Here is a 97,121-nt window from a genome sequence, read left to right on the forward strand (position 1 = left end):
CAGTTTGGGCATCTTCTTGAGTTTTCGGAGGTCCAGATACAGCGCTTAGCCCTTGAGAAGACCTTGCTCACGCTCGATGATTATGGACGTCTCAGGCGTACGGACCTCTCCTTTCCATCCCAACCCGTTTTGCTAGATCGCCTGGTGCATCACCTGAGAGGGGCAGCTCTTTCCTTGCAGATGCCTATGGAGATGCTTCCGCCCACCGACTATAGTATTGAGGGGAGTAGCTATTCTTCTCTGCCTTGCTCCGCAGGCGATGACGCCATTCTCGCTGCTATGGCCAGAAGTGCAGTGGTGGCAGTGGTACGCAATGAGGGCTATCAGGATGCTTCCCTCAAGCAGTATAGTGAGCAGCTTCATCGGCTATCGACGGAGCGAGATACCGCTCGAGGTGAGCTTTTGACGCTAAAAAGTGAGTATGATAAGCTGTTGCGCCAGAAGAAACAGTATAAGAAGGTTTCCATTCTTACCCTCTGTATTGTCCTTTTGTGCCTTATTGGGGTGGGTGGATTCCTCGTCTTAGGGTACAATCTGCGCTTAGTGCAGCAAGATGCCAAGGAGCAATCTTCTCAGAATGAAATACTTGAGAAGAGAAACGAAAAACTGGCGCAGGATAACGAGGAGCTTGCCTATTCGTATCAAAAAGAACGGCAAGAGCATCGCGAAGCCCGCTCTCTACTCGAAGGCCTGGCGCAAGATATGCCGATTGTTATTAAGGGTATTGGCGTTACCACTACCAGCCACTCCTCCGAGAGACCCGGCGGATTTTCTCTGCAGGCGCCGGTAGATCATTATCTCTGGATCGCTATTGAGTACAAAGAATTGGAGGAGGCAACGATAGATCTAAGGTGCGAAGTGTATCGTGAGGAGGATCATTTCTTTATGGGATCTGTGCAGATCTCATTGCAAACCTTGCTGCTCGGGGAGGGGGTACGCACTGCGGTAAGCTCGCCCCTTGTAGGCGAATGGGTTGAGGGAGCCTATCGTGTTGAAGTCTCCAATGGGGAGAAATCGGTCTATTCTAAGACCTTCCGCCTTATTTAGTCCTACCTTTCTAGCCCCCCTTTTCGCTTCTCTTTGTTGATTGGGAGGCTTCTGTGGGCGGTGTTTGTAGGGCTAGGCCTCTTTGTCTTTGGCTTTCGTCTCTCTTTTGGGAGGGGTGGGGGTGTGACAGCATCCCGAGCACCCCGGGCAGGATGAAGAGCCCTTTTCATCACCTTCTTTGGGGCGTGCTGCAAAAATGCGCCATAGGAAGCGCAAGGTCGCAGCTACGGCAAGGGCTACAATAATGTACACAAGTATCAGTTGTATAGTCATACTCTTGAGAGTGTTTTATGCCCTTACTACAAATCCCTTTAGAACCCTAACCATGAGCCAATCTGGTAGACCAGAAACGAGGTTACCCATGCGAGGAGGCAGGTGTAGACCATTACAAAAAGACTCCATTTATAGCTCCCTGCCTCACGCCCTACCGCTGTTACTGTAGCGATACAGGGGAAGTATAGCAAAACAAATACCATGAAAGAGAGGGCGACAAGCGGGCTAAATGCTTGGGACCCATCGGGGCGAACCTCTTGCTTGATGCGCTCCGACAATTGTACCGAAGCCTCGTCGCTATCATCACTATTACCCGTATAGATAACTCCCATTGCACCTACTACTACCTCTTTGGCCGGTAGACCCGATAGGAGTGCGATACTCATCTTCCAATCGAAGCCTAGGGGAGCTAGTGCAGGCTCTATAGCCTTACCCATTTGCCCCAAGATAGAGCCCTCTTGTTGCTCGGTGTGCCCTACAAGACGGATTGAGTCAATGATCTCTTCTCTCTCTTTAGCGGAGTGAACTTCAGCATTGTTGAGTACTTCGGTAATGCGAGCTTCTGTGCGCTTTTCGACCTCAGCTCGCGGGAAGTATCCCAAAAACCAGATAATCACGGAGGCTACCAAGATGATGGTTCCCATCTTTTGTAGGTACTCTTTTGCCTTGTCCCAGACGTGGATAAGTACGGATTTGTAGGTGGGGATACGGTAGGGAGGTAGCTCCATTACAAATGGAATATCCTCTTGTTTGAAAAAGAGTTTGCGGAACAATCGTGCCAACAATACGGCAAGGATAATCCCCAATAGATACAATCCGAAGAAGACGATACCTGCATGGCGAGGGAAGAAGGCTCCGGCTAGGAGTACATATACCGGTAGGCGTGCATTGCAACTCATCAGAGGAGTTACCAAGATGGTGATGAGTCGGCTTTGTCGGCTCTCGATGGTGCGAGACGACATGATAGCCGGCACGTTACAGCCGAAGCCCATAATCAAGGGGATAAACGACTTTCCGTGCAGCCCCATCTTGTGCATCAGTTTGTCCATCATAAAGGCGGCACGCGCCATGTATCCCGTATCTTCCATTACCGAGATGAATAGGTAAAGGATCAGGATCTGTGGCAAGAATACAATAACGCCGCCTACACCGCTGATAATCCCCCCTACAATGAGGTCTTTGAGGGGGCCATCGCTGAGGAGGCTCGATACCCCATCACTGATATACTGCACAAGTGCCTCTATCCAACTTTGAGGGTAAGCCCCGAGGATAAAGGTGCACTCAAACATCAGGAAGATGAAAACGAGGAAGATGGGAAATCCTACGATAGGATTGATGAGCAAGCGGTCTATACGATCCGTTTTGGTGCGTACGATGCTTTTGTGTGGACGTAGGGTTTCGCGCAGGGCTCCGGCTATGTATCCGTAGCGTCTGTCGGTTATAAGGATCTCTGTATCCTGCTCTCCCAAACTTGCTTTCATCTTATCCAACTCGTAGCGAACGGCCGAGAGTATGAAGCCTCCCTTCTCGCCCAATTGAGCCATTGTTTGCTCTATTTCCGAGTCTTTCTCAAGGAGTTTAACGGCAATATAGCGGGCCGGGAGTTGCTTGGCCAGGGGGAGGTGATCCTCTATTTTTTGCGTGAGGCTCTCGATGGAGGGCTCTAGGATGGCTCCGTAGGGGATCTTGATATCCCGATCGGATGTGGAGGGGTTCTCTGCAAGAGCCACCACGGCATCAAACAGCTCTTTTACCCCACGAGCTACACGCCCAACGGTGGGCACCATAGGGATGTCGAAGAGTTGGGAGAGGAGGGGTATGTTGAGTTCACTTTTGCTTTGCTCGAACTCATCAAACATATTGAGGGCTACAACCATGGGGAGCTTCATCTCCTTAATCTGCATGGTTAGGTAGAGATTGCGCTCTAGGTTGCAGGTGTCTACTACGTCTATGACGATGTCCGGACGCGTCTCCGGGCTGGAGAGGAATTGGCGGATGTAGAGTTCTTCGGGGCTATAGGGCGATAGCGAATAGCTCCCGGGAAGGTCTACGATCTCAATGCGGTAGTCGCCGTGGTCGAAGTGCGCCTCTTTGGCATCCACGGTTACGCCGCTGTAATTGCCTACATGCTCATGGGCGCCACTGGCAAGGTTGAAAAGTGAGGTCTTGCCGCAGTTGGGGTTGCCCACAAGGGCCACTCGCAGTTTTTTGCGATGGGAGCCGGAGCGGGTAGAAGTGTGCGTCTGAGGGTCGTCATTTGTAGGTATTGGGTTGTCTTGACTTTCATCGGCTGAGGCTTCGAGTAGGGGCTCGCCCGCTGTTGCCTCTTCGGCTTCGGCCTCTACTAGCTCCACATCGATGAGGGAAGCATCCTGCCTTCTGAGTGAAACATTGTAGTCCATAATGCGGTAGTATACAGGGTCTTTTAGGGGAGCGTTCTGCACTACGGTTACACGCTTCCCCGTAATAAAGCCCATTTCGAGTATCCTTTTACGGAATGCTCCATGCCCTCCCACCTTCTGGATAAGGACCGTTTTTCCTGTTTCTACATCAGACAACTTCATAAAGCAAAGTTACCGCACAAATCGCAATATACTATCCTTCTTTCCTACCTACTAATGGGGATTTTTGAAGCTTTTCAGGTCGCTATTGGGGAGGAAAAAGCGTGAAAAAAGAACCCTTGCAGCACCACAATGGGAGTGTACTGCAAGGGTTCTTGGGATAGTTGTGGAGAGGCTTTTCTAGGAGTCTCTCTTTAGAGGATTTCTCTACATGCCTAGAAACTTAGTTTCATACCAAGGAAGGCCGAGCGAGGCATTGTGGGGCCGTATATATAGCCGGAGTCGCGATCAGCACCCTTGTCGTAGTCCGATTGCATGGCATTGAGTAGGTTGTTCATACCGGCATAGACCTGGAGACAGGTGTTGGAGAAGAAGTCGAAGTCGTAAGAGAGTTTGAAGCCCATATCGAAGAATGTGGGGGTCTTCTTGAGTTCATCTATACGTATTTCGGTATCTTTTTCTAGTCCACCGGCCACGAGATAGTTCTGCATGCCCTCTTCGTCAAAGCCCTGGGGATAGCCCGAGTTAGGCTGTTGGGTGCTACCATATTTGATAGCGTGGGGTACGTACATGGGGCCTGTAATAGTACCCGTGAGAGCTATATCGAAGTTTTTGACAGGGGTAATACCTAGCGTGAAGTAGCCATAAGCAGAGGGCGTTCTGGTGATGATGTCGCTCTCTTGCTTCTGATTTACGGCCTTAATGGGGTTGCCGAGGTCGTCCGTTGTGTCGAAGATGACAGGGAAACCATTGCTAAGGAAGTCTGCACGTTGTCCCCATTCTTCGGGCTTGTCGTAGCGATTCTGTGTAAGGGTAAGCCCACCTTGTAGCTGTAGGATGCTCCATGTTAGTTTCCCTTCTAGGTTGGCACCATACACAGTAGCTCCCTCTCCATTCTTGCGGTCGTACATCATGATACCATGCTCCACCTTATTAAGCTTTGTTACAAAGACGTCTTGTAGCTTGTTGTAGAATCCCTCAATAAGGAGGTTGGCTTTTACGGGGCCCCATTGTGCATAGAGGTCGGCACTCGCATTGATGGAGTGGCTGGTCTCCGGGCGGAGGTCGGGGATATTGTACACTTTTTGTACCTCGCCATTAACAACGCCTACGTGGAGGTCTTCGTCAAATACCTGAGGAGCACGGAATCCCTTAGCGTAGGAGAGACGGAAGTTTACGTTCTTAGTTGGGTTGTAACGCAGCGTAGCACGGGGGCTAAAGATAGGCTTGCCTACGGCCGAGTTTTCGTCAAGGCGAGCACCCAAGAGAATGCTAAACATATCATTTTTCCATTCAATTTGAGCGAGTTGACTCCAGTTGTTGATCTTCTGATCAATCTTTGGGAATAGCTCAATTAGGTTGCCTTTGCTGTCTTTTTCGGCGAGCCAATTGCGGAGGGGCATTACATCGCTGAGGTGATCGTAGACATACTCAGCCCCGATAAGTACCTGAGCCGGCATGAAGAGAAGGCGATCGAAGTCGTAGCTATACTGCAAGCCTCCCATATAGGTATTGCCCTTAGATACTCCAAAGTTGATACCATATTGTTCGGCGGGGATGGGGAATCCCAATTGACCTAGGGTGTTGCCCTTGTCGTCTTGGAGCTCTCCAATGCCTCCGTAATAGCTTTTTCGGTTTACGATTTGACCGGAGATGTAGGTAAGAAGGTGGTGTTTGTAGTCGCTAGAGAAGGCATCGAATTTGGCGTTGGAGCTGAAAATGCTGTGGTCTACGTGCTCCGAGATAGAAGCAACGTGGTCGGGCCAATCGATATGATCACCCCCGCGGCGGTATTCTTGTATCGTATGGAACTCGGCTGTTAGTTTGGTATAGTCTGTGGTACGGAGGAAGGCGCGAGTACCCAGAGAGCGGCTATTGAGGCGTCCTAGCTCACTATACCCATCGTTATTGGCATCCCATTCTTGGCGGTAGCGGGTTTGACCGAAGATCATGGCCCCTGCTTTATTGTCGTCGCTCACTAGGGAGGCATTCATGCTGATGTTGTTGTCGGGGTTTTTCATGCCCGTAAAGGTGAGGCTCTCTCCAAACGAAAAACTATTGCCCACCGGCTCTTTGGTGATGATATTAACCACACCGCCGATAGCTGAGGAGCCAAAGAGGGCAGAGCCCCCGCCTCGCACTACCTCTACACGGTCTATCATGTTGGTAGGGATTTGCTCAATACCATACACGCCGGCTAGGGCACTAAAGATAGGACGGCTATCGATAAGGATTTGGGTATAGCGCCCATCAAGTCCATTGATACGTACTTGGTTAAAACCGCAGTTTTGGCAGTTGTTTTCCACCCGTACCCCGGGTTGGAAGATAATGCCTTGTGCGAGGTTATTGGCATTGACACGGCTAAATACCTCTTCGCCCACTACATTTACAATCGTAGGTGCGAGGCGGCGCAGTGTGGCTTGGCGGTTGGCTGTTACCACTACCTCGTCAATATTCACGGCATCTTCGTAGGCTTCGAAGTTTACCTCTACTACCTTATTCTTTTCCACCACTACGGTTTTCTCTTGGCTTAGGTAGCCAACGCCGCGCATGATGAGGGTGATCGTACCCGGTCTTACGTTGCGTAGGAAATAGTGCCCCGTAGCATCGGTGCTCGTACCAAAGTTCGTGCCTTTGATTTGGATGGTGATACCCGGTATATGCTCTTTGGTTGTAGCGTCTACCACATGCCCTATAATATTGGCATCGGTAGGTACCGGACGTTTTTTCTCAGGGGGTGTTGCATTGACCCCGGCCACTGTTATCAATATACACAGTAGCGACATTGCGAATTTTCTCATTCTGCTATTTTCTGTGGTTTAATCTTTGTTGTTGATGCGAATTTGGTATGTACCAAATGATCGACTGCAAAGTTACGATGATAATTCCATTGGAGAAATACCTCTAAACAAGTATTTCCGAAGTCCTTACTCCATCTTTATACCCAAAAAGCACTAGCCTCTGCAATATCGCAGGACTAGTGCTTTAGGATGTAGAGGCTTCTGCCTCTTGTTTGTATGCTCTTCGGTAGAAGGGGGGATCCCCTCTACTTTAGGCGGAACGTTTAGCGGATGCGCTTGTAGCCATATACGGCACGCTCTCCGAGTTCCTCCTCAATGCGGAGGAGTTGGTTGTACTTAGCAATACGGTCGGTACGGCTGAGTGAACCGGTCTTGATCTGCCCGGAGTTGGTGGCAACGGCAATGTCCGCAATGGTAGTATCTTCCGTTTCTCCCGAGCGGTGAGACGTTACCGAGGTATAACCGTGGCGGTGAGCCATGTCGATAGCATCGAGAGTTTCGGTGAGGGTACCAATCTGATTTACTTTGATTAGGATCGAATTGGCGCAGCCTTCTGCGATACCCTTGCGTAGGAAGTCTACGTTGGTCACAAAGAGGTCGTCGCCCACGAGTTGGCACTTAGAGCCAATAGCCTCTGTAAGTTTACGCCAGCCTTCCCAGTCGTTTTCTGCCATACCATCTTCGATGGAGTCGATGGGGAATTGCTCGGTAAGACTCTTGAGGTAGGCCACTTGCTCCTCCGGAGTGCGTTTAGCGCCATTGGCTCCTTCGAACTTGGTGTAGTCATATACACCCTCCTTGAAGAACTCGCTCGAAGCGCAGTCTAGGGCAATGGTAACATCCTTTCCCGGTTCATAACCTGCGGTGCGGATAGCCTCGAGAATGCTATTGAGAGCATCTTCTGTACCATTGAGAGCGGGTGCAAAACCACCTTCGTCTCCTACGGCTGTACTAAGACCACGAGCCTTGAGTACTTTTTTGAGGGCATGGAACACTTCGGCACCCATGCGAAGCCCTTCTCTGAAGCAGCAAGCGCCTACGGGGCGAATCATGAACTCTTGGAAGGCAATAGGGGCATCGCTATGAGACCCTCCGTTGATGATATTCATCATAGGAACGGGCAATACATAGGTATTGGTGCCACCGATATAGCGGTAGAGAGGGATGTCTAGCTCAGCAGCAGCAGCCTTGGCTACAGCGAGAGATACTCCGAGCATGGCATTCGCTCCGAGGTTCGACTTGGTGGGGGTACCATCCAATTCGATGAGCTTTTGGTCAATGGTGCGTTGCTCGAGAGCCGACATGCCAAAGAGGGCAGGGGCAATGATTTCGTTTACATTCTGTACTGCCTTTAGTACTCCTTTGCCGCAATAGCGATTCTTGTCGCCATCGCGCAATTCAATGGCTTCGTGTTCACCCGTAGAGGCTCCGCTAGGAACGGCAGCACGACCGACGAATCCACTATCGAGTACTACTTCTACTTCTACAGTAGGATTGCCGCGAGAATCCAATATCTCACGACCCGTAATCTTTACAATCTCCATTTTGGTTTACGATACTTCTTATATTCCTTATTTTCTTGCTACAAAGGTAGCTAAAATACTACTATCTAAGTGATTTTGTTTTTCGGGGGAGGCTAGATCGGCTCCCTAGTGGGCGGGTGGGCAAAAAACGCTTACCCCATGGCTTTTTTATTCTAGTTCTAGGGCTCGAAGGTAACCTTCGGAGACGATGGGGCTCCCGGTCTCGGACGGAACCTTTTGGGCGTTTACCAAAGAAGGAAGAGGGGAGAGCCCCCTTTTAGAGGAGCTGTAGCCCTCTTATTTTTTGAAGTTGCGCCGTGTAAAGTAGAGCACAAACAGCAAATTGAGGATGAGTAGCCCTGCTCCCATAAAAACGTATTGGGTCATATCGCCCGACACTTTGGTTAGCAATATGATGGCTGCTACCACAATGAGTACCGCTAGAGCCAGTACAACCCAAGTGACTAGGTTACGTGCTTTCTTTCTTTGAGTTCCTCCCATTTCTAACTAGAGTTTACTTGTTTATCTGTGAACAAAGATACAAGAGAGTAAACACTCTGCCAACAAACCTCGCAAGAATTGTGATTCAAAGTTCGAATAAACCTTGTTTGATTGCTTAGGATTAAAAAGGGGATATACCCTTTTCTTTTAGCATTTTAGGAAAGATGTACTAAGGGTAAGATACCAAGAAGTGGGAAGATAAGTCAGGGGATAAATACCTATAACTGGGGGTCTAAAACTCTCTTTTTATTTTGTTGTTGAAAGTAATTTTGCAGCGAATATTCCAACATATTATCCGTTAGTACAGATAGATTTGTTTATACCGTTTATACCCTTGCGTATCAGTCGTATCATATATCTCTTCCTTCTCTCTCTCGGTTCTATTTTGCTCCTTAGGGCGCAAGAGGGAGAGACGTTTGTTTTGCACGTAAAAGTAATTGATGCAAGCAGTAGAGAAAGTATTCCGGAGGCTTCTGTCGGATTTCGGTATGATCAGCGTCTATTGGGAGCTACTGCCAACAAAGAAGGCGTAGCACACCTTAAAGGCATACCTCGGGGGAGTACTGGTCTCCTGCAGGTACGTTATGTTGGTTATAAGGAGTATAGGCAAAAAATAGAGATAGGGCGTGAGATGCAAATTACTGTGGCACTACAGCCTGCAACCGAGTTAGGAGAGGTTGTGGTTACGGCGCGCGAGTCCTTTAAGCCTACCACAGCCGGAATTATCGGTCGTCAATCGATTAATTTGTTACAACCTTCTACCTTTTCAGATCTTCTGGCTTTGCTTCCCGGAGGGATGACGTCTTCTCCTCACCTTGCAGAGAGGAATACGATTCGATTGCGAGAGGCAGAGGCTCCGATATCAGGGAACTACCGTACTTCCTCAATAGGCACTGCCTTTGAGATTGATGGTGTCCCTCTTAATACCGATGCTAATATGCAGAGTTATTCCAATAGTGTATGGTCTGCCGACAACCAACGCCGTTCGGGTGGGGTGTTCAATATTGGCTCGGGTGTGGATATGCGCGGAATCTCTACCGATGATATAGAGGAGGTGGAAGTCTTGAGGGGTATCCCTTCCGTAGAGCATGGCAACCTAGTTTCGGGGCTTGTTCGTATTCGGCGTAAAATGAAAGCAACTCCGCCAAAAGCGCGCATCAAAGCGGACCCGAAGAGCAAACTCATATACCTGGGGTCGGGTTTTCAATGGCGAGAACAAAGAAGTGTACTTAATCTATCGGCGGATTATCTCGATAGCAAGATTTCTCCAATCAATAGTTTTGAGAACTTTCGTCGTCTCACCTTGTCGGCCCGTTACGTTCATAAGTTAGAGTCTCCCAATTACCAAGGGTCTTGGATGCAAAGCCTAGACTATGGAGGTACTTTTGACAATGAAAAGGTAGACCCTGAGCAGCAAAAAAATGAGCAAGACAAGTTCTTTAGCAGTAATAACCGTTTTGCTCTCTCCGGGGAACTTAGTCTTAAAGCTAGGCAGTCTACGCGCTTAATCAATCAGATTGATGTGCACTACAATCTCGCCGCCCAACGAGATGAGGTTCGAGAGCAACGCTATGTTTCTACGGTGCGCATTAACCCTCTTACTACCGTGCCGGAGGGAGAGAGTGATGCTTTTTTTGCCCCCAATAGTTACTTGGCTAGTGTCGAAGTAGAGGGGCGTCCTGTAACGGCTTTTCTAAAGTCGGTACTTCGCTTTGCTTCCTGGAGGGGTAATCAAGTGTCCGTGGGGACTGAATACTCATTCTCAAAAAACTATGGGAGAGGTTCTGTTTACGATGTAACTCGGCCAATTGATCTAGGGCTCCCTACACGTTTGCGTCCTTTTTCCTTAGTCCCTTCCGAGCATAAGATGGCTCTGTTTGTAGAGGATAAGGGGCGGTGGAGCTTGGGAGAGCGTTCCTCGTTGGAGGCTGTGGTAGGGGGGCGTTTGCAGATGATGTCTGCACCGAGGGCTTATGCCGTAGCATGGAAGCCTTACCTCGATCCGCGGATCAATGTGCGTTATGAACAAAAACTTTTCTCTTCGGAGCGCCCTCTCATTATGGGGCTAAATGTAGGCTTAGGTCAGCTATCGATGCTCCCTTCCTCTGCTTACCTTTATCCTGCTCCCGACTACTACGACATTGTCGAACTCAACTATTACGCCGCAGAAGAGAAGTTTCGGAGGATACATTTCCGCACCTATCCCCTAGATCCTGCCAACTACGCTTTAGAGGCTCCTCGTAACCTGAAAATGGAACTCCGTTTAGATGCCTCTTATGCCGGTTATCTTCTCTCTGTTACTGCTTTTAGAGAGGATATGCGCAATGGCTACCGCCAAATGGCTCGGATTGCCTCCTTTGAATACAATAAGTACGATGCAGGGGGGATAAACCCGAATACCCTAACTGCTCCTCCCGACCTAGGGGCTCTCCCGGTTACTCGCGATACCACCCTTTCTCTCTACGGCGTTACAACCAATGGTAGCCGCACTCTCAAGAGAGGGATAGAATGGCAGATTTCAACTCCTCGCATTCCCTTACTATCCACTCGCTTTACCTGTAATGGGGCTTGGTTTGTTACCCGTTATGAAAATAGTATCCCCTATCTGGATAGACCTGATGTTGTATTTAATGGGGGGGAGTTGCCTGTGATTGGAGTGTACAAAAATGATACTGGTTATACTAGTTCTAGTCTTGCCTCAAGCATTATGATGGATACCTACATTCCAACCCTTGACCTCCTCTTTGCAACCACCTTTGAGGCTATCTTCTTTAGTAAGAGGTTAATTCAGCCACAGGCACGTATCCCTATTAAGTACATTGATAAGGAGGGCGTGGAACACCCATTTACCGAGATGTCTTTGAGCGATCCCCTACTAAAGCAACTTGTACGGCCAGGGAGCAAAGAGCCTACACTTATGCATACTCCGTTCGCAGGGTTTGTTAACTTCAAAGCTACGAAGCAATTTTTTTCTCGTAGGCTTGGGATTGCCCTTTTTGTTCATCGTCTTATTTCAATAGAACCGCTTTACGAGAGATCGGGCCGTACTATACGGCGCTCTTCCACTCCCTATTTTGGCATGGAACTTAACATACAACTATAGTTGAAAATAACAGCTTAAACAGATAAATCAAAATGAAAAAAACAATTCTTTTTTCTCTACTAACTCTCTGCTTATTTGCCATCAGTGCTTGTCAGCAAGAGGGGCCAAAAAATCAATCGAAGGTAACTTTATCCCCTTCTCTCAAAGATTTTAAGGAGGCTTACCAGCTCGTTGAGCTTACTGTTACTTTCAAAGAAGTAAATAGCGGTAAGAGCTATGAAGCAAAACAACAAAATGGGAAAGTGATGATTGAGCTCCCTTTTGGCCTCTATAATATCAATGCCATGGGGACTATTACCTACTCTGTGGATGGCAAAGAAAAGCGCGCTTCTGTGGTCGCTACTCGTACCAATGAGACCATCAATACTCCCGAGAGTAATATTACGCTAGATCTGTTGTTTTCGGAGCAACCGGATCTCGGAGAGGGTGATATACGCTCACTTGTCATCGCTGAGATCTTCCCCTCCGGCACTCTTACCCCAAGTGGAGATAAATATATTGGCGATCAATACTTCCGTATCTACAACAATTCTGATAAAGTCGTCTATGCCGATAGCCTCCTTATCCTAGAGTCTTCATTCAATACGATACTTGTGCAAGATATAGAGCCAAAACTCACAGAGACTTGCTTCCCCGTGCAAGCTGTGTACATGATTCCCGGTAATGGTAAGGATGTTCCCGTTCAGCCGGGAGGTTATCTTACGATTTGCGACCAAGCAGCCAACCACAAGAATATCAATAAGAACTCAATAGACCTTAGTAAGGCGGATTTTGAGTGGTATGATGAGACTCCTGCAAACTCAAGGGTTAAGGACGTGGATAACCCTGCCAAGAATCTAGAGAAAATTTATTGCTACACGCGTACTATCTGGAGCCTGCACGATCGTGGTGGCTCTTCTTACGCTATTGCAAAGATGAAGACAACTAAGGAGGACTATCTTGCTAACTACAAGGCAAAGTATATTTGGAAGTTCCAAATGCCCGATGGTACTATCAAGAATATAGATAAAGAGACCTATTTTGTTCCCACTGATTGGGTGATCGATGGGGTAAATTTGAGTATCCTCTCCCTTGATAAATGGCTTGTGATGCCTACCTCTTTAGATCGAGGATTTACTTATATCTCTACAATAGATCGTGACCCACAGCGCTACGGGAAGAGTGTGTTGCGCAAAACCGGAGCCATGAAAAATGGTATTCAACAGCTAGTCGACACCAATAATTCAACAGAGGACTTTGCCCCGCAAAGTAAGGCAACTCTTCTCTAAGGGATTCTGAGTAATGACTATGTTGGAGAAGTTGCGTACGGCACTTATTTTACTGCTTTTGCCTCCTATTGTGGGGGTTGAATGGTCTGCGGTAGGGGCGGAGATAAGTCTCTTTCGCTCCCCTCAAGACTCCCTGCAGAGGGCTATTGAGGAGCACCATTGGGCATACCAGAATCTGATTGCTCCCCACTATGAGGCGCCTTCTCTTTTGGCTTTGCAGTACGCAACTTCTCTTTCTAGTGTCGAGACCCTTTTTTCCTCTCGCCGTGGTGCCGGTATCTCTCCCCTTGCGGAAGGAGCGTCTCGCTCCCAATTTCAGATTAACTGTACCTCGTTGTTTCATCTCGATTCCCTCTCTTCTGTATGGGGGCGTGCTACCTATATCTCCGCCTCGAGCCAAAATGTACAAGGACGTGAGACAGCACACTATCCTCTTACGGCTCCTTATACCTCTATTGATACGATCGGAGGGTTCCTCGATGGTGAGTGTTACACCTTCAGCGGAGGCTATAGTCATGCCTTTCCCACTCGCTGGAGATGGGGTGTTGAGGGAGGCTATGAAGCCTATCAGGAGAGTAGAGATCGGGATCCTCGTGTCCTGAACACCTCAGGAGATCTTACGATCAAAACGGGGCTCTCGTATAAGTTCCCTTCATACTACTTGGGACTTTCTCTGTCGGGGCGCATCTATAAGCAGGTGCATCAGATGAGCTTTATGAACCCTTTAGGAGCTCAGTTCGTTTTTAATCTTTTGGGGTTTGATGAATATTCTCTTCGCTTCTTGGGTAATGCAGAGGCTAAGGCCTTTAATGCTTATGGCTATGGGGTTGAGGGGGATCTGCTGCCGGTTGAGAAAAAACAGGGTCAGCAATTTTTTGCTACCGCTAAGTATCATTACCTGGGGATGGAGTTTACGCTCAAAAATCGTAATGAATTGCGTTTGTCATACCTCCATCAGCATCGACTGAATTTGACAGTAAGTTATCTATCAACAACCCCTTTGGGTGTGTGGGCATTGAGTAATAGATTTGACTTGGAGAGGAGGTTCGGCGATGAATCTGTATACGGAATGCAGGAGGGGATTTCCTATCCTTTACTCTCTGTGGAGAGCAAAAACTACCGTAGTCTCTACCTGAGAGACGACTTAGAGGGCGTTTTTTCTTTCCAGTCTAGGAGGGCTCTTTGGGAGTTGCTTCCCTCAGTTCGTTTCGAACTCTTTCAGCAAGAGCGAAAGTCTTCCGGGGCTTTGGAGCAATATTCACACCTTACCCCCGGGGTTTCTCTTCGCTGTCGGCATGCAATAGACCGGCAGCTCCGTTTTGCTCTTCGTGCCCAGGTCGGTTTAGAGCATCGCTTTAGTCTTCGGGATGTCCTTCTCTTCGGGCCTCTTCCTGTAGATGAGTTTTACCATCCTTTTACGAAGAAGTTGCGTTCATTGGCAGAGATGAATCACAAAATACAAGTGATGAATCAGACACACATCAAGACCTCTCTAGGAGGGGAATATCTGCTGCCTTCTCGGCAGGCGTCTCTCTATGCTCAAACAAGTGCTGCCCTATGCTCCGTTAGCAGCAGGGTAACACTTTACAAACTACAGGTCTCTTTGGGTCTTCTATTTTAGCAGAGAAATAAAAATGTATAGAGTAGAGATTCTGTCTATTCTAGTACGTAAGTTAAGTACGTTAAACATAATTCAATCAACAAACAAGTATGCGCAAGAAATTATTTACGTTGCTGTTGAGTTTTATCGCCCTTGCCACATCATTTTCTGTGGCAAAAGCTCAGACTCAACAATCAATCAGTTTAGGAGATTTTTCCTCGACGACAGTACACTTCCAGGGGAGTATAGGGCAGAAAGCTCCTTTCGATTTCGATTATCAGTATAGTCGCTCACAGCAGCTCTATACAGCAGAAGATCTCGTAGGGCTTGAAGGCAAGGAGATTACAGAAATCCACTTCCGAGTTTATAATCAAGAAGGGACTTCTTTTGAGCCTGATTACTCTATTAAGATGCGTCTCTACCTCTCTAACATAGAGGATACTGAGTTTAAGAAGAAGAGTGGAGAGAAGAACTATCCTTGGAAATCTATTGATACCGATGCCGATTTGTGTGCAACAGCAACCTTCAATATTGATTTCGATGAAAAACAAGAACAGGATTTTGAACTTCATGTAAAGCTTGACAAACCTTTCCTCTACACCGGGAAAAGCATTCTGATGACTGTTGAGGGGGAGGCAAATATGCCCCTAGCAGCAATGGGACAGACTTATACCGATTTTTATTGCTATCCCAAGAATGTAAAGGGGAAGCCTATTCGTACGCTCTACAGAGCGACCGATAACGGGAGAATACTAGAAGAAGGTTGGGGCGAGTACTCCGATGGCTCCGGTCTGAAGCAGAGAGCCGTACTCAAGATTTTCTATAGAGCGAAAGGCGAGGATCCTAGTGTGGAGCCACTGGATCCCATTAATCCTGTTGTAACCCTGACGGCCCCGGGCAACCTTAGTGAGCAACTCAAGGGAATTGCTGAGCCTCATAAGTGCCAGACTTTGACGATCAAGGGCCAAATGAATGCGGCTGATGTCGAATTCGTCTCTCTACGCATGGGTGGCTTGACCAAGCTGGATATGAAGGAGGCTTCTATCGAAGGGAATGCCCTTCCTAGAATCGCATTCTCGAAACATCCCAATCTAGAAGAGGTAATCCTCCCTATGAGTCTAACCCTTATCGGGGAGTCTTCTTTGAGTGATATGCCTAAGTTGACCCGTGTGGTAATGGGCGATAATGTAACTGAAATTGGGATGAATGCTTTTGCTTTGAGTAGGGCTTTGTCCGATGTGGTATGGAGTACTAAACTAGAGACTATCCGCTCTGATGCCTTCCTCGAGTGTAAGGGACTCCAGAGAGCAGATCTCCCCGCTAGCGTCACAACGATAGAGCAAAATGCTTTTTCTAAGAGTGGCTTGGTGTACTTCAAGACTCCGGAACTTCTTGAGAAAATCGAACGTATGTGTTTCTACTCTTGCAGCGAACTCAAAGAGGTATACCTCACAGAAAAAGTCAATAGCATTAACTTCAAATCTTTTGGAGAGTGTACGGCTCTTACCAAAGTGACTTCGATGAATACGACTCCGCCTACTGTCTATCGTAATGCATTTGATAAGGTGGCGCTGGCAACAGTCATCCTATACGTCCCCACGCAAGATCTTGTGGCTACTTACAAGGAAGCGGCTGTGTGGAAGACGTTTGGGAGCGTCGTTCCGTTAGTCTCTCCCGACGTATTCCACAAACTTTCGTATAAGAATGAATACGAGGGAGGTACCCTTAAGGTCTACAATGGCGAGGAACTCCTACCGACTGAAGCTAGCGTGAAGGAGAATGCCTCGGTGCGCCTCGTGGCAGAAGCGAAAGAGGCTTACCTCCTCAAGGGATGGCTTATTAATGGGCGAGAAATCGAAGCTACGGGATCGGAGTTTACCTACGAAGTAAAGGCGCCTACCACCGTAGAGGCTATTTTTGCAGAGGCCTACAAGCGTTATAAGGTTGCCTTCCAAGCTAATAACCCCGAGTATGGTAAAGTAACGGCTACTATCGGCGGAGTGGAAATCGAACCAGAAAGCCTGCAAAAGGCCGATCAGGCAGTTGTCTTTACAGCTCATCCCGAAAAGAACTACCACCTCAAGCACTGGATCGTAAATGGGGCAACGACTCCCAAGCAGGGCGAGGCTACCCTAGAAATTGTGCTTAATAGACAGACTCTTGTGGAAGCAGTTTTCGAGCGTGACGAGATATACTATCAGTTGAGCATCTCTCTTGCCGATAATAATGGGGGTGTATCAGCCACTATAAATCATGGGACTATCCCTTTGAATTCCAAAGTGAAGGAAGGTTCTGTGGTAGAGATCTTGGCAGAACCCGAGGATGGCTACGTATTTGCTTTCTGGACCATCAATGGCAAAGTGGCAGAGGATACAAGCAATCCGATCTCAATTACCATGGACCGAGACTATCGCATCGAAGCATCTTTCAAGGAGGAGACTGCTCTCAATCAAGTCGCATCTACCGGTAGCCTCAATTGTAAAGTTGTGAACGGAATGCTCCGTGTAGTCTATCCCGTAGAAGGAGCTATGGCTATTGTCTACAATCCCGGAGGCTCTGTACTCGCTAAACGTGTAGTGCGAGATGGCGAAGTATACTTCTCTCTTGCAGAGGGCGTTTACCTTGTACAGATAGAAGGCACTCAAGAGGTTGTCAAGGTGCTCATTCGCTGAGCTTAGAGTATCATCCCTCCCTCCTGGGGGAAGGAATGGATATGCAAGGGTGTTCCCAATTTGTTTTGGGGCACCCTCTTTCTTTTTCTCAAGGCGAAGATGGGGAATTTCTTGTCTGTTGGAGCCGGATGGATGGGGGTAAATTGCACCCCTGATGACGGACTTGTTAATTCGTTGTCCTTGAGTTGGTTATAAGTTCTCCTCTCTTGCTGAGATTTTCTTCCGCACGAAAGATTCCGAGTGGTTGCGAGATGGCTCGGTATCTTTTGCTTGCTGTGTCGTGTGGGCATTCACCCCGTATCAGATCCACAAGCACGTACTTAGACAAATGCGGGAGGAATGGTAGGTTTGTGCATTTACCAGTAGAGGAATAGGGTGAGTATAATTTATCACTCTTCAGAATAAAGAACCACCCGAAACAGCTTGGCTTGTTTTGGGTGGTTCAATAGTTTGTTGCTTACTATTTAGCTCGATTAGAAGCTCATCTCTTTTTTAAAAATGTCCCTATAACAAGCAGGGCATAAACAACCATTCCACCTACGGTGATCCCAAAGAGGAGAGTATCCTTATTAAAGGAAAGATGGAGCGAAATTAAAAAGTACATCAAAAACAATACAGCCCTTACACTTTCCAAGAGAAGCGGTTCTCTCTTCTTCATATTGGATAGAAATCGTTGAAATAGATTCATGGCAAAGTCGTCTCCCAATATTTGAAACTATAAGCGGCAACAGAAAGACTCGAGTAAATTAACTCTTTCTGTACCAATTCGCTACTTTCGATTTTTTCTTCTGGCAGTTTAAGCGAGTTGTCTTTAGAGCAAGAAGAACTCATAACAAACAACATTGTACAAAGGGTGACAACACATGAAAAACAGATTCTTTTCATAATACCATACTACTAATTTGGTACTAAATCATATCGGGAAATACACTATTAAATTCCCTTGTGCCAAAGGTATAAAATCATATTGAAATACAAGGGGCGCATCTCTACTGCAGGAGAGGGGTAAGGAAGGGTGAGGTCTTGCCCTCGGGGTAACGGGCTACCATCTCTTCGGGGGTGCCGGCAAAGAGCAGCCTGCCGCCCCCTCGACCGCCCTCGGACCCCATCTCGATGAGATGGTCCGCACTCTTGATTACATCCAAGTCATGCTCAATAATCAGCACGGTATTCCCTTTGTCCACAAGTTGATTCACGAGAGATAGCAGTACCCTAATATCCTCAAAGTGTAGCCCCGTAGTGGGTTCGTCTAGGATGTACAACGTATTGCCGGTATCCTTTTTGGTGAGTTCCTCGGATAGCTTTACACGCTGACTTTCGCCCCCCGAAAGGGTGGTGGAGGGCTGCCCTAGCTTGATGTACCCTAGCCCCACCTTGCGCATAACCTCCAGACGGCGGTGCAATTGGGGAATATTCTCAAAGAATTCGGCGGCTTGGTTTATGGTCATCTCCAGCACATCGGCAATGGTTTTGCCCCTATAGCGTACCTCCAGTGTTTCTCGAGTATAACGCTTGCCATGGCACACTTCGCAGGGGATAGTCACGTTGGGTAAGAAGTTCATTTCGAGGGTACGATAGCCATTCCCTTTGCAGGCTTCGCACCTCCCTCCGGCTACATTGAAGGAGAATCTCCCCGGTTTGTAGCCGCGAGCTTTGCTCTCCGGTAGGGCTACAAATATCTTGCGAATCTCGGTAAATAGCCCCGTATAAGTAGCCGGGTTGCTACGAGGGGTGCGCCCAAGAGGGGATTGATCTACTACTACCAGTTTGTCGATATTCTTCACCCCTTCGATAGATTGATAGGGGAGGGGTTCGCGTTTGGAGTGGTAGAGTTGCCTCGAAAGTAGGGGTACGAGGGTACTATTGATGAGCGAACTCTTGCCGCTACCCGATACTCCTGTGACACAAATGAAGGTACCAAGGGGGATTTGCACCGTTACATTCTTCAGATTATTGCCCGTTGCCCCTTGTAGGGTGATGCTCTTCCCATTCCCTTTCCGCCGCGTGGAGGGCACCTCAATTCGCTTTATTCCATTCAGATAGTCAGCCGTGAAGGAGTGGGCATGGGGTAGTTGTTGGGGCACTCCCGAGAATACGACGTTGCCTCCCAGGCGTCCTGCTCCGGGGCCCATATCGATTAAGTAATCGGCAGCCAGCATCATCTCTCGGTCGTGCTCCACTACCACTACGGTATTCTCTCCGTCCCGCAGTTTTTTGAGGGAGGTTATGAGCCGCTGATTGTCGCTGGGGTGCAGTCCGATGCCCGGCTCGTCTAGGAGGTAGAGAACCTCCACCAGTCCGGTACCAATTTGGGTGGCTAGTCGGATGCGCTGGCTCTCTCCGCCCGAGAGGGAGGAGGCAGAACGCCCTAAGCTCAGGTAGTATAACCCCACATCGAGGAGGAAGCGAATGCGTACCTCTATCTCCTTTAGGATCTCATGCCCTACGGGCTGTAATTTTTCGGGAATCGCTTGGTGGATTTGGGGCAAGAGGTCGAGCAGCTCGTTGAGGTCGAGGTTGGATAGCTCGTGTATGGGCCACTTGCCAATGCGGTAATGCTGAGCAATGGTATTGAGCCTCTTGCCGTGGCACAGGGGGCAGGGGGCTGTTACGAGGAATTGCTCCGCCCATCGGCGAGTCAGTTCGGTAGCTTCGTCACGGTTGGCTTCCATGATGATAGCATCAATTACGCCCTCAAATCGGTCGCTCTTGCCGCCTCTCTCTTCGTGCGACTCGCCGTAGAGTAGCGTATCCATTACCTCCTCGGGGATCTCTCCCACAGGGCTGTTGAGGTCGAGTTCGTACGGTTCTAAGATGCGTTTGAGTGCTTCGCTATAGTATTTAACGGCTGCCGGTGTGAGGGGTTTTATCCCCCCTTTGAGGATACTCAGCTTAGGATCGGGCACTAACTTGCTGTTATCTACGCTACTTACATGCCCTAGCCCTCGGCAGGTAGGGCAGCAACCTTGGGGGGAGTTGAAGGAGAACGTGGCAGGGCTTACCTCGGGATAGGCGATACCACTCTCCGTATCCATCAGTTTGGTGGAGAGGTGTCGCAGTTGCTCGTCCCCTCTTTGGCGAATGTCGAGCATGCCATCACCCTGCCTTAGGGCAAGTGAAACGGCTTGGGTTAGTCTCTCTCGGGCCTCCTCTTTTACCACGAATTTATCAATGAGTACAGCAATGTAGTGCTTGCTGTAGCGGTCAAGTTTTAACCCGGGATAAAGCTCAATCAGTTCGCCATCGGCATAGACATGTACGAAGCCTTTTTTGCGAAGATCTTCGAACAACTCTCGGTAATGCCCCTTGCGATCTTTCACTACGGGGGCAAGAATCTCTACCGCTTTACCGGAAAAATCTTGCATCACAAAGTCGATGAGCTCGGCTTCGCTGTACTTCTGCATGGGCTTCTCTGTGATGTAGCTATAAGGAGTGGCCACTCGGGCGTAGAGAAGACGGAGAAAATCGTAGATCTCGGTAACAGTGCCCACTGTGGAGCGAGGGTTATTGGAGGCCGTCTTTTGCTCAATGGAGACTACGGGACTGAGCCCATCGATACTCTCCACCTCGGGGCGGCTAGAGGAGCCAATAAAGCTACGTGCATAGGCCGAAAAGGTATCGATATATCGGCGTTGCCCCTCGGCAAGAAGTACGTCAAATACAAGAGAACTTTTACCACTACCACTCAGCCCCGTGACAACAGAAAGCTTGTGACGGGGTATGTCTACATCTATGTCTTTTAGGTTGTGTACACGTGCTCCTCGTATGCGGATAGCTCCGGCTTCAAATACGTCGTCTTGCGGTTGAGCGGTCTCCGATGGGGAGGCCGAGGGGCTTGGGAGGGTCTGATTCTTCATCTCTTGCGTTTAGCTTTCCCACAAAGATACTCAAAAAAGCCTGCTTGATTTCCAATCCGAAACCAGCTGAAAAGAGGAGGCATTTTCAGCTGATTTTGGGTGAGACTTTTGGGTGGAAAATGTTTTGATTTTAGGCAGGAAGTTTTTTGTTTTAGCCCTAGAGTTTTCGAGTGGTAGCCCTCGTCGGCAGAATTCACCTCCTCGTGAGGGGTTTTGCTCTCGTGAGGGGCTTCTTTAGAAGAGGACAGAAATAGGGAGCTCCCACGAGGGGAGAGTGCTCGAGGTGGGCTTGGGGGAGAAGATTAGTAGTAGTGGGTTTGTTGCAGGATCTTGACTACCTCTTGGGCGAAGAAGAGCAGGAAAAAGAGGTATCCTACCAGTACCCCTCGCCAAATAGGCAGGGTTGCCCGAAAGGCTTCGTGGGGAGCGCGTGGGTGAGGCCGCGGCATCCACTTAGCACGTACCCAGCGGTACAACAAAAAGAAAATCCATCCATTAAGCAACCCAATAAGGCTACCCGGCACTACATCCGTGATAAAGTGCATCCCCAAATAAATGCGACTATAGACTACAATTACCGCGAGGGAAAAGACAATAATAGAGTACCAACGATCGCGAAAGGCGAGAGCGGTGAATAGCGCAATAGCCATAAAATTGGCAGCATGCCCCGAGACAAATCCAAATCCGCCGCCTAGGTTCTCATATGCATTCAGCACCAAATCCTTTGTATAGGGGTGATGGGTAGGGCGCAATCGGGCGCAGAGCGGTTTGATTAAACTAGAGGTCTCTTGATCTGTAAAGGCGATCATTAGCGCTACAATGCCGATGAAAAAGAGAGCCTCTTTGGCAGGGCGTTTGTAGAATAGCCAAGCAATGAGGGCAACGATTACTGCCGTCCAAGTCCATCGAGCCGAGATGAGGTGAAAGAACGCATCTAGGTAGGGGCTGTGGGGACTGTTGAGGGCAAGAAAAAGCTCACGCTCCCAGAGGACCAATTGATCAAGCATAGTAGGCAGTGGAGTTTTAGGGATTTAGAGAGAAGGGATAGATGGCTAGTAGAGCCTTAGAAGAGACCCATCCGAGTGTCCCATCAGGTAGGGTAATGGCTACTTGTCCGTTCTCTTCGGGGAGGTCTTCGAGCTTTATTTTACTTCCCTCGTGCAGTACAAATAGGGTGGTCGTAGCCCCCGAAGGTGCGCTTTTGGCCGCTACTTGCCCCTCTATGACGATAGCTTCGCTTCCATCCCGATAGTTGTGTATAAGGCTTCGGGTCACGAATCCACAAAAAATAAATAGCACCAGACTTGCCAAACTCGTATAGAACGCTACCTGCCGTATCACCTTCTTTCGCATGAAAACGAAGGCTAGGATGGCAACTGCCAAGAGGATAAAAAGGAAGAGTGAGATCACCATCCATGCCGTGGGCGGTAGGGCATAGCAGATAGAGTGCCATACGCTTTGCGAATAGGAGGTGTAGTACTCCAAGCGGTCGGTGGTTTGGCTTGCAGCAATCTGTAGGTTGTGCTGTACGTATTTGTCTCTAGGGGCAAGTCGGAGGGCACGTTCGTAAGAGAGGATAGCCCAACCCAGCTCTCCATTGCGGTAATAGGCATTGCCCAAATTGTAGTATAGGGCGGCGGAGGGAGCCGACTCGGAGGCTAGGAGTAGCTCTCGGTAGCCCGCTATTGCCTGGGTGTATTGCTCTTTGTCGTATAGCGCCTTGAGCTCCGCTTCGTTGGGCATTACGCCGGCGCTGTTTTGGGCGTGGGCAAGCATGGAGACAAATAGGCAGATGAGGAGGAGAAATCTTTTCATCGGATGGTACTTTTAGCGCTTTCTATTGCTTCTATTGCCTCGTGAGCTTTGTGTAGTATTTCTTGCCGTTGTAGTGAGGAGGCGTCGGGTGCAAAGCGGGCAAACTCGGCCTGCGAGAGCGTCTCCATTAGCGAGTTTATGGTCTCTTGGGGGTATTGTGCCGCCTGTAGCTTAGCGGCAATCTGTTGCCGGCTGAGTTGACTTTGATCCAGGAGGAGCTTATCTGCGATGTAGCCTTGTAGTGCTGCCAGGATGGCTTGGTAGAAGTCAGCATCGGACCCCTCGGTCAGCAACGTTTGAGCTTTGGCCAGGTGTTTCTGAGCCACTTTGGCAGCTCCGCGAAGTCTCTTGCCTACCACATCTTTTTCTTTTGCCAAGTGACGGCGGTAGCCCCAAGCAAAGAGTATCGAGAGCAGAGCTATAAAGCAATAGATGGCAAGGTACCACACGTTACCCATAAAGTGGAGTATGCTCCCCGAGTCTCCCTCCTTTAGGTTTTTGAGCCGAGCTATATCGTTACTGAGAAGCTCCACATCGGTATGGCTATTTTGGTCGTACAGTCCCGTGCTTTCTCCCTTTGCCACCTTGAGGGTGATGGGGGCGGTCGCTACGGTTTCGTACTTATTGGTTTGGGGGTCGAAGTAGACAAGTCGGATGGCAGGTAGGGTGAAATCCCCAACATTGCGAGGCACGGCATAGTAATCAATGGTGCGGGTGCCTACCACTCCGTCGGTTGTGGCTTGTAGGTTTGCTTCGCTCTTGGGGTCGAAGGCTTCGAAGCTATCGGGCCATTGTATCGTGGGGGTGGTGATGAGTTTTAGGTTCCCACGCCCTGAGATCGTGAGCCTTATGGTCATCTGTTCGTTGGTCTTGATCTCGTTGCGATCGGGTACCTCTACTTTGATGGAGAAGTGACCCACCGCCCCATCGAAGCCCTCGGGAGCTGGCTTCGGTAGCTCTCGTATGTTGAGGGGGATGGCAGGGCTGAGTATTTTCTTGCGCACCTGACTGATGGAGGAGATGCCGAAGTAGTCGTCTTCGTTGTCTATTTTCTGTTCCACCGCGGCTACGAGATCGAACTCCCCTTGGGGTATGCTGAGCGAACCGCTACGCTGCGGGAAGATGAGCGTTTGGTGCAAGACGGCACTGTAATAGTTCTTGCCGTTGAATTGCTCTAGTGAGAGTTGTACGTTGCGACTGCGCTCGATAGGTTGCTCTATGAAGCCATCGTACTCGGGGAATTTGACGTTCTCGAAGTCGATATTGGCATTGCGTGTATAGAGTTTGTAGGTAACGAGTATCGCCTCTTGCTCGTAAGCCGTAGTCTTAGAGGGAGTAGCACGGATAAACATATCCGTAGCCTTCGATACTTGACTCTGGCTTTTCCCTCCGTTTTTATCGTCGGATAAGATGCGGATATTGAGGGGCTGTGTGTAGTAGGTTTTACCTTTTACCTTGATAGAGGCCTTACCTATACGGACGGTCCCCGTGCGCTCTGCAAGGTAGGTGCCGGTGTAGGTGACACTTATTCTTCCGTTGATGTTGGCTTTGGAGACCGCATTGCTCGGGGGAAAGAGCACCGAAGCCCCTTCTACCTCAGGTGCTGTGAAATCGGTTCCATCTCCGTTTTGGAGGATGAATTGTACACGGATTTTCTCCGATAGCGAGACGGCGCTAGGGGCCTCTACTCGGAAGGTCGTTTGAGCCAAAGTACTCTGTGGTAACCAGCTCAAAAGCACAATGAGCGGGAGCCAAAAGCACAATAGCTTGCTACGTATGGGGCGATGTGGGGTTACCATCTTTTCTTATTCTTGTCTTGGCGTTGCTGTTGCCCCTGCTGGCGTCTTGCCTCGTAGCGTTTCCTGCTCTCGTCTTCGTCTTGCTGGTAGGCGTCGAGGATTTTTTCTGCCGTTTTGGGGTCTATTTTTTCATTCTTCTGCGGCTGTTCGGGTTTTCCCTGCTCCTTGTTTTGTTCTTTTTGGGGCTGAGGCTTTTGCTCCTGCGGTTGGGGTTGAGGTTGATTTTGGGCACCTCCGCCCTTGTTTTTGTCCTCGGGAGGGATCTGCTTGAGAGCTAGAGCAAGGTTGTAGCGCGTCTCATCATCCGTTGGATTAAGGCGCAGAGATTGTTTGAAACTCTCGGCCGCCTCGGCAAATTTCTTCTGCTGGAGCTGGGCGTTGCCCATATTGTGGAAAAGCTGTGCCGCTTGATTCACATCCTCCAGATGCTCCGGCTGGATACGACCATACTCCTCAAGAGCCTCTTTGTACTTGCCCTGTTTGTAGAGAGCATTGCCGAGCGAATAGTGACCAATGGCAAGGGTGCTGTCTTGAGCTAATGCCTTGCGGTAGGCTGTCTCTGCCGTGGCATACTCCTCTTTTTTGAGAGCGCTATGTCCCTTGCGAATGGCCGTGCGGACCTTCTGTTGCCCCTCTGCCGGAAGGGCAAATACTAGTAGGGCAGCTATATAGAAAATAGGGAACAACTTTTTCATGTTCGATCAAAAAGTCTAAGTCTGGCAAGGAGCCTATTTTTGCGCAACTGGATGCACTCCATAGCGACAAGGAGCAGCAATGCCGCAAAAACAAACCATCCGAATAGCTCGTGTTTGGTCTCTGTGGAGGCATTTACTACGGCTTGTGGGAGCTTTTTTAGCTCATCGTATATTTTGGAGGAGAGCGAGGAAACGCTCTTGCCTACGAGCATCCCGCCATCGCCGGCTTGTGCTATCTCTTTGCACATCTCGGGATTACTCTTTGAGAGTACCATCTTTCCTTCTTCGTCCATTAGGTAGCCATTGTCTTGAGGAATGGGGGCTCCCTCTTCGCTACCAACGGCAATGGTATATACCTTTACGCCTTGGCTCTTGGCTTTTTTTGCCGCCTCTAGAGCATCGCCCTCATGGTTTTCGCCATCGGTAAATAGGATGATGGCTTTGCCCACATCGTGGCGGTCTGAGAAGGATCCTAGCGAGAGATCTATGGCAGAAGCAATGGCGGTCCCTTGGTTCGATAGCATGTCGGGATTGGCATCATCGACCATCTTTTTGGCCATAGCCAGGTCGGTAGTGATGGGGAGCTGCATGTAAGCATTGCCGGCAAATACCACGACTCCCACTTTGCTCTCGGCTAGGTAGTCGAGGAGCCGATGGATGGTTAGTTTGGCAAATTGAAGTCTGTTGGGCGAGAGATCCTCCGCTAGCATGGAGTTGGAGATGTCCAGAGCAATCATGGCTTCTATACCTTTAGCTTCTCCCGGATTTTCCTTGCGTTCTTGCAGTTGTGGGCGTGCCAGTGCGGCTACGAGGCAGGCTATGGATAGAAGCATAAGCCCGTTGCGAACAATACGGCGCAGGGTAGATGCCTCGGGCTTGAGGGCTTTGAGTAGGGGTACTTGGGCAAATTGACGCTGAGACCTTCGTCGTGAGCGGTAGCCCCATTGTGCCAGCAAGACAAGAGGAATCAGTATAAAGAGTAAATAGAAATACTCGGGTTGGACAAAGTACATAGCGATACTACTTGGGGCGACTAGGGATTGGTACGGAGATAAGTACAGCGAAGAACAAAGGACATGAGGAGCAGAAGGAGTGCCGCTACAACCCAACCAAAGTAACGCTCCTCGTAGGCTTTGAAGTTTTGGGTCATCAGTTTGCTTTTCTCCAGAGAGTCAATTTCGTCGTAGATCTGATTGAGACTTTCGTTGTCGGTAGCGCGGAAGTAGGAGCCGCCCGTGGTCTGAGCGATCTCTTTGAGAGAGGCTTCGTCGATCTCCACCTTTACGTTGTCGATCACGGTGCCAAAGGCGGTTTCGTGGGGGTAGGGAGCCTCGCCACGAGTGCCGACAGCCACTGTGTAGATGCGTATTCCCAGGCTTTCTGCCAGAGAGGCTGCCATAGCCGGCGCAATGCTTCCTGCGTTGTTGGTACCGTCGGTTAGGAGTACAATGATTTTGCTCTTGGCGTGACTCTCTTTGAGTCGGTTGCATGCCGTGGCAATACCCAGCCCTATGGCGGTACCATCTTCGAGGTAACCGATCTCTACCTCGGATAGGCGATTGAGGAGGGTAGCGTGGTCGGTGGTTAGAGGGCATTGGGTGAAGCTCTCTCCGGCAAACATCACAAGTCCGATATTGTCGTTGGGTCGATTGCCGATGAACTTCTGAGCTACCTCCACAGCCGCAACGAAGCGGTTGGGCTGCAAGTCCATGGCCATCATACTGCCGGAAGCATCTATAGCGAGCATAATATCTATCCCCTCTACATTGTCTTTTTGCCAACTATTGGTGTTTTGCGGGCGTGCTAGAGCAACGATTAGGGCGCCTAGAGCCAGCATTTCTAAGGCGAAGGGGAGATGCCTAAGGTGCGTACGGAGCCCACCCGACTTGAGCCTATAAAAAGCCGATAGTACGAGGGTCGCATAGCGCTTTTGCAACAAAAGAATGTAAGCGGCCGTGAGAAGAGGAATGAGCAGGAGTGCCCAAAGGAACGATGGATGGACAAATGTCATGCGTTGCCTCCCTTCTTTTCTTTCTCCGTTGCGCCTGCCTGCTCTTGCGTTGCTTGGTAGAGGGCTTGCGCCACACGGAGCCAATGTTTGCTATCACTCTCGGCTTCGCTAGGGGTGTAGACTACCTTGGCAAACTTGGCAAGATCCACTCTTTCTGTGAGTTCATCGAGCTTCTGATCGTCCACAAGAGAGCGGAATCCGGCTTTGATAAGCGCCCGAACGAGTTGTCTCGAGGTCATCTCCAGGGTATCTATCCCGGTGGTGGTACGTACGAAGGTACGGGAGAGAACATCAAGCTCTGTATAGTACTCTCGTTGCAATCCCTGCTCCGGTAGGTGCCGGGCATTGAGGGCGTCGAGAGCCATTTCGTAGCGTTGTAACACCGAAAGGGAGGGAGCGGGAGCCGGCGGATCAGGCCGTAGCGCGAGCCTTGCCTTGCGGCGGCGGTAGTATTTGTAGCTAAAAAAGGCTCCAAGCAAGATGAGTACGCCTAGCAACCAAGGTAGAGCCATGAGGAGTATTTCGCCCCACGTGTAGGGAAGATCCCATACCCCTTTGATGTCGTTGAACTGATCGGGGTGCTCCATATCCACCTTGGGCAGATTGACTTTGAGGGTAAGGGGGTTCGCAAACGACTCCTGATCGCCCACCCGTACCCCGAAGGCCGGTATCACCACTAGCGTTGAGTCAAACGAAGTAACCGCCATGCGAGCATGGAGCTCCTTCGTGGTATTGTCTATGTCGATAGTGTCTGTGATCTCAAACGAGAGCGCCTCGGCACGGAGTTGTGCCGTGTCTATGGGGTTTATAAGATAGGTGTTCTCAAGATCGCTTGTGCGTATTACAATATCGATAATAGCGACCTCGCCTATCAGTATTTCGCCCGGAGTAATACTTGTTGTAATCTTCGCTTCTTGGCCACGTAGGGCTTGAGGGATAAGTGCAAAGAGCAGTAGTACAACTCCCCAAAGATGCTTAGATAGGTTGTGTCTGTATAGATTCATAAACCAATAACCTCGATACTCCGTATTCAATGTGCCTCTAGCGGTGCGAGAATATTTTGAGCAAAGCGCGTACAAAATCCTCGCCGGTAGCTACTTCGGCATAGTCTATACCATAGAGTTTCATGGAGTTTCTGCGTTCCTCTTGTGCCATAGAAAAACCCTCGGCATAGGCACGGCGCACTTTTTTCGAATCGGTGTCAATCCAGCGTGTAGCCCCAGTCTCGGGGTCTTCGAACTGCACCAATCCCATTTTTGGCAGTGACTCTTCTCGAGGATCTCGCACTACAATGGCGATTAAATCATGCTTACGTGCGGCAAAACGCAGGGCGTTACGGTAGCTTTCTGCCTTGCCATCGGTCATAAAGTCGCTAATAATAAACGTGGTGGAGCGCTTCTTAACGATGCGGCTGAGGTACGTTAGCGGGATCTCTAGGTTGGTACCACGACCTTGGGGGCTAAAAAGCAATATCTCTCGTATGATGTAAAGAATATGTTTTTTGCCCTTAGCGGGGGGGATATACTTCTCTACCGTATCGGTGAAGAGGAGCACGCCCACTTTGTCGTTGTTCTCAATCGCAGAGAAGGCTAGGGTAGCGGCAATCTCGGCCACTAACTCACGCTTGGTCTCCTCTTGCGTACCAAAGTTGAGACTTGCGGACATGTCAATGGCGAGCATCACGGTCAGTTCGCGTTCTTCTTCGAAGATTTTGATGTAAGGATCTCCGAGGCGAGCCGTTACGTTCCAGTCAATGTCTCGTATATCATCGCCCACTTGGTACTCGCGTACCTCACTAAAGGCCATACCCCGACCGCGGAACGCCGAGTGGTATTCTCCTGCAAAAAGCTCCTGCGACAAGCCACGCGCCTTGATTTCCACACGGCGTACACGCTGCAATATATCGCTCTGGAGCAATTGTGATTGGGTACTATCTGTGGGCATAATGCCTATCCTTGCCTCTTAGGGCACTACTACTTTGTTTATAATCTCCGTAATGATGGTATCGCTGGAGAGTTCGTTGGCTTCGGCTTCGTAGCTCAGGGCGATGCGGTGGCGGAGTACATCGTGTGCCACAGCTCGTACATCCTCGGGGAGTACATAGCCTCTACCATCTATGAAGGCGTAGGCGCGAGCTGCCAGAGATAGGTTGATGGAGGCTCTGGGGGATGCCCCACAAAGGATCATGGGACGGAGGCTCTCCAAGCCAACTTTCTCGGGCTCACGTGTTGCAAAAACAAGGTCTACGATGTAGCGAAGTATCTTATCGTCTACATAGATCTTGCGCACCACCTCGCGAGCGTGCAGTATATCTTCTGTGGTCACTACGGGGCTGGCCTTGGGGAGGGCGCCCTGCATGTTGAGGAGAACAACGCGCTGCTCCTCTTCTCGGCTGGGGTAGTCGATGTGTACCTTGAGCATAAAACGATCTACCTGCGCCTCGGGTAGGGGATAGGTGCCCTCCTGCTCCAAGGGGTTTTGAGTAGCCATTACGAGGAAGGGTTTGGGGAGGGGGTAGGTGGTGTCTCCGATGGTTACCTGACGCTCTTGCATCGACTCGAGTAGAGCACTTTGCACCTTGGCGGGGGCACGGTTGATCTCATCTGCCAATACGAAGTTGGCAAATACGGGACCCTTCTTTACCACAAACTCCTCTTTATTACGGCTGTACATCATCGTGCCCACCACGTCGGCAGGGAGAAGATCCGGCGTAAATTGGATGCGACTATAGTCGGCACGAATAAGATCGCTCAGCGTCTTAATCGCTAGGGTTTTGGCAAGCCCGGGTACACCCTCTAGCAGGATATGCCCATCGGCAAGTAGCCCAATAAGGAGGGCTCGTACAAGATGGTCCTGACCCACGATGGTCTGTCCCATACCTGTGATTATCTTTTCTACAAAGCGGCTCTCAGCCTTTATTTCGGCATTGAGTTGCTGCAAGTTCTGCTGTTCCATAGCTGAGTCTGGCTGTATTTACAGAGATTGACAAGTTCCGAAGAGGCAATTTTTGCTAGCTAGCCCCCGCAATCGTCTCTCCGAGAGGGGGCATAGGAATACCTCTTTCCGGATACAAAAGTACAAAAGTTATTGTGACCCTCGGAGCATCTTTTGGGGAAGACTGCGGGCTAAGGGGGTGGGCAATGTTATGAGTCCCGAGGCGAGGCAAGATTTAACCCTCCCTTGAGCCCTATTTTGCTAGGGCCGATCCATCCCTTCGGATACAAAAAAACTCCAAGGGATTTCCCTTGAAGTTTCTCTCTGTGAACCGCCTGGGGCTCGAACCCAGGACCCCAACATTAAAAGTGTTGTGCTCTACCTACTGAGCTAGCGATTCAACCCAAAAAAGCGACTCTTCGGGCTACATTGTAGGAGCTCTTACAGCACTACCTGCCGCCCAATCACCGTGCAAAGGTACTACTTAATTTGTAACTTGCAATACTTTCTCCCTTGCTTTTTCGTGAGTTTTCCTCCTTATCTTTTCTCTTTTGTGATGGTAAGGCCTTGTTCTCTAGGATGTTATTTGTTGCTCTGGCGGCAAAAGAAACCGTGCTATTACAATAGAAAAAAGAGAGGAAATGCGGCTGCACCCCTCTCTTTCTATCCTTAGTGGAGCTAAACTTCCCCTCCTATCTCTCTTAATTCTCTAGGGACCTAGAGCGTTAGAGATTGGGGAGGGTAGCTCGTAGCATTACGTCTTAGTCGTGATTGCTATCGTTGCGATCTTCGCGTGGACGACGCTCTTCGCGGCGAGGACGATCCTCACGACGGGGGCGACGCTCAGGCTCTACGTACCCTTCGGGTTTGGGGAGGAGTACACGATGCGATAGCTTAAACTTGCCTGTCTTGGGGTCGATCTCTAGAAGTTGGATGCGGATGTTATCGCCTTCGTGGAGATTGGTGTCTTCGATCTTTTCGAAGCGACGCCACTCAATTTCGCTGATGTGGAGCAACCCTTCCTTACCGGGGAGGAACTCAACAAAGCAGCCGTAGGGCATAACGGAGGTAATCTTACCGTCGTACACTTCTCCCACTTCGGGCATAGCCACGATACCACGTACCATAGCCAAAGCTGCGTCGAGAGATTCTTTGTTGGCAGAAGATATTTCTACATGACCTTCGCCATCAATTTCTTCGATGCTCACCACAGCACCGCTCTTTTCTTGGATACCTTGGATGATCTTACCACCAGGGCCAATGATAGCACCAATAAACTCTTTGGGTACGCGGAGCTTCTCGATGCGTGGAGCTTGGGGCTTGAGGTCGGGACGAACGGCAGGCATGGCCTCTTCGATCTTGCCGAGGATGTGCATACGGCCCTCACGAGCTTGTGCCAAAGCTCGCTCCAAGATTTCGTAGCTCAAGCCGTCTACCTTGATGTCCATTTGGGTAGCGGTGATACCATCGCGGGTACCCGTTACCTTAAAGTCCATATCACCGAGGTGGTCTTCGTCCCCGAGGATATCGGAGAGAACGGCATAGTTCGTTCCCTTATTTTCGCTGATAAGCCCCATGGCAATACCCGAAACGGGCTTCTTTATCTGCACACCGGCGTCCATCAAAGCAAGTGTACCGGCACAAACCGTTGCCATAGATGATGAGCCGTTGGACTCAAGAATATCGCTGATAACACGTACTACATAGGGGTAATCTGTGGGGATCATACGCTTGAGGGCACGGAAAGCGAGGTTACCATGACCGATCTCGCGGCGACCTGTAGCACGCTGGGGACGAGCCTCTCCCGTAGAGAAGGGAGGGAAGTTATAGTGGAGGAGGAAACGCTCTTTGCAGCGGCAGAGTACATCGTCTACCAACTTTTCGTCGGCCTTGGTACCGAGGGTTACCGTTGTGAGCGACTGAGTTTCTCCACGAGTGAAGATAGCCGAGCCGTGAGGCATGGGCAAGCAGTCGGTCTCAATCCAGATGGGGCGGATCTCCGTTGTCTTACGACCATCGAGACGCTTACCCTCATCGAGGATGGCGCGGCGCATTGCTTCCTTTTCTACATCGTGGTAGTAGCGAGCAATCATGGACTTCTTAGCGGCCAAATCCTCTTCTGAGAATTGAGCCTTGTATTCCTCAATGAGAGCCTCGAACGAAGCTGTACGCTCCTGTTTGCTTGTGCCACTAGTGGCAATGGCGTACGCCTTGGCATAGCACTTATCGTGTACGTCCTGGCGGAGAGCGTCGTCGTTTTCTTCGTGGCAATAGGTACGCTTAACGAGTTTACCTACAGCTTCGGATAGCTCAAGCTGGGCTTGGCACTGCTTCTTGATGGCCTCATGGGCTACCTTAATAGCCTCGAGCATATCTGCCTCTTGTACTTCGTCCATCTCGCCCTCTACCATCATGATGTTGTCGATAGTAGCTGCCACCATCATGTCGATATCGGCATTGGCTACTTGCTCATAGGTAGGATTGATGAGGAACTCACCATTGACGCGAGCTACACGTACTTCGCTGATGGGGCCTTCGAAGGGAATGTCTGATACGGCAAGAGCAGCCGACGCTGCGAGTCCTGCAAGGGCATCGGGCATATCAACGCCGTCGGCGGAGAACAACGTTATATTAACAAAAACTTCTGCGTGATAGTCAGCAGGGAATAGGGGGCGTAGTGCACGGTCTACAAGGCGGCTGGTAAGAATCTCGTAATCCGAAGCCTTGCCTTCGCGACGGGTGAACCCACCTGGGAAGCGACCCACAGCAGAATATTTTTCTTTGTAGTCTACTTGTAAGGGCATAAAGTCGCAATCGGGAGCAGCATCAGCAGCTGCACAAACAGTTGCGAGCAATACGGTATTGCCCATGGTTACGGTAACGGCACCGTCGGCCTGTTTGGCCAATTTTCCCGTTTCGACCTTGATCGTACGTCCATCACCAAGGTCAATCGTCTTAGATACGGGTGTAATCATAATCTTTTTCTTTTATCTTGCATCTTAAATATATTCTAGGCAAAGGTACGCAAAATGCCCTTTCCGTAGTATCTTTTCTCGGACTTATTCTGCGGGGCACGCTCGTAGTAGGCGGAGGAACAACCTGCCTGAGGGATGCCATGAGGTGTGCTCGCCTCTCCTTTCTCCGTGAAAAACGGAAGAAATGGAGGCTGAAAAATTTTTCGTTTTAGCCCAAGAAATATTTTCTTTTCACCTAAGAATGGGAAGCATTTCTGCCCTAGAGTTTTTTTGTTTTAGGGCAGTAAGTCTGAGACTTTATGGCCTGGGTGGAAAGTTCTTTTTGGGGGAGGGGTGTTTTGGAGAGGGGATTCCCTTCCTCTTGCCCCTTGTAGTTTTAGAAGGGGCTGTAGGAGAGTGAGTGGAAAATACTCGCTAGAGTGAGAGGAGACCTCGAGTGATCTCGGCATCCTGCCGTAGGGCTTGTGATAGCTCTTCGTAGGAAGAAAAACGGGCTTCGCCTCGCGTATGGGCGATGAGCTCCACGGCTATCTTTTTGTCGTAGAGATTACCTTGGAAATTGAATAGATTTACCTCAATGGTGCGTTCCAATCCCTCGGCAATGGTGGGGCGATTGCCGATATAGAGCATCCCGCCGTAGCGTGCCTCTCCCAGATAGACCCATACGGCATAAACCCCGAGAGGGGGAATTAGTTTGTAGGGATCCTCAGGAACGATATTGGCCGTAGGGAATCCTAGGGTTTTTCCTATGCCTAAGCCTCCCTTTACCTCCCCTGTGATGCGGTAATTATACCCCAAGAGTTGATTGGCAAGAGAGAGATTATCGGCTCGTAGGAGCTTGCGTATTCGGCTGGAGCTATAGGGTTTCCCCTCCACTTCGTCGAAGAAGGGGTCTTGTGGAAGCACGCGCACGCCCCATTTCTCTCCCAGACTTTTGTAGTCCGTTGGCGGATCGCCTGCCTTGGGAGGATGACCGAAGTGATGGTCGTAGCCCATGAGGAGGGTGTGAACGTGGAGATGTTGGGTGATGATCTGCCGGAAAAATTCTTCGGCAGAGAGGGAGGCAAGGGGCAAATCGAAGGGGAGCAGGAATAGGAAATCTACTCCTGTTTTGGCAAGGAGTTGCTCTCGCTCGGTATTGCTATTGAGTTTTTCAAAGGGATGATCGGGGCGAACTACCATCACCGGTGGGGTGTCAAAGGTAATTACGGCAGAGGGGAGCCGGAGCCGTTGTGCCTCGTGCTTGAGTTGCTCTATAAGGAAGCGATGCCCTCCATGTACCCCATCAAAAACTCCAATGGTGGCTACAACTTGCTCGGGAAGAAGCTGAGGGGATTCGCAAGATAGCTCCCCCGAAGGCAGGCGAACGAACTTTATCGTATCCATGCTTGGGGGTTTTGTTTGCTACGCTCGTGCCATACTTGGAAGTTGAGTATGGCCTTATTGCTAAAGCTATCGATAGCCACCTTCCCTAAGATCTGATGTGCCTTTACTTCTTGCCCCTTACGCACCGTTACGCCCGTAATATTGGAGTAGACGGTAAGATAGTTACCATGGCGGATAATAATGGCCGCTTTATTCCCTTCAATTACGAATACACTGGTCACTTTGCCCTCGAAGACGGCACGGGCGCTTGTGCCCTGGGGTACCTCTAGGTCTATACCGTTGTTATTGGTTTGTACTCGGCTCAATTCGTTGTGTTGTTGCACGCCAAAGGTGCCGATGATGCGGTAGTTGTTATTAACGGGAGCGGGTAGATTTCCCTTGTTTTGAGCGAAGCTACCTCCCAGACGGCGCTCTTCGGCAGTCATGGGATAGCCTCCCTTGGTGGCGGCTTTGCGCTCTTCTTGGGCGGGGCCTTTTTCGGTATTTGTATTGCCTTTGCCCTCAGCTAAGCGTTTTCGTCGCTCCTCTTCTTCTCGAGCCTTGCGTTCGGCTTCGGCTATTTCGGCTGCAATTTGTTGTTCGATCTTGCGGTTGAGGGCGGCTACTTGCTGCTGCTGTTTCTTGCGTTGCTGTTGAAGATCCTTCTCTTGACCTTGCAGCTGAGCTACCTCTCCGGTGCGTTGCTGGCGCTCTTTCTCGAGTTGGGCCTTCTCTTGTTCTCGCTGTACAAGGAGTTGCGACTTGCTCTTACGGTTAACCTCGATGGCCTGGCGAGTATGCTCAAGGGCGGTACGCGTCACTTTCAGTTCTTCGGCTGCACGTTTGTGAGCGTTGGCGTATTGCGAGACAAATCTCATGCGTCTGATGGCTTCGTCGAAGGCAGATGCCGACAGCACAAAGAGCATGCGATCGGTACTATTCTTTCTCTTTTGTAGGGCGAGTACAGAGCGTTCATAGGCGGCTTTACGCTCTTCCTCTTGTGTGCGTAGCTCCTGCTCCTGACGTGCAAGAGAGTCAATATCCCCGCTAAGCTCTTTGATTTCGTTGTCAAGAGCCTTTACCAATTCTTGTCGCTGAGCTACCTTTTTTTTCAAGAGAGCCGCCTCTTGCTGCTTTTTATTCTTGTCGTTTTTTATGCGGCTAAGCTCTTTGTCGGTCTTTTCGATAGCCTTGATGGCCTCTTTGCGTTGCTGCTCGAGCTGTTGAACTTTCTTCGACTTCTGCTGCGCTACCATAGGGAGCGACGCCAGAAGCGTGAGCATAAGGAGTAGGGTATAGCGGAGTTTCATTGATGAGAAATACTACTGGAATAGGCCAGAAATAAGCTGTAAAGCTTCTTTTACGGTGAGTTGGCGATACCCCGAGGGGATGGCCACAATAAGTTGCTCGTGGGCCTGCTCGTTACGACGATAAGACGAGCCTTCGATCTCCAATGAGAATGTATTTGTGCCATCTTGTAGCACTTGATAGGAGCATTGATCGGGTAAGATCCCCTTTTCGTGTGAGGTGTAGTGAGAGTAGGTCGCCTTGAGTACGGCTCCCTCTACCGGTGAGCTCTCAAGGGTATTGGGGCGCATATTCTCGCCTATTGTGTAGAGGAGGGAGAGTTTGTTTTGAGGAAGTTTTACCAAGGCCTGATGGGGCGTTACCATCTTTTCTACCTCGAGATCTTGTGGGAGATAGCCCAGAAGCAACCCTTCTAATAGAGGGTAAGATAGGGGGAGCGGGAACTGATCTTGGCAGGCCGCATTGAGCTGCTGGTAAGAGGCGCGTAGGTACGTCTTATTGTGTTTGTCGATAATCACGATCTCCTCGGGGAGCAGATATACACGAGCTATCTCAAACAAAACAAACGGACGAAGAGAGGCGTATATCCCCTCTCCTACCACCACGGACGCATTGGCATCAAGCGAGATGGTAGAGCCTTTGGCCCCGAGAGTAAGGCTTGCCTTAACCTGCCAAGGGGCTGCTATGGGGCGTGCCAAAGAAAAAGCCTCGGCCTCCCTGTTTTGCTTTGTGGGAGCGTTGGGAGTTGCGCTCGGGCGACGACTGCCGCAGCTCCAGAGGAGCGTGATAAGTGCCAAAAGGCTCAAAACGGATGGGATAGAGAGTGATTTCTTCATGATGGATCGTTACTTTGAAGACTCCATACGTTGCTTTATTTCTTCAATAGCCAGGTCAATTTCGTCTGTGGAGACAAGTTCCTTTGCTTTCTGGAGGTAGAGGAGACTATTTGGCAAGTTGCCCAGCTCCTCTTGCACCTTTGCATAGTGGTAGTAATAATCTGCAAGGCTACTGATACTGATGCTTGAGGGATCCTCTTTGAGGGCAGCCTCAGCTCTTTCAATAGCTTGGCGCAAATAGATCTCGGCTTGTAGGTAATCTCCTTGCAAGAATAGGGCAAAGCCATAGGTGTCTAGGTACCGAAATTCACCGGGTTGCAGGGCTACCGCCTTAGAGGCCATCCGCACGGCTTTTTCTATCACAGCGGGTTGCTCTAGCCCGAGTAGGAAGTAGGCGTAGTTATTGAGTACGTTAGGATTTTTTCCGTTGAGCTTGATAGACTCTTCGTAGGCAGCTATCGCCTCGGTATACTTCTCCTGCATGGCGCAGATGTCGCCTACCTGGCCGTAAAGGTCGCCTATCACCTCGGTTTCAGTCGTATCGGTCTGAGCGATCCCCTGGAGGGCCGTCTCTCGGGCCCGTTCTAGCTCTCCGGCAGTCTCCTCTGCCAAGCTCTTGAAAAGGTATAAACTCCCCTCCTTCGGATATTGTTTGATGGCTTGAGGGAAATATTTGTAGAGCTCGTCGAACGTTTCTCTTGAGATAAAGTTTTGGAATAATGCATTCCAAAGTTCGGGATGCCCTGAGGGGAATTCCTCCGTCATTCGCAGGAGTTGCGCCTGACGCTCGGAGTGCATCCCCAATACATATAGGATGGACTGGAGGTCAAGTTGAGCATCGAAGTTGGTAGGATAAGTGGCAATAAACTCTTTGTAAATGGGGAGGAATGGCGAGATGTCTAGCCCTTTGCTCACAAACCCTGAGAGAAAAGCATGGAGGGACGCCTGCGCCACCTCGGGGGTGGTGGTATCTATCTTCCAAAATCGTTGTAGAATGCCAAAGACCTCGGGTATGCGGTTCAAGTCCAGAAGAATAGCCGCCTCGGCATAACTGATATTGCTTGTGGCACGCTGCGATTGAGGGATCTTTTGCAAGAGTTTATAGGCAATCTCTGCATTCAGATTCTCCTTGACATCGAAGAGCAAGGCCGTAAGGTCGTTTAGGGATTTTCCATTGAACTCAAGGGCCGCATCCAGGTAGCGATTCATCGCATCGGTGTCGTGCGTCTCGAAGGCAACTCGCTGCGCTATCTGTAGTGCATGGGCATAGTACGGAGTGCCGTGTGAGCTCTCTAGAAGAGCCGGAAGCCGCTGCGAAACGCGGTCGTATTGCCTATCCTCTAGTAGTACCCCTAGGGCAAGAAGCTGATTGCGGCTATCGGAGGGCGATAGCTTTATGTGCCGATCTAGCATATGGAGAAGCTCGTCGGTCTCGCCCTTGCTGGCAAGGGTATAGCCGTATTGGAAGGCATATTCATCGTTACTCGGGTCTGCTTCGAAGGCTTTGCGGTACCATTCGGCTGCCTGTTCCATTGAGGTGGGGCGTAGCAAGTTGCCCAACGCAAAAGCCGAGGCTCCCGAGGGAGCTAACTTATATGATGCGAGGATTTGATAGTAGGCAAGAAGCGGTTTTTCGGAAAATAGAGAGGTAGCCCCCTCTGCAAAGAGCCTGTCGGCTAAAGCTTTTTGCGAGTCGATCTCTTGAGCTGAGGTTACTCCCAAGGAGCAAAGTAGCAAAAGAAGGGTGTAGAGATACTTCATAAAAGGGGCATCTATCGGGCTTTACTTCTTTACTTGCATGCCGGTGTGACCAAATCCGCCTTCGCCTCGTTCGCTCTCCGATAGCGTGTCTACTTCGTGCCAATCGGCTGTCTCATAGCGGGCAATCACCATCTGGGCGATACGATCTCCCGAGGAGATTTGTACTGGTTCCTGTCCCAAATTGATCAAGATAACCCCGATTTCGCCGCGGTAATCGGCATCGATTGTACCGGGGCTATTGAGTGTCGTTACTCCCGATTTGAGGGCCCAGCCACTGCGAGGGCGGATCTGCGCTTCGTAGCCTGCCGGCAATTCTATATGCAACCCCGTGGGGACGAGGCAACGTGCTCCCGGCTCCAATTGGATTGGTTGGGGTAGGAATGCACATAGGTCCATACCTGCGGACAGAGGCGTCGCATAGTGGGGTAGGGGGTTATTGGATCGGTTGATGATGGGTATCTTCATACTTGTAGATATCTCTAAAAAGGGCGTTGCAAAACTTACGTTCTGCTCCGCATTCGGCACGAAGTTACTTATTTTCTGCCATTTCCCGGCTCTTTTCGTCTTCGGGATCTACCCAGTCTCCATTCTCACGGATGAGGGCGATGAGAGCCTCTACGGCGTCTCCTTCTGCAATTCCTCGCCGCATACACTTTTGTCCCTTGTAGAGATCGATCTTGTGCGGAGCGCCTCCCACGTATCCATAATCTGCGTCGGCCATCTCTCCGGGTCCATTGACAATACAACCCATGATGCCTATTTTGAGGTTGGGAAGATGGCTCGTTGCCTTTTTGATGCGGGCAATTGTTCCCTCCAAATTATAGAGTGTACGCCCACATCCCGGGCAGCTAATGTACTCGGTGTGGGAGAAACGAAGTCGGGTCGCTTGCAGAATGCCGAGCGCCAATGCCTGTAGAGAGGCAAGAGGAAGGTGAGGGGCTGTAAGCATAATGGCGGAGCCGGCTCCCTCTAGGAGGAGTGTCCCCAGGTCTGTGGCGGCGGCAATTTGTACCTTTTCTAGGGATTCGTGTGGCGCAAATTGGGCTTCGAAGGCGATGGGGGAGGTTACCTCCATTTCGGCAAGAAGGGCGATCGTTCTACGCCATAAGCCAATGCGATTGGCTCCGCTTGCGCTTAGTATCAGTAGTCTGTTGGGCTGGTGTGCGAGATCCATTGCCTCCGCTTTCTCACGAGAGAAGCTTTCAGTCTCGACGAGGATAGCGGGGAGGGTAGAGAGGTCTAGGCTCTCTCTCGAAGTGCTTAGCTTGTCTCCTCCTGCTAAAGAGAGCTTTGGAGAGCCATCATCTTTCCCCACAATAAGGACAGAGGGTAAGAGGTTGGCTCCGTAGAGTTGCCCGGCTATGGAAGAGGCATTGCGAGGGAGTATTTGTGCTCGGTAGGGCAGGGGGGATAGGGGGGATAGTTGGGGGGCAACGGCTCGCTCGGCAATGTGCTCCACAAGGAGGCGTGCAACGGGGAGTTCTGCCTCGGGGGCTTCGCTTAGGGAGACACGCAGTGTATCTCCCAACCCATCGGTAAGAAGGGAGCCAATGCCTACGGCACTTTTAATTCGTCCATCCTCGCCCTCTCCGGCCTCGGTTACGCCAATATGCAAAGGATAATGCACCCCCATTTCGTCCATACGCTCTACCAAGAGGCGTACTGCTTGGGTCATTACCTGCACGTTGGAGCTTTTCATCGAGATGACAATATCCTCGAAGTGCAGACTGCGAGCCACGCGGAGATACTCTAGGCAGCTCTCTACCATTCCCTCGGGTGTGTCGCCATAACGCCGGAGCATACGCTCACTAAGAGACCCATGATTGATCCCGAGTCGAATGGCTCTTTTTAGTCGTTTGGCCTCTTGTAAGAAGTCGCCAAAAAGTTGCTCTACACGCTCTTCGCCACGAGCAAAGTCCGCATCAGAGATACTCTCACCGCTCCATTCTCCTTTGCGATCTGCGAAGTTGCCGGGGTTGATGCGCACCTTCTCTACATGCTTTAGTGCCTCGTAGGCGGCTTGTGGATTGAAGTGAATATCGGCAACGAGTGGGATGGTGTATCCTTTCTCGTTGAGCGCTGCTCGGATGGTTTTTAGGCATTCGGCCTCGCGTACCCCCTGCGCCGTAAAACGCATGTAGTCCGCTCCGGCTCGGGCTGCTCGCTCTGTTTGTGCTATCCCGGCCTCGGTGTCTGGTGTGGAGACGTTGGCCATGGTCTGGATGCGTAAAGGGTACTCAGAGCCTAGGGGTATAGAGCCTATCGAAACGCTACATGTACAACGCCTGCGATAATTGAGCGCATCAAGCGGGTAGTGAAGAGAGGGAGAGGGGAGGGGCGGCATAGGGATACAGATCTATTATATGCATAACCCGAAGTTGTACACTATGGATGGCTGTTGATCCGATTGCTCTCGGAGGGTTGCGCCCTAGGTGTACAATGTCGGGTTTATTGCTATCTATGGAGAGGGGCTCTTAGTTGGTCTTGAAGCTGTATTTTACCTCTTTGAGATCGGCATTGGCACGTACTACCTTTTCTTTTAGCCCTTCTTTGAAGGCTTTGAGACGCTTCTTGAGATCGGCATCACCCAACGAAAGCATTTGCGCTGCCAGAAGGGCTGCATTCTGAGCTCCATTGATTCCTACGGTAGCGACAGGGATCCCCGGAGGCATTTGTACGATAGCGAGGAGGGCATCCATACCATCAAGAGTGGCCTTGATGGGCACCCCGATAACGGGTAGGGGGGTCATTGAGGCAATTACACCACACAGATGAGCCGCCATCCCGGCGCCTGCGATAATAACACGCACCCCTCTCTCCTCTGCTCCACGGGCAAACTCAGCCACCTCGTCGGGGGTGCGGTGTGCCGATAGAGCCAAGATTTCAAAAGGAATCGCGAGTTCGTCTAGTTGGCGAGCAGCCTTTTCCATTACGGGAAGATCGGACGTGCTGCCCATGATGATGCTTACAAGCGGAGTCATAGTTTAATACAATCGTATTGAGTGATGGATCGAATGTCGTTTTTGCTTGGGGTAATGCAAGCGAGGGCGAATCAAAAGAATCCTCTTGATGCGCCCTCTATGATTAGCCGTAGACAACCCGCCTCCCTTTGTTTTTTGGGAGAGCTCGGTGCTACTTGCTTGGCTGTTGATTGTGGCTCTATTAGCCGAGGAATGAGTTGTAAGCAGCAGCATCCATAAGAGCTTCTGCCTTAGCGGGATCTGCCATTTTCACCTTAATGATCCAACCTTCGCCGTAGGGATCGTTGTTTACAAGTTCGGGTTGATCTTCGAGGGCAGCGTTGAGTTCTACTACTTCTCCCTCTACGGGCATAAGTAGGTCAGCTACGGTCTTAACGGCTTCGATAGAACCAAATACTTCGCCGGCAGCTACAGTTTCGCCTTCGGTAGGCACGTCTACATAAACGATTTCGCCCAATTCGCCTTGAGCATAATCGGTGATGCCAATAAAGGCCATGTCGCCTTCGATGCGTACCCATTCGTGGTCCGTAGTGTACTTGAGTTGTGCAGGAATATTCATACTTCCGTATCTCTATATTTAATTGTTACTATTATATTTCTCTCTCTTGGGGCGAAGCCCTTTATGTTCTAAGAAAAAGGGTTTACATCCTCCCCGAGTACAAAGGTAATAGTTACCTCACAATATGTAGCATGTTTGTAGCTACAATCTCATTTCTCTTACCCTATGCCATAAAACAAAGAGAGCCACGGCATATAACCGAGACTCTCTCTGCAATTATTCACTTAGGAAACAAAGTGCCCGGAGCCGGGATCGAACCGGCACGGGTGTTACCCCATTGGTGTTTGAGACCAACGCGTCTACCAATTCCGCCATCCGGGCTGTAGACATTTTGTTTCTCTTTGGAAGACCGGGTGCAAAGGTAGTGAAAGACGTTGGAATGTACAATACCCCGACCATAACATTTCGCAGATTTGTGGGCGCTCCGATGGAAAGGGTGTGCCAACTTTCGTGCCGGATAGGGACAGCATAGCCCCTCATAGCCGCCCTTTCTCTTCGGACGGAGGGTGAGGAATCCCTTGCCCGGATTCTTACATTTTCTTGGGTAGAAACCTCTCCCACTTCTGCCCAAAACTTTTTTATTTTTCAGTTAGAAAGGGAGTGCATTTCCGGGCAAGAACGGAAATTTTTTCACCCGGCAACCTGACGCCCTCTCCCCCTCGGGCTCTCTCCGGATCACTTCTCGGCAGAAACAAAAGCCCCCTAGCCCTTGAGAAGGGTAGGGGGTGATAGGGTGTGTAGTCCGTCTCTCAAAAGGAGATCCGTAGACTAGTCCAGCATTAAATCTATGTAGAAGGGGTTATCCGCAAATAGCTGCTCCAGTAGGAGCGAAGGGGTGAGGCTCTCTTTTTGTAGTGCCCTTGGGGCAAGAGGCATAAAGAGGCATTTCCCTTGCTCTAATCGGTAGCGGCCTGTATTGGGGCGGAGCATTTCGTCAAGGAGGTCGAACTGCCACGTTACCTCGGGGTGCCTCTTGGCATAGAGTGAGAGGAGCTGCGGGATTTGAATCACTCGTATCATGCCGTGCGGCTCAAGATCTTCGCCGAGAGGGGGCATCACCACTTGATGGTAAGCTAATCCCTCCTTTATGGGGAGTTGAGTAGCTACGAATTGAGTGCATTCGCCCCCTTGTAGCATTCGTACTATCCCCTCTTGGGTGTATCCGCCCCCACTGAGTAGAGCGTCCTCTATTATCCTCTGCCACTGGGGGTAGGTGTGCTCCAGGTGCCCCATAGTCCACCCTCTGCGTTGTTGGATATAGTGTAGATATCCTTCTGCACTAGCTTGCCTGCAAAGTTGAGGTGGGGGAGTGAGGCGAGGGGAGTTCGGTTGGGATACGCTACGATAACAGACCTTGGCGTAGTCGAACTTGCGTTGATAGTAGTCGTAGAGCCAGGGCTCGGCAGGGATCAGAAAGGCGAACAGCTTGCCCGTTTGGTACATTTTGGTATGGGCGGAACGGAGTAGGGATGGCATCAGTCCTCGCCCCCGCTCTCGGGAGATCGTGGCAGCTCCGGATATGTAGGCGGCCTCTATTCGCTCTCCCCACACTCTAAAGGCATAGGAGACTCGGCCTGTGTGTGCAATGGCTTGGGGGGCACCTCCGTAGTCGATCAGTAGATCGGTCTCGTCATCTTGGTACACATGCCCAAAGTAGAGGTCGAGGAATCTGTCGTCATCCCCAAAGACCTCTTGCCAAATCTCACGAGAGAGCTGTCGCCTATCAAGCGGGTTCATACCTGTGCGTGCCGCCTTAGCAGAGCCGTTCCCTTGTAGAGCCGCAACTCCGGTTGATAGGATTCTTTGGCAAAACGTAGTCCGGGAATCCCCAAATCTTCCTCTCTATTGATGTAGATATACTGCTCGGGGATTTGTTTGGCAAACTCGTTGTTGATTACGGTGTAGGCGCCCTCAATAGCCGGATTGGCCTTCTCTACATGCACATCAAACGTGTTGTGGTTGATGGGGGAGCCTAGGGTCATGGCAACGATTTCGCCGTCAATCCAAAGGGCACCTCCCTGCAACTCCAAGGCCTCACAAGCGTCGAGAATGCGGTGTACCATCCTATTTTCCTCTTGGATACCATCGCGCTGCGTGGCGTCGTCGAGCCATTGATCGGCAAAATCTTTGTACAGCTCCTTCTGGTCGGGGGTAAAAGGTCGGTAGGTATAGTCCGGATAGAGCTTCTTAAACTTATTGATATGGTTGCGTTTGGATTGTAGTTTCTTGCCCGATAGTGAGATGAGTCGCTCCCGAAGGTAGACATAGTCAGCATAGTCTTCGTCCCAAAAGAACTGGAAGTCCTGCCCGAAGTCTTGCTCGAGGCTCTTGGCACAGCCCTCGGTTACGCCCATGCAAACGAGAGGGAATCCCTCCTGTTCGGCACAATGGATAAGCTCTTGGATCGCTCCATGCCAGAGATCTCGCTCTGTACAATAGGGGAGGAGGAAAACCGGATGAGAGCGCAGGGGGGAGCGAAAGCGTATGATGAGCACCCGATCTTGGTAGACGGCCCAAGAGGTCTCGTAGCGCTCGCTCCATCCGTAAAGGTTGGTAAATGCAAGGTCGCAGATCGCCTTGTCGTCTTTGTAAATAAGGGGGAAGATTATGCCTCTATCCTCTAGCGTGATGGGGCGAAAGCGTAGTTGGTACATGTTTTATCAGGATAAATAGGTGCGAGCCGAGCGATGAATTTGCTCAATCATGGCCACGAGACCATTACTACGAGTGGGGGAAAGATGCTCGCGAAGCCCCATTCTGTCGATAAAGTATAGCTCCTGCGATACAATGTCTTCGGGTCGTTGCCCATCATACACACGGAGCAGTAGAGCCGCAATCCCCTTGACAATGAGAGCGTCACTATCCCCTCGGAGGGATAGAGTGCCATCTTCGTTGGGGGTAATTACAATCCAAACACGGCTCTGGCACCCCTCAATGATATGCTCAGGAGTCTTCTCAGAATCCTCTAGGGGTAGCAGTGTATTGCCCATATCAATGAGGAGGGAGTATTTGTCCATCCAATCATCAAAGGGCTCGAATTCTTCTAGTATTTCGTCTTGTATCTCCTTGATTGACTTGCTGTTCATAGCCTTTTATTTACGTTCGTTTTCTCTGTCTTCGAGGTAGGCCATAAGGGTCTCGCCTACCGCTTTTACCACCTCTTTGTCAATCACTTCCATGTTGTCGGCGTGAGTGTGCCAGTGCGCTCCAAATCCATTGCTCCGAGCCGGATCGTAGTTTACTATGTCTATAGTGGGGATGGCAAGGTTGTCTATAATGGGTTTGTGGTCGTCTGTAAGAGCGGCCCCGTCCGCCTGAATGAAATAGTGGCCAAAGCCGAGACTTGCCGCCTTATCCCATAGGGAGGAGACAATGCTTGGAGCATGAGTCTTGGAGAAAAACTCCCATCGGAACTTGGCATCGTGCGCTCCGACCATATCAAGAAGGATGCCAAACTCAGCACGATAATGCTCTACATGAGGATGCTTGCTCCAGTAGGTGGAGCCTAGGCACCAGGAGTCTTCGTTTTCGCTAACCCCCATGTCTTCGGCATCGACAAAGAGGAAGTCGACTCCTAACGTGCTGTTGCGGTCAGCCAGTTGGCGTGCAATCTCAAGCAATACGCCTACGCCACTTGCGGCATCATCAGCCCCTAGGATCGGTTCGCCTTTGCGGCTTGGATCGGGGTCGTTATCCGCTGTGGGGCGAGTATCCCAGTGAGCTAGAAGCAAAATGCGACGCTCTGCTGCCGGATTAAGGCGCCCTATGATATTGGTGATGGGGAGGGTAGCGCCCTCGTGGGTTGATACGTTCGCTTGCTGCAATACAACCTCAAGACCAAACTCCTTAAGCTTGCCGGCAATCCACTCTCCGCACGCCTTGTGAGTCGGCGTGTTGGGGACGCGCGTCCCGAAGGCTACTTGCTGAGCAATGTAACTATAGGCACTATCTGCATCGAATCGGTTGAGAGCCTCGGAGGGTAGTGCCTCTGTAGTATTATCGCTTGTTCCTCCCTTCTTGTCTCCCTTACAGCCGGTGGCTGATACGATGAGGAGGAAAATGGCGAGGGGGGCTAGTAGAGCCCTTACTAGGATGGGGGTTGTCTTCATACTTTTATAGAGTAATGGGTATAGTTATCTAGAGTAGAGTAGGAGAGACTATAGAGGTTGAGGTAACATCATCAATAGGATGCGAAAAGGCCGCTGCGCACCCAGAAAGGAACAACAGCGGCCCAACACACCAACACATGAAACATGAAAAGCCCTTTCACAAGGGATAGGGCAAATTTCTCTATCCTAGGAACAATTACGCCTGTTGGAGGGCAGCAATTGCTCGGTCGTAATCTGGTTCATGGGTAATGTCGTCTACAAGCTCTGTGTAAACTACCTTACCATCTTTGTCTACTACCACAACGGCGCGTGCGAGTAAGCCCTGAAGAGGACCATCCGTCATCAAAAGACCGTAGCCCTTTTCGAAGGAATCTCCACGGAATACCGAGAGAGTTTCTACATTTGCAAGCCCCTCTGCTCCACAGAAGCGAGCCTGTGCAAATGGAAGATCCTTAGATATACATAGAACAGCAGTGTCTGCCATCTCTGATGCAATCTTGTTGAAGCGACGCACGCTTGCGGCGCAAACCCCCGTGTCAATGCTCGGGAAAATGTTGAGTACTACCTTTTTCCCTTTGTACTCACAGAGTGTTGTTTCTGCAAGAGAAGCCTTCACTGCTGTAAACCCGGGAGCCGTAGCCCCCACTTGAGGCATCTCTCCGAGGAGGTTAATCGTAAGATCGCCTTTGAGTTTAGTCGTTGCCATATTCACAAATCCTACGCAGATCTTCTAAATCCGCAGCTAAGTTACACATTAATTTCTATTCTGCAAACTCCGTCGAGTTATTATTTGCTTTTTGAGATTATTTCCTGTACATATTCATTGATTGTACTCTCGGGGATATTTCCCAGAGTCTGGATGGGCATTCCCTTTGTGGGGACGAAGAGTACCATCGGGATGCTCTTTACCCCAAAGTGGGCAGCCAAAGCCTCATCCTTATCTACATTGACCTTGTAGAGAAGAACCTTGCCGTTGCTCTCTGCCACAATGCGCTCGAGTTTGGGAGCGAGTTGGCGGCAGGGGCCGCACCAATCAGCGTAAAAATCAATAATGGCAGGCTTGTCGCCTTTATATACGAACTCTGTAGGGTTTTTCTCAAAGTCGTAGATATGCTCTTTCATATACTTGGCATCGATCACCATTACATTGGGATGAGATGCCTCTTGAGCCGTCTGTTTCTTGCTCTTTGATTGGCAAGAAGCCTGAGTGGCAACACCTAAGAGCAAAGAGGTCGATAGGAGTAGCACTCGGAGTAGAGAGTGGCGGAGATAATTCATTGTCTTCGTCTATTTGTTTTTTATTCTGTACGTGTGGGAAAGCCTTTGCTATCCTCTACTCTTCTAGAATAGAGGGAAGGGGCAAAGAGTTCACTCCGAGTCTTTTTTTTCTCAGGACTGAATGGAGCAATCTTTGCAGCGATCTCGTATCTGTTGGAAGAAGTCGTTGCCTTTGTCATCCACGAGGATAAAGGCGGGGAAGTCTTCTACTTCTATTTTCCAAATCGCTTCCATGCCCAACTCCGGATACTCAAGGCATTCTACCTTTTTGATGCTGTTTTGAGCTAAGATGGCGGCCGGACCTCCGATGCTGCCGAGGTAGAAGCCTCCGTGCGCCTTGCACGAAGCTGTTACCTCTGCACTGCGGTTGCCCTTGGCGATCATGATAAGACTGCCTCCATGCTGCTGGAAGAGCTGTACATAACTATCCATACGCCCTGCCGTTGTGGGGCCAAAGCTACCGCTGGGTAAGCCACTAGGCGTTTTGGCGGGGCCTGCATAGTATATGGGATGCTGCTTGATATAGTCGGGGAGGTCCTCGCCACGATCGAGACGCTCTTTGAGCTTGGCATGGGCAATGTCTCGCCCGACTACGATGGTGCCCGAGAGGGAAAGACGAGTAGATACGGGGTATTTGGATAGCTCCGCACGGATCTCGTCCATGGGGCGATTGAGGTTGATTTTTACGGATTCGCCTTCGGAGTTTCCCCTCAATGCCGGCGGAATGAGCCGAGCCGGATGGGTCTCGAGCTTCTCGAGCCAGATGCCTTCACGATTGATTTTTGCCTTTATGTTGCGGTCTGCAGAGCAGCTCACTCCCATGCCGATGGGGCAGGAGGCTCCATGTCGTGGCAAGCGAATAACCCGAATGTCGTGGGCGTAATATTTCCCCCCAAATTGCGCTCCAAAGCCTATCTTATAGGCCTCTTCGAGGAGTTGTGCCTCTAGCTCTGTATCACGGAAAGCGTGCCCGAGTTCGTTCCCTTGGGTGGGGAGGTTGTCGTAGTACTTTGCGGAGGCCAGCTTTACGGTTTTGAGGTTCATCTCGGCAGAAGTCCCCCCAATTACAAATGCAATATGATAGGGAGGGCATGCTGCAGTGCCTAGCGTGCGCATCTTCTCTACCAGATAGGGGAGAAGTTTTTCGGGCGTAATGAGTGCCTTTGTCTCTTGGTAGAGGTAGGTCTTGTTGGCAGATCCGCCCCCCTTGGCAATGCAGAGGAATTTGTACTCATCGCCATCTACGGCCATCAAGTCGATCTGAGCCGGTAGATTGCAGCCCGTATTGACCTCCCGATACATGTCGAGGGGAGCATTCTGCGAGTAGCGCAAGTTCTCTTGTGTATAGGTGTCGTACACGCCATGGGAGAGGGCCTCTTCGTCGCCTCCGCCCGTGTATACATTTTGTCCCTTCTTGCCTAGAATGATGGCTGTACCCGTGTCTTGGCAAAAGGGGAGTTGCCCGAGGGCTGCCACTTCTGCATTCCTCAAAAATGTAAGGGCCACGAAGCGGTCGTTGTCACTTGCCTCCGGATCGGAGAGGATCTTAGCCACCTGCTCCTGATGCTCGGGGCGCAGGTAGAATGCGATGTCGTGGAAGGCTTGGCGTGCCAGAGTGCGTAGGGCTTCGGGCTCTACAACGAGCATTTTACGCCCGCCAAAGTCTTCTTCGTGTACATATTCACTTGTTAGGTGGTAGTATTCTGTCGTATCCTCCCTTAGGGGGAACATCTCTTGGTATTTGAATTCTTTCGTTGCCATTATTCTCTCTTTCCTTTTCTAAACTGCCCTCTAAGATACAAAAAGCGGATGAGCTTACACCTATATACTATTTATAAAAGAGGGGTAGGCTCCCTCTTCCGAGCTGAGCCTTTTTTGCCGGAGGGGGGGGATTCCCGAAAACGAGAAGGGCCGACTCCACTCGTGTGAAGTCAGCCCTTGTTTCAATTCAGAGAGAAACGCTTCCGAAAGTCTGCGGATTCTCTGTTATAGAGGAGGTGAGAATTACAATACTACCTTCGTGCTCATCTTCTGACCTTGGCCATTTTGTGTAAAGATGATGAATACTCCATTACCAAGAGCCTCAGCAGGGATGTCGATTCTATCAGCTTGAGCGTCTACCTGAGCTACGAGCTGTCCGTCTACGCTGTAGAGAGCGGTGTTTTGGATACCATTGCCCTCAATAGTGAGTACGCTACCATTCTTGTATGCCTTTAATTCACCTGCAGCTTCTACTGTCTTAGCTGAGGTTATATTCATATAGAGGTAGGCATAAGTAGTTTCTTTTTTGTCTCCTGATGCATCGGGGTCAATAACATACATTGAAGTTCTTAGGCGACCACCGGCTAGAGCATCTTCGTTCATAGAGTTTTGGAACATGGGGCCATCTAATGCAAATGGGTAAGTAGGATAGTAGGCATCCTTACCCATGCGATCGTTGTCGTATCCAAACTTCATGGAGAGATAGAGTTTTTCTTCACCGGTCTGATGGCTGATGTCCATGATCTGTACGTCCGTTAGCTCCATGTCGTTGTAGTTGTATGCGATATAGCCGTCAAGCTTGAAATTGGGGGCTGATGTCAGCATGTTTTCTCTAGTTCTATTGCCTTTTGCATCGTATTCGTACGTTCTAACGTTACTCTCGATTTCGTCGGGGTTCCCATCTGCGGGATAGCCGGACTTTACAAGCTGGTTCTTCTCATTGTAGATGTACTTCATATCAGAAACAGTGCCGATAGAGCGGAGGTAGGTACGGATTATTGTGTTATTACCTCTCTCGTCGTATAAAAACTCCTTTACGTTGGCAGTGTCGTTGATGGCATATCCCATGAACATAATTCTCTTGTGGAGTCTACCATTCTCATCGTAAACGTAGTCGAAGCGGGTGTCCAATGGGAGTACCTCGGGGATGTCTCCGGAGAGAACCTGGTACTGGTCGGCACGGAACATCCTGCCTTGCGCATCGTAGTAGATAGAATCCACGTGACCAGATTTTCCTTCGGCATTGTAGTAAACAGCGGCTTTTGCTTTACCCTGCTCGTTATAAACATAACGGAAGCCGGCTTTGGATTTTAGTCTTTCGACCCCTAGGAACTTAAGGTCAGATTGTTTTTCCTGTGCGTTCACACTCTGAGTGAGGGCGAGGAACATTACAGAAGCGAGAAGGAGTAATGATTTCTTCATTTCGTTTTTTATTAAGTGACTATACAACTTGGCATTACTTCGCACATAGAAGCAATGTTTTTTCCTGCGGGGGAGGGGGCCATATCGTGGTCCACTCCAAAAAGATAAGTCTTGTGTGTCGTTTTTGTTGGTGGGTATCCTCTTTTGGAGAATAGTAGTGCAGCGAAGCTCAAGATGATCGATTCTGCTTTGCTCAATCCTTTTTCATTCATGCTGCATCCTTCTTATGCAAAAAAGTAACCATCTAGAGGTTACTTTCTGGCCTTTTGGGGATTATGTTGAGCATCTGGTACATATGGATTGTTCACTAATCCACCGACGTGACAAAGGTAGTTGTTGAAATTGGAACGACAAAATCTTCTGCCTGGAAAATATATCCTCGTCCACTCTTCTGATTTTTGTAAGGGCTCTTCACTTTCTCTCTTTGTCTCCCATGAAAGCGGCGATATCGCTTGCCTTCGAGGGGCTTGATAGCCAAACTCTCATACAAAATCGAGGAATTAGAAAATTGGGGTGTCATAAGTGTGGAAGTTCTTCTTTGGGGGCATCAGGAGGAAAAGGGGGAGAGAAAGAGATTCGCCTCTCCCTAGCCTCGGACGGGGTGGCCATGGGCGGCACGATCTTCTTTAGAAAAAAAGAAAGGGTACAGCAGCAAAGGCTACTGTACCCAATAGGATATAGATGTGTAGTGAAAAAGCTATTTAGCGCATGTCTCGAAGCGTCTTTTGGAGCTCTTTGCGAGCAAAGAAGATGCGACTCTTAACTGTGCCCTCGGGGATTGCCATCTTTTCGGCGATCTCGCTGTACTTATATCCGCTTAAGAACATCTTGAAGGGAGTACGTGTATGCTCGCTGAGATTGTCGATTGCGGAGTAGATCTCCCGAATATTCATGGCGCCATCGGGGGTACTATACCCACCCTCTGTCACTAGAGGAACATTCAGTATATCTACAGTTGTGTCGAATATCTTACGACGACGTTCCACCCTATCTTGATTGTTGAGGAATATATTGTACATGATGGTCATCATCCAACCTTTGAAGTTGATATCGCTTACAAACTTGTCTCTGTGGGTCAGAGCACGAAGCGAAGTGTCTTGTACAAGATCGTCTGCATCGTTGGTATCTTGCGTTAGTTTGAGAGCATAACGACGAAGATTCTCTTGTACCTCTTGTAGGTTACTCTGGAATTGCGTTCTGGTCATACTGTCACTCGTATTATGTTAAACCTTACTACCTTTGTTTTTACTAGGGGGAGGCGGCCGAAGCGGTCTCTCCCTTTTTCTTGTAAGCAAAGATAGCCCATACAAGCCTTGTACTTGATAGACGAAGCCATGTCGTATTATTGATATTTTCTATAGTGGCCTATTTCTTATAGGATTCTGCTTGGAAATAAATAATTTATAGGGTGAGATTTTTGTAAAAATCAGCTGATTTCCGAGTGCATTTCTGGCTAGATTCTTTTTTTATTTCAGCCGCCGATTCGGACGCATGGAGCCGCATAAAAAACTTCGCTCGGAGAGTCCCAAAAGAAAGGTCTGCGAGCGAAGTGTGGGGCAAGGGGATAAAAGGGGATTCTTCTCTAACGGAAACTCCACTTGAGAGCCAGCGTTGGGGCTACAATCCATTGAGGGGCGTCCACATTGTGAGAGATGCGAATCTCGGAGCCAATGCTAAGGTTTAGATCATCGGGGATTGCCTCCAACTTATTGAGATTGCACCAAAATTGGGGCTGCATCATAAGCTTAAAGCGAGTGTTCCACCCGGGTCTTTTGTCCACTTGTTGCCAGAAACTGACAAATCCGGTAGCCGAGAAAAGTCCATCTCCGGGGGCGTACTTCCATACGGTACAAAGCTCGAAATTGTGAGGCTGGGGTGTAAGGCGGATATACTTGTAGAGTAGGGCAGCACTGAGCATTAGGCGACGGTCGCCCCGAAGGTAGGTGTATGAGGCGCCAGTCATAAAGGCGTCATTCATAGAGATGGCAGTGTTACTCTGAGGGGCGTTGACGAAGCGGAGCCCCCCATCGTAGCGTACATGCCAAGCCACGGGAGCCTGCCAAAAGCGAAGGTTGCGCATGAACTTCCAGTTGGCACTCACAGCCCCCTGCTGCAAAAAACTCATGTCGACAAAGTAGAAGGTGTCGCCAAAGCGATCTACACTTTGTTGTTCAATGGTTGCGGTGATAGTGGGGCGCTCCTTTTGCGCCTCGGGGTAGAGATACCGCCCGAGGTCGTAGTGGAATTGTAGGTTTTGAGCATCTACAAGCTCGGCGTTGGCGCAGAGAAGTATTGCGAGGAGGCTATATAATAAATGTCTTTTCATCGTGATGATAATAAGTCGTGCGTTGTATCGCTGCTTGTGAGGGGAATAAAAAAGTACATCCCTCCCTCTCATGGGTGAGATGTACTTTCTATTTGTGAGATCTTCGGCGGGTGCTTACTGCATGAATTCGAAGCTACTCGTAATGTTGATTTTCACGTTTACCATGGTGCCTTGTGCAGCCATAGAGCCCGATAGCGGGAGCGTAAGAAGGCCATAGATAGGAGCCCCTGTGGCTTTGTGGATCTCGTAGTTGAAGAGACCGGTTCCCGAGAGTGTGATCCCCTGCATAGACTGCTCGGTGTTGAGTTTTGAGTCGATTACGTAGGAGTTGTCACCTATAAGGGTAAGGGTAGACTTGGCCTTGTTGTCATTGAATACCATAGTCTCCCAAGAGTCGCCTTGGGCTACGGGGTGCTTGGGATAGAGACCGGAGAGGGTGCTCGAAACAGCCTCGAATACCTTCTTAGCTACCTCGGGAGAGACGCTAGCGTCTAGGGCTTTAGGCTCTCCAACAAGCTCGAAGTAAGGGGTTACTTCTGCTTGTATTACCTTGCCGGCAATGGCCTTTAAGTCCTTGTTGTATTGCGTGTCTTCGCTATCGGTAGAGCTAGCCGTAATGTTGCCTTGGTCGCTCTTTACGTCTAGGTCTGTGCGGTTGACGATCACATCAATAATGAGGTTTTCTCCCTTGAGAGATACGACAGAGAAAGCAAACTCGGTGCGAATCGTTGTCTTCGATTTCATGGTCTGCCCACCAAATGTTACCTCTTGATCCATGATTTGTTGGTAGCGGAGGGGGATCTTTTGTCCGGGTTGAAGCTTCAGACGAATATCCTCCTTTTGAGCATGCAACATGGCAACCGCTGCTACCATTGTAGCGAGAGTGATGATTAGTTTGCGCATAACGTTGATATTTTAAAACGGTGTTTATAGAGTTGTCTTTGCTTACTTTATGTTATGCAATTTGTGCCCCATTCGCTCCTTTTTGGTGCGAAGATAGGTTGCATTGTAGGGGTTGGGCTCGATCTCAATGGGTACATTTTCTACTACCTCTAGGCCGTAGCTCTCGATGCCTACACGCTTAACGGGGTTGTTGGTGATAAGGCGCATCTTACCTACCCCTAGCTCGCGCAAGATCTGGGCTCCCACGCCATAGTCGCGCTCGTCGGCAGCGTGCCCGAGGTGCAGGTTGGCATCAACGGTATCCATTCCGTCCTCTTGGAGTTTGTAGGCTTTCATCTTCTCCATGAGCCCAATACCACGCCCCTCTTGGTTGAGGTACACGACCATTCCTTTTCCCTCCTTCTCTATAAGTTGCATAGCACGATGGAGTTGATCGCCACAGTCGCAACGCCTAGAACCAAATATGTCGCCCGTAGCGCACGAAGAATGCATACGCACGAGTATCGGCTCGTCTTTGCTCCACTCGCCTTTGAATAGGGCAACGTGCTCCATGCCATTGGACTTCTGACGGAATGGGATGAGACGGAAGTCGCCATACTCCGTGGGCATATGTACTTCCACTCCACGCTCCACGAGCGACTCCTTTTGCAGGCGGTAGGCGATGAGATCTTTGATGGTAATGATCTTCATGTCCCATTGCTTTGCTACCTCCACGAGCTGAGGGAGACGAGCCATTGTACCATCTTCGTTGATGATTTCTATGAGGGCTGCTACAGGTTGCATGCCCGAGAGGCGAGCGAGGTCTATGGCAGCCTCGGTATGCCCGGCACGGCGAAGTACCCCACGGGAGCGCGCACGAAGCGGATTGACATGCCCGGGGCGAGCCAAATCTGTAGGTTGAGTCTTGGGGTCGGCTAGAGCTAGGATCGTCTGCGCTCTGTCGTACATCGAAACGCCCGTAGTGCAGCCGTGCCCAATAAGGTCTACTGTAACGGTGAAGGGAGTCTCGTGTAGGCTTGTATTGTCGTGCACCTGCATGTCGAGCTCAAGACGCGAGGCCACCTCTTCGCTGATAGGTGTGCAGAGCACCCCCCGTCCGTAACGCATCATAAAGTTTACCTTTTCGGGGGTTATGGTTTCGGCGGCGGTGATGAAGTCGCCTTCGTTTTCGCGATCTTCGTCGTCCACTACAATCACAAACTTACCTTCCTTAAAGTCTGCGAGAGCCTCCTCAATTGTATTCAATTTATAGCTATCCATAGATGTGGTTTATTACTCTTCTTTATTTGTGGTTTCGTATATATTGGCAAGTTCGTCCAGGGTTCGCCTGCATAGCTCCCACTGCTCCAAGAGCACCTTGCGTCGCCTTAATAAATACCAAACGTAAGGCAAAGATAAGGGTAAGATGCCCAATAAAGCAATATATATCACTTTTTTCTTGGGGAGTAGAGGCGCGAAAATAGCGGGCAATTGTGGTAGGTCCATAAGTTTGGCAAGGACCAATCTATTGTCGGTATCCACGAGGCGATTGACCAAGCGATCGAGGCTCTGAGAGGTATCACTATAGGCTCTATTGAGTTGGGTTAGGGTAGCAAACCCGATACGGCGATGGGTGACGAATGGGTTCTTAGCCACCTCGTGCATGCTCTTTTGAGCCGTTGAGATGAGGATTCTTGCCTCTTCGTTGGGGACATAATCGAGGATAAGTTCTTTGGGAACGATATTGCGAATGCGCTCCGGACGCAGGAACTTTTTGAGTCGGAATATAAGCTCGTCGAGGTTGAGAGCCACGGAGTCTCGAGAGGCTTCGTAGGTGAGGAAGGCTCCAATGGGCAGGAGTATAAAGGTAGAGAACCACATCCCCAACCACGTGGGCCAGGTGCCGTTATAGCTCAGGTTGAAGCCCAACGTATCGATCATGTAGTAGACCACAAAAAGCAGGATGCTAGCGACCATGGGCATCCCGATGCCCCCTTTTCGGATGAGAGCCCCTAGGGGAGCTCCGATGAAAAAGAAGACAATGCAGGCTACGGGGAAGGTGAACTTGCGGTGGCGCTCTTGGCTGTGCGAGCGGAAGTTGTATGCCTCGGCTTGATAGGCTCCATCCCAGAAAGTGGCAAGCTCAGACATGTTGCGCAACTTCTCGGAGGCGGTCGTGAGCGAGAGTTGTAGCTGCTCGGGGCTTGCCATGCGGTAGAGACTATCGAGCGTTATTGTCTGATGCTTGGCTCCTTGCTCCAAGGCTTTTAGGTGTTGCTTTGCCTCCGGGGAGGAATCGAGGGGGCGGATGCTGGTTTGGGTGTACCTGTCGGCTAGCGACCCCGAGAGGGCTTCTCGGGCATTGTTGCGCCCTACGCTGTCGAGGTGATATATGGCAGTGTCCCGGATGTAGCGGTTGAGTTGCAAAAGGTTCTTCCCCACGAATTGGCTACGCAGCCCCTCGTCGTCGATCATCTTGAAGTTCGTATCGAACCAAATAACAATGCGTTTGTGTGAGAAATGCTCCTTGAGGTAAGAGGCCGGTAGGTCACTATCGTAGGAGGCGGCGTTGCCGGAGCCTTCGAAGAATGAGCCTTGAGAGAGTTGTTCAAAGCTCTCGCCTTTGTAGAGATCGAGGGTAAGGAAGGTCTTGGTGGCGTCCATTTGTAGTTTCCCCGAGTCTGCCAATACGATCCGTGGTTGGCCGCTACCTCTGGAGAAATCATAGATCATGAGCTCGTGTAGGGTGCGATTTTCATGATCTTTTTTCTTGACAAATAGACTATACCCGGGTATTTGGTTGTAGAAAACCCCTTGGGGAATTTCCAAATCGGGGCGTGATTGCTGTGCCGAAAAGATGATCTGGAAGAACTTGACTTGGGCATCCATCATGGCCGTATTGAGGTAGACAAAAAGGGCTACCCCGATAGTAACCCCCACCACGAAGAGGGGAGACATGATGCGATATAGGGGGACGCCCGCACTTTTCATGGCAAGTAGCTCGAGACGCTCGCCCAAGCCCCCAAAGGTCATTACGGAGGCGAGCAAAATCCCTAGCGGAGTTGCCGTGGGAAGTGCCATTACGGCGGCATGGAAAAGCAACTGGAAAAGCACCCAAGTGTCGAGCCCTCGCCCCACGATTTCGTCGGCACGAGACCAAAGCATTTGCATCAGTACAACAAACCAGCAGATCACGAAAGTCATAGCCAGCAGGGGTATAAACTGCTGGATTATGTACGTGTACATCCGCTTGGGAGGGGCCATCTTCATCTTCTGCTAAGTCCAATACGTCTTACAAAAGTACACACAAATACCGACTAACCCCCGCTACCCTATGGGAGTAATAGCCTTCGTCTGGTAGCGAGAGGTGGGCAATTAGATGTTCATCTCGAAGCCAAAGCTTAAAAGCTGATTTATCTGTATGCGAGATAGTAGATCGGGGCCGTGGGATGCGGCATCATCGAAGCGAAGTTGTAGATTCACTCGCGTTGAGAAAAACTTGGAGAAGGCAAAGATGAGGGCGTTCTCCCATTCTGTTTCGATACGCTTGTAACTTGTATTGTAGTAGAAGCGAGATTGCCAACGGAAGGTATCTGAGAAGTCCCAAGTGAGGTCGGCACGAAGCATCGAGCCAATAGCCGAGTAGAGCGTCTTTCCGTCCTTAAAGCCGTGGCGAGCTAGGTCTATATCGTGGCGCTGCGTCCAGCGGAAGTCGTAAGCGATAGGGGCTAGATTGACTTCGAAGCGAGCCTTACGACCATAGTGCGTACTCGACTTGTAGTCATAGACATACTTGAGACCGAGACCAAATGTGGCAACAACAGGAGAGAGGGGAGCACTCAGAATGTCTGTTTTATTTTCTAGTCTCATGGTAAAGACTTGGGTGCGCACTTCGGCATCTAGGGTGTAGAAAAGATTCTGTACAGCCTGGACCCCCAGGTTGCTATGGAGGCGGATCAGGTCGTCCGCTACGCGGTAACGGCTCACTTGGTCCGAGGGGCTGGTGAAGATACTTAACCGCCACTCTAGCTCATTATTCCAGGAGAGTTTATCCCTTTTATAGTCGAGTTTGAAATGCTGACGGGTATAAAGATTGAGGTTGCTACTCCCCCCTTTGTGCCAATTGCCGGAGATATAGTTTTGAGAGAACTGAATAACACTATTCCATCCCGGCGTCCAATACTTACGGGGAGCCATAAAACGTCTCAGCCCCGATAAGGGGTCTTTGTCCAAAACTCCGATGGTAGGGGTTTCGCCAATGGCTACACCGGCTGCTGCAATCGTCTCTTCGGTGATGCGGTGTGCCTCTAGATCTGTGTGGGTCTCACGGAAGATCTGCGGGTAGCAAGATTGGATTTGCTGAAAGAGTGCCTCGTCGAGGTTATACCCATCCACCATTGATTGTAGTCCCATGGGTTGCTTGAGCGGGTTGCTTGCCGCCATATGGGTAAGAGCGAGGGGCTCTAGAAGGCTCTTGTGCTTCGGCTCCAGCAGTGCCGGACGTGTGGAGGGACGCATGGAAAACCACCCGGCAAGCCAAGAGCGGTAGAGTACCTTTGGTAGAGAAGAGTCCTCTCCGGCTTGCGCTTCTGCCTCTGTTTGGGAAGCCTTCTCTTGCTGTTGGTAGATAGAGTCTGATGCGACCGGCTCTTGTGCATGGGCCAAAGGGGGTGAGGCGAGGGTTATAACCATTGCCCCAAATGCCGTAGCGCCGAGGAGCAACGAGTGCAGTATGTTTTGTTTCATTATGTGAGAAAATTTCCTTGTTTAGAGTACTCTGAATAAATAAGTGACCTTGGCAACACCGGCCATTTCGCTGGCTTTGCTGTAGGGATCGGATACCGTGGTATTAAAAATATCGTTGAATCCGTAGTAAAAACGCCCCTCTAGTTCGATGCGTTGTCGGCCGATCGTGAGCGCAACAAGAGGCCCACCAGTCACTCCCCATGCAAAGCGGTGTGCGACTGACAAAGAGTGCCGTTGTCTTTCGCTCGTGGTGAATGTATCGCCTTTGGTATAGCTTTTCTCCCCAAGCATATAACCGATCTTAGGCCCCGCTTTAATCCCTAGACGCACCTTGCCTATGGGGTAGAAGAGTTGGCACAGAAGAGGCATCTCGATCATGTGCAAACGGCGGGTATAGGCTATGCCTGCACGTGACTCCGAGAATTGCTCGGTCCACCCCCGCAGTGCATAGTTAAGCTCGAGTGATATAGCTGTGTAGGGGCTATTCTCCACCGATGCCGAGACCCCTACGGTTGGACCCAGGCAGATGCCCTGTAGTACGTTGGGCATAAAAGCTACCTGGGATAGGGTCATCCCCAAAGAGCCTCCCAGGTGTAGTGAGGGGGCTACAATGCTCGGGGCGTCGGTCTGAGCGGAGAGCGAAAAAAATGAACCTAGGGCAATGAGCCCGATTCGGATGGTGCGAAATAGAGACATATCTCGGCTCTTGGATTGGGGGTTAGAAGATTACGTTGTGTCGTGTACCCACCCCACTGGCAGAGTAGTTGATGAAGAAAAGCCCCACACTTGTGAAGTGACTTTCGCCATCTGCTTTGCGGAATACAAAGTCGCTCTGCAACCCATCGTGAGGGATCTCTCCGAAGGCTTGTGGAATCTGCATGGCGTATCCCGTCCATGCTTGTACAAAGTAGGAGGCAACGTCGTAGCCCAAAACAGCATACTTGGGGTAGCCATCGAGGCGAGAGCCGTTGAACCATTTATTGTACTCTTTAGCGAACTGGAGGCTCTCTGTTTTGGTCTCGTCGAAGTAGAACGAGGAGTAAATGGTGCTCCCCAAAGCGCCTATCTTCTTGCAGAAGTCATGTCCGTATGATTGCCACTCCGGATACCCAAAAAGATGAATATTGGAGGCATTTCCAAAGCTCTTTTCGATGGATTTGATCACCATCTGTGTCGGCTCTTGGCGCCCATCGTTGAGCATAATGATGGTCTCTTTGCTGTCTTTTTCGAAGCCCCAATTGCCTGCTTTGGCATCGTAGAAACTACAAACTTTGTAGGGAACATTCTCTTTGTCCAGACGCTTTTTGAGGGCGTTGATAACGGGGATGTGGTTGCCCGAGGGGTGCTCTACAAACACAATTCTGCGGCCGTGAGCCTTGTCGGCAAAGGCAAGCGATAGATAGGGGTAGAGGTCCTTCTGGTCTGGATTGAGCTGATATACCGTATTGGGGTACTGGTTAGAGTGGCTTTGGGCGATAAAGGGAGAGACGTAGATTGCATTTTTGCCACCCACGTAGCGGCCCAGAAGTCGGGTAGTGCCGTCTGTATGGCCCCCTATGATGATGTTACAAGGGTCGAGCTTCCCTTCGTCGATAAGTTGTTGTATGGCTTGCTCGTTTTCGGCATGATAGGTGTCGATACGAGCGGAGATCCCTCTTTCTTTTAGTTTTAGCATCCCCATCAAAAAGCCTTCGTAGAAGTGGACGTAACGAGCCGGTCCATTCTTGCCAATAGGCAGCAATAGGGCGATGTGGGCCTTATTCGCCTGAGTCTGCTGGCGAGCTTGGGTGGGCGCAGTCTGCTTTTGGGATGTTTTGTTTTCGCTGGTGGAGGGTGCAATCTTGATTACTCTGCCTACGGCAATCTGGTCTGCTTCCAAACCCGGATTGAGTTTCAGGAGGGCAGGTACTGTAGTGCCATACCGGCGAGCAATAGCGTAGAGCGTATCGCCACTCTGCACCACGTGTTCGTTGGCTTGTGTGCCGGCGGTGGTAGAAGATGGCTTTTGCGCTTTGTCCGAATCAGCCTTCTGGGGCAAGGGGATTTGCAGGTGTTCTCCGATGCGAATACCATACTCAGAGCCGGGGTTAAGCCTATATATATCCTCTTCAGATACTTTGTATCTACGAGAGATCGAGTATACGGTCTCTTTTTCTTGTACTATATGGACGTAGGTTTTCGCCGTTTGGGCAGAAAGCCGTGCGCACGAAAAAGAGAGTGTCGCAATGAGGGAGAGGAGAAAAAGTGTGTGCTTAATACCTCTCTGTAGGGTTGCTTTCATAATCTAGTTTACTCTAGTTACCTATACTGTTTGGCAAAGATACTAATCACTGAGCAAAGAGGCCTCTTTTCCCTTTTTAGTTGAGTTTATATTCCTTTCTTGCTCTTTGCTAATAGAGTCTTAGTAGCTTGATGGATAGTGGATTATCTATGTTGTGAGACCGAGTGGGTGCAGGGGGTGGAAAAATCCGGTGAGAAATGAAAAATAAATAGGGCAGAATCCCCATAGGTTTTTATGGAGAAATATTTCTTTTTTTACCCGGAAATGGAGTACAGTTCTGCCCTAAAGTTTTTTAGAAATTAGGCAACACTTTTTCCTCGCATGGCGAGGTATCTTTTTTTGGTGTGCGGAGAGTGGAGTTTTTTCGTCGTAGCTCTTTTCTTCTGCCCACGGAGAGTGGAGAGGTAGCCTACAGGAAGATATTTGTCTACAGATTCGGATGCTTTCCCCTTTTGTAGTCGGATGGCGTAATGCCGCAGACGTTTTTGAAGGCGCGTACAAAGTTGGAGTAGTTGTTGAATCCACATTGATCGGCTATATCTGAGAAGCTGAGGTCCGCATCCCCCTCTAGTAGAGTCTTCGCTTTTTTGATCTTGATACGTTGGATATAAGCGGCAGGCGTATACCCGGTAAGAGCTACTACTTTACGATAGAACTGGCTATTACTCATGCACATATTGGAGGCGAGGAGCGAAACGTTGATCTCCTTTTGGCGGTTAAGTTGCAGGTAGATGGTGTCCGTTATCTTGGTGAGGAACCGTAGGTCGCTTCTATCGGGTTGAGCCGTTTCTTCCTCTTCACGATTTCCTTTTGACTCTATCATGGTCTGCATGAACTTCTCCTGCAAAAGGCGTCGGCTCTCGAGAAGCTTGTTTACTCGAGTACGTAACTCATCTCCGTTGAATGGCTTGGCGAGGTAGGCATCAGCCCCGGATTCTATACAGTTGATCCGCTCCTTTTCTGAGATCTTGGCCGTTATGACCACGATAGGAATATGGTTGATAATCTCATCGCTGCGCACCTGACGGCATAGTTCGAATCCATCCATCTTGGGCATCATTAGGTCGGTAATGATTAGGTCGGGCACGAGTTCTTTAGCCTTTTCTAATCCCTCTATACCATTGGTGGCATAGGATATAGTACAGTGCTTGCCAAACTGAGATCCGATGTAGGCTGCGATGTCGGTGTTGTCTTCGATAATGAGAAGGTGACAGCTACTGTCCTCGGCGATGGCGTCTTTGAGTGCCTCTTTCTCCTCGTGAAGTATGGGCTTATTGTATTCGATTTCGTTGGATAGTCGCTGCTGGCAATAGTTGTGGATGGGTATACTGAGGCGGAATGTAGTACCCTTGCCTTGTGTGCTTTCGACGGCTATCTTGCCTTCTATGGCATCTATTATCTGTTTTACGAGAGCTAACCCCACACCTGTACCGATGTGCTGGGTATCGTTGCCCGCTTGATAGAAGGGCTCAAAGATGTAGGTCAGGGCCTCGGGCGCAATTCCTTCTCCGGTGTCTGCCACCTCAAGTCGTAACTGCTCGTCTTCCCTCCATACGGTTACACTTACCTTCCCGTACTCGGGTGTAAACTTAAGAGCATTAGAGAGGAGGTTGTTCATTATCTTTACCGCATAGTCGGGTACAAAGTCCATCTCTACATCGTCTTTTGCGAAGAATTGTAGGTCGATGTTGCGGCTCATGGCAAAGTCGTGGTAGCTTTCGGCAATCATATTAAGGAAAGCCGTGATATTGCCGCAGCGCCAATCGGGGTTCCCAACCGACGATTTGATCTTGGAGATGTCGAGGAGTTGATTGATGAGCGCAAGCAGACCTTTGCCTTGGCGCTCCATTACTTTTGCTTTTTCGCCTACCTCCTCCGGTGTAAAAGTCATCTCTTGGAGGTCGTGGCTCAGCCCAAGTATAACAGTGAGCGGAGTGCGGAATTCGTGGGTGACATTGGTGAAAAACAGCTCGCGTAGAGTGGATATTCTTTTCAATGCTAAGTGGTTGCGACGGCGTAGCCGGCCGGTGTAGAACAGCATTGCTAGGAGACCTGCCAGGATAAGTAGTATGAATCCTAGGATGGTAAAGCCAATATAGCGCATGTTACGCTCCTGCTCCAACTTCTGCCGAGCCTGACCCATATGCACCGATTGGCGGTCGCGCTCGATCTTTAGGCTTATGTTTTGGATTCGGTTTACCTTCTCCATGTCGAGCAGACTATCCTGCAGGGCATTTGCTCGTTCGTAAGAAATGAGGGCGGATTGGAAGTCTCCGGAGTGTTTGTAGTGCTCGTAGTAAAGATTATATACCTCAGCTTGATGCTCAGTGGACTTGATACGCTCGGCCATTGCTTTGGCTTTGCTGAGGTACTCTAGTTCGTTATCTTCTTCGCCTAAGGTGTGGGAAAGCCTGGCAAGGGCTATCAGAGAGTTGAGAGCGTGCCACTCGTCTGGCGAATCTTTCATTAAGTTGTAGGCTGCTGTATAGCTTTCTTTAGCCTTGTCGTACTCGTATTGCTTTTCGTAGAGGCCCCCAAGGTAGGTATGGCAGAGCGATATCCCGAGTTGGTTGTTCACCTCCTTATTTAGAGCCATTGACTTTTGGTAATAGACAAATGCAGAGTCAAGCTTTCCGTTCTTCTCGAAGATGGAGCCAAGGTTGGAGTAGTTAATCGCTTGTCCTACGGGACTTCCTAAAGCTTGCTCGCCCTCAAGAGCTAGGCGCAGAGCACTATCGGCCCGTTGATAGTTGCCTAGGGTCATGTAGATGTTGCCTAGTCCGTTAAGAGCTGTTACACGGTTCTTCTGGGCGGTATATGAGGAGTCTGACATCTCTTTACTGAGCGTCCAAGCACTGTAATGGTATTCCTGAGCGGCATCGAGTACGCCCATTCTTCGGTAGTCGGTACCTATGTTATTTAATGCTTGTATCCACTCGAGAGTGTCTCCTATAAGCTCTGCTTGTTGCAGACCCTTGCTGTGGGCTCTCAGAGCCTCCTCAAAGCGGCAGTCTCTGCGTAGCTCGTTCCCCAATTGTTTTAGGGCAACGATGTTACCGAGTCGGTTGCCTTCGCTTTCTAGTTCTTTCTGTAAAAGAGTGAGAGAATCAATGCCATGGGTGGAAAACACAAGTTTATTTACCTCTTCTCGCTCCTCAGGCGTAAAGAGTGGAGCATCCTTTTTACAAGATGTGATAGGGAGAGATAAGAGAACAATCAAACCTAGAATGCATGTAGTCCAAAGATTGATTTTTTTTGTTCTCTTTATAAACACGAAAGGCTTGTGTGAGTGGGATAGAACCACCTTATAGCCGGGAGAGTCAAGTCTTTCTTCTTCCATTAAAACCCTTTATGGCTTAAAATCTTTTGCAAAGATGCATGTTTAATGTTGAATAGCAAGGTGTTTTCTGTATTTTTATCACTCTAAAAAACAATGGTTAATACGCTTTTAATTTTCCCTTTTTCTCGAAGAAATGCGGCTATTTTAAGGTTGAAAGGAAGGGGAACCCTTTACCTAGAAACGCATTTTAGGGCCCTCGAAACCGAAAAGCCAATTGCCGCTTAATCAAGGTTTCGGGGGCTTTTTGTAGGATCGGGCGCAAGGCATAAGCCGGAGGAGAGCACCTCTCGGAGCTGAGCCTCTTGCCTAGGTCGGAAAATCAGCCTAATTTTGCACCTATGAATTGGCAACGAATCATTACCATCTTGGCATTTGCTCTTGCCTTGTTTGTGGGTGAGAACAGCTCGCTTGCTCAGCGTGTAGCTTATTCTCCTTCGCTATTATCCAATATCGCACAAAGGGGCGGAGAGCGGGAAGTAGAGGAGAGAATGCGCAGCATGAGCCTAGAGGAGCAGATTGGGCAGCTTATTATTCCTATTGTATACCCCTCTAGTGGCACCCCGCAGATGGCGGAGGCTGCGCGTATTGTAGCCAAGTGCTATGCCGGGGGGATACTCTTCCAAAAGGGAGAAGTGTACGATCAATGGCTGATGACGCAGCACCTTAATAAAGAGGCAAAGCTCCCCTTGCTGATCACTGCAGACGCTGAGTGGGGCCTTGCCATGCGCCTATCCAATACCATTCGTTACCCACGCAATCGAGCTCTGGCCAATGTGCGAGATCTCGGTCTCATCACAGAGTGGGGGCGGAGTATGGCAGAGCAATGCAAAGCCGTAGGCATACACGTAAACTTTGCTCCCGTAGTGGATGTTAACAATAACCCGAAGAACCCCGTCATTGGCACTCGAAGTTTCGGCGAGAAGACTCAAGATGTAATTGACTATAGCCTGGCCTACTCGCGTGGGCTGGAGGAGGGGCGGGTGCTCTCCGTGGCAAAGCACTTCCCGGGGCACGGCAATACGGCCCTTGACTCCCACAAGACGCTCCCCACCATCAAGGGCTCTCGCTCGGAGCTGGAGAAGACCGAATTAGCCCCCTTTGCCGCTTACTTCCGTGCCGGTCTGGGCGGAATAATGGTGGGGCATCTCAACGTCCCCGCCCTCGATAAGTCGGGCACTCCGGCCTCTCTTAGCTACGCTATTACAACCCAACTTCTGCAGCAAGAGATGGGCTTCTCGGGCCTTATCTTTACCGATGGAATGCAGATGCAAGGGATGCAGCAACGAGGGGCAACCCCGATCAGTGTGCGGGCTCTACTTGCCGGCAACGACCTCCTTTTGGGGCCCACCGATCCCATAAAGGCTCATGCCGAGATACTGGCAGCCGTGCAGCAAGGTGTGCTCTCCCGCAAGCAAATAGAGCAGCATTGCCGCAAAGTGCTCCTCTATAAGTGGGCACTGATGGGGCAGTCGTTGCAGCAACCTCAGCTGCCTAAGCTATCCCGAGGCGCCTTTTATGCCTCCCTCAATACCCCAAAAGCCCTCCATCTTGCCAATGAATTATGGTACCAATCCATCTCTATTGAGCGGGATGAGGCAGGCCTAATTCCCCAGAGCCGTAAGGGCGATCCTTCGGTAGGGGTACTAGACCTTAACGGATCCTCTAAGGCGGCATTTGTCACAGCGCTCCGCAAGATAGGGGTTACCCCTAAGGCGCACTATACGCTGGCAGATAAGAGCCAAGGTAGGGCATCGGAGGCCTTGGAGGCACTCTCGAAATGCTCTCTGGTCTATGTCAATTGCTATACAAACTATACGAGCTCGTTGGCCCAACTGGTGGAGCAGCTCTCCGCAAAGACGCGCGTCGTTTTTACTCTTTTTGCTTCTCCCTATCAGCTCCCCTCTTGGCACTCTGCGCTCAAAAAGGCCAAGGTGGTAGCCGTAGCCTACGAGTCGAACGAAGAGGCATTGCGTGCCGTGGTGGCTCGTTACTACAATGTAGAACCCGATGATTTGGAGATTTGCCGCCCTCCCAAAGGCAAGAAAGAGGTGCCATCTACGGCAGCCGTAGAGGTGGGGAAACCCAATCGCACCTTTGCTTCGCTTGATAGTATTGTAGAGGATGCGCTTAGGAAAAAGGCCTTCCCCGGCTGCCAAGTTGTGGTGCTCCACAAGGGAGAGACCGTCTACAACCGAGCTTTTGGTACCCTAGACGGGTCGGATCGTTCCCCTCGTGTTACCGAGAATACACTCTTTGATATAGCCTCCGTAACCAAGGCTTTTGGTACTACGCCGCTGATTATGGATCTCGTAGGCAAAGGAAAAATAAAGCTGACAGATAGGGTAGACAAGTACCTCTCGGAGATGGCAGATTCTCGTGTCGGCTCCATTTCCATCAAAGATCTATTGCTCCACCAAGCCGGGCTCACCCCCACCATCAACTTTTACCTCCAGCTCATTGACCCGAATAGCCTCACTACAGGCTCCTATTTCTCCTATTCGTACCGACCGGATTGGCTACAAATAGACGAGAACATCTGGGTAGACCCCAATGCCAAGTGGCGTGCTAACCTGGTACGAGACGAGAAGGGAAACGGCTTCATGATGCGCTTTGGTCGGCAGTTTATCCACCAATCGTTCCGAGATACCGTGCTGCAACAAATCGCACAAACACCCCTCAAGACGCCCGGGGTATATCGCTACTCCGATGTGAGTTTTATCCTACTTGGGATGATTGCCGAGCGAGTGTCGGGCTCTTCGCTCGATAGTTATCTTACCCAATTGGTAGCGAAGCCGATGCACCTTGAGCACTACACCTACGATCCTCTTGCTCATGGCATTGATATACGGGATATTGCTCCCACACAAGCTCAATGTCCTCTTAGAGGCGTTGTGCGCGGTAGTGTAGACGACGAGTCGGCAGCCGTATTGGGGGGGATAGCCGGCAATGCCGGGGTATTCGCCACCGCCACAGACTTGGCTCAGGTGGCAGAGATGATCCGCTGCAATGGCTCCTATCGGGGGAAAGAGATACTTCCTCACAAAGTGGTACAGCAGTTCGTTTCTACTCTAGGACGGCAGGGGAGACGAGCTCTCGGCTTCGACCACAATACCAAAAATAACGCACAGATCCCCTCCAATGCCTCTGCCGATACCTTCGGTCATACCGGCTTTACGGGTTGCTCTGTATGGATAGATCCCAAACGGGAGATGGTGTATGTATTCCTATCCAACCGCACCTATCCCACACGACTCAATAAGAAACTAATTTCGCTCAAGGTACGCCCTCGCTTGCTAGAGGCTGCCATCAACGCCATTGATGCCCGGAGCATCCCTACAACATAGCTTAGTAGATACCTATTTTCCCCATTATATCGAGAAATAAGATGATCAACGGACACGGAGACGAACGCCTAAACGACGGCAAAAAGCCCTTCCTCAACTTTAGCAATACCGTATGGTACGGTGCGGATCACACGCTACTTGGCGAGCATCTCTCCCGCTCGCTGGTAGATTGTATGAAACACTATCCCGAGCCGGATGCGGCTACGCTACGCAAAATGATCGCTCGGCGCCATGGGCTTAATGAGGAATCCATCATCGTAACCAATGGCCCCACCCAAGCTATCTATTTGCTTGCAGAAGCTTTTGCCGAGAAGCGTATCCTGATTCCCTCTCCGGCTTTTGCCGAGTACGAGGATGCCGCTCGTCTATACCGCTCGGAGGTGCGACTGATTGCCGGTAATACGCCTATTTCCGAATGGCCTTTGGATGAGGTGGACGTTTGCTACATAGCCTCCCCCAATAACCCCGACGGTCACATTATATCGCATGCCGAGCTTATGCTCATCATTGAGAAGTACCCAAAGGTCACCTTTATACTTGACCAGTGCTATGCCAATTACACGACGGTAAACAAGATAAAACCAAGCGATAGTAAGTCGCACCCCAACTTGATCTCCTTCTGGAGCTTCAGCCATGCCTATGGTATTCCTGGGCTGCGTATTGGCTATATCGTGGCTCCCAGTCAGTACTCGGAGGCAATTCGCAGGTTGGTCGTCCCCTGGTCTGTCAATAGCATTGCCATAGAGGCTGCCAAGTACATCCTCATTCATCCGGCGCAATTCACCCTCCCCATCCGCAAGTGGCAACGCTCTGCCCAAGAGCTTATGACCAAACTCAGTGCCTTTAACGAGATTGATGTACTCCCCAGCACTACTACGTTCTTCCTCATCAAACTGAAAAAAGGCACAGCGGCTGCACTCAAGGAGTATCTTGCCACGGAGCATAATATGCTCATACGGGATGCGAGTAATTTTGCAGGACTAGACGCTAGCTACGCTCGTATCACCTCTCTAGACGAGGCGAGTAATAACCAACTTGTGGATGCTATTGCCCTCTGGCTAGAGCAACAAGCCTAAGGAATCTTTCTGGTGTGAGTCGCCTTCATGCTCATATCCACTCGCGCTATCGTACTTACCACAAGGGCGTACAACGATAAGTTTGCCATCGCACACCTCCTCACAGAAGAGGAGGGGATGGTGGCTTATAAGATACCCAAACCCTCTCCCTCCAATCGTCGCTCCTCGGCTACGGCTCGGCTACAGCGGATGGTACACCCGCTTTCCGAACTTTCCATTGTGGCAGATCATCGCCTCCAAAGAGGTCTGCAACAGATAGACGACGCTGAGTACTACCGGCTGAGTCTGAACCTCATGCTGTATGATCAAATCAAGGTAAATATTGCCTACTTCTTAGCGGAGGCCCTCTATCATATTTTGCGCAGTGCTCCCCCCGATCCCGAGGTGTATCGTTATATAAGTCGTAGTATAGAGACCCTAGAGGAGAGCGAGAAGAGTTGTGCCAACTTCCCCATTGCCTTCTTATTTGGACTATTGGAACCCCTGGGAGTTCTCCCTCCTGATGTGCTGGAGCAGGAGCCTAAAGGTTACTTCGATCTAGTAGAAGCCTGCTATACGATGCACCCCTTGCGTAGTAGTCACGTCATTCCGATTCATGAGACAAAGGCGCTGCGTTACTTCCGCCGCATTAACTATCAAAATATGCACCTCTTCCGCTTCCATCGGGAAGAGAGGCAGCGAATCCTAACCTATCTCCTCGATTACCTTCGATTGCACTATGCCCCTATCGGGGAACTCAGTTCCCCCACCATCCTCTCCCTCCTCCACTCGTAAGACTCCCCCCTCGGGGTACGATACCTTGAGGGAATACAGCCTCGGCTCGTTGTTGCTAAGACTCGTTATGTCCTACTCGAGATAAGATTGAGGACCGCGCTTGTAGGAGAGGTCCCCTCTTGAATTATCGCCCTTAAAACTAACCTAAGGCCAAGCCCTTTTAGCCTCTTAGCAAAGGCCGAAAAAGGTGCAGGCCTATTTTCGTTTCTTCTCTGCCTAATTTCTGTTGGGGTTACTGCCCTAAAAATTTTTCATTTCTACCCATGAAACTTTATTTTTCCACCCTATAAGGAAAAAACTCTAGGGCAGGGTTTTTCCGCCGTTTCACAGCGAGACTTCCCCCCTCTTTCCACTAAATCTCCTCCTCTTGCCTCCCCGAAAGTTGTACCTTTGTACCTACGATTGCTATCGTTTTTGAGGGTGTGATGTGAAATTTTTGTCTTAACTTCGCCCTCAGTCAATAGCATGAAAGCGGATTAAAATTATGAAGACAATCTTTGCGACTGTATTGGATAAAGAGCAACAAGCACAGATGGCCTCGCTATTTAGCACAAAGTCGGATCAATTGTATTACCGCAATGGAGGTCAGCTCGTGTGTGTGACCGATCAGCTCAATCTCTGGGAAAAGAGTGATAGGGAATCAATCGAATATATCCAATGCTAGACCGTAGTAAGGTGGCTTTTCTGGCTTTGCTAACGCTTTACGGCCATATGCTTCATGGCCCACTCTGTATTTCCAATGCCGATGGTTCGCAGCAAGAGGCCCTTACAGAGTTGAGTGTCAAAGATGGGCAGCCGACACTCTGGATTGGCAATCGCTTGTTCTTCATTGATGTGGATGATGAACTTACTTCTGAGAACGATAACGACTGTAGAACTTCTTTATTCACCATTGATCCCTCGACCAATAAACCTATGCGTATGTTCTCTAGAGTTAGATGCTTTGCTATCAAGCAACCTGCCAAGTAATCAAGATTTCGTAATCATATAACACAAATGAATTCATACTTCAATTCTATGAAACTAATCATTTGCCTATTCTTGTCTGGGCTTGTGCTATTGACGGCCTGCCAATCCTCAAAACAAACCGAAGGTGCTGTAACTAACATCGATAGCTTGGAACAAGCCCTTGCCCAATCGACCGATCCCCTAGAGCGTATTGACCTCAAACGCCAGATACTAGACCTCACGATGGAAGCTGCAACGCCGGAAGAGCGATGCCGAATGTTTGAGGAGTTCGCCACGCTAGTGGAAGAAGAGGTGAGTATGCTCAATCAGCGTGAGAGCGACTATCTAGAGCGTTTCTATGAGTATCGTTACGATGATAAAAATAATCCGATAGAGCCTCATGATTCCATTAAACAGAAGGAACTGGGCTACACACAGCGAGGGCTACAGTTTGATGAGCTAGGAGAGGGGATTGTTCTGCTAGCCCCGGCCCCCACCTTGTTTGCCAAATACCTCAGCCAGCTACCTGCCTACTATCAGGAGTACTGGCAACTTTTGAGGAGTAGTGAAAACATCGAGCCGGATGCGGGCCTTGTGCTCACTTGGCGTGAATTGGGGGATCTAATTGCTCGATATGAGGCCTATGCCGAGTTCTACCCCGAGCAGAAAGAGCTATTCGCTAGACTTGGCGAGAACTATCAATACCTTCAGATGGTCTATATGACCGGTACGGACAATACGCCTATCGCAGACGAATCCGGAAGGATAGATCCTGATCTCAAAGGCGAGTGGCAGCGGTTTATGAAGGCTTATCCCAATAGTCAAACCTCAGAGCTTATCAAGGAATTCCTACAACTGAAGAACTATAGCGATCTAAATGCCATGCAAGAGCGAGTCGAAGAAGTTCAGAAGGCTTCGAATCATCCCTTGCTCGTGGCGTCCTCATCCCTATAATTAAGATTACCATTGATTCATTCTCAAGAGGATAATCTCCCCAGAGAGCAATGGAATGAGAAAAAAGGGGTATGGGTGGATGATAAAGAAGTCCCCCGACTTCCTACGCAATGATCAACTAAAGGAGGCTCAGCAAGAGGCCAAAGAGCACCTCTCGCTAATCTAAATCAAAAAAAGAGATGAAATATTTTTGTATTCTTACCTTTCTCGCATTCCTTTTTACTATACAAATGTCAGCGCAAGAGGGGCGCTATGAATTGAAGGGCACCATCTCTACTAAAGATCAAATTGCTGTACCGGCGGCAACTATTATATTGCAGCGAGATACTACAGAGTGTGCTTTTACAGGAGCCATCAGTCAAGCCGACGGGGGGTATGCCTTAGAAGTGGCAACTCCAGGAACCTATTTCGTGGAAATTCGTTGCATAGGCTACAAAACTTTGCGTCGAACTCTCATAATAGACCAGCCCTTTACCCAGTATGATTTTGTGCTGTCGGAGAATGTTGAGGAGCTTTCGGAGCTTGAGGTTATGGCCAAGTATACTAGATTGAGTCCCGGTGGTGTTACTCGAGTTGAGTTTAAGGGAAATCCAATTACTCGTGGGAAATCAATGGCAGAGGCACTTCGCTTTGTGCGAGGAGTAGAAGTTTTTGGAGACAACTTGCTTATAAATGGGGACGAGGAGAGTCTGATCGTACTAAATGGAGAGCCCATTACATTACAACAGCTGAATGCAATACCCCCTTCTATGATTGACCATATTGATGTGATCCCAAGTCGAGTAGTGCCAATGGCATGTAAGATAAAAGGGGGTGCAATTCTTGTAACGCTGCGATAGAGGCTATCGGGATAAGGAGGAGAGTGGTAGATGATTGCTCTTGTATGCCCTTACTATATCTAACGCAAATGTAAGGGATTGCGGCTAATAAACAATCCATAGAGTAGTCGTGACTGTGTAGACCCATGCTCAAAATGGGCGCTGCGGTTGTGGCTAGCTTCGGGAGGGGCTTATGCGATGATTCAAGAGCTTATCCCAAGCCTTGTTCTCTACCTAAAAAGGGATAAAACCCTATTCTCTTTCTTCTCTTGGTTGATTTCCTCCCGGAATCGAGGCTGGAATTTTTTTATTTTTAGGCTGATAATGGGGGAACATTCTGCCTGATTTTTTTTCGAATTTAGGCCTAAATCCTACGAAATCTTAGGCACCATATTTTGCCCTCCCTCTAGAGAGCCCTCTTTCCATGCCCGCCTCAAAGCCTTCCCCATTAGGAAGAGCCGAGTGCATCAATAGGATAGTTTGGAAAAGAATTTGAAACTATCAAGGAGTTGTGTTTTATTTTTATTCTTCCTATTTTTGTTGCTGAATTGGGGTAAATGATAGATTTTGTCCGCAATTTCGTGGTGCAAAAGATGCGCCCCTTGAGAGTGTCGCTTATCACTTTTAAGTGTCAAAGTATAGATCAAAAAAGAGATGAAATATTTTTGTATTCTTACATTTCTCGCATTCCTTTTTACCGTACAAATGTCAGCGCAAGAGGGGCGCTATGAATTGAAGGGCACCATCTCTACTAAAGATCAAATTGCTGTACCAGCGGCAACTATTACATTACGGCGAGATACTACAGAGCGTGCTTTTACAGGAGCTATCAGCCAAGCCGACGGGAGTTATGCCTTAGAAGTGGCAACTCCAGGAACCTATTTCGTAGAAATCCGTTGTATCGGTTACAAAACTTTGCGTCAAAGTCTCATAATAGACCAGCCCTTTACCCAGTATGATTTTGTGCTGTCAGAGAATGTTGAGGAACTTTCAGAGGTCGTAGTAATAGCCAAACATACCAGATTGAAACCCAATGGTACTATTCGAGTTGAGTTTAAGGGAAATCCTATTACTCGTGGGAAATCAATGGCAGAGGCGCTTCGCTTTGTGCAAGGAGTAGAAGTAAATGGAAATAACTTGTTTATAAATGGGAAAGAGGACAATCAGATTATACTAAATGGGCAAACTATTACATTGCAACAGCTGAATACTATTCCCACTTCTATGATTGATCATATTGATGTTATTCCTAATCCCGGAGTATCGATGGGGAGTAACATAAAAGGAGGAATAATTCTTGTTACACTGCGCGTACAGGAGGGTACTCTAGGATCTATAAGTTTACCTCTCCAGTTTGACCGATTAGGCTTAGTAGATGTTATTCCGACGCTATTTTTCCAGCATCAGAGAGGTAGTGTGACTTTTTATAATACGCTGCGAGGAGGTGCTGGACGCTATACAACAAAGTATGAACGGCAAGATAAGTATATGGGCTCCTCGCCTCACACAATACAAACTATTACAGAAACTCAACAGAAAGATTATGCTGTCGTCGATAACTTCGGGGTGCAATACCAAATCAATGCCCAACATCGCATAGGTCTCTTCGGAGGCGTGAGCTATGATACCCCCAATAGCACAACGGAAGACAACGTTGTGGGAAAAGATAATACATTGAAGCAACGAAACAAATACCAATCGTTGAATCTGAATGGAGGCTTGAGCTATAATGCCCGAATCAACATTTTTGAAGGGGCGAATATATCTTCTACAATGAGTTATAGTCGAATGCAAAACAACTCAGAGAACCATTATATTTTGGATAAGGAAGATATTGCTCTAGCTGATAATAATACACATTACCTACAAATAAACCCTAGAGTCTCTGTACAATTTGCAGGTGCACATTCTTTTATTAGTGGCATTAACTATGCTTATGCTTTAGACCAAAATAGAACAGGAGGAATCGAAAATGAGAAATTAAAAGCACTCTCTAAGAGACAATTTTCAATATCAGGTTTCGATTTTGCGCCCTTTGTGGAGTATAGTAAAATGTTTGGTGAGAGGCTTTTTCTTCAGGCTGGGCTACATTATCAAAACACTGTAATGCAGTACCAAGATTTATTGTTACCCGACCGCAGTTATAGGGTTTCCAATCAGGGTTTTTACCCTAATATTCTGCTTCAATATATGATTAGTGCAGAACGTAGCTCAGGTATTGCTTTTGCATATCGACGTTTTTTTTCTTTGCCTAACTACGGCTACTATTCCCCTATAGCTACCTATCAGACAGAAAATCTATATAGTATTGGGAATCAAAAGTTGAAGCAAGAAACCTTTGATGAGGCAGAGCTAACCTATTACATCAATAGGGATTGGAATGTAACCTATCGAATGCGTTATGGAAGGGATATTGTGCAGATTATGACGCATCCCGATGAGAGCCGTCCCAATCTATTTTACACACAACCTGAGAATATAGGTACTCTTCTATATCATTATCTCTCATTCTCGTTTAATAAGAGTTTATTCTCATTTTGGCACACTAACAACGTTCTCTACCTCCGTCACAATCAAGAAGAAATGCCCGAGCGCTCTGTTCGTAATTTTTTGCTCGGAGGAACATCCACACACCAATTCTCTCTATCTAATAATTGGGGCGTAACGGTGGCTTTTTCGGGACAGACGGCGCAACAGAAACTAGGGTATCACTTAGGAGCAACCTTTGCACTTGATGCAGGTTGCTATTTTTCCCTCCTTACTGATAAATTGCAGGTGAGTCTTTTGGCTAGTAATATAGTCTATGGGAAGGAGTCTCTTACCATTCAACACCCGAACGCAGAAATGGTACGTTATAATCTATCCCCACGTACTCGCCTGAAACTCACCCTCTCCTATGCATTCTCCTTGGGAGATCAAATCAAGAAAGCTCGTACCGAAAGTGCGGCGACAATCTCCCTCGACAAACCCATTTTGTGAAATATTTTCGATTAGATAATACACTTCGAACAACAACGTGATGCAATAGACTGTGGATCATCATGTTTAGCGATGATAGCTGAGCATTACGGACAGAAAGTCAATCGCGACCAATTGCGTGAGTGTTGTGCATTGGGTAAAACTGGGTGTATCTCTCCTTGGTATTCTTCTGTCGGGAGAGATAGGCTCCGAAAGGTACGTCCGTCTTAGTGAGTTGCTCCTGCCTAATAAAACGCTAAAAAATAAGGATATGAAACGTATATTGTCAATCTTAATCTTGGGGATTATGCTCTTCTCGTGTAGTCAAAGTGCTCCCACGGGTGGTCAGAAAGAAGCTAACAAAGAGCAACAAGATCCAATCAAAAACAATGAAGGGGAGAACAATGGGAACACTGAAGTCCCCAACACTCCACCTTGTGATGAATATATCTGTTCAGGGCATCAGATAAACCGCTACTATAAGATTAGCGATCTCTCTATCAGAGAGGATGCTCTCAAAAAAGATAATCATGGAAACTATCTTATGACTGTGGAGTTTGTTACTAAGAACTTCTATGGCTATAGAAAGCCGGTAACAGAAGTGAGCAAATTTGTACAGTGTGCCAATAAGTTTGGAGACAACGCTTCTAAAATGACTTTCCCAGATGACATAGATGAAGGCTTTGCCCTATCAGCCTTTGTGAAGAATGTAACAATCACTACTTCTGAGGACTTTGATGCAACTCATCCGGCAGCCTCTTCTCTCTCAGACATTGTAGAGATCGAATATCTGACTGCCTATCCGAGCATCAAGCGTCACTATGACCCGACAAATTTAGACGGACTAATCGAACCAAATGTAGGCTACACTGATCCTCGATACGGTGTGCAGCGAATTAGCAAGATTCTTGATAAAGTATCACAAGAGGAGCTTGCGATGGTCTATTTAGAACCAGGCAATGCGGTGATAGAACCGAAAAATCCGCAAGACAAGAATACCCTCTATCGCATACGATTCTCTAAAGCTCCGTCCAATAGCGTCCAGACAGTGACTATAACCCTTACAACGGACGAAGGCGTCTACACTGCAACGAAGAAGGTAGCTTTCTTGTAAGCTTACCTACCAAATACTTTTATCATTCTAGTAGATCATATAGCCCTAAAATGAAATCTTCATTTCGAAATTTGGAGCTATAAGGCAGGTACTTCAAATGTAAAACGGAGATCTAAGTGTACTATTAGGTCTCCGTTTTGTCTCTTTTATTCTCTCTGGGAAGTCTTTAATTTCCCAGAGGAGAGCTTTGTTACAGACTCTTTTCTCAACGAGGTGTTGCGTCATCCGTAGGTGTGGACGCTTATGCCCTGTGCTGAGGGTAAGAAGTTGACTCCGTACCAGCAAATCTGGAGGCACAAGAACGAGAAAAAGAGCAACCAAAGTGCAGTCGATATCTTGCGAGGTCTACTCAGACGGTAGTGGATGTAGAGTAGATACGAAAGCATCGTTACCGCAGCCCAGGTCTCTTTGGGGTCCCAACTCCAGTAGTGCCCCCAAGCGAGCTTTGCCCAAAAGGCCCCCAAGAGAAGTCCGATCATCAAGAAGGCAAGCCCCGTGTAAGCCAATCCGTCCGAAATAGACATAAGGTGGAGGGCCTGACCCTCATCTCCCTTTTTCTTTTGCAACCACAGGGCATAGAAAGCCATCAGTAGCCCTGCTCCCAACATCCCATACGAAAACATATAGGAGATTACGTGCGGTACGAAAAAGGGGCTCTCGAGAGCCGGCATCATACTCTTATTGTGAATCTCGGGGCGGACAAGGTTGATGATGATAAAGACAGAGGCCAAGATGGTAGAGAAGCTCAATATCCACTTGTAGTGCCAGCGTAGGTAAACGATAACTCCGGCCACCAAGGCGAAGAAAGAGTACCACAATCGGGTTTCGCCCATGGTACGCATCGGGGGACGCTCGAGAGAGTGCCACATGAGCCCTATATAGGTGCCGAATACTACAAATGCGAGTAGGAAAAGGGCGAGAGCGATACTCCGCTTATCTCGGAAAGCCATCCACGCTCCACATCCCGAGAGGAGTATGGTGGGGACGGCATAATAGATCATATCGTTCCAAGTTGTCATAGCTTTTTCTTTTCAGTGGGGGATGGAATGCGAGCGGGGCGAGGCAAAACAAAAAGAGATATGGCCCCAAGTAACATAAGGAGGAGACCTACATAGACTGCAGGTAACCAAGGGTCGCGCACAATCTCGAACACAGAGACGGTACTCCACCTCCCCATCTCTTGATCGTAATTGAGCTGATAGATGTCCCAGCCGTCGAACTTAATGGGCTTATTTACCGTGATCTTGCCCTTTACAAACTTATCATTCGGGCTATAGATGGAGACGAACGAACGGAATTGCTTCGGCTCCGGATCGGGCATGACAATGCTTGTGCTGTCCGGCAGGGATAGAGCTCTGAAAGGGATAAGGTAGCTACCGGAGGTTACCCAGCCGTTCACTACTTGCCCCGTCTCTTGGTTGGTTGCACGTACTTCGATACCATGTACTGCTCCTGTACTGCCAAACTCTACAAAATGCATGCTATCCCGGGAGACTACCGGAGCACTCAGGGGCAAATGCTGTAAGACCTCTATCTTCCATGCTTTGTAGGTGCCCATAATGGGTGTCTTCTCTACAGAGAGTTGCCAGGGATGCCCTGCGGGAAGGGTCTCTCCACTGCGGCTGTCTATAATCATCAGCTTAGGCGGGTACTCTTCTAGTTCGAAGCGTTCCAATTCGATAGCGAGAGGGAGATCATATAGTTCGGTAGAGAAATCTTTGGTTGCTCGCCACTCGGGGCGGTTCTCGCTGGCATCTACCTGCATGCGGTATCTCTGCAAGTCGTGAGCCCCCAGTAGTCCCGCAAAGAGGGCAATGTAGAGCCCTAAGTGATTCAGAAGAAAGGCAATGTACCTACTCCAAGGCATGTTGCGTCGTCGCCCCCTTAGGATAAAGGTAAAGGTGGTGCCGCCCAGCACGACAAGGAGAAGGAGATAACTCATGAGGAAATACCACGTAGAGAGCACATAACTGAAGCCCACGGCATGTACCGGCTCTTGCAGATTGGCTCCATGGGGTGCAGCGAGTTCTATTTGTCGGGTAAGGCCCATTATGATGGAGAGGCCCATAAGTATCGCCATCGCAGCGATAGACATTTTGTATCCGGTTAGAAAGGTAGCTATCCTATTGCCTCGCCGTGCAAGGATGGCGAGTAGGAGAGAAAGGAGAAGAATCCCAACCCCTCCGATAATATTTAGAGGATAAGCAAACCCATGAAAAGGAATGGGGCCGAGGGTGAAGTGCAGTAGGATTCCAACGACCAGAATAGCCGATGCAATAACAAATGCTTCAACGAAGCTCCAGGGGTCTCTCCACATTGTATTTGTATATCTGTAAGCTGTCTTTCTTCGAAAATCGGAGCTTATAAGTGAGCCGAAAAGCCTTATCCCACATACAAACTCCGTTGATAAGCAAAAAGAGTGGCCCCATACCAGTCTAGTACGAGGCCACCTTTAGGGTTAGTTTTAGATGCGCTGTTTCTGTTTGGCTTGCTCTACCCACTTAGGTACTACAACATCTAAGAACTTCTTCTTATTGGCCTGAAGTTCTTCCGGATTAAGCCCGATATAACGCTGAGCCTTCTCTTTAGTGGAAATGTCCGGCATGGGCACATCGCCGGTAAAGCCAAGCTTGGCAAGCACTTTGGAGATGGCAAGTCTTGCTTGTAGGGCTCGCTCGAGACCATTGGAGAGAATCCGTGTAACCTCTTGGGGTGCGTGGAAGGAGGCTCCGTGAGAGGCAACGCCATAGTCCCAACGCCATTGTGCTTGACGTATGTAGCGCAAGACTGGTTTCATGGCAGCTTCTGTAGCACCCTTATCCCAAGCGAACTTAGCCTCTATGTGTGCTGCGGCAAGCTCTTTCTCAAGTTTGTTGCGAATCTCGTTGGCCATACGCTGGCGGTCGTAAACATTCTTACGGAGCACCTCTTCGCTTTCTCGGTGGCAAACCTGGCAAGTGCGATCAATATAGTTGAGCGGACTCTGTATGTGGTGATCGCTAAACTTCATGCCGCCCTGGCTCATATAAGGCATATGACAATCGGCACAAGCTACACCTCTCTGGGCATGTATGCCGAGTTGTGCAATCTCAAAGTCGGGATGCTGAGCCTTGAGGATAGGCGTTTTGCTGATGGCATGGATGTAGTCGTAGTACTCCATTTCGTCGTAGTACTTCTCTACATCTTCCATAGAAGTGCCCTTATCCCAAGGGAATGTGAGGTATTTATTCTCTTTACGGAAATAGTACTCCACGTGGCACTGCGCACAGACCAAAGAGCGCATCTCCTGATGAGTTGCCTTGGTAATGTCTTTTCCCATTCGCCCAAAAGCCTCAACGAGGGCGGGGCGAGAGATACGGAGATCCATGGTTTCGGTATCATGGCAGTCTGCGCACCCGATGGGGTTGACAATCTCGCTACCCATGGCACTCCACTTTTGGTTGTAGAAGGCTTCTACTCCCATTGCCTGCATCATTCTGGGAACATCCGGGCTTTTACAAGTCCAACAGGTCGCAGGTTGTATATCATCCATTCCATCTACACCGGGAGAGCCCGTGCGTAGCGTGTGCAACATATCTTGTATGGCATAGTAATGACCGCGAGGCGCACTATAGTCTTTCGAAAAGGCGTATCCGGCCCAGAATATTACCATCTCGGGGCGTTGCGCCAAGACATCTACGGGTTTGTTGCCATTAAACTCCGAAGAAAAAGAGGTGTCTGCCGTCTGTAGCCAGGTCTCATATTCTTTGGGATAGTTGGATTGGAAAAGCGCGTTTCGGGCCTCCTGTGGAGCGATCTCTACCTTTTTATTGGCAAAGATAGAGGCAACCTCTGCACGGCGTTGCATAATAGACGAGGCCAAAAGACCGAGACAAAAAACTACTACCATAGTAGCTACAAACAGCGCCCAGCCCTGCCATCTCTTCAGCTTTCTTTTTTCTTTCATAGGAGTCTCTTTTTTATTCTAACCATACTGTCATTATCTCTTTTCTTTCCCCGCTTTTAGCTGGTCTCTAAGCCAATCCGGCACAGGAGACTTGGGATACGGCACAATCGCACCTGGAGTAGATGAAAGACTATTCTTACCGCCATGGGGCACGTCTCTGTGACAATCCCAACAAGCTCGTCCCTCTCCGTGAGTAAGTTGCTTGTGTGTCATTTTTCCTGTCTTCACAAACTCCTGATTCAGTTGAGAGTGGCAACGAACACAATTGTCGTATATCACCTCTTGGCTTGCCGCAATAGCCTGCATCGCCTGGGGCTCCTTTCTCATCGTGAATATATAGGAGTGCCTCAAGCCATCTTTGGCTTTGAAAAAGTATTTGTTCAGGATATTATTGTGGGGTACATGGCAATCGTTGCACGTTGCCACCATCTTATGAGACGAGTGTTGCCACGTTGCATAGTAGGGACCCATCACGTGACAATTGACGCAGACCTTAGGATCATCCGAAAGGTAGCTGTAGGCTTTAGACACATATACGAGGTAGGCTCCCAAGCCAAATATGATGCCGGTCAAAAGCACCGCCCCCACCTGAGCGCCATAAGAGGGGAGCAAACGCCGCTTCAGAGAGCTTATGCGGGAAGAAAAAGAATGGAACCGTTTGGTACACATAAGCCATTATTTTTTGAATCCTACAATAGGGTGGTGACCTACGCTTGGGTTATCCTCCCAATAGGTACATATCACTCACTGCAACAAAGATACACACTAATGATCTAATTTCCAAATAAAATGCTCCCCTTTCTCAAACGCGACTCTCTTGCCCTCTTGCTCTCCTTAAACCGCTTGAATGGTTAAGCGGCGTGAGGATGTTGGTCGAGAAGCCTTCGGGCTCTTCATCCCTGTTGTCAAAGGAGGGGAGCGGCTTCTTGGGGTGCCCCGGGAGGTTATCCCAAGCCATGTATTCCAACCGAAAAAGGGACAAAGCCCGAGTCCTTTTCCCCTCTTGGCTGATTTTCTCCCGAAGTAGAGGCTGATTTTTTTTTATTTCTAGGCTGAAAATGGGGCGACATTCTGCCTGATTTTCTTTGAGATTTAGGCCTAAATCCTACAAAATATTAGCCGGCAAATTTTGCCCTCCCACTAGAGAGTCCCTTTGCATGCCCTTTTTGCAGCAGAAGTCTTGGCCCTACGGTCTTGGTCCTTACCGAGAGTTTGAGCTCGAGAAGGAGGTAGTGGGTAAGAGCTGTAAGGCTGTGCGATTAGTCCGTGGTGCAAGCTATACACCTATATATATAATAAGGGGAGTGGGGTGGAGGTGCCCGGGCTACCCATCCCTTTTTCCGACCCTCTTTCCCGGCGTGTCGGCTGATTAGGCTTGAGTTACACTGAGTGCAGATAGTGAGCAAGGATATGGCTCTACTACCCGCTGGCTCGAGAAAACGATCAAATAGGAGAGTTTTGGTCTGGATTTATTGTTTTTTACTACTTCTTGTTGTTTTTTGTCGTTGTTTCTTTGTACCTTTGCTCCGTTTTTAATGGAAGAGGTATGAGTGTTTGGGTTACTCAAACCAACTCAATACCATAATAGAGAGGTAAAACAAGAATAAAGTGAACGGGTGTAATTCTCACAACCAAAGGATTGGTTCCGCATTAATCGCTTTTCGAGAGTCTCTGTGTATAGGGTGTACAGGGGCTTGACTCTCTCTTTCTCTCATTTGTTTTATATGAAAATCAATGTTCGTTAGTATGGATTGTCTCAAGAGGTCGTTTTTGACAGTGGCCGTAATGGCTCTAGGTGCTCTGACAGCAAGTGCACAAAAAGCCGCGCTCAAGACTAATCTTCTCTATGGAGGAGGTCTTCAGAGTCCCAATTTGTCACTGGAGTATCGACTCGCTCCGCGTTGGAGTGTGGATCTTAGTGGAGGTGCGAATTTCTTTTTCTATGGCACCGACCCCTCTTCTGATCGTTACAAGACAAAGAAAATCAGCCATTGGCTTGTGCAACCTGAGGTAAGGTACTGGACCTGCGAGGCTTTCAACGGTCTCTTCTTTGGTTTGCATGCTCAAGGGGCTGCCTTCAATGTTGGGGGAGTGAATATCCCATTTGTCTTGGAAAACAAGAACAGTGTGATGAAGGATCACCGTTACGAGGGCTATCTCGTGGGTGGAGGTCTCTCTGCAGGATACCACTTGATCATAAACAGACGCTTTAGCATGGAGTTTCAATTGGGCTTGGGTTACAATTGGATCCACTACGACAAGTTTGAATGTGTTCGATGTGGAGACAAGGTTGGCGAAGGTACGGCCAACTATTTAGGCCCCACTAAGGCTGCTATATCATTAGTGTATACCATAAAGTAAGATGAGAGAGAGTACTATGAATAGAATGAGACATACTAAGATTGCTATATTACTGCTTTTCCTTTGCACTCCACTTCTTTTGGGTGCACAAGAGAGCACGACTCCTCGCTGGGCTTACAATCATCTAAAAGCCTCTCGTTCTGCAGATGGGACGAAGCTTGTATTGTCATTGGATATTGAGCCTCTACGCAATTCGTTAGGCGCTCAAGAGGTAGCCATCCTCTCCCCTCGAATTGTTTCTGCAGATGGGACGCAGGAGGTGGACCTCGGTACCTATTATATAGCCGGAGCTTTGCGCATGAAGGCACTAAAGCGTGCCGTTAGCCTAAAGCAAGAGCTACCTGCCGGTATACCCATGAGCGAAGTGAAAACGCTCAGAGATGTAGCTAAGTCTCCTATACATATTGAGCGTACAGTACCCTTTGAGTACTGGATGAGCAATGCTAAGATCCGCATCGCCGAGAAGGCCTTTGGCTGTGTCGACTGCGAAGCCTATAGCATAACCGGAACAAAAGACTTTGTCGATATCAATCTCTTTGGCCCCGTAGACTATAAGTATTATGACTACGAGCCTTTCAAGGTAGAGCAGAAGAGCTACGAAGAGGAGATGATTTCGCACGTAGAGTTTAGAGTGGCTCGCTCTGAGTTGCTTAGAGACTTTGCCAACAATGCCTCTGAGATCGATCGTATCAACGACTTTATCTCCAAGGCTCTAAAGCTTGCCGACTCCGGCGCTACCATCGGTGATGTCTATATTGGCGGGTATGCATCTCCGGAAGGCGAGTTCAATAGCAACCTAACCCTCTCGCAGGCTCGCTCTGAGGTGCTTGCTAAGATGATCGAGGAGAAATATCCTAAGCTTCGCAAGACGGCACGCTTTGAGATCAAGGGTAATGGTGAGGACTGGCAAGGCTTGAGAGAGGCCCTCGTGGCAAGCTCTTATAGCTATGCTAAGGACGTTGTCGCTATTATCGATCGGTATAGCACCGACCTCGAGAGAGAAAAAGATATCAAGGCTATGGAGGGGGGGCGTGTCTACAACGAGCTTCTCCAGAATGTCTATCCGCCCCTACGCCGCACGGTATTTAAGATGAGATACGACGTGCGCCCCTATACGGTAGACGAGTTGCCGGGCATCTATAAGAGCAAGCCCGAACTTCTCAGCGCTTGGGAGCTCTATCAGTTGGCTCAGGTGCATTACATCGCCAAGGGGCTTAACCCCACGAGTGTGTATGCTACGGCCCATCGCATCTATCCGAAAGATCGTGACATGGCACTCAACTACGTCACCTCGCTCCTAAAGAATGATCAGAATGCCAACCAGGCTCTTAGCATCTTGGCAACCCTACAAGAAGATGGGACTGTACTCTTCCTCAAAGCTATTGCCGAGAACATGAAGGGGGATATGCCCGCTGCAGATCAATTGCTACACAAGGCAGCAAAAGCCGGCAATGCCGATGCCAAGAGAGCAATTGAGAGACAATAGTATAATAGACGCATAATAATTATCAACTAACTAACTATTCACTTAATTAAAAGAAGATGAAAACAAAAAGTTTTTTCGCACTCCTTCTCGCGGGTGCCCTCTTCTTGCCCTCTTGTAACAAGAGCAAGCAAGAACCTAACAAAATGGAAAACGGTCCACAGACTGTAGTAGTAGCTCTCGACTTGGGAGACAACCTACGTGCTGCTATGACAGACGGTCAGGATGTTATCGCTGCCGGAGGTGCTGCATCTGTAGAAAATGTAGACGTCTATCTAACGACCACAAATGGTACCATCAAGAAGGCTCAGCGATTTGTAAAAGGAAGCGCTGACTTTGGCAAGTTAACCTCTACTACAACTGTTGGGGCCGCCGGCGGTGGTTACAAATTCGTTAATGTAGATGCTGTTGTTACTCGTGCTTCGGTTGTGGTTAATCCACAAGCTGCACTTCTAGCCGTTGGATCTGATGTTAATGACCTTGAGGTTTCTATCAAAGCTAAGGCTAACGAAGCTATCTACTCAGAGTTGAACAAGCCTCTCCAAGCACTCGGTGTAGAGCCTATCAATCCGGATCCTGCAACGAATGCTAATGTTAAGAAGGTTGAGTTTGAACTCAAGGGCGACATGAGCCGCTTCCAAGTAGCAACTGTTTTCTCTGTTATCGAATTCAAGGATGCTACTGCTAAGCAGACATTCATTGACTGGAAGAAGCAGTATGTTGCAGCTCACCCCGGTGGCACATACGATGATAAGGATGCCGCTTATAAGGCCGCTCAGGAGGCTCAGTATGGTTCATATAACAATGGACAACCTACAGGTGCATGGTCAACTATCTGGAAAGTTGTTAAGGTGACAGCTCAGAATAAGGGTGTCTTCATGAACGACTTCGATAATACTCTTAAGCTAAGCACTAAGGCTGTTGATGGCCGTCTCTTTGCTACCACCTATGCAGGTGCATACACTACCACAAATGGTGACCTAACCATTGGCGGCAAGAACGTAACCGATTTCGCTTCTTACTTCAAGGCTGCTGGTTTCACTACTACATTTACAGGGGCCAGTGCTAAGGTACTTGCATTTAACTTCTTTGCTAAGCAATCACTGACTAAAGATCTTAAGGTGAAGGGTAATGCTCCTCGCCTTCACTTCTTCTTTGAAGGAGCCAACGTTGATGCTGATCACCAATTTGTTAACCTCGTAGGTTACGACCTTGGTACTGATACATTTAAGGAAGCTCAGTTGCTCAATATTGATATGAAAAATATCAATAATGGCGACGGTATCATCGTACAGTCTGATGATCCTACAGTACCTGGCAAGGGTAACCCCGACATCGTTAGTGACAAGTTTAACTTGATCGTTAGAGTTACAGTAGCTCCTTGGACGGCTGTTAATGTAACACCTATTGCCGAGTAATCTCTACTGATTACCTTAGCTATTTATAGCACAATATTGTGGGGAGACCTTGAGTCTTTCGGGAGTTTCCGGGTCTCCCCACTTCTTTTCTGAACAATTAATTGTCATGGCTTGCTGTAGTACAGCAATATAATGCACACATAATGTAGTATGATTACAAAACGATTTTTTTGGACACTAGTGTCCCTCATATTGCCTACCTCACTGCTGTTGAGTAGTTGTTTGAGGGATGACTTATCAAAGTGTTATACCAATCGCATAGCACTCTCATATCATGCGGATGGCACTACGGAGGTTCTTCCTAAGTACATCAAGACTGTGCAGCTGTATATATATGAAGCCAATTCCGGCAAACTCATAGAGCGTCAGGATATTAATACTGATACGCCCTCCGATCCCACACCTATTGTTAAGTTCAATCTGAAGCAAGGGGTCAAGTATAAGGTCGTAGCTATAGGCAATGTTTCGGATAAGACACTGATCAAGGGTACAGACTCTTCTCTAGGTAACAGCATTACCCTTGGGGAGCCCAATGCTTTTAATGGAAAAGAGTCGGGTATCAATGACCATCTTTATCTTGGCTCTGCCCTTATTGAGGGGCGCGAAGCATTTAATAGCCAGATCGATTACGTGCGCCTTTACTCTATCCACTACAATATATATGTAGGTTTGGACAAAGAAAACTTTGACTTTAGCAAAAATCAATATCAGTGGAGAATAGGTCTTGTACCGGGGCTCTGCGATGGTGCCGGCAATACATTGACGGACAAAGTCACCTATCTCTTTGAGGACTTCAAAGAGGACGAGCGAGGCAGAATGGCAATACCGGGTGCGATGTTGCGATTCGATCCTAACTCCGTAAACCAAATTACCTTTGAACTGATAGAAAAAACGAGTAACAGAGTTCTACATTCTCTTAATCTCGGAGACTATTTACGCACCAAGGCAACAGATGTTGACCTAACTAAGCAGGAGATGGATATCACATTCTTCTATTCTTGTCCCGGCACTGAGATACAAGTTGCCCCCTGGACAGCAGCAGATGTAAATCCTATTTTCTAAGAGAGAGACCGACTATGAAGGGGAATCATTACATAACAATTCTGGTAGTACTGCAGATGTTGCTCTGCCTTACTGCCTGCAACAAGAGAGATACTCAGCTAGACGTTGACAACGAACCACTCCCATTATATTGTGCATTCAGCTTGAGGAGTGCGGGTGTTGGCGCTGCTAATCCTAATGACATACAGCCTACTCGTGTGCTGGTATGTGTGGTAAACAATAAGGGTATTGTTGAGGCACAGCAAGCAAAGAAGGTCGATTTTTCCGGGAATGTGCTCTTTACATTCCCAAATATAGCTCCGGGCTCTAAGAAGCTCTATGCGTATGCCATCAGCCCTAAGGGCGAGACCGACAATAGCTTTACCGCTTTAAACTATGTCGTATTTCCTACGTTAAACGCAGCTGGTGTAACGACCGACTTCAATGGAGCTGGGGTAACGGAGTTTGCTATCCCCAAGTTCTCTCACGAATACCAACTACAAAACTTGGTTGCCAAGGTTGATGGCCACACCACTACAGACGCTAATATTATCTATAGCGGATACAGTGAGATCGTGCATACCCGCATAACCAAAGACACACCCAAGGAGGTCGCTCTCTATCCTCAGTTGAGTAGAGTAGAGGTCCGTCTCTTTGTCGACCAAACAACCCGCCAATATTGGGCTAGTAAAGGCATATCGGTGAACTCGGCCGCCATCAGTTTTGCCAATCTCTCTAAGGCGTACAATTTCTTCTTTACCAAAGCCACGCCGGCAAACCGAATCGATACGGATCAGTTCCAATACGTTGGCCAGCCCCAGAGTGCCTGGAGGTGCAATATCCCGGCCGTTACATTGGCGAATCCCTCCACACCTCTTGATGGTACGAGCAAGGCTCCGGATGTCATCGTTTATTCGGCTCCGATCTTTAGCTCTCTCTGGAGTATCCCCAATGCTCAGCAGCCCAAGGTAGACCTCGTGCTCAATCTCTCTAGTGGAGAAAAGCTTTCTGCTCGATTCCCCATCAGTACGGGGGATGCGAAGACTACTGTAGCCAGTGGTATCGTAAAGCCGGGCCAAGGCGATCTCTACCCAAGCTACAACTACAAGCTGAACCTAATCATCAGTCTCCAGGAAGTGACCATTAAATACCAGTTGACCCCCTGGACCGAAAAGACTGTCAATCCCGAACCATTTGTTTGATGCAAACTAAAATACAACTATGAATAAGATATATAGTACTATTGCCCTAGCGGTTATGTCTCTCCTCCTTGTGATGGGAGTGACCTCTTGTGTCGAAGACCGAGGAAACTATATGGGCGATGGGGAAGAGATAGAAGTCAACATCTGTGCCGGGCTAAGCGAGTTCACTCCTCAGAGTGTACTACGTGCATCTGCAGAAGAAAGTGTAGAAAACACGGTGCAGAACCTCTATTTGATGGTTTTTGCCAAGGATGGAACGCTTGTACACCGTGATCACGAGGAGGTCGGAGAAGTCTTGACGCCTGGCACCCAAAGGGCATTTAGCAAGAAGCCTTATCTATTCACAAACGCTACCTATACGTTCGTGCTTATTGCCAACTATGGGGAGGATCTAACCATCTACGGAGTAGAGAAGACGAGCCTAGACAACATCAATTCGCTCAGCGACCTAGAGGCTTTCAAGGTCTCTCTTCAGAAGGAGTCGGTGCAACGTATTGAACCGGCATTCTTGATGGTAGGGTCCTTAGAAGCCAAAGTAACGAGTACAGGACAGATCGTTATTCCTCTGAAGCGTCTCGACGCAAAGGTGCGCGTCGTTATCACTACCGATAATCCCACCGATGGTTCGAAAGTCTCTTTTACACCTAAGGAATGGTATATTCGCAATCTACCAAAGCATGCCATGCCTTATACCACCGATCCTATTGTATCACTTACCGGAGATGCCAATTACTACTATCCCGGCATAAAGGCTCAAGACAAGGGCCCCTTGATGCTAATGGAAGAAGGGGGCAAAGAGTTTACTTTTTATTTGCCGCCCAATAGTAAGAAAACCAGAAACAACCAAGTCTGCCCGGGCTTCAAAAAGAGAGAGCTCCAAGAGAAGAGCATCGACCTTACGGCTCCGGGGAATTACCACATTAACCAAGGGGCGTTCCAGGATCACTTTGTCAAGAATGGAGATTTCGTATATGCCGATCCCTACGCTACCTATATAGAGATCGTGGGAGACTTCAAAAAAGAGAGACCCAACAACTCCGGTATCAGTGCCGAGGAGATGCACTACATCATCCACTTGGGCTATGTTAATAACCAAGCAAACAACTGGGAAGCTGAGAGCAACGCCTCCTACACCTACAACGTAAAGATCAATGGGGTAGGTGAAGTTGAGACCGAGGTAGTTCGAGACAACGAAGTCAATACCGGGGTAACCGGGAATGTACTAGAGTACAAGAGACTCGAGATGAAAGACTCTCCCTTCGGATACGGAGTACTCACCTTTACGGCTGCTGAGCTATCGAAACTACGCGATGTCAGCCAGATGGCCTATATCGTTAAGACCCCCTTCTGCGACAATCTGGAGAGAGTGGGTAGGGACTTTAATACTCCCAAGCCTGCAGGGCTTGATAATGATTGGATCCGCTTTAGATTCCATAATAGTGTGAATCAGAATGCGAATATCCTGCCATACGATACGAATGATAAGGGATTGACCTTGGAGCAATTCTTGAAGAAGCTACCGGACTACAAGTCAACCGGAGCTACCGTTACCTACTACATAGATGAGTACTACTACAAGACGAAACCAAGCAACATTACTTTCTCCGGCAACTGGGAAGAGGATGGTTGGCGTACGTTTGTGAACCAACCCGACCGTTACATTGGCTTGTTCATTTTCAACGATACCGATTCCGGTCACAAGATCAGTCGAGACCGAGAGTCGCAGTACACCAAGGCGGATATCCTCTTCCGTCAAGCGGCAATTGTGACGCACTACTCGCTCAAAGAAAGTGTGCTCCCAAGGGGAGAATCCGCTTTTGGTATCCAGGCGATACAGCAGCCCCACTCCTACTACACCTTCGACCAGAGTCATATGGTAGCTGGAGCAGGTGTTAAGATCCAAGAACAAGGCTCTGTGGCGAATGGTGCCAATGCCTACTATGTGACATTGGCTAATCGACAACCAAAAGGCGGTTCTCCCAATATGAATTATAGCACGCTTCTGCAGCCTGCACGAGATGGGTATGAAGTAATTACCGACAACCTCGATAATTCATATAAGGATCATAAGGCATACCTTGAGTGTTTGAAGTATAATAGAGATGAGAATGGCAATGGCGTTATCGACCGAGAGGAGATGGTTTGGTACCTACCGGCGCTCTACCAGTATATCTCTCTGGGGATTGGTTTATTCAGCCTCCCCAATGATAATCCGCTCTACCTCGATCGTTACCCCTATGATGACTTTAGGCACTTTGTTACCAGTACAAGAGCCGGGCAGCAGAGAAACAACTCCATGACTTACTATGGAGAGCTTCTCTACAACGCTACCGAGGCAATATACGACCCTGTGAGTTGGCCCCGAAGTGGATTTGGTACTGGAGATGAAGTAATGCAGTTCTGGAAATATGTAGACTATGTGCAACCCTATATAAAGGCAGGCAAGTATGCTCAAGGGAACATGTACTATCGTTGTGCGAGAAAGCTGGGTAAGGCGGTTATTAACGCAAAGATAGAGCCGGAGACTCCTATGTTTTCGAGTGTAGACGTTGGCAATAGTTACAAAATCACATGTAATCTGGAAGAGAAGTCTGTTCGCCCCGCATCTATGAAGATAACGAGAGGCGCTCTCCCAAAGCACAACGAGCGCTCTATCTTCAATCGTCCTACTCGTACATTCTATGTTTGGAAGGAGACTATTTCTAATAATAGACTGGCCAATGGCTCTTATACATGGCTGGGGCATACCCCCTATAGAGACGCTGAAGCCGCTTGCCAGACCCTTGGGCGGGAGTGGCGGTTGCCCTCTGTTGCAGAGTTGGCGATTATGCTGATGGCTTTGGACGATCAAGATCCGCCATACCAGGCAAATAGGAATCTACCCGCAGCATATGGATGGGAAAACTTCACAGGTATTAGACGATATAACCGACAGGAATCAACAGCGACCAATGCATTGGGCGACCAAACATCCAGAAGGGTCTACTGGTCATCCACTCGCTTCTCATCGAACAGAGAGACAGATCGCTATGTCTTTGGTATGATTGCCGGATATAATCACCCGGTACCTAGTTTGGTTAGACCTCACCTAAGGGATTATCTGGGAGGGCGATTTGCTGCCAAAGGCTACGTACGATGCGTACATGATGGGGATTGATTCCCTCTCTGAAGTATGCGGACAGAGAGTGAGAGACACACACGTCCGTCATATAAATAGATAGGCAAGGGGTGGTACACGGCCGTGTACCACCCCTTGTTCCTTTCGCCAATCCCCCAATAGATCTTTGAGTAGGTAGTGTCCGGAAAAAGTGTGTAAGCCTCCAAGGTTCTTATCTTTTGAGTTTGAAAAAATAAAATAGAAAACAAGAACTGTTTTTATGAAGCTTACACAAGGACAAATATCGGAAATGATTTCTGATTTGACAAAGAACAAGGAGAGTTTTTAGCCTCCTAATGAGCGAAATCTTGAATAGCCTGATGAAACAGGAGCGCAGCTTATGGCAAGAGGGGTCTCAGGAAAGCAGCAATGGCTACCGTCCCCGACGCTGGAGTTTTGGTCATTTGGAATTCGCCCTTCAGATTCCCCGGAGTCGTCAAGGGAACTCTCATCCGATGCTTTTAGGGATTATTCGAAGCGAGGAAGAAGAGAAATCCCGTCTCTTTTCATCGCTCTACAGCAAGGGGTTAACCACGGAACAGATTGGGGAAATCTCCCAAGAGATTTATGGTCGCTATTATAGTAAACAACAGGTTAGCTTCTTAGCCCGAGGCTGTAAGTCCGAGATTGATGCCTGGCTCCTTCGCTCGCTTAGGATACTACCCTTACACACTTTTCCAGACACTACCGGGGATACTTAAGGCAAACTGTCCATTTGGTTTATATTAAACTACATTCCTGCAGTACAGACGTGCTGATAGAAGCAAGCTATTGCCAAATATCAAGTTCAACAATGTGTTTGATACCTGCGAACACCACAGGCACCCGATGAATGTCGGCAGGCTTTTGAAGACAGAAAGATGATGGAATAATCGAGAAAAAGGGAAAACATGATGGAAAACATAAAAAAAGAAATTCTGTCCAAGATTTGCTAGTTAAAGTTTTTATTCGTACGTTTGACCGTAGGGAAGGGTGGTTTGCTATTTTCTAGGATATAAGGAATATTGGTGAGGGGAATAAAACAAATTGACTAAGTGGTGAGAGGCTTTGCATTTCCCATTTCAAATTCAAAGCAGGATAGGAGGTTGTATATGCAACTGTTGAAGAGTTTATTTATCAAAGAGGGAGAGTTCGTGTCTCGTGTACTGGGGATTTTTATTGTTCTTTTGAGTTCTACGCTCATAGGATGGTCACAATCACAGTTGAAGGGGTGCGTCTCATCTTTTAGTGGAGAACCCGTAGAGGCTACAAGTGTTTGCGTGCGTCAGTTTCCCGATTCGACGCTCATTGCAGTAGCCATTACAGATTCTTTAGGGTGCTACTCTTTACCTTGTCCCAAGCCACCATGCATTATTTCCTATTCGAGTCTGGGATTTAAGCCCTTGCATTTGATGTGTAGTGACATCTCAGACATTCCCCAACAAGTCGTACTAGAGGAGGAAACAGAAACTTTAGACGAGGTGGTCGTTGTGGCGCGAGCAATACAAACCAAGCCCATTATTGGAGGAATTGAATGCAAAATTCGAAATAAGACAATTACCGGTAATCGTTCTATTGCAGACCTTCTCTCCTATATCCCTTTGGTGGCAACCTCTGGCTTAGAAAGCCTACGTGTAGCGGACAAAAAAAATGTTGTTTTCTATATCAATGGGCGTCGTTCTCGTCTCTCTCCTGCTGCTTTATTTAGCTATTTAAGATCTCTTACGGCCAGTCAATTATCCTCATTGAAAGTTCTGCACCAACCTCCATTAGAATATGGTGTAGATGATGATTGTGCTGTAATTGATCTTGTCGTTAATGATGATAATGTGGGATTCCAAGGTTCATTGCGTGGGGAAATAATAAAAACACATTATTGGAAGCAGACGGGAAGTACCACGCTTCTGTATCAAACTCCCCAATGGCATACGCAAATGTATCTCAGTGCCCGTAATCTAAGGGACTACGAACGAGGAGAGGAGAGTACGCACTACTTTAATACGCTGCAACACATAGATCGAGAACGGGAGCAGAATACTCGACGTAAGCAGTTCGACTTTAACTTGACTACTGAATATGAACTTGTAAGCAATCATTTGATTGGAGCTTCGGTTGATTGGTACAACTATAGAGGAACCCCAGAACAAATAACCACCACTCGTTATCGTACGATGATGCCAGACTCAGTCTTTTCAGGAGCAATGTCAAGTAAATACACAGACAGTTATTGGGCTAGTGCATTATACTATCAGGGACAGTTCTCCAATGGAATTAGACTTTCGATGGAATTGGCAGGACTATGGAGCAAATTCCAGCATCAAGCGTTACACGAGTATAGACGCAGTGATCTACAAGAAACTCCGCTCTACTTGGATTATCAAGCTCACTTTCCTATGAAAACTGATAGTTATGAAGCCAAGATAAAAGCACGGATTCCGCTCTCCTCTAAGTTTAATCTATATGCTGGATCACAAGTAGAGTATCGCAAAGCCTTTTATAAGGAAATATACGACATAGCACGAATGCCCATAGGGTATTTATTCAACAATCAAGACCTTAAATACAACGAGACCACCCTCCTTTCCTACGCTTTGGTCAGCTATGCTTTCCCCTATTCAATAACCTGCTATGGGGGACTTTATGCTCAGTACTACAAGACCGAAGGAGCATTTAATCAGGATCCGCTGAGTAGTTATAGTCGTCGTTGGTATTTATTACCCTACTTGGACATAGCGTGGAGTGGAGAAAAGTTTTCGATTACTTATAGTTTCTCTACATCTAATTATTACCACAACTTTGCATCCTACTCTCCATTCAAACAGTGGCATTCTATTACAACATACTCTCAAGGGGATCCTACACTTCGTCCTACTCGGTCTTCACATCAAGCAGTGAATGTTCGTTACAAGAATCTATACACCAAGCTATTCTATTCAAAAAGTCACGACACCACTCTAGCTATTCCTATTGTTGAGGACAAGAATGTAATCGCACAAAAAGAGTTGAACTATGGAGATACTCATTCGTGGGGGATCTCATTCGGGTACGGTCTCAATGTGACATCTTGGTGGTTTCTCAATGGAAATGCAAGTATTAGTAGGGCAACACTCAAGCCTAAAATATCAGTGCCCGATTTAGCGACATTTCCATTGAGGATATCCTGGTTTGCCTCCGGTAGTATCAGTAACGCTTTCACTCTATCAGAACGACACCACTGGACGGCAGATTTTGACGTAAGCTACTCGGCACCATCTCGATGGGGATACGAGACCTGTGTAGGTATGATGCAGTGTAATTTCAGAATGCGTAAATCACTAGGAAGCAATACTATGCTTTCCCTATGGGGATACAAAGCATGGAGGCACTCTATGGGTAATCATTTTCATGAATGGGGTATAACCGAAACTCAAACACCACACTTCCAAAGTTGGAATAAGTCATGGGGAGAAGATCTTGGTCTTTCTGTTTCTTTCACTTATTACTTTGGAAAGTCATCACTTAATCAGCGCATAGAACGGCATAGCACAGATTCCTCACGCATACTCAATCGCAAGTAATACAAGATGTTTCACTATTTAGTAATTAAAATTCTATGAAGAGAAAAAGAATTGAAGAGTTTGTCGTTTCTCTTGAAAACGATCAAATTACAAAAGACGAGAGTGCTCTCGTATTGGGAGGAAATTCTGGTTGGTTTGATAAGAAGAAAGAAACCAGTACTCAAATATAACTCAAAGTCTTGAACCACGGCAGGTGTGAGTTCTGTCAGATTGATGTCCTTGCAAGCGTACTTATAGGATAGAAACTCCCCAAAGTGTCTTCTAAGGACACTGTACTTTTGCAAGCTGTCTTGACTAATGGTATGACCAACACGCTGCCTGATGTCATCATTGAACTTGTCGAACACAGGAAGGAAAGTAGTGTATTCTCTGTCTTTTCCGACAAAGTACGAACGGATCTTGTCCAACGACAGGGTTTCATCATTCTCAAACTGGAAAATACTATTCAGTGTAGTGGAAATGGAGTCCAATGCGACATTGACCGACAAGGCTTCGTTGGTGCGACCTCTAAGGCGACTACCTGTGTTATTCCACAATGTTTTGTCCACGAAGATTTTCGTGGAACCGAAATTTGCCATCTCTCCATTCAGAAATACACGGAGCATAACAGGCGACTTCCCTTCTTTATTCTCATAGTTTGAGCGTAGGTAGAAGGATACCTTGAAATTCATTCTCATAATGCATCATTCTTTAGTGTAGCACTCGGCTACAAAGTTACTATCTAAACCATTGAAAGAGAAAGAATTGATGCCGTCAAATTGGTATTCAGAACCTCGTCACTGCTACATTTTTTGTTGCTACAATTTTTCTGTAGCACTATGTGTAGCAGAATATGACCGAAAGATGATTGTCAAAAGAGGATTTATGCCATCAGACAATAGGGCTATATACAAAGAAAAATCGTTGTAAAACCTTGATTTTACAACGATTATCTGCTTTTTGAAGGCTAAATTGAAGACCCTTGTGAAGACCTTCTGAAACCTTCCAGCGGAGAGAGAGGCTCTTTCTCTTGAACCTTCGGATAGTATCATAAACGTTCAATATGTTGTATAATAGCATTTTAAGTGGAGTGTTAATAAAATGAGATTTCATGGGAAATCTTTGGTAGAATCAATTTTGGGGTGTAAATTTGGGTGCAGAAATCGAAACACCCAAAAGTATGAACATCAAGCGGAATATTATCTTCACGTTGGAAAGCAGGAAAAAGGACGGAGTTCTCATTGTTGAGAATGTGCCTATCCGTATGCGTGTCAATTTTGCTTCCAAACGAATTGAATTCACAACAGGTTATCGTATTGATGCTGCGAAATGGGATTCTGATAAGCAGCGTGTAAGAAACGGTTGCACAAACAAACTGAAACAATCAGCTTCTGAAATCAATGCTTCACTCTTGAGCTATTATACCGAGGTGCAGGAAATCTTCAAGAAGTTTGAAGTAGAAGAAATAATGCCAACACCTGAACAAATTAAAGAAGCATTCAATGCGTTGCACAAACCTGTGAGCGAAGAACCTAAGCCAAAGAAAGAAGCGTTGCCTTGTGATTTCTTTCAGGTGTTTGATGATTTTGTCGAGGATTGTGGACGTCAGAACAATTGGACGGACTCCACGTTTGAGAAATTTGCAGCCGTGAAAAATCATTTGACCAACTTTCGTGAAGGACTTACCTTTGAGTTCTTTGATGAGCGAGGCTTGAATGACTATGTGGGTTATCTGCGTGATGTAAAGGAGATGCGCAATACAACCATTGGCAAGCAACTGAGTTTCTTGAAATGGTTTTTGCGCTGGGCTTTCAAGAAAGGTGTACATCAAAACAACGCCTACGATAGTTATAAGCCCAAACTCAAGAGTACCCAAAAGAAAATCATCTTTCTCACTTGGGAGGAACTTAACAAACTCCGAGGGTTCGAAATACCAGCTGCCAAGCAAGCTCTTGATCGGGTGCGTGATGTATTTCTCTTCCAATGTTTTACAGGTTTGCGTTATTCTGATGTATTCAATCTTCGCCGAAGTGATATTAAAGGTGACCACATTGAGGTGACAACGGTTAAGACTTCTGATAGCCTGATTATCGAATTGAACAATCACAGCAAAGCAATCCTTGATAAATACAAAGATGTGGCATTTGAAGATGACAAGGTGCTGCCTGTGATTACCAATCAGAAGATGAACGATTATCTCAAAGAATTGGCAGAAATGGCAGGGATTGACGAGCCTATGCGCCAAACTTATTATAGGGGTAATGAGCGCATTGATGAGGTTACGCCTAAATACGCTTTGCTTGGCACGCACGCTGGTCGCAGAACGTTCATCTGTAATGCCCTCGCTTTGGGTATTCCTCCGCAGGTGGTGATGAAGTGGACGGGACATAGCGACTACAAGGCGATGAAGCCGTATATTGACATTGCCGACGACATCAAGGCGAATGCCATGAGTAAGTTCAATCAATTATAATATATTTGGAGCAGTTTGGCTGGTCATAAATTCAACAAGAACATTCACGCAAGAGCCTCTTGCGTAAAATCATAAAGACAAAAGTATGGACAATGAAATAATACTCTCTGCGAATAACCCTCAGGGCCAACTATCAGAATATGCTGAAT

69 protein-coding genes, 2 tRNA genes and 2 pseudogenes (1 of these 73 only partly in view) are annotated in these 97,121 nt (G+C 48.7%); 24 read left to right on the forward strand and 49 right to left on the reverse strand.

Annotated features, from left to right (window positions below; genetic code table 11):
* On the forward strand, positions 1 to 1,047 hold the 3' portion of the coding sequence (locus Q0090_RS03200) for a hypothetical protein (RefSeq protein ID WP_297947387.1). Its footprint begins 234 nt before the window's first position; only the last 1,047 of its 1,281 coding nucleotides appear in the window; its start codon lies beyond the left edge, outside the window; it ends in the stop codon at positions 1,045 to 1,047.
* A gap of 72 nt (positions 1,048 to 1,119) precedes the next feature.
* Here Q0090_RS03200 and Q0090_RS03205 read toward each other — a convergent pair whose 3' ends face one another.
* The 5 genes from Q0090_RS03205 to Q0090_RS03225 all read right to left on the reverse strand — a co-directional run bounded on the left by Q0090_RS03205 (position 1,120) and on the right by Q0090_RS03225 (position 8,706).
* Positions 1,120 to 1,320 carry a FeoB-associated Cys-rich membrane protein gene (locus tag Q0090_RS03205; protein WP_297947389.1) on the reverse strand — a complete coding sequence of 67 codons (201 nt, stop codon included), beginning with the start codon at positions 1,318 to 1,320 and terminating at the stop codon, positions 1,120 to 1,122.
* Positions 1,321 to 1,358: 38 nt separating this feature from the next.
* Positions 1,359 to 3,884 carry a ferrous iron transport protein B gene (gene feoB / locus Q0090_RS03210; RefSeq protein ID WP_297947391.1) on the reverse strand — a complete coding sequence of 842 codons (2,526 nt, stop codon included), beginning with the start codon at positions 3,882 to 3,884 and terminating at the stop codon, positions 1,359 to 1,361.
* Positions 3,885 to 4,096: 212 nt separating this feature from the next.
* On the reverse strand, positions 4,097 to 6,682 hold the full coding sequence (locus Q0090_RS03215) for a TonB-dependent receptor (RefSeq protein ID WP_297947393.1): 2,586 nt from the start codon (positions 6,680 to 6,682) through the stop codon (positions 4,097 to 4,099).
* Positions 6,683 to 6,945: 263 nt separating this feature from the next.
* On the reverse strand, positions 6,946 to 8,226 hold the full coding sequence (gene eno, locus Q0090_RS03220; RefSeq protein ID WP_297947394.1) for a phosphopyruvate hydratase: 1,281 nt from the start codon (positions 8,224 to 8,226) through the stop codon (positions 6,946 to 6,948).
* A 276-nt stretch (positions 8,227 to 8,502) separates the two neighbouring features.
* Positions 8,503 to 8,706: a hypothetical protein gene (locus Q0090_RS03225; RefSeq protein ID WP_297947396.1), complete on the reverse strand. Its 204-nt coding sequence runs from the start codon at positions 8,704 to 8,706 to the stop codon at positions 8,503 to 8,505.
* Between the two features lie 313 nt (positions 8,707 to 9,019).
* Between Q0090_RS03225 and Q0090_RS03230 the strand changes: the two genes are divergently transcribed.
* The 4 genes from Q0090_RS03230 (at position 9,020) to Q0090_RS03245 (ending at position 17,349) form a co-directional block, all read left to right on the forward strand.
* Positions 9,020 to 11,809 (forward strand): carboxypeptidase-like regulatory domain-containing protein, encoded by a 2,790-nt coding sequence (locus tag Q0090_RS03230; protein WP_297947397.1) that lies wholly within the window; start codon positions 9,020 to 9,022, stop codon positions 11,807 to 11,809.
* A 32-nt stretch (positions 11,810 to 11,841) separates the two neighbouring features.
* Positions 11,842 to 13,077, forward strand: a complete 1,236-nt coding sequence (locus Q0090_RS03235) for a DUF4876 domain-containing protein (protein WP_297947399.1) — start codon at positions 11,842 to 11,844, stop codon at positions 13,075 to 13,077.
* Between the two features lie 13 nt (positions 13,078 to 13,090).
* Entirely contained in the window at positions 13,091 to 14,698 is a 1,608-nt protein-coding gene (locus Q0090_RS03240) for a DUF6850 family outer membrane beta-barrel protein (RefSeq protein WP_297947401.1), read from the forward strand.
* A gap of 89 nt (positions 14,699 to 14,787) precedes the next feature.
* Complete coding sequence (locus Q0090_RS03245; RefSeq protein WP_297947403.1) at positions 14,788 to 17,349, forward strand: leucine-rich repeat protein; 2,562 nt, start codon at positions 14,788 to 14,790, stop codon at positions 17,347 to 17,349.
* Positions 17,350 to 17,830: 481 nt separating this feature from the next.
* Here Q0090_RS03245 and Q0090_RS03250 read toward each other — a convergent pair whose 3' ends face one another.
* From Q0090_RS03250 to Q0090_RS03440, 39 genes are all read right to left on the reverse strand, one after another.
* On the reverse strand, positions 17,831 to 18,007 hold the full coding sequence (locus tag Q0090_RS03250; protein WP_297947405.1) for a hypothetical protein: 177 nt from the start codon (positions 18,005 to 18,007) through the stop codon (positions 17,831 to 17,833).
* Between the two features lie 331 nt (positions 18,008 to 18,338).
* The gene (gene uvrA / locus Q0090_RS03255; protein ID WP_297947406.1) at positions 18,339 to 21,206 is read right to left on the reverse strand and encodes an excinuclease ABC subunit UvrA; all 2,868 of its coding nucleotides are present in this window, start codon (positions 21,204 to 21,206) and stop codon (positions 18,339 to 18,341) included.
* Between the two features lie 302 nt (positions 21,207 to 21,508).
* Positions 21,509 to 22,213 carry a phosphatase PAP2 family protein gene (locus tag Q0090_RS03260; protein WP_297947408.1) on the reverse strand — a complete coding sequence of 235 codons (705 nt, stop codon included), beginning with the start codon at positions 22,211 to 22,213 and terminating at the stop codon, positions 21,509 to 21,511.
* 16 nt (positions 22,214 to 22,229) lie between these two features.
* The gene (locus Q0090_RS03265; RefSeq protein ID WP_297947410.1) at positions 22,230 to 23,021 is read right to left on the reverse strand and encodes a tetratricopeptide repeat protein; all 792 of its coding nucleotides are present in this window, start codon (positions 23,019 to 23,021) and stop codon (positions 22,230 to 22,232) included.
* Positions 23,018 to 24,820: a BatD family protein gene (locus Q0090_RS03270; RefSeq protein WP_297947411.1), complete on the reverse strand. Its 1,803-nt coding sequence runs from the start codon at positions 24,818 to 24,820 to the stop codon at positions 23,018 to 23,020. Before Q0090_RS03270 ends, Q0090_RS03265 begins: the two co-directional genes overlap by 4 nt.
* Positions 24,814 to 25,515 carry a tetratricopeptide repeat protein gene (locus tag Q0090_RS03275; RefSeq protein WP_297947413.1) on the reverse strand — a complete coding sequence of 234 codons (702 nt, stop codon included), beginning with the start codon at positions 25,513 to 25,515 and terminating at the stop codon, positions 24,814 to 24,816. The genes Q0090_RS03270 and Q0090_RS03275 overlap by 7 nt, the downstream gene beginning before the upstream one ends.
* Entirely contained in the window at positions 25,512 to 26,528 is a 1,017-nt protein-coding gene (locus tag Q0090_RS03280; RefSeq protein ID WP_297947415.1) for a VWA domain-containing protein, read from the reverse strand. The genes Q0090_RS03275 and Q0090_RS03280 overlap by 4 nt, the downstream gene beginning before the upstream one ends.
* Before the next feature lie 20 nt (positions 26,529 to 26,548).
* Entirely contained in the window at positions 26,549 to 27,526 is a 978-nt protein-coding gene (locus Q0090_RS03285; RefSeq protein WP_297947417.1) for a VWA domain-containing protein, read from the reverse strand.
* Positions 27,523 to 28,530 carry a hypothetical protein gene (locus tag Q0090_RS03290; RefSeq protein ID WP_297947419.1) on the reverse strand — a complete coding sequence of 336 codons (1,008 nt, stop codon included), beginning with the start codon at positions 28,528 to 28,530 and terminating at the stop codon, positions 27,523 to 27,525. The genes Q0090_RS03285 and Q0090_RS03290 overlap by 4 nt, the downstream gene beginning before the upstream one ends.
* A gap of 37 nt (positions 28,531 to 28,567) precedes the next feature.
* The gene (locus Q0090_RS03295) at positions 28,568 to 29,470 is read right to left on the reverse strand and encodes a DUF58 domain-containing protein (protein WP_297947421.1); all 903 of its coding nucleotides are present in this window, start codon (positions 29,468 to 29,470) and stop codon (positions 28,568 to 28,570) included.
* An 18-nt stretch (positions 29,471 to 29,488) separates the two neighbouring features.
* Positions 29,489 to 30,481 carry a MoxR family ATPase gene (locus tag Q0090_RS03300; RefSeq protein WP_297947423.1) on the reverse strand — a complete coding sequence of 331 codons (993 nt, stop codon included), beginning with the start codon at positions 30,479 to 30,481 and terminating at the stop codon, positions 29,489 to 29,491.
* A 306-nt stretch (positions 30,482 to 30,787) separates the two neighbouring features.
* A tRNA-Lys gene (locus Q0090_RS03305) sits at positions 30,788 to 30,860 on the reverse strand.
* Between the two features lie 361 nt (positions 30,861 to 31,221).
* Complete coding sequence (locus Q0090_RS03310) at positions 31,222 to 33,435, reverse strand: polyribonucleotide nucleotidyltransferase (protein WP_297947425.1); 2,214 nt, start codon at positions 33,433 to 33,435, stop codon at positions 31,222 to 31,224.
* 414 nt (positions 33,436 to 33,849) lie between these two features.
* On the reverse strand, positions 33,850 to 34,821 hold the full coding sequence (ribF, locus tag Q0090_RS03315; protein WP_297947427.1) for a riboflavin biosynthesis protein RibF: 972 nt from the start codon (positions 34,819 to 34,821) through the stop codon (positions 33,850 to 33,852).
* Positions 34,809 to 36,110 (reverse strand): peptidoglycan DD-metalloendopeptidase family protein, encoded by a 1,302-nt coding sequence (locus tag Q0090_RS03320; RefSeq protein ID WP_297947429.1) that lies wholly within the window; start codon positions 36,108 to 36,110, stop codon positions 34,809 to 34,811. The genes ribF and Q0090_RS03320 overlap by 13 nt, the downstream gene beginning before the upstream one ends.
* 12 nt (positions 36,111 to 36,122) lie before the next feature.
* Positions 36,123 to 36,944, reverse strand: coding sequence for a DUF4292 domain-containing protein (locus Q0090_RS03325; RefSeq protein ID WP_297947430.1), 822 nt, complete (start codon positions 36,942 to 36,944; stop codon positions 36,123 to 36,125).
* 9 nt (positions 36,945 to 36,953) lie between these two features.
* Positions 36,954 to 38,705 (reverse strand): tetratricopeptide repeat protein, encoded by a 1,752-nt coding sequence (locus Q0090_RS03330; RefSeq protein WP_297947432.1) that lies wholly within the window; start codon positions 38,703 to 38,705, stop codon positions 36,954 to 36,956.
* 21 nt (positions 38,706 to 38,726) lie between these two features.
* Entirely contained in the window at positions 38,727 to 39,170 is a 444-nt protein-coding gene (gene dut, locus Q0090_RS03335) for a dUTP diphosphatase (protein ID WP_297947434.1), read from the reverse strand.
* 64 nt (positions 39,171 to 39,234) lie between these two features.
* Complete coding sequence (gene ispG / locus Q0090_RS03340) at positions 39,235 to 41,049, reverse strand: (E)-4-hydroxy-3-methylbut-2-enyl-diphosphate synthase (RefSeq protein ID WP_297947436.1); 1,815 nt, start codon at positions 41,047 to 41,049, stop codon at positions 39,235 to 39,237.
* Positions 41,050 to 41,179: 130 nt separating this feature from the next.
* Positions 41,180 to 41,686: a 5-(carboxyamino)imidazole ribonucleotide mutase gene (gene purE / locus Q0090_RS03345; RefSeq protein ID WP_297947438.1), complete on the reverse strand. Its 507-nt coding sequence runs from the start codon at positions 41,684 to 41,686 to the stop codon at positions 41,180 to 41,182.
* Between the two features lie 181 nt (positions 41,687 to 41,867).
* Positions 41,868 to 42,245 (reverse strand): glycine cleavage system protein GcvH, encoded by a 378-nt coding sequence (gene gcvH, locus Q0090_RS03350; RefSeq protein ID WP_297947440.1) that lies wholly within the window; start codon positions 42,243 to 42,245, stop codon positions 41,868 to 41,870.
* 237 nt (positions 42,246 to 42,482) lie between these two features.
* Positions 42,483 to 42,566 (reverse strand) — tRNA-Leu (locus Q0090_RS03355).
* A gap of 447 nt (positions 42,567 to 43,013) precedes the next feature.
* A complete protein-coding gene (locus Q0090_RS03360; RefSeq protein ID WP_297947442.1) occupies positions 43,014 to 43,982 on the reverse strand; it encodes a GNAT family N-acetyltransferase in 969 nt (322 codons plus the stop codon).
* A complete protein-coding gene (locus Q0090_RS03365; protein WP_297947444.1) occupies positions 43,979 to 44,899 on the reverse strand; it encodes a DUF2156 domain-containing protein in 921 nt (306 codons plus the stop codon). The genes Q0090_RS03360 and Q0090_RS03365 overlap by 4 nt, the downstream gene beginning before the upstream one ends.
* A 6-nt stretch (positions 44,900 to 44,905) precedes the next feature.
* A complete protein-coding gene (locus Q0090_RS03370) occupies positions 44,906 to 45,331 on the reverse strand; it encodes a SufE family protein (protein WP_297947446.1) in 426 nt (141 codons plus the stop codon).
* A gap of 6 nt (positions 45,332 to 45,337) precedes the next feature.
* Entirely contained in the window at positions 45,338 to 46,354 is a 1,017-nt protein-coding gene (locus Q0090_RS03375) for a M28 family peptidase (RefSeq protein ID WP_297947448.1), read from the reverse strand.
* A 196-nt stretch (positions 46,355 to 46,550) separates the two neighbouring features.
* On the reverse strand, positions 46,551 to 47,060 hold the full coding sequence (gene tpx, locus Q0090_RS03380; RefSeq protein ID WP_297947450.1) for a thiol peroxidase: 510 nt from the start codon (positions 47,058 to 47,060) through the stop codon (positions 46,551 to 46,553).
* A gap of 80 nt (positions 47,061 to 47,140) precedes the next feature.
* Positions 47,141 to 47,632: a thioredoxin domain-containing protein gene (locus Q0090_RS03385; RefSeq protein ID WP_297947451.1), complete on the reverse strand. Its 492-nt coding sequence runs from the start codon at positions 47,630 to 47,632 to the stop codon at positions 47,141 to 47,143.
* A gap of 111 nt (positions 47,633 to 47,743) precedes the next feature.
* Positions 47,744 to 49,393, reverse strand: coding sequence for a fumarate hydratase (locus Q0090_RS03390; RefSeq protein ID WP_297947453.1), 1,650 nt, complete (start codon positions 49,391 to 49,393; stop codon positions 47,744 to 47,746).
* 243 nt (positions 49,394 to 49,636) lie between these two features.
* Positions 49,637 to 50,815 carry a hypothetical protein gene (locus Q0090_RS03395; RefSeq protein WP_297947454.1) on the reverse strand — a complete coding sequence of 393 codons (1,179 nt, stop codon included), beginning with the start codon at positions 50,813 to 50,815 and terminating at the stop codon, positions 49,637 to 49,639.
* Positions 50,816 to 51,516: 701 nt separating this feature from the next.
* Positions 51,517 to 52,020, reverse strand: a complete 504-nt coding sequence (locus Q0090_RS03400) for an RNA polymerase sigma factor (RefSeq protein ID WP_297947456.1) — start codon at positions 52,018 to 52,020, stop codon at positions 51,517 to 51,519.
* Between the two features lie 377 nt (positions 52,021 to 52,397).
* Complete coding sequence (locus tag Q0090_RS03405) at positions 52,398 to 53,141, reverse strand: DUF5020 family protein (RefSeq protein ID WP_297947457.1); 744 nt, start codon at positions 53,139 to 53,141, stop codon at positions 52,398 to 52,400.
* A 114-nt stretch (positions 53,142 to 53,255) separates the two neighbouring features.
* Positions 53,256 to 54,044: a hypothetical protein gene (locus Q0090_RS03410; RefSeq protein WP_297947459.1), complete on the reverse strand. Its 789-nt coding sequence runs from the start codon at positions 54,042 to 54,044 to the stop codon at positions 53,256 to 53,258.
* Positions 54,045 to 54,086: 42 nt separating this feature from the next.
* The gene (locus Q0090_RS03415) at positions 54,087 to 55,304 is read right to left on the reverse strand and encodes a bifunctional 3,4-dihydroxy-2-butanone-4-phosphate synthase/GTP cyclohydrolase II (RefSeq protein ID WP_297947461.1); all 1,218 of its coding nucleotides are present in this window, start codon (positions 55,302 to 55,304) and stop codon (positions 54,087 to 54,089) included.
* A gap of 12 nt (positions 55,305 to 55,316) precedes the next feature.
* The gene (locus tag Q0090_RS03420; protein ID WP_297947463.1) at positions 55,317 to 57,293 is read right to left on the reverse strand and encodes an LptF/LptG family permease; all 1,977 of its coding nucleotides are present in this window, start codon (positions 57,291 to 57,293) and stop codon (positions 55,317 to 55,319) included.
* Between the two features lie 105 nt (positions 57,294 to 57,398).
* Positions 57,399 to 58,769, reverse strand: a complete 1,371-nt coding sequence (locus Q0090_RS03425; RefSeq protein ID WP_297947465.1) for a DUF3078 domain-containing protein — start codon at positions 58,767 to 58,769, stop codon at positions 57,399 to 57,401.
* Between the two features lie 21 nt (positions 58,770 to 58,790).
* Positions 58,791 to 59,465 (reverse strand): porin family protein, encoded by a 675-nt coding sequence (locus Q0090_RS03430; RefSeq protein ID WP_297947467.1) that lies wholly within the window; start codon positions 59,463 to 59,465, stop codon positions 58,791 to 58,793.
* Between the two features lie 22 nt (positions 59,466 to 59,487).
* Complete coding sequence (locus Q0090_RS03435; protein WP_297947469.1) at positions 59,488 to 61,050, reverse strand: LysM peptidoglycan-binding domain-containing protein; 1,563 nt, start codon at positions 61,048 to 61,050, stop codon at positions 59,488 to 59,490.
* A 427-nt stretch (positions 61,051 to 61,477) separates the two neighbouring features.
* Positions 61,478 to 64,270: an ATP-binding protein gene (locus Q0090_RS03440; protein WP_366136251.1), complete on the reverse strand. Its 2,793-nt coding sequence runs from the start codon at positions 64,268 to 64,270 to the stop codon at positions 61,478 to 61,480.
* Between the two features lie 458 nt (positions 64,271 to 64,728).
* On the opposite strand from Q0090_RS03440, the gene Q0090_RS03445 reads away from it, so the two are divergent.
* The 10 genes from Q0090_RS03445 (at position 64,729) to Q0090_RS03490 (ending at position 76,376) form a co-directional block, all read left to right on the forward strand.
* A complete protein-coding gene (locus Q0090_RS03445; RefSeq protein WP_297947473.1) occupies positions 64,729 to 67,734 on the forward strand; it encodes a glycoside hydrolase family 3 N-terminal domain-containing protein in 3,006 nt (1,001 codons plus the stop codon).
* 41 nt (positions 67,735 to 67,775) lie between these two features.
* On the forward strand, positions 67,776 to 68,810 hold the full coding sequence (locus tag Q0090_RS03450) for an aminotransferase class I/II-fold pyridoxal phosphate-dependent enzyme (protein ID WP_297947475.1): 1,035 nt from the start codon (positions 67,776 to 67,778) through the stop codon (positions 68,808 to 68,810).
* 27 nt (positions 68,811 to 68,837) lie between these two features.
* Positions 68,838 to 69,584, forward strand: coding sequence for a DNA repair protein RecO C-terminal domain-containing protein (locus Q0090_RS03455; RefSeq protein WP_297947476.1), 747 nt, complete (start codon positions 68,838 to 68,840; stop codon positions 69,582 to 69,584).
* Between the two features lie 484 nt (positions 69,585 to 70,068).
* Positions 70,069 to 70,248, forward strand: a complete 180-nt coding sequence (locus Q0090_RS03460) for a hypothetical protein (protein WP_297947478.1) — start codon at positions 70,069 to 70,071, stop codon at positions 70,246 to 70,248.
* Positions 70,242 to 70,553, forward strand: coding sequence for a hypothetical protein (locus Q0090_RS03465; protein WP_297947479.1), 312 nt, complete (start codon positions 70,242 to 70,244; stop codon positions 70,551 to 70,553). The genes Q0090_RS03460 and Q0090_RS03465 overlap by 7 nt, the downstream gene beginning before the upstream one ends.
* A gap of 48 nt (positions 70,554 to 70,601) precedes the next feature.
* Positions 70,602 to 71,486, forward strand: coding sequence for a hypothetical protein (locus Q0090_RS03470; protein WP_297947480.1), 885 nt, complete (start codon positions 70,602 to 70,604; stop codon positions 71,484 to 71,486).
* Between the two features lie 230 nt (positions 71,487 to 71,716).
* Entirely contained in the window at positions 71,717 to 72,325 is a 609-nt protein-coding gene (locus Q0090_RS03475) for a carboxypeptidase regulatory-like domain-containing protein (RefSeq protein ID WP_297947482.1), read from the forward strand.
* A gap of 633 nt (positions 72,326 to 72,958) precedes the next feature.
* Positions 72,959 to 75,283 carry an outer membrane beta-barrel protein gene (locus tag Q0090_RS03480; protein ID WP_297947483.1) on the forward strand — a complete coding sequence of 775 codons (2,325 nt, stop codon included), beginning with the start codon at positions 72,959 to 72,961 and terminating at the stop codon, positions 75,281 to 75,283.
* A 72-nt stretch (positions 75,284 to 75,355) separates the two neighbouring features.
* Positions 75,356 to 75,493 carry a hypothetical protein gene (locus Q0090_RS03485; protein ID WP_297947485.1) on the forward strand — a complete coding sequence of 46 codons (138 nt, stop codon included), beginning with the start codon at positions 75,356 to 75,358 and terminating at the stop codon, positions 75,491 to 75,493.
* Between the two features lie 40 nt (positions 75,494 to 75,533).
* Entirely contained in the window at positions 75,534 to 76,376 is an 843-nt protein-coding gene (locus Q0090_RS03490) for a hypothetical protein (RefSeq protein WP_297947487.1), read from the forward strand.
* A gap of 221 nt (positions 76,377 to 76,597) precedes the next feature.
* Here Q0090_RS03490 and ccsA read toward each other — a convergent pair whose 3' ends face one another.
* The 4 genes from ccsA to nrfH all read right to left on the reverse strand — a co-directional run bounded on the left by ccsA (position 76,598) and on the right by nrfH (position 80,991).
* On the reverse strand, positions 76,598 to 77,395 hold the full coding sequence (ccsA, locus tag Q0090_RS03495) for a cytochrome c biogenesis protein CcsA (protein WP_297947489.1): 798 nt from the start codon (positions 77,393 to 77,395) through the stop codon (positions 76,598 to 76,600).
* The gene (locus tag Q0090_RS03500; protein ID WP_297947491.1) at positions 77,392 to 78,693 is read right to left on the reverse strand and encodes a cytochrome c biogenesis protein ResB; all 1,302 of its coding nucleotides are present in this window, start codon (positions 78,691 to 78,693) and stop codon (positions 77,392 to 77,394) included. Before Q0090_RS03500 ends, ccsA begins: the two co-directional genes overlap by 4 nt.
* Positions 78,694 to 78,840: 147 nt before the next feature.
* Positions 78,841 to 80,322: an ammonia-forming cytochrome c nitrite reductase gene (gene nrfA, locus Q0090_RS03505; RefSeq protein WP_297947493.1), complete on the reverse strand. Its 1,482-nt coding sequence runs from the start codon at positions 80,320 to 80,322 to the stop codon at positions 78,841 to 78,843.
* 33 nt (positions 80,323 to 80,355) lie between these two features.
* A complete protein-coding gene (gene nrfH / locus Q0090_RS03510; protein ID WP_297947495.1) occupies positions 80,356 to 80,991 on the reverse strand; it encodes a cytochrome c nitrite reductase small subunit in 636 nt (211 codons plus the stop codon).
* A gap of 1,077 nt (positions 80,992 to 82,068) precedes the next feature.
* On the opposite strand from nrfH, the gene Q0090_RS03515 reads away from it, so the two are divergent.
* The 8 genes and pseudogenes from Q0090_RS03515 (at position 82,069) to Q0090_RS03550 (ending at position 94,520) form a co-directional block, all read left to right on the forward strand.
* Positions 82,069 to 82,683 (forward strand): DUF3575 domain-containing protein, encoded by a 615-nt coding sequence (locus Q0090_RS03515; protein ID WP_297947497.1) that lies wholly within the window; start codon positions 82,069 to 82,071, stop codon positions 82,681 to 82,683.
* A 25-nt stretch (positions 82,684 to 82,708) separates the two neighbouring features.
* Entirely contained in the window at positions 82,709 to 84,169 is a 1,461-nt protein-coding gene (locus tag Q0090_RS03520; protein WP_297947499.1) for a DUF3868 domain-containing protein, read from the forward strand.
* 143 nt (positions 84,170 to 84,312) lie between these two features.
* Positions 84,313 to 85,584 carry a hypothetical protein gene (locus tag Q0090_RS03525; RefSeq protein WP_297947501.1) on the forward strand — a complete coding sequence of 424 codons (1,272 nt, stop codon included), beginning with the start codon at positions 84,313 to 84,315 and terminating at the stop codon, positions 85,582 to 85,584.
* A 150-nt stretch (positions 85,585 to 85,734) separates the two neighbouring features.
* Positions 85,735 to 86,646: a FimB/Mfa2 family fimbrial subunit gene (locus Q0090_RS03530; RefSeq protein ID WP_297947503.1), complete on the forward strand. Its 912-nt coding sequence runs from the start codon at positions 85,735 to 85,737 to the stop codon at positions 86,644 to 86,646.
* Between the two features lie 14 nt (positions 86,647 to 86,660).
* Positions 86,661 to 87,827, forward strand: coding sequence for a hypothetical protein (locus Q0090_RS03535; RefSeq protein WP_297947505.1), 1,167 nt, complete (start codon positions 86,661 to 86,663; stop codon positions 87,825 to 87,827).
* Positions 87,828 to 87,846: 19 nt separating this feature from the next.
* Positions 87,847 to 90,984: a fimbrial protein gene (locus Q0090_RS03540; protein ID WP_297947506.1), complete on the forward strand. Its 3,138-nt coding sequence runs from the start codon at positions 87,847 to 87,849 to the stop codon at positions 90,982 to 90,984.
* A 290-nt stretch (positions 90,985 to 91,274) separates the two neighbouring features.
* Positions 91,275 to 91,685 (forward strand): annotated as a pseudogene (locus Q0090_RS03545) (transposase); the annotation flags it as partial.
* A gap of 390 nt (positions 91,686 to 92,075) precedes the next feature.
* On the forward strand, positions 92,076 to 94,520 hold the full coding sequence (locus Q0090_RS03550) for an outer membrane beta-barrel protein (RefSeq protein WP_297947508.1): 2,445 nt from the start codon (positions 92,076 to 92,078) through the stop codon (positions 94,518 to 94,520).
* Between the two features lie 155 nt (positions 94,521 to 94,675).
* On the opposite strand, the pseudogene Q0090_RS03555 reads toward Q0090_RS03550, so the two are convergent.
* Positions 94,676 to 95,197, reverse strand: a pseudogene (locus tag Q0090_RS03555) (phage integrase SAM-like domain-containing protein); the annotation flags it as partial.
* Positions 95,198 to 95,679: 482 nt separating this feature from the next.
* Here Q0090_RS03555 and Q0090_RS03560 point away from each other — a divergent pair.
* Positions 95,680 to 96,972 (forward strand): site-specific integrase, encoded by a 1,293-nt coding sequence (locus Q0090_RS03560; protein ID WP_297947510.1) that lies wholly within the window; start codon positions 95,680 to 95,682, stop codon positions 96,970 to 96,972.
* Positions 96,973 to 97,121: the final 149 nt, after the last annotated feature.

This window comes from uncultured Porphyromonas sp. (assembly GCF_938023125.1).
In the GTDB taxonomy this organism is placed as follows: Bacteria; Bacteroidota; Bacteroidia; order Bacteroidales; family Porphyromonadaceae; genus Porphyromonas.

Excerpts from the sequence above, each read along its gene's own strand:
- Q0090_RS03395 (WP_297947454.1), bottom strand. The coding sequence starts at position 50,815 with ATGAAGAAATCATTACTCCTTCTCGCTTCTGTAATGTTCCTCGCCCTC.
- Q0090_RS03470 (WP_297947480.1), top strand. The coding sequence starts at position 70,602 with ATGAAACTAATCATTTGCCTATTCTTGTCTGGGCTTGTGCTATTGACG.
- Q0090_RS03285 (WP_297947417.1), bottom strand. The coding sequence starts at position 27,526 with ATGACATTTGTCCATCCATCGTTCCTTTGGGCACTCCTGCTCATTCCT.
- Q0090_RS03405 (WP_297947457.1), bottom strand. The coding sequence starts at position 53,141 with ATGAAAAGACATTTATTATATAGCCTCCTCGCAATACTTCTCTGCGCC.
- dut (WP_297947434.1), bottom strand. The coding sequence starts at position 39,170 with ATGAAGATACCCATCATCAACCGATCCAATAACCCCCTACCCCACTAT.
- Q0090_RS03535 (WP_297947505.1), top strand. The coding sequence starts at position 86,661 with ATGAAGGGGAATCATTACATAACAATTCTGGTAGTACTGCAGATGTTG.
- Q0090_RS03490 (WP_297947487.1), top strand. The coding sequence starts at position 75,534 with ATGAAACGTATATTGTCAATCTTAATCTTGGGGATTATGCTCTTCTCG.
- Q0090_RS03530 (WP_297947503.1), top strand. The coding sequence starts at position 85,735 with ATGATTACAAAACGATTTTTTTGGACACTAGTGTCCCTCATATTGCCT.
- Q0090_RS03330 (WP_297947432.1), bottom strand. The coding sequence starts at position 38,705 with ATGAAGTATCTCTACACCCTTCTTTTGCTACTTTGCTCCTTGGGAGTA.
- Q0090_RS03475 (WP_297947482.1), top strand. The coding sequence starts at position 71,717 with ATGTCAGCGCAAGAGGGGCGCTATGAATTGAAGGGCACCATCTCTACT.
- Q0090_RS03480 (WP_297947483.1), top strand. The coding sequence starts at position 72,959 with ATGAAATATTTTTGTATTCTTACATTTCTCGCATTCCTTTTTACCGTA.
- Q0090_RS03435 (WP_297947469.1), bottom strand. The coding sequence starts at position 61,050 with ATGAAAGCAACCCTACAGAGAGGTATTAAGCACACACTTTTTCTCCTC.
- Q0090_RS03245 (WP_297947403.1), top strand. The coding sequence starts at position 14,788 with ATGCGCAAGAAATTATTTACGTTGCTGTTGAGTTTTATCGCCCTTGCC.
- Q0090_RS03550 (WP_297947508.1), top strand. The coding sequence starts at position 92,076 with ATGCAACTGTTGAAGAGTTTATTTATCAAAGAGGGAGAGTTCGTGTCT.
- Q0090_RS03485 (WP_297947485.1), top strand. The coding sequence starts at position 75,356 with ATGATAGCTGAGCATTACGGACAGAAAGTCAATCGCGACCAATTGCGT.
- Q0090_RS03445 (WP_297947473.1), top strand. The coding sequence starts at position 64,729 with ATGAATTGGCAACGAATCATTACCATCTTGGCATTTGCTCTTGCCTTG.
- Q0090_RS03400 (WP_297947456.1), bottom strand. The coding sequence starts at position 52,020 with ATGACCAGAACGCAATTCCAGAGTAACCTACAAGAGGTACAAGAGAAT.
- Q0090_RS03540 (WP_297947506.1), top strand. The coding sequence starts at position 87,847 with ATGAATAAGATATATAGTACTATTGCCCTAGCGGTTATGTCTCTCCTC.
- Q0090_RS03500 (WP_297947491.1), bottom strand. The coding sequence starts at position 78,693 with ATGTGGAGAGACCCCTGGAGCTTCGTTGAAGCATTTGTTATTGCATCG.
- Q0090_RS03310 (WP_297947425.1), bottom strand. The coding sequence starts at position 33,435 with ATGATTACACCCGTATCTAAGACGATTGACCTTGGTGATGGACGTACG.
- Q0090_RS03390 (WP_297947453.1), bottom strand. The coding sequence starts at position 49,393 with ATGGCAACGAAAGAATTCAAATACCAAGAGATGTTCCCCCTAAGGGAG.
- Q0090_RS03410 (WP_297947459.1), bottom strand. The coding sequence starts at position 54,044 with ATGCGCAAACTAATCATCACTCTCGCTACAATGGTAGCAGCGGTTGCC.
- uvrA (WP_297947406.1), bottom strand. The coding sequence starts at position 21,206 with ATGAAGAATCAGACCCTCCCAAGCCCCTCGGCCTCCCCATCGGAGACC.
- Q0090_RS03515 (WP_297947497.1), top strand. The coding sequence starts at position 82,069 with ATGGATTGTCTCAAGAGGTCGTTTTTGACAGTGGCCGTAATGGCTCTA.
- Q0090_RS03205 (WP_297947389.1), bottom strand. The coding sequence starts at position 1,320 with ATGACTATACAACTGATACTTGTGTACATTATTGTAGCCCTTGCCGTA.
- Q0090_RS03260 (WP_297947408.1), bottom strand. The coding sequence starts at position 22,213 with ATGCTTGATCAATTGGTCCTCTGGGAGCGTGAGCTTTTTCTTGCCCTC.
- Q0090_RS03270 (WP_297947411.1), bottom strand. The coding sequence starts at position 24,820 with ATGGTAACCCCACATCGCCCCATACGTAGCAAGCTATTGTGCTTTTGG.
- Q0090_RS03525 (WP_297947501.1), top strand. The coding sequence starts at position 84,313 with ATGGAAAACGGTCCACAGACTGTAGTAGTAGCTCTCGACTTGGGAGAC.
- Q0090_RS03425 (WP_297947465.1), bottom strand. The coding sequence starts at position 58,769 with ATGAAACAAAACATACTGCACTCGTTGCTCCTCGGCGCTACGGCATTT.
- Q0090_RS03430 (WP_297947467.1), bottom strand. The coding sequence starts at position 59,465 with ATGTCTCTATTTCGCACCATCCGAATCGGGCTCATTGCCCTAGGTTCA.
- tpx (WP_297947450.1), bottom strand. The coding sequence starts at position 47,060 with ATGGCAACGACTAAACTCAAAGGCGATCTTACGATTAACCTCCTCGGA.
- Q0090_RS03280 (WP_297947415.1), bottom strand. The coding sequence starts at position 26,528 with ATGTACTTTGTCCAACCCGAGTATTTCTATTTACTCTTTATACTGATT.
- nrfA (WP_297947493.1), bottom strand. The coding sequence starts at position 80,322 with ATGAAAGAAAAAAGAAAGCTGAAGAGATGGCAGGGCTGGGCGCTGTTT.
- Q0090_RS03295 (WP_297947421.1), bottom strand. The coding sequence starts at position 29,470 with ATGCCCACAGATAGTACCCAATCACAATTGCTCCAGAGCGATATATTG.
- Q0090_RS03415 (WP_297947461.1), bottom strand. The coding sequence starts at position 55,304 with ATGGATAGCTATAAATTGAATACAATTGAGGAGGCTCTCGCAGACTTT.
- Q0090_RS03235 (WP_297947399.1), top strand. The coding sequence starts at position 11,842 with ATGAAAAAAACAATTCTTTTTTCTCTACTAACTCTCTGCTTATTTGCC.
- Q0090_RS03460 (WP_297947478.1), top strand. The coding sequence starts at position 70,069 with ATGAAGACAATCTTTGCGACTGTATTGGATAAAGAGCAACAAGCACAG.
- feoB (WP_297947391.1), bottom strand. The coding sequence starts at position 3,884 with ATGAAGTTGTCTGATGTAGAAACAGGAAAAACGGTCCTTATCCAGAAG.
- Q0090_RS03290 (WP_297947419.1), bottom strand. The coding sequence starts at position 28,530 with ATGAATCTATACAGACACAACCTATCTAAGCATCTTTGGGGAGTTGTA.
- Q0090_RS03370 (WP_297947446.1), bottom strand. The coding sequence starts at position 45,331 with ATGAACAGCAAGTCAATCAAGGAGATACAAGACGAAATACTAGAAGAA.
- Q0090_RS03240 (WP_297947401.1), top strand. The coding sequence starts at position 13,091 with ATGACTATGTTGGAGAAGTTGCGTACGGCACTTATTTTACTGCTTTTG.
- Q0090_RS03385 (WP_297947451.1), bottom strand. The coding sequence starts at position 47,632 with ATGAATTATCTCCGCCACTCTCTACTCCGAGTGCTACTCCTATCGACC.
- Q0090_RS03320 (WP_297947429.1), bottom strand. The coding sequence starts at position 36,110 with ATGAAACTCCGCTATACCCTACTCCTTATGCTCACGCTTCTGGCGTCG.
- nrfH (WP_297947495.1), bottom strand. The coding sequence starts at position 80,991 with ATGTGTACCAAACGGTTCCATTCTTTTTCTTCCCGCATAAGCTCTCTG.
- purE (WP_297947438.1), bottom strand. The coding sequence starts at position 41,686 with ATGACTCCGCTTGTAAGCATCATCATGGGCAGCACGTCCGATCTTCCC.
- Q0090_RS03275 (WP_297947413.1), bottom strand. The coding sequence starts at position 25,515 with ATGAAAAAGTTGTTCCCTATTTTCTATATAGCTGCCCTACTAGTATTT.
- Q0090_RS03375 (WP_297947448.1), bottom strand. The coding sequence starts at position 46,354 with ATGAAGACAACCCCCATCCTAGTAAGGGCTCTACTAGCCCCCCTCGCC.
- Q0090_RS03325 (WP_297947430.1), bottom strand. The coding sequence starts at position 36,944 with ATGAAGAAATCACTCTCTATCCCATCCGTTTTGAGCCTTTTGGCACTT.
- Q0090_RS03250 (WP_297947405.1), bottom strand. The coding sequence starts at position 18,007 with ATGAAGAAGAGAGAACCGCTTCTCTTGGAAAGTGTAAGGGCTGTATTG.
- ispG (WP_297947436.1), bottom strand. The coding sequence starts at position 41,049 with ATGCCGCCCCTCCCCTCTCCCTCTCTTCACTACCCGCTTGATGCGCTC.
- Q0090_RS03215 (WP_297947393.1), bottom strand. The coding sequence starts at position 6,682 with ATGAGAAAATTCGCAATGTCGCTACTGTGTATATTGATAACAGTGGCC.
- Q0090_RS03300 (WP_297947423.1), bottom strand. The coding sequence starts at position 30,481 with ATGGAACAGCAGAACTTGCAGCAACTCAATGCCGAAATAAAGGCTGAG.
- Q0090_RS03225 (WP_297947396.1), bottom strand. The coding sequence starts at position 8,706 with ATGGGAGGAACTCAAAGAAAGAAAGCACGTAACCTAGTCACTTGGGTT.
- ribF (WP_297947427.1), bottom strand. The coding sequence starts at position 34,821 with ATGGATACGATAAAGTTCGTTCGCCTGCCTTCGGGGGAGCTATCTTGC.
- Q0090_RS03560 (WP_297947510.1), top strand. The coding sequence starts at position 95,680 with ATGAACATCAAGCGGAATATTATCTTCACGTTGGAAAGCAGGAAAAAG.
- Q0090_RS03450 (WP_297947475.1), top strand. The coding sequence starts at position 67,776 with ATGATCAACGGACACGGAGACGAACGCCTAAACGACGGCAAAAAGCCC.
- Q0090_RS03455 (WP_297947476.1), top strand. The coding sequence starts at position 68,838 with ATGCTCATATCCACTCGCGCTATCGTACTTACCACAAGGGCGTACAAC.
- gcvH (WP_297947440.1), bottom strand. The coding sequence starts at position 42,245 with ATGAATATTCCTGCACAACTCAAGTACACTACGGACCACGAATGGGTA.
- Q0090_RS03365 (WP_297947444.1), bottom strand. The coding sequence starts at position 44,899 with ATGTACCAACTACGCTTTCGCCCCATCACGCTAGAGGATAGAGGCATA.
- eno (WP_297947394.1), bottom strand. The coding sequence starts at position 8,226 with ATGGAGATTGTAAAGATTACGGGTCGTGAGATATTGGATTCTCGCGGC.
- Q0090_RS03360 (WP_297947442.1), bottom strand. The coding sequence starts at position 43,982 with ATGAACCCGCTTGATAGGCGACAGCTCTCTCGTGAGATTTGGCAAGAG.
- Q0090_RS03520 (WP_297947499.1), top strand. The coding sequence starts at position 82,709 with ATGAGACATACTAAGATTGCTATATTACTGCTTTTCCTTTGCACTCCA.
- ccsA (WP_297947489.1), bottom strand. The coding sequence starts at position 77,395 with ATGACAACTTGGAACGATATGATCTATTATGCCGTCCCCACCATACTC.
- Q0090_RS03420 (WP_297947463.1), bottom strand. The coding sequence starts at position 57,293 with ATGAAGATGGCCCCTCCCAAGCGGATGTACACGTACATAATCCAGCAG.
- Q0090_RS03465 (WP_297947479.1), top strand. The coding sequence starts at position 70,242 with ATGCTAGACCGTAGTAAGGTGGCTTTTCTGGCTTTGCTAACGCTTTAC.
- Q0090_RS03265 (WP_297947410.1), bottom strand. The coding sequence starts at position 23,021 with ATGAAAAGATTTCTCCTCCTCATCTGCCTATTTGTCTCCATGCTTGCC.